Annotated in this window: 109 protein-coding genes, 1 tRNA gene and 1 pseudogene (1 of these 111 only partly in view); 55 read left to right on the forward strand and 56 right to left on the reverse strand. The window is 73.2% G+C overall.

Annotated features, from left to right (window positions below; all coding sequences use genetic code 11):
- The 8 genes from KIK05_RS30615 to KIK05_RS30650 all read right to left on the reverse strand — a co-directional run.
- The coding region (locus tag KIK05_RS30615; RefSeq protein WP_214414362.1) for a hypothetical protein at positions 1-485 on the reverse strand (485 nt) is incomplete at its 3' end.
- Positions 482-1,501 carry a class I SAM-dependent methyltransferase gene (locus KIK05_RS30620; RefSeq protein ID WP_214414363.1) on the reverse strand — a complete coding sequence of 340 codons (1,020 nt, stop codon included), beginning with the start codon at positions 1,499-1,501 and terminating at the stop codon, positions 482-484. The genes KIK05_RS30615 and KIK05_RS30620, both read right to left, overlap by 4 nt.
- A complete protein-coding gene (locus KIK05_RS30625; RefSeq protein WP_214414364.1) occupies positions 1,498-2,574 on the reverse strand; it encodes a lysylphosphatidylglycerol synthase domain-containing protein in 1,077 nt (358 codons plus the stop codon). Before KIK05_RS30625 ends, KIK05_RS30620 begins: the two co-directional genes overlap by 4 nt.
- On the reverse strand, positions 2,571-3,581 hold the full coding sequence (locus KIK05_RS30630) for a glycosyltransferase family 2 protein (protein WP_214414365.1): 1,011 nt from the start codon (positions 3,579-3,581) through the stop codon (positions 2,571-2,573). The genes KIK05_RS30625 and KIK05_RS30630 overlap by 4 nt, the downstream gene beginning before the upstream one ends.
- Before the next feature lie 3 nt (positions 3,582-3,584).
- On the reverse strand, positions 3,585-4,610 hold the full coding sequence (locus tag KIK05_RS30635; RefSeq protein WP_214414366.1) for a glycosyltransferase family 2 protein: 1,026 nt from the start codon (positions 4,608-4,610) through the stop codon (positions 3,585-3,587).
- The gene (locus tag KIK05_RS30640) at positions 4,607-5,575 is read right to left on the reverse strand and encodes a UbiA prenyltransferase family protein (RefSeq protein WP_214414367.1); all 969 of its coding nucleotides are present in this window, start codon (positions 5,573-5,575) and stop codon (positions 4,607-4,609) included. Before KIK05_RS30640 ends, KIK05_RS30635 begins: the two co-directional genes overlap by 4 nt.
- Positions 5,576-5,593: 18 nt before the next feature.
- On the reverse strand, positions 5,594-6,625 hold the full coding sequence (locus tag KIK05_RS30645) for an NAD-dependent epimerase/dehydratase family protein (RefSeq protein ID WP_214414368.1): 1,032 nt from the start codon (positions 6,623-6,625) through the stop codon (positions 5,594-5,596).
- Positions 6,607-7,950, reverse strand: coding sequence for an aspartate aminotransferase family protein (locus KIK05_RS30650; RefSeq protein WP_250563749.1), 1,344 nt, complete (start codon positions 7,948-7,950; stop codon positions 6,607-6,609). The genes KIK05_RS30645 and KIK05_RS30650 overlap by 19 nt, the downstream gene beginning before the upstream one ends.
- A gap of 562 nt (positions 7,951-8,512) precedes the next feature.
- Here KIK05_RS30650 and KIK05_RS30655 point away from each other — a divergent pair.
- Together KIK05_RS30655 and KIK05_RS30660 are read left to right on the forward strand one after the other, a co-directional pair.
- Positions 8,513-10,567, forward strand: a complete 2,055-nt coding sequence (locus tag KIK05_RS30655) for an AfsR/SARP family transcriptional regulator (protein ID WP_214414370.1) — start codon at positions 8,513-8,515, stop codon at positions 10,565-10,567.
- A gap of 10 nt (positions 10,568-10,577) precedes the next feature.
- Positions 10,578-11,621, forward strand: coding sequence for a YihY/virulence factor BrkB family protein (locus KIK05_RS30660; protein ID WP_308250183.1), 1,044 nt, complete (start codon positions 10,578-10,580; stop codon positions 11,619-11,621).
- Between the two features lies 1 nt (position 11,622).
- Here KIK05_RS30660 and KIK05_RS30665 read toward each other — a convergent pair whose 3' ends face one another.
- Together KIK05_RS30665 and KIK05_RS30670 are read right to left on the reverse strand one after the other, a co-directional pair.
- Entirely contained in the window at positions 11,623-12,567 is a 945-nt protein-coding gene (locus KIK05_RS30665) for a glycosyltransferase (protein ID WP_214414371.1), read from the reverse strand.
- A 141-nt stretch (positions 12,568-12,708) separates the two neighbouring features.
- On the reverse strand, positions 12,709-13,233 hold the full coding sequence (locus tag KIK05_RS30670) for a D-glycero-alpha-D-manno-heptose-1,7-bisphosphate 7-phosphatase (RefSeq protein WP_214414372.1): 525 nt from the start codon (positions 13,231-13,233) through the stop codon (positions 12,709-12,711).
- A 164-nt stretch (positions 13,234-13,397) separates the two neighbouring features.
- Between KIK05_RS30670 and KIK05_RS30675 the strand changes: the two genes are divergently transcribed.
- The 11 genes from KIK05_RS30675 to KIK05_RS30725 all read left to right on the forward strand — a co-directional run bounded on the left by KIK05_RS30675 (position 13,398) and on the right by KIK05_RS30725 (position 24,638).
- On the forward strand, positions 13,398-15,038 hold the full coding sequence (locus KIK05_RS30675) for a carbamoyltransferase family protein (RefSeq protein ID WP_214414373.1): 1,641 nt from the start codon (positions 13,398-13,400) through the stop codon (positions 15,036-15,038).
- Positions 15,035-16,117: a glycosyltransferase gene (locus tag KIK05_RS30680; protein WP_214414374.1), complete on the forward strand. Its 1,083-nt coding sequence runs from the start codon at positions 15,035-15,037 to the stop codon at positions 16,115-16,117. The genes KIK05_RS30675 and KIK05_RS30680 overlap by 4 nt, the downstream gene beginning before the upstream one ends.
- Positions 16,114-17,142, forward strand: a complete 1,029-nt coding sequence (locus tag KIK05_RS30685) for a glycosyltransferase family 9 protein (RefSeq protein WP_214414375.1) — start codon at positions 16,114-16,116, stop codon at positions 17,140-17,142. The genes KIK05_RS30680 and KIK05_RS30685 overlap by 4 nt, the downstream gene beginning before the upstream one ends.
- Positions 17,142-18,335: a glycosyltransferase gene (locus KIK05_RS30690; RefSeq protein ID WP_214414376.1), complete on the forward strand. Its 1,194-nt coding sequence runs from the start codon at positions 17,142-17,144 to the stop codon at positions 18,333-18,335. Before KIK05_RS30685 ends, KIK05_RS30690 begins: the two co-directional genes overlap by 1 nt.
- A gap of 2 nt (positions 18,336-18,337) precedes the next feature.
- On the forward strand, positions 18,338-18,889 hold the full coding sequence (locus tag KIK05_RS30695) for a D-sedoheptulose-7-phosphate isomerase (RefSeq protein WP_214414377.1): 552 nt from the start codon (positions 18,338-18,340) through the stop codon (positions 18,887-18,889).
- Positions 18,886-20,397: a D-glycero-beta-D-manno-heptose 1-phosphate adenylyltransferase gene (rfaE2, locus tag KIK05_RS30700; protein WP_214414378.1), complete on the forward strand. Its 1,512-nt coding sequence runs from the start codon at positions 18,886-18,888 to the stop codon at positions 20,395-20,397. The genes KIK05_RS30695 and rfaE2 overlap by 4 nt, the downstream gene beginning before the upstream one ends.
- A 42-nt stretch (positions 20,398-20,439) precedes the next feature.
- A complete protein-coding gene (locus tag KIK05_RS30705) occupies positions 20,440-21,120 on the forward strand; it encodes an SDR family oxidoreductase (RefSeq protein ID WP_214414379.1) in 681 nt (226 codons plus the stop codon).
- Positions 21,111-22,076, forward strand: a complete 966-nt coding sequence (locus tag KIK05_RS30710) for a glycosyltransferase family 9 protein (protein ID WP_214414380.1) — start codon at positions 21,111-21,113, stop codon at positions 22,074-22,076. The genes KIK05_RS30705 and KIK05_RS30710 overlap by 10 nt, the downstream gene beginning before the upstream one ends.
- A 50-nt stretch (positions 22,077-22,126) precedes the next feature.
- Entirely contained in the window at positions 22,127-23,098 is a 972-nt protein-coding gene (locus KIK05_RS30715) for a UDP-glucuronic acid decarboxylase family protein (protein ID WP_214414381.1), read from the forward strand.
- Positions 23,099-23,194: 96 nt separating this feature from the next.
- Positions 23,195-23,401 (forward strand): hypothetical protein, encoded by a 207-nt coding sequence (locus tag KIK05_RS30720; protein WP_214414382.1) that lies wholly within the window; start codon positions 23,195-23,197, stop codon positions 23,399-23,401.
- Positions 23,402-23,456: 55 nt separating this feature from the next.
- Positions 23,457-24,638, forward strand: coding sequence for a zinc-dependent alcohol dehydrogenase (locus KIK05_RS30725; RefSeq protein WP_214414383.1), 1,182 nt, complete (start codon positions 23,457-23,459; stop codon positions 24,636-24,638).
- Between the two features lie 82 nt (positions 24,639-24,720).
- Here the strand turns inward: KIK05_RS30725 and KIK05_RS30730 are convergent, their stop codons facing one another.
- Positions 24,721-25,455: an alanyl-tRNA editing protein gene (locus KIK05_RS30730; protein WP_214414384.1), complete on the reverse strand. Its 735-nt coding sequence runs from the start codon at positions 25,453-25,455 to the stop codon at positions 24,721-24,723.
- Between the two features lie 116 nt (positions 25,456-25,571).
- Between KIK05_RS30730 and fdh the strand changes: the two genes are divergently transcribed.
- From fdh to KIK05_RS30750, 4 genes are all read left to right on the forward strand, one after another.
- Positions 25,572-28,766, forward strand: a complete 3,195-nt coding sequence (gene fdh / locus KIK05_RS30735) for a formate dehydrogenase (RefSeq protein ID WP_214414385.1) — start codon at positions 25,572-25,574, stop codon at positions 28,764-28,766.
- 4 nt (positions 28,767-28,770) lie between these two features.
- On the forward strand, positions 28,771-29,508 hold the full coding sequence (locus KIK05_RS30740; RefSeq protein WP_214414519.1) for a 4Fe-4S dicluster domain-containing protein: 738 nt from the start codon (positions 28,771-28,773) through the stop codon (positions 29,506-29,508).
- 687 nt (positions 29,509-30,195) lie between these two features.
- The gene (locus KIK05_RS30745) at positions 30,196-30,993 is read left to right on the forward strand and encodes a polysulfide reductase (RefSeq protein WP_308250184.1); all 798 of its coding nucleotides are present in this window, start codon (positions 30,196-30,198) and stop codon (positions 30,991-30,993) included.
- Between the two features lie 85 nt (positions 30,994-31,078).
- On the forward strand, positions 31,079-31,711 hold the full coding sequence (locus tag KIK05_RS30750; protein ID WP_214414386.1) for a tetratricopeptide repeat protein: 633 nt from the start codon (positions 31,079-31,081) through the stop codon (positions 31,709-31,711).
- 66 nt (positions 31,712-31,777) lie between these two features.
- Here KIK05_RS30750 and KIK05_RS30755 read toward each other — a convergent pair whose 3' ends face one another.
- A complete protein-coding gene (locus KIK05_RS30755) occupies positions 31,778-32,782 on the reverse strand; it encodes a ChaN family lipoprotein (protein WP_214414387.1) in 1,005 nt (334 codons plus the stop codon).
- 302 nt (positions 32,783-33,084) lie between these two features.
- On the opposite strand from KIK05_RS30755, the gene KIK05_RS30760 reads away from it, so the two are divergent.
- Positions 33,085-33,750, forward strand: a complete 666-nt coding sequence (locus tag KIK05_RS30760) for a response regulator transcription factor (protein WP_214414388.1) — start codon at positions 33,085-33,087, stop codon at positions 33,748-33,750.
- Positions 33,747-34,853, forward strand: coding sequence for a sensor histidine kinase (locus KIK05_RS30765; protein WP_214414389.1), 1,107 nt, complete (start codon positions 33,747-33,749; stop codon positions 34,851-34,853). The genes KIK05_RS30760 and KIK05_RS30765 overlap by 4 nt, the downstream gene beginning before the upstream one ends.
- Positions 34,854-35,056: 203 nt before the next feature.
- Here the strand turns inward: KIK05_RS30765 and KIK05_RS30770 are convergent, their stop codons facing one another.
- Positions 35,057-35,800 (reverse strand): SDR family oxidoreductase, encoded by a 744-nt coding sequence (locus KIK05_RS30770; RefSeq protein ID WP_214414390.1) that lies wholly within the window; start codon positions 35,798-35,800, stop codon positions 35,057-35,059.
- A 78-nt stretch (positions 35,801-35,878) separates the two neighbouring features.
- Between KIK05_RS30770 and KIK05_RS30775 the strand changes: the two genes are divergently transcribed.
- The gene (locus KIK05_RS30775; protein ID WP_214414391.1) at positions 35,879-36,352 is read left to right on the forward strand and encodes an RrF2 family transcriptional regulator; all 474 of its coding nucleotides are present in this window, start codon (positions 35,879-35,881) and stop codon (positions 36,350-36,352) included.
- A 165-nt stretch (positions 36,353-36,517) separates the two neighbouring features.
- On the opposite strand, the gene KIK05_RS30780 is transcribed toward KIK05_RS30775, so the two are convergent.
- Together KIK05_RS30780 and selD are read right to left on the reverse strand one after the other, a co-directional pair.
- Complete coding sequence (locus tag KIK05_RS30780; RefSeq protein WP_214414392.1) at positions 36,518-37,405, reverse strand: DNA-3-methyladenine glycosylase family protein; 888 nt, start codon at positions 37,403-37,405, stop codon at positions 36,518-36,520.
- A 105-nt stretch (positions 37,406-37,510) separates the two neighbouring features.
- Entirely contained in the window at positions 37,511-38,491 is a 981-nt protein-coding gene (selD, locus tag KIK05_RS30785; protein ID WP_214414393.1) for a selenide, water dikinase SelD, read from the reverse strand.
- 19 nt (positions 38,492-38,510) lie between these two features.
- Between selD and KIK05_RS30790 the strand changes: the two genes are divergently transcribed.
- From KIK05_RS30790 to KIK05_RS30805, 4 genes are all read left to right on the forward strand, one after another.
- Positions 38,511-38,606, forward strand: a tRNA-Sec gene (locus tag KIK05_RS30790).
- A gap of 133 nt (positions 38,607-38,739) precedes the next feature.
- Entirely contained in the window at positions 38,740-40,020 is a 1,281-nt protein-coding gene (gene selA, locus KIK05_RS30795) for an L-seryl-tRNA(Sec) selenium transferase (RefSeq protein ID WP_308250185.1), read from the forward strand.
- A 73-nt stretch (positions 40,021-40,093) separates the two neighbouring features.
- Complete coding sequence (gene selB, locus KIK05_RS30800) at positions 40,094-41,851, forward strand: selenocysteine-specific translation elongation factor (protein WP_214414521.1); 1,758 nt, start codon at positions 40,094-40,096, stop codon at positions 41,849-41,851.
- Between the two features lie 45 nt (positions 41,852-41,896).
- A complete protein-coding gene (locus KIK05_RS30805; protein WP_214414395.1) occupies positions 41,897-42,544 on the forward strand; it encodes a class I SAM-dependent methyltransferase in 648 nt (215 codons plus the stop codon).
- 9 nt (positions 42,545-42,553) lie between these two features.
- Here the strand turns inward: KIK05_RS30805 and KIK05_RS30810 are convergent, their stop codons facing one another.
- A complete protein-coding gene (locus tag KIK05_RS30810) occupies positions 42,554-43,690 on the reverse strand; it encodes a sensor histidine kinase (RefSeq protein ID WP_214414396.1) in 1,137 nt (378 codons plus the stop codon).
- Positions 43,687-44,349, reverse strand: a complete 663-nt coding sequence (locus KIK05_RS30815) for a response regulator transcription factor (protein ID WP_214414397.1) — start codon at positions 44,347-44,349, stop codon at positions 43,687-43,689. The genes KIK05_RS30810 and KIK05_RS30815 overlap by 4 nt, the downstream gene beginning before the upstream one ends.
- A 139-nt stretch (positions 44,350-44,488) precedes the next feature.
- Here KIK05_RS30815 and KIK05_RS30820 point away from each other — a divergent pair, with 139 nt between their 5' ends.
- On the forward strand, positions 44,489-46,012 hold the full coding sequence (locus tag KIK05_RS30820) for a DUF1349 domain-containing protein (protein ID WP_214414398.1): 1,524 nt from the start codon (positions 44,489-44,491) through the stop codon (positions 46,010-46,012).
- Positions 46,013-46,027: 15 nt separating this feature from the next.
- Here the strand turns inward: KIK05_RS30820 and KIK05_RS30825 are convergent, their stop codons facing one another.
- The 7 genes from KIK05_RS30825 to KIK05_RS30855 form a co-directional block, all read right to left on the reverse strand.
- Positions 46,028-46,432: a DUF3147 family protein gene (locus KIK05_RS30825; protein WP_214414399.1), complete on the reverse strand. Its 405-nt coding sequence runs from the start codon at positions 46,430-46,432 to the stop codon at positions 46,028-46,030.
- Entirely contained in the window at positions 46,429-46,770 is a 342-nt protein-coding gene (locus tag KIK05_RS30830; protein WP_214414400.1) for a DUF3147 family protein, read from the reverse strand. The genes KIK05_RS30825 and KIK05_RS30830 overlap by 4 nt, the downstream gene beginning before the upstream one ends.
- Positions 46,771-46,953: 183 nt before the next feature.
- Complete coding sequence (locus tag KIK05_RS30835) at positions 46,954-48,423, reverse strand: MATE family efflux transporter (protein ID WP_214414401.1); 1,470 nt, start codon at positions 48,421-48,423, stop codon at positions 46,954-46,956.
- 12 nt (positions 48,424-48,435) lie between these two features.
- Entirely contained in the window at positions 48,436-49,467 is a 1,032-nt protein-coding gene (locus tag KIK05_RS30840) for a cysteine synthase family protein (protein WP_214414402.1), read from the reverse strand.
- A 9-nt stretch (positions 49,468-49,476) separates the two neighbouring features.
- Positions 49,477-50,874 carry a type III PLP-dependent enzyme domain-containing protein gene (locus tag KIK05_RS30845; protein ID WP_214414403.1) on the reverse strand — a complete coding sequence of 466 codons (1,398 nt, stop codon included), beginning with the start codon at positions 50,872-50,874 and terminating at the stop codon, positions 49,477-49,479.
- On the reverse strand, positions 50,871-51,884 hold the full coding sequence (locus tag KIK05_RS30850; RefSeq protein WP_308250186.1) for an ornithine cyclodeaminase family protein: 1,014 nt from the start codon (positions 51,882-51,884) through the stop codon (positions 50,871-50,873). The genes KIK05_RS30845 and KIK05_RS30850 overlap by 4 nt, the downstream gene beginning before the upstream one ends.
- Entirely contained in the window at positions 51,881-52,867 is a 987-nt protein-coding gene (locus tag KIK05_RS30855) for a TauD/TfdA family dioxygenase (protein ID WP_214414404.1), read from the reverse strand. The genes KIK05_RS30850 and KIK05_RS30855 overlap by 4 nt, the downstream gene beginning before the upstream one ends.
- A gap of 262 nt (positions 52,868-53,129) precedes the next feature.
- Between KIK05_RS30855 and KIK05_RS30860 the strand changes: the two genes are divergently transcribed.
- From KIK05_RS30860 to KIK05_RS30875, 4 genes are read left to right on the forward strand one after another with little or no spacing between them, the layout of a single operon-like run.
- Positions 53,130-54,689 (forward strand): ABC transporter substrate-binding protein, encoded by a 1,560-nt coding sequence (locus tag KIK05_RS30860; RefSeq protein WP_214414405.1) that lies wholly within the window; start codon positions 53,130-53,132, stop codon positions 54,687-54,689.
- Complete coding sequence (locus KIK05_RS30865; protein ID WP_250563751.1) at positions 54,674-55,648, forward strand: ABC transporter permease; 975 nt, start codon at positions 54,674-54,676, stop codon at positions 55,646-55,648. Before KIK05_RS30860 ends, KIK05_RS30865 begins: the two co-directional genes overlap by 16 nt.
- 34 nt (positions 55,649-55,682) lie before the next feature.
- Positions 55,683-56,501 carry an ABC transporter permease gene (locus tag KIK05_RS30870; protein WP_214414406.1) on the forward strand — a complete coding sequence of 273 codons (819 nt, stop codon included), beginning with the start codon at positions 55,683-55,685 and terminating at the stop codon, positions 56,499-56,501.
- Positions 56,498-58,099 (forward strand): ABC transporter ATP-binding protein, encoded by a 1,602-nt coding sequence (locus KIK05_RS30875; protein ID WP_214414407.1) that lies wholly within the window; start codon positions 56,498-56,500, stop codon positions 58,097-58,099. Before KIK05_RS30870 ends, KIK05_RS30875 begins: the two co-directional genes overlap by 4 nt.
- On the opposite strand, the gene KIK05_RS30880 is transcribed toward KIK05_RS30875, so the two are convergent.
- Positions 58,100-58,987 (reverse strand): LysR family transcriptional regulator, encoded by an 888-nt coding sequence (locus tag KIK05_RS30880; protein WP_214414408.1) that lies wholly within the window; start codon positions 58,985-58,987, stop codon positions 58,100-58,102.
- A gap of 222 nt (positions 58,988-59,209) precedes the next feature.
- Here KIK05_RS30880 and KIK05_RS30885 point away from each other — a divergent pair, with 222 nt between their 5' ends.
- Complete coding sequence (locus tag KIK05_RS30885; RefSeq protein WP_250563754.1) at positions 59,210-59,758, forward strand: DUF6817 domain-containing protein; 549 nt, start codon at positions 59,210-59,212, stop codon at positions 59,756-59,758.
- Positions 59,759-59,800: 42 nt separating this feature from the next.
- On the opposite strand, the gene KIK05_RS30890 is transcribed toward KIK05_RS30885, so the two are convergent.
- Positions 59,801-60,616: an enoyl-CoA hydratase-related protein gene (locus KIK05_RS30890; protein ID WP_214414409.1), complete on the reverse strand. Its 816-nt coding sequence runs from the start codon at positions 60,614-60,616 to the stop codon at positions 59,801-59,803.
- Positions 60,613-61,473, reverse strand: a complete 861-nt coding sequence (locus tag KIK05_RS30895; protein ID WP_214414410.1) for an SCO6745 family protein — start codon at positions 61,471-61,473, stop codon at positions 60,613-60,615. Before KIK05_RS30895 ends, KIK05_RS30890 begins: the two co-directional genes overlap by 4 nt.
- A gap of 82 nt (positions 61,474-61,555) precedes the next feature.
- On the opposite strand from KIK05_RS30895, the gene KIK05_RS30900 reads away from it, so the two are divergent.
- The 4 genes from KIK05_RS30900 (at position 61,556) to KIK05_RS30915 (ending at position 65,017) form a co-directional block, all read left to right on the forward strand.
- Positions 61,556-63,061 carry an aminotransferase-like domain-containing protein gene (locus KIK05_RS30900; RefSeq protein ID WP_214414411.1) on the forward strand — a complete coding sequence of 502 codons (1,506 nt, stop codon included), beginning with the start codon at positions 61,556-61,558 and terminating at the stop codon, positions 63,059-63,061.
- 52 nt (positions 63,062-63,113) lie between these two features.
- The gene (locus KIK05_RS30905; protein WP_214414412.1) at positions 63,114-63,326 is read left to right on the forward strand and encodes a hypothetical protein; all 213 of its coding nucleotides are present in this window, start codon (positions 63,114-63,116) and stop codon (positions 63,324-63,326) included.
- A gap of 172 nt (positions 63,327-63,498) precedes the next feature.
- Entirely contained in the window at positions 63,499-64,119 is a 621-nt protein-coding gene (locus KIK05_RS30910) for a cyclodeaminase/cyclohydrolase family protein (protein ID WP_214414413.1), read from the forward strand.
- Positions 64,120-64,168: 49 nt separating this feature from the next.
- The gene (locus KIK05_RS30915; protein ID WP_214414414.1) at positions 64,169-65,017 is read left to right on the forward strand and encodes a bifunctional 5,10-methylenetetrahydrofolate dehydrogenase/5,10-methenyltetrahydrofolate cyclohydrolase; all 849 of its coding nucleotides are present in this window, start codon (positions 64,169-64,171) and stop codon (positions 65,015-65,017) included.
- 210 nt (positions 65,018-65,227) lie between these two features.
- On the opposite strand, the gene KIK05_RS30920 is transcribed toward KIK05_RS30915, so the two are convergent.
- The 5 genes from KIK05_RS30920 to KIK05_RS30940 all read right to left on the reverse strand — a co-directional run bounded on the left by KIK05_RS30920 (position 65,228) and on the right by KIK05_RS30940 (position 74,033).
- Complete coding sequence (locus KIK05_RS30920; RefSeq protein ID WP_214414415.1) at positions 65,228-69,238, reverse strand: Ig-like domain-containing protein; 4,011 nt, start codon at positions 69,236-69,238, stop codon at positions 65,228-65,230.
- Positions 69,239-69,324: 86 nt separating this feature from the next.
- Positions 69,325-71,124, reverse strand: coding sequence for a glycoside hydrolase family 127 protein (locus KIK05_RS30925; RefSeq protein WP_214414416.1), 1,800 nt, complete (start codon positions 71,122-71,124; stop codon positions 69,325-69,327).
- Positions 71,117-71,881: a carbohydrate ABC transporter permease gene (locus KIK05_RS30930; protein ID WP_214414417.1), complete on the reverse strand. Its 765-nt coding sequence runs from the start codon at positions 71,879-71,881 to the stop codon at positions 71,117-71,119. Before KIK05_RS30930 ends, KIK05_RS30925 begins: the two co-directional genes overlap by 8 nt.
- On the reverse strand, positions 71,878-72,804 hold the full coding sequence (locus KIK05_RS30935) for a carbohydrate ABC transporter permease (RefSeq protein WP_214414418.1): 927 nt from the start codon (positions 72,802-72,804) through the stop codon (positions 71,878-71,880). Before KIK05_RS30935 ends, KIK05_RS30930 begins: the two co-directional genes overlap by 4 nt.
- On the reverse strand, positions 72,801-74,033 hold the full coding sequence (locus tag KIK05_RS30940; RefSeq protein WP_250563755.1) for an ABC transporter substrate-binding protein: 1,233 nt from the start codon (positions 74,031-74,033) through the stop codon (positions 72,801-72,803). The genes KIK05_RS30935 and KIK05_RS30940 overlap by 4 nt, the downstream gene beginning before the upstream one ends.
- A gap of 236 nt (positions 74,034-74,269) precedes the next feature.
- Here KIK05_RS30940 and KIK05_RS30945 point away from each other — a divergent pair, with 236 nt between their 5' ends.
- A complete protein-coding gene (locus KIK05_RS30945; RefSeq protein WP_308250187.1) occupies positions 74,270-75,268 on the forward strand; it encodes a LacI family DNA-binding transcriptional regulator in 999 nt (332 codons plus the stop codon).
- A gap of 106 nt (positions 75,269-75,374) precedes the next feature.
- On the opposite strand, the gene KIK05_RS30950 is transcribed toward KIK05_RS30945, so the two are convergent.
- Together KIK05_RS30950 and KIK05_RS30955 are read right to left on the reverse strand one after the other, a co-directional pair.
- Positions 75,375-76,358 carry a BtrH N-terminal domain-containing protein gene (locus KIK05_RS30950; protein ID WP_214414420.1) on the reverse strand — a complete coding sequence of 328 codons (984 nt, stop codon included), beginning with the start codon at positions 76,356-76,358 and terminating at the stop codon, positions 75,375-75,377.
- Between the two features lie 126 nt (positions 76,359-76,484).
- On the reverse strand, positions 76,485-77,297 hold the full coding sequence (locus tag KIK05_RS30955) for an ATP-binding protein (RefSeq protein WP_214414421.1): 813 nt from the start codon (positions 77,295-77,297) through the stop codon (positions 76,485-76,487).
- A gap of 120 nt (positions 77,298-77,417) precedes the next feature.
- Between KIK05_RS30955 and KIK05_RS30960 the strand changes: the two genes are divergently transcribed.
- Both KIK05_RS30960 and KIK05_RS30965 read left to right on the forward strand, forming a co-directional pair.
- A complete protein-coding gene (locus KIK05_RS30960) occupies positions 77,418-78,218 on the forward strand; it encodes a helix-turn-helix domain-containing protein (protein ID WP_214414422.1) in 801 nt (266 codons plus the stop codon).
- On the forward strand, positions 78,209-78,388 hold the full coding sequence (locus KIK05_RS30965) for a DUF397 domain-containing protein (protein ID WP_214414423.1): 180 nt from the start codon (positions 78,209-78,211) through the stop codon (positions 78,386-78,388). Before KIK05_RS30960 ends, KIK05_RS30965 begins: the two co-directional genes overlap by 10 nt.
- Here KIK05_RS30965 and KIK05_RS30970 read toward each other — a convergent pair.
- Entirely contained in the window at positions 78,369-79,514 is a 1,146-nt protein-coding gene (locus KIK05_RS30970; RefSeq protein WP_214414424.1) for a Cmx/CmrA family chloramphenicol efflux MFS transporter, read from the reverse strand. The genes KIK05_RS30965 and KIK05_RS30970 overlap by 20 nt on opposite strands.
- A gap of 439 nt (positions 79,515-79,953) precedes the next feature.
- On the opposite strand from KIK05_RS30970, the gene KIK05_RS30975 reads away from it, so the two are divergent.
- A complete protein-coding gene (locus tag KIK05_RS30975) occupies positions 79,954-81,564 on the forward strand; it encodes an ADP-ribosylation family protein (protein ID WP_214414425.1) in 1,611 nt (536 codons plus the stop codon).
- A gap of 5 nt (positions 81,565-81,569) precedes the next feature.
- On the opposite strand, the gene KIK05_RS30980 is transcribed toward KIK05_RS30975, so the two are convergent.
- The 6 genes from KIK05_RS30980 to KIK05_RS31005 form a co-directional block, all read right to left on the reverse strand.
- On the reverse strand, positions 81,570-82,241 hold the full coding sequence (locus KIK05_RS30980) for a hypothetical protein (protein WP_214414426.1): 672 nt from the start codon (positions 82,239-82,241) through the stop codon (positions 81,570-81,572).
- A complete protein-coding gene (locus tag KIK05_RS30985; RefSeq protein WP_214414427.1) occupies positions 82,238-82,978 on the reverse strand; it encodes an FG-GAP repeat domain-containing protein in 741 nt (246 codons plus the stop codon). The genes KIK05_RS30980 and KIK05_RS30985 overlap by 4 nt, the downstream gene beginning before the upstream one ends.
- A gap of 269 nt (positions 82,979-83,247) precedes the next feature.
- Positions 83,248-83,823 (reverse strand): helix-turn-helix domain-containing protein, encoded by a 576-nt coding sequence (locus KIK05_RS30990; protein WP_214414428.1) that lies wholly within the window; start codon positions 83,821-83,823, stop codon positions 83,248-83,250.
- A complete protein-coding gene (locus KIK05_RS30995) occupies positions 83,820-84,554 on the reverse strand; it encodes an alanyl-tRNA editing protein (protein ID WP_214414429.1) in 735 nt (244 codons plus the stop codon). Before KIK05_RS30995 ends, KIK05_RS30990 begins: the two co-directional genes overlap by 4 nt.
- Before the next feature lie 78 nt (positions 84,555-84,632).
- Positions 84,633-84,794, reverse strand: a complete 162-nt coding sequence (locus KIK05_RS31000) for a hypothetical protein (protein WP_214414430.1) — start codon at positions 84,792-84,794, stop codon at positions 84,633-84,635.
- 257 nt (positions 84,795-85,051) lie between these two features.
- Positions 85,052-85,903 carry an NAD(P)H-binding protein gene (locus KIK05_RS31005; RefSeq protein WP_308250188.1) on the reverse strand — a complete coding sequence of 284 codons (852 nt, stop codon included), beginning with the start codon at positions 85,901-85,903 and terminating at the stop codon, positions 85,052-85,054.
- Positions 85,904-85,985: 82 nt separating this feature from the next.
- Between KIK05_RS31005 and KIK05_RS31010 the strand changes: the two genes are divergently transcribed.
- Positions 85,986-86,936, forward strand: coding sequence for an AraC family transcriptional regulator (locus KIK05_RS31010; protein WP_214414432.1), 951 nt, complete (start codon positions 85,986-85,988; stop codon positions 86,934-86,936).
- On the opposite strand, the gene KIK05_RS31015 is transcribed toward KIK05_RS31010, so the two are convergent.
- A complete protein-coding gene (locus KIK05_RS31015) occupies positions 86,920-87,657 on the reverse strand; it encodes an MBL fold metallo-hydrolase (RefSeq protein ID WP_214414433.1) in 738 nt (245 codons plus the stop codon). The two genes, KIK05_RS31010 and KIK05_RS31015, sit on opposite strands and share 17 nt — an antisense overlap.
- A gap of 191 nt (positions 87,658-87,848) precedes the next feature.
- Here KIK05_RS31015 and KIK05_RS31020 point away from each other — a divergent pair, with 191 nt between their 5' ends.
- On the forward strand, positions 87,849-88,829 hold the full coding sequence (locus tag KIK05_RS31020) for a phosphotriesterase family protein (RefSeq protein WP_214414434.1): 981 nt from the start codon (positions 87,849-87,851) through the stop codon (positions 88,827-88,829).
- Positions 88,830-88,856: 27 nt separating this feature from the next.
- Here KIK05_RS31020 and KIK05_RS31025 read toward each other — a convergent pair whose 3' ends face one another.
- Positions 88,857-89,747 (reverse strand): MBL fold metallo-hydrolase, encoded by an 891-nt coding sequence (locus KIK05_RS31025; protein ID WP_214414435.1) that lies wholly within the window; start codon positions 89,745-89,747, stop codon positions 88,857-88,859.
- Between the two features lie 204 nt (positions 89,748-89,951).
- On the opposite strand from KIK05_RS31025, the gene KIK05_RS31030 reads away from it, so the two are divergent.
- A complete protein-coding gene (locus tag KIK05_RS31030) occupies positions 89,952-90,830 on the forward strand; it encodes a LysR family transcriptional regulator (RefSeq protein WP_214414436.1) in 879 nt (292 codons plus the stop codon).
- A gap of 19 nt (positions 90,831-90,849) precedes the next feature.
- On the opposite strand, the gene KIK05_RS31035 is transcribed toward KIK05_RS31030, so the two are convergent.
- Positions 90,850-91,761, reverse strand: coding sequence for an SDR family NAD(P)-dependent oxidoreductase (locus tag KIK05_RS31035; RefSeq protein ID WP_214414437.1), 912 nt, complete (start codon positions 91,759-91,761; stop codon positions 90,850-90,852).
- A gap of 96 nt (positions 91,762-91,857) precedes the next feature.
- Between KIK05_RS31035 and KIK05_RS31040 the strand changes: the two genes are divergently transcribed.
- Both KIK05_RS31040 and KIK05_RS31045 read left to right on the forward strand, forming a co-directional pair.
- Positions 91,858-92,421 carry a TetR/AcrR family transcriptional regulator gene (locus tag KIK05_RS31040; protein ID WP_214414438.1) on the forward strand — a complete coding sequence of 188 codons (564 nt, stop codon included), beginning with the start codon at positions 91,858-91,860 and terminating at the stop codon, positions 92,419-92,421.
- Positions 92,422-92,518: 97 nt separating this feature from the next.
- Positions 92,519-93,673, forward strand: a complete 1,155-nt coding sequence (locus tag KIK05_RS31045; RefSeq protein ID WP_214414439.1) for an inorganic phosphate transporter — start codon at positions 92,519-92,521, stop codon at positions 93,671-93,673.
- Positions 93,674-93,728: 55 nt separating this feature from the next.
- Here the strand turns inward: KIK05_RS31045 and nhaA are convergent, their stop codons facing one another.
- The 3 genes from nhaA to KIK05_RS31060 all read right to left on the reverse strand — a co-directional run bounded on the left by nhaA (position 93,729) and on the right by KIK05_RS31060 (position 96,420).
- Entirely contained in the window at positions 93,729-94,979 is a 1,251-nt protein-coding gene (gene nhaA, locus KIK05_RS31050; RefSeq protein WP_214414440.1) for a Na+/H+ antiporter NhaA, read from the reverse strand.
- Positions 94,980-95,178: 199 nt separating this feature from the next.
- Positions 95,179-95,916: a DsbA family protein gene (locus tag KIK05_RS31055; protein WP_214414441.1), complete on the reverse strand. Its 738-nt coding sequence runs from the start codon at positions 95,914-95,916 to the stop codon at positions 95,179-95,181.
- A gap of 150 nt (positions 95,917-96,066) precedes the next feature.
- On the reverse strand, positions 96,067-96,420 hold the full coding sequence (locus KIK05_RS31060; RefSeq protein WP_214414442.1) for an STAS domain-containing protein: 354 nt from the start codon (positions 96,418-96,420) through the stop codon (positions 96,067-96,069).
- A 265-nt stretch (positions 96,421-96,685) separates the two neighbouring features.
- Between KIK05_RS31060 and KIK05_RS31065 the strand changes: the two genes are divergently transcribed.
- The 9 genes and pseudogenes from KIK05_RS31065 (at position 96,686) to KIK05_RS31105 (ending at position 102,023) form a co-directional block, all read left to right on the forward strand.
- Positions 96,686-97,102 (forward strand): CBS domain-containing protein, encoded by a 417-nt coding sequence (locus KIK05_RS31065; RefSeq protein WP_214414443.1) that lies wholly within the window; start codon positions 96,686-96,688, stop codon positions 97,100-97,102.
- 27 nt (positions 97,103-97,129) lie between these two features.
- Positions 97,130-97,294, forward strand: coding sequence for a hypothetical protein (locus KIK05_RS31070; RefSeq protein ID WP_214414444.1), 165 nt, complete (start codon positions 97,130-97,132; stop codon positions 97,292-97,294).
- Between the two features lie 91 nt (positions 97,295-97,385).
- Positions 97,386-97,784 (forward strand): hypothetical protein, encoded by a 399-nt coding sequence (locus tag KIK05_RS31075; RefSeq protein WP_214414445.1) that lies wholly within the window; start codon positions 97,386-97,388, stop codon positions 97,782-97,784.
- Between the two features lie 96 nt (positions 97,785-97,880).
- A complete protein-coding gene (locus tag KIK05_RS31080; RefSeq protein WP_214414446.1) occupies positions 97,881-98,555 on the forward strand; it encodes a DUF6766 family protein in 675 nt (224 codons plus the stop codon).
- Between the two features lie 112 nt (positions 98,556-98,667).
- Positions 98,668-99,486, forward strand: a complete 819-nt coding sequence (locus KIK05_RS31085) for an SDR family oxidoreductase (RefSeq protein ID WP_214414447.1) — start codon at positions 98,668-98,670, stop codon at positions 99,484-99,486.
- Positions 99,487-99,658: 172 nt separating this feature from the next.
- A complete protein-coding gene (locus tag KIK05_RS31090) occupies positions 99,659-99,991 on the forward strand; it encodes an acetate--CoA ligase family protein (protein WP_214414448.1) in 333 nt (110 codons plus the stop codon).
- Positions 99,992-100,024: 33 nt separating this feature from the next.
- Complete coding sequence (locus KIK05_RS31095; protein WP_214414449.1) at positions 100,025-100,456, forward strand: pyridoxamine 5'-phosphate oxidase family protein; 432 nt, start codon at positions 100,025-100,027, stop codon at positions 100,454-100,456.
- A 141-nt stretch (positions 100,457-100,597) separates the two neighbouring features.
- A pseudogene (locus tag KIK05_RS31100) lies at positions 100,598-100,862 on the forward strand (response regulator); the annotation flags it as partial.
- A gap of 306 nt (positions 100,863-101,168) precedes the next feature.
- Positions 101,169-102,023 carry a universal stress protein gene (locus KIK05_RS31105; protein WP_214414450.1) on the forward strand — a complete coding sequence of 285 codons (855 nt, stop codon included), beginning with the start codon at positions 101,169-101,171 and terminating at the stop codon, positions 102,021-102,023.
- 61 nt (positions 102,024-102,084) lie between these two features.
- Here the strand turns inward: KIK05_RS31105 and KIK05_RS31110 are convergent, their stop codons facing one another.
- Positions 102,085-102,957, reverse strand: coding sequence for a universal stress protein (locus KIK05_RS31110; protein ID WP_214414451.1), 873 nt, complete (start codon positions 102,955-102,957; stop codon positions 102,085-102,087).
- A 444-nt stretch (positions 102,958-103,401) separates the two neighbouring features.
- Between KIK05_RS31110 and KIK05_RS31115 the strand changes: the two genes are divergently transcribed.
- Positions 103,402-104,571 carry a GAF domain-containing sensor histidine kinase gene (locus KIK05_RS31115; protein ID WP_308250189.1) on the forward strand — a complete coding sequence of 390 codons (1,170 nt, stop codon included), beginning with the start codon at positions 103,402-103,404 and terminating at the stop codon, positions 104,569-104,571.
- Here KIK05_RS31115 and KIK05_RS31120 read toward each other — a convergent pair.
- Together KIK05_RS31120 and KIK05_RS31125 are read right to left on the reverse strand one after the other, a co-directional pair.
- Positions 104,568-104,975 carry a pyridoxamine 5'-phosphate oxidase family protein gene (locus tag KIK05_RS31120; RefSeq protein ID WP_214414453.1) on the reverse strand — a complete coding sequence of 136 codons (408 nt, stop codon included), beginning with the start codon at positions 104,973-104,975 and terminating at the stop codon, positions 104,568-104,570. The two genes, KIK05_RS31115 and KIK05_RS31120, sit on opposite strands and share 4 nt — an antisense overlap.
- A 56-nt stretch (positions 104,976-105,031) precedes the next feature.
- Positions 105,032-105,496 carry a MarR family winged helix-turn-helix transcriptional regulator gene (locus KIK05_RS31125; protein ID WP_214414454.1) on the reverse strand — a complete coding sequence of 155 codons (465 nt, stop codon included), beginning with the start codon at positions 105,494-105,496 and terminating at the stop codon, positions 105,032-105,034.
- A 76-nt stretch (positions 105,497-105,572) separates the two neighbouring features.
- Here KIK05_RS31125 and KIK05_RS31130 point away from each other — a divergent pair, with 76 nt between their 5' ends.
- Entirely contained in the window at positions 105,573-106,166 is a 594-nt protein-coding gene (locus KIK05_RS31130) for a TIGR03086 family metal-binding protein (RefSeq protein WP_214414455.1), read from the forward strand.
- A 9-nt stretch (positions 106,167-106,175) separates the two neighbouring features.
- On the opposite strand, the gene KIK05_RS31135 is transcribed toward KIK05_RS31130, so the two are convergent.
- The 6 genes from KIK05_RS31135 to KIK05_RS31160 all read right to left on the reverse strand — a co-directional run bounded on the left by KIK05_RS31135 (position 106,176) and on the right by KIK05_RS31160 (position 110,824).
- Positions 106,176-106,799 (reverse strand): PadR family transcriptional regulator, encoded by a 624-nt coding sequence (locus KIK05_RS31135; protein WP_214414456.1) that lies wholly within the window; start codon positions 106,797-106,799, stop codon positions 106,176-106,178.
- Between the two features lie 62 nt (positions 106,800-106,861).
- A complete protein-coding gene (locus KIK05_RS31140) occupies positions 106,862-107,326 on the reverse strand; it encodes a hypothetical protein (protein WP_214414457.1) in 465 nt (154 codons plus the stop codon).
- A gap of 237 nt (positions 107,327-107,563) precedes the next feature.
- Positions 107,564-108,412: an NAD(P)H-binding protein gene (locus tag KIK05_RS31145; protein WP_214414458.1), complete on the reverse strand. Its 849-nt coding sequence runs from the start codon at positions 108,410-108,412 to the stop codon at positions 107,564-107,566.
- Positions 108,413-108,479: 67 nt separating this feature from the next.
- On the reverse strand, positions 108,480-109,100 hold the full coding sequence (locus KIK05_RS31150; protein ID WP_214414459.1) for an FMN reductase: 621 nt from the start codon (positions 109,098-109,100) through the stop codon (positions 108,480-108,482).
- 65 nt (positions 109,101-109,165) lie between these two features.
- Complete coding sequence (locus KIK05_RS31155) at positions 109,166-110,284, reverse strand: LLM class flavin-dependent oxidoreductase (protein ID WP_214414526.1); 1,119 nt, start codon at positions 110,282-110,284, stop codon at positions 109,166-109,168.
- A gap of 78 nt (positions 110,285-110,362) precedes the next feature.
- The gene (locus KIK05_RS31160; RefSeq protein ID WP_214414460.1) at positions 110,363-110,824 is read right to left on the reverse strand and encodes a nucleoside deaminase; all 462 of its coding nucleotides are present in this window, start codon (positions 110,822-110,824) and stop codon (positions 110,363-110,365) included.
- 308 nt (positions 110,825-111,132) lie between these two features.
- Between KIK05_RS31160 and KIK05_RS31165 the strand changes: the two genes are divergently transcribed.
- Positions 111,133-111,243: the start of an LLM class flavin-dependent oxidoreductase gene (locus tag KIK05_RS31165; protein WP_214414461.1), read on the forward strand. It continues 945 nt past the right edge of the window; the window shows 111 of its 1,056 coding nt (coding positions 1-111); the start codon lies at positions 111,133-111,135; the stop codon falls past the right edge of the window.

A 111,243-nucleotide genomic window follows, 5' to 3' on the forward strand; every position in this document is an offset into this window, starting at 1 on the left:
GCGGGACCCGCGCCGCCGCCCCACGGCGGGTTCAGCCCCGCCTGCCCCACGCCGAGCACGAGCGCGGCCACGGCCAGCGACGGCGCCGCCCACCTGGCCCGCCCGGCGAGGGGGTCCCGGCGCAGCTCCGGCACCGCGACGGCGGCGAGCAGCGCGAGCGGCGCCGCCACCAGCAGCAGGGGCGGCACCATCAGGTCCGGCACGACCCACAGCCACGTCCGGCCGGTGAGCAGCGCGCGCAGCGCGGCGAGCGCCAGGGCCGCCGCCGCCAGGCTGACCAGCACCCGCTCACGGCGGGGCAGCCGCGCGCGGGCGAGCAGGAGCATCGCCGCCGCGGCGAGCACGAGCAGCGGCACGGTGAAGAACAGCAGCAGCGGCGCCGCCCCTCCCCACCACCAGAACCTGCCGGTCGTCCAGTTGACCAGCGCGAACAGCAGCCACGCCGCGACGGCGGCGAGGGCCGCCCGGCGCAGGACGATCGTCATGTCCGCTCCTGCGACGGCTCCGCCGGCAACGGCTCCCGGATCCGCATCCAGAACGACGCCGGCCGGTAGGGTTCGACGACGCCGAGCCGGTCCCACAGCGGCGCCACCAGGCCGCGCAGCCGCTCGTCCCCGTGGACGAACGCGTTGGGCATCTCCACCTCGAACCGCGCCGGATCGGCCAGCAGGAAGGCGGCGAGGAGGTACTGCTCGGAGTAGTGCCGCCACCGCCACTCCGGCGGATAGTCGCTGGGCAGCATGATGTCGTGCAGCTGCACCAGGACGCCGGGCCGCAGGAGCGGCAGGATCTCGAAGAAGAAGACCGTGACGTCGGACCCCATCAGGACGCGGTGCGAGCCGTCCAGGAAGACGACGTCACCGGGTTCCAGGTCGCCGAGCACCTTGGGGTGCACCCGCTCCAGAGGGAGGCGGATCGACACGTCGCACAGCGCGTCCACGTGCGCGCGGGGCGCCGGGTCGATGGAGGTGATGTGGGTGCGCAGGCCATGGTCGCGGATCGCGCGGCGGGCGAACTTCGTGGAGTTGCCCGAGCCGATCTCGACGTACCGCCGGGGGTTCTCCCGTGTCAGGAACCCGTAGAGCGCGAGCGCGTCGAGCGGCGGCAGCCAGCCGTTGTCCCAGTACGGCGTGGTGCCGCCGGGGCGGTCCCGCACCGGGATCGCGTCGAGGTCGGAGGCCAGGGAGACGAAGCCGGACAGCCGGTCGGCGTAGCGCTCCCGGCCGCCTTCCAGCAGCGCCGCGATGCGCGGGTGGTCGGGCTTGCCGTAGCCGAACCTCGGCTCGGGCCGCACGGGATGGTCGATGAAGATCGGCCGCCGCAGGCCGAAGGCCGAGAGGATCACCCCGTGCAGGGCCGGGTGCCGTTCCAGCCACGCGAACGGCAGGTCGGCGAACGGCAGCGCGGTGAGCGCCTTCAGCACCGTGCCGCTCACCGGCCCGGAGGGGAGCTGCCGGGCGAGATGGCGCACCTGGCCGCGGCTCGTCGTGGGAGATGTCATCGAAGTCCTCCGATCGTGGAGACCCCGGCCTCGGGGGCGGGAGGGGAGGCGGCGGGACGGCGGCGCGCGGTCCAGGCGAGCACGGCCAGGACGACGACCGTGGACGCCAGGTCCGCCACGGTGATCAGCACCCGGCTCAGCGCCACCAGCGTGACGAGGCCGGGGCCGGAGAGCAGGGTGGCGACCGTCAGGCCGAGCACGGCCTCGCGGGCGCCGAGCCCGGAGGGCATGACCAGGGTGAAGATGCCCGCCACGGTCGACAGGGCGAAACCTCCGACGCCCACGGTCGCCGCGGCGAGCGGCGGCGCGCCGAGCGCGACCGCGAGCACCGTGACGTGCGCGCCGCTGACCAGCCAGCCGATCGCCATCAGCCCGGTGACCGCGAGCAGCGTGCGCCGTCCGGGCAGGTCCGGCGGCCGGTGGCCGCGGCGCAGGATCCGCTGGGCCAGGCCGAGCAGCCTGCCCAGCGAGCGGGGCGCGGCCAGCGGGACGAGGGCGGCGGCGAGCACGGGCAGCAGCGCCCACCACACGGGGCTGGAGGCGGCCAGCCGGGGCAGCGCGACCAGCCCCACGGCGAAGCCGGCCACCACCCCGAGTCCCTGGCTGGCCACGAACGCCCCGGCCAGCCTGGCCGGGGGCTCGCCGAGCGGCCGGGCCTGCGCCGCGTGCGCCACCGCCGGCCACACCCCGCCGGGCAGGTAACGGGTGAGCCCGGCGACGAAGAAGACCCGCACCGCGACCGGCAGGGGCAGCCGGGTGCCGAGCCCGGCCAGCAGCATGCGCCAGCCGAAGAAGCCCGGCACCCCGCCCGCCACCGTCAGTGCCGTGGCCAGCAGGACGTTCGACCAGCCGACCAGCCGCAGGCTGTCGCCCAGCCCGTGCCGCACCCGCCACACCTGGTAGCCGAGCAGGGCGAGCACGGCCAGGCAGGCCGCCGTCCGGAGCACGGCGGACAGCCGCCTCCGCCCGCCGCCGCGGCCCGCCGCGCCGGTCGCCTCCGCCCGCGGCTCGCCGATGGGCGGCGCCGCCGCTGCGGTCCGGACGTCAGGCGTCCCGGCGTCCGGCCCGCTCACGCCGGCGCCTTGGCGTACAGGCGGCGGAAGGAGCGGGAGGCCAGCCACTGCAGGATCCCGGTGGCGGCCCCGGCCGCGATGGTCAGGTTGACCAGGAAGTGCACGGCGACGAAGAACACCCCGAAGGGCACGCCCCGGTCGGCGAACACGAACCGGTACATCCGCCGGTCGATCGCCACCCAGGCCGCGAACAGCAGCGCCGGCAGCGCGGCCGTCCAGGCCGCCCCGGTGACCAGCGGCACGGGCAGGGCCACCGCGGTCAGCGCGGCGGCGAGGCTCGCCGCCGACTCCGGTGAGCCGACCACACCCGGCGCGTACCTCCGCTGCAGGAAGAACGGCACGTGGACGCGGGTGCGGGTGAAGACCTTGCGCAGCGCGACGCGCAGAGTGGCGTCGTCGTCGTGCAGGCCGCGCACGGCCGAGGTGAGCAGCACCTGGTACCGCGCGGTGAGCCGTTCGCCCACGTCGGTGCCCTCCGACTGCGGCAGGTCGGGGTTCCACGGCCCGACCTCGGCCCACACCTTGGCCGGGATCGCGATGATGGCGACCGGCAGGAAGCCCTTGATGGGGCCTTCGGCCACCTTGTACCAGTAGTGGCGGTACAGCGTTCGGTACTCCTTGACCAGGCTGTCGCGGGTGAGCGGGACGGGCTCGTAGTTGCCGGTGACGGCGCCGACGCCGGGGTCGGACGCGAGGATCTCCACCGCCGAGGCCACCGCGTCGGGGGCGAGCACCACGTCGGAGTCCAGGAAGAACAGCACCTCGCCCCGCGCGTGCGCCACTCCGAGGTTCCGCGCGACGCACACCCCGCCGTTGCGCGGCGTGCGCAGCACCCGCACGCCCATCGATTCGGCGACCTGGACGGAGTCGTCGGTGCTGCAGTCGTCCACGCAGATGATCTCGATGTTGGAGTACGTCTGCGCCTGCACCGAAGCCAGGCACCGCCCGAGCACGTACCCGTAGTTGTAGTTGGGGACGATGACCGACACCAGCGGTTCGGCCGTCATGATTCACCAGCCTTTCGAGTGCTTGACGAGGCGCCGGCGGGCCGCCGCGCGGCGCGAGGGCCCGAAGGAGGAGTCGAACGCGGCGCGCGCCACGCCGGCGGCGGCCCCGCACAGCTGCGCCACGTGCGTGAGGAACTGCACGGCGGTGAAGAACAGGAGGAACCCCGGCCCCTTCTCCCGCAGCACGAACAGCGACAGCGGCGGGTCCGACACCGCGAACAGCGCGAGGAAGGCCACCGGCACGGGCAGCGCGGGCGGCCATGCCAGGGCGAGCGGGAGGGCCGCCATGGCCCCGGCGGTGGCGAGGACCCCGCTGAGGCGGTTGACCTTCAGCGCGCCCCGCCGCAGCCGGTTGCGGGCCGAGAACATCAGCAGCTGCGAGCGCCGGTACTGCTCGGCGAGCAGGGGCAGCAGCCGGTCGGCCTCGTCGTGGCGTCCGGCGACCTCGGCGCTGAGCAGGATGCGGTGCCGGGCCAGCAGCCGCTCGCTGTACTCGTCGTCCTCGGCGCTGCGCAACCTGTCGTCGAACGGCCCCACCTCCTCGAACACCGCCCGCGGCACGGCCGCGAGGGCGAAGACCGCGGTCGTGGTCGGGCCGGCCGCCCGGGTGAGGGCGTGGTGCAGCAGCAGCGTGCGGCAGACCTCCACCGGGCCGTCGTCCACCAGCGGCTCCTTGGCGTAGACGCCGTACACGCACCCCAGGCCGGGGTCCTCGCGCAGCAGCCGGACGGCGTTCTCCACCGCGTCGGGGGCGAGGCCGACGTCGGAGTCGAGGAAGAAGAGGATCTCCCCCCGGCTCGCCGCCGCCCCGGCGTTGCGGGCGGCCGACACGCCCTGGTTGCGCGGCTGCCGCACCACCGTGCACGGGAACCCGCGGGCGATCTCGCCGGACCGGTCGGTGCCGGCGTCGTCGACCACGATCACCTCGACGCGAGGGTACGTCTGCGCCAGCGCCGAGGCCAGACAGGAGCGCAGCGTCTTCTCGGCGTTGTGCGCCGGGACGACGACCGACACCAGCGGGGCGGTCACGGCAGGATCCCGAGGGCCGCCGCCGGGTGGCGGGCGAGCAGCAGGGCCGTGCCCAGCAGCAGGGCGAGCGCCACCCCCGCGCCGGCGATGCGGCGGTCGCGCAGCACCCACCGCACGGGATCGCCGCCCCCGCCGTCCACCAGCACCACCTGCAGGTAGCGGAACAGCGCGAAGAGCGTGAGCGGCGCGGCGAACAGCGTCACCACCTCGCCGTACGGCCCGAACGGCGCCTCGGTGCGCAGGTAGAGCAGGCCGGACACCGCGGTGAGCACGCAGGTCAGCTGGAGCAGCTGGTCGGCCAGTTCCACCGAGTACCCGCGCAGCGCGGGCCGGTGGGCGATGCCCGCCGTCAGCAGTTCCTGGCGCCGCTTGCCCACCACGAGCAGCAGCGACGCCGAGAACACCGTCAGCACCAGCCATCCCGACATCCGCGCCCCGACCGCCAGGTACCCGTGGACCAGGCGCAGCGCGAAGCCCAGCGCGACGGCGGTGACGTCGACCAGGGGGATGTGCTTGAGCGCCCGGCTGTAGGCGGCGTTGAGCGCCAGGTAGGCGAGCAGTGGCCAGAACGGCCTGCCCGGCGCGGCGGCGACCACCGCCCCCAGCAGGGCGAGCAGCACGGTGCCGTACAGGCAGGCCGCCCGCACCGACACCCGCCCGGCCGCGACGGGACGGTGCCGCTTGACCGGGTGGTGCCGGTCGCGGTGCCGGTCGGCGATGTCGTTGCCGACGTACACCACGGCGCCGGCGAGGACGAATCCGGCGGCCGCCCACGCCGCCTCGCCGAGCGCGGTGAACGTCCAGCGGCCGGCGTCCACCACGGCGAGGGGCACCAGCAGCAGGGTCTTGGCGGCGTGCAGCGGCCGGGCCAGCGTGAGGAGGTCGGTGAGCGGCCCCGGCGGGGCGTCCGCCGGATCCGGCGCCCGCGTCGCCCCCTCGGACCCGTGGGGCTCGATGACTCGCATGTGCGCCTCCCGGCGAGGTCAGAAGAACACTTTCGCGAGCGAGAGCGCGCCCTGCCGCCAGGCGTCGCGGCTGGTGCGGCCGGCGGCGGCGGGGACGCGGTGGTGCCGCCACCAGTCGTAGGTGCGCAGGATCGCCTCCCGGTTGGACAGCCGCGGCTCGAAGCCCAGCCGGTCGCGGGCCTTGCCGATGTCGACGTAGGAGTCGGCGAGCAGCTTGTACAGCAGCCGCTCGTACACCGGCGACAGGCCCGTCCGCCCGAGGAGCCGCAGCGCGGCGAGGGCGGGCCGGGCCGGCAGCGACACCACCCGCCTGCCGTGCCCGGCCGCGTCCAGCACCGCCTGGAAGTCCTCGCGCAGGGTGGCGAACTCGGCGGCGGCGATGTTGTAGGTGTCACCGGCGACCTCCGGGGGCGCCTGCAGCACCCGCACGACCGCCTCGACCAGGTCGTCCACGGCGAGCATCTGGATGCGGACGTCGCCGCGCCCCAGGATGGGGAACGACCGTCCCTCCTCGGCCCACTCGAACAGCATCGCGAACAGGCCCATGCGGCCCGGCCCGAGGAACGTCTTGGGGCGCAGGATCGGCACGCACATCCCCTCGGCGCGGAACTTCTCCGCGACCTCCTCGGCCGCCGCCTTGGCGTGGCCGTAGACGTCGACCGGTTCCCTCGGGTGGTCCTCCGGTGTCGGCACCGACTCCGGCAGGCCGTAAACCGCCGTGGAGGAGATGTGCGCCACGCGCGGCACACCGGCCCGGTGCGCGGCGCGCAGCACGGCACGGGTGCCGCCGGCGATGACGTCGTGGATCTCGGCCGGCGGGTAGCTCGGCAGCGCCGCCGCGCAGTGCACCACCGCGTCGGCGCCGGTGACCAGGCGCGTCATCACGGAGGTGTCGCGCACGTCGGCGGTCGCGTACTTCGCCGCGGGGCAGCCGCCCGGTCTCGGGCGCACGTCGACGCCGAGCACGTCCCAGCCCATGCCGGCCAGGCGTTCCACCAGGGTGGACCCGAGCATCCCCGAACTGCCCGTGACTACGACCCGGACGGCCATCGCGGCGCCACCTTCTCCCGTACGAACCTGGTCAGCAGGCGGGGCAGCCCCTGGGCGAGGGTCGCGGCGAGGCCGTCGAGGAAGTACTCCACGTCGGCGGGCTCGACGACCAGCGGCGGCGCGGCCACCAGCGGGTTGTCGCCGTTGAGGGTGTAGTAGGCGTAGATGCCGTGGTCGCGGTACAGGGCGTCGATCACCGCGCACGTGATCAGCTTGACCCGGAAGTTCGGGTCGCGGGCGATGCCCACCGGCGCCAGCCGGGCGGCGAGGTCGAGGATCTTCGGCCCGCCGTCCAGGAAGATCCCGTACAGCGCGCCGGCGCCGCGCACGGCGGCCACCGTGTCGGGGTACTCCTTGCGGACGCGTTCCAGGCCGGGCGCGAGGACCCGCTCGATCTCGCGGGCCCGCCTCGGGTAGTCGTCCTCGACGGCGATGTTGACCGCCTCGATCGCGGTCGCGGTCTCCTCGCCGAAGCCGTAGTAGGTGGTGCTCGTGCTGTGCAGCAGGGAGTCGGTGAGGTTGTCGTAGGCCTTGCGGAACACCGGCTCGCGCGCGATGTACGCCGAGATGGAGGACTTGCCGCCGCCGAACGACTTGGAGGTGGTCAGGACGTCGGGGATCAGGCCGGCGTGGCGCATGAAGTAGAACAGGCTGCCGGTCTTGCCCCACCCGGTGTAGATCTCGTCGAAGACGAGCACGATGTCGTGGGCGTCGCACAGCTCGCGCAGCCCGCGCAGGAACTCCTCCGAGCACCAGCGCATGGTGGAGGCGCTGAACGGCTCGACGAGGATGGCGTACACGTCGCAGCCGCCGCCGGGCGTGCGGGCGGAGGCCACGGCGGCCCGCACCGACTCCAGGTCGCCGTAGGAGTAGGTCACCACACCCGGGATGCCGGGGAAGCGGAAGGAGTGGTCGTGCGCGCCGGTGAGGGCGCCGGAGCCGAGCAGCTTGCCGTGGAAGGCGATGTCGGCGCGCAGGATCCGCTGCCTGCGCCCGCCGTGGTACTTGTAGGCCAGCTTGACCGCGCCCTCGACCGCCTCGGCCCCCGAGTTGGGGAAGAACGACATGGTGAGGTCGCCGGGCAGCAGCTGGGCGAGGTTGTGGCCGAGCGCGGCGACGTACGGCGAGAAGTACGTCTTGTGCACCTCCATCCTGCGAGCCTGCTGGAACCTCTCGCGGGCGGCCAGGATCCGGGGATGGTTGTGGCCGTGGTTCAGCACGCCGACCCCGCCGGTGAAGTCGAGGATCCGCCGCCCGCCGCGGGTCCAGATCCAGGCGCCCTCGGCCCGCTCGACGAGCTCGCGGCCGAAACCGAACGACGTCATGAGCGAAACCTGGCTGCGGCAGACGTGTTTCCTGTACAGGTCGTGAACGCTTTTCGTCGTGAGCCGCTCGCATTCGTCAAGGCTGATCAATTCGGACACGCGCACTTTCCTTTCCGTGCCGACCCGGGCACTGGCTTCGGTGGTGCGGTAAAGCCGGAACGCGGTTCGCCGCCGCCGGCGCGGCCCCGGTGGTGAGGCGGAGCCGGTACGACGATGCGTCCGGCGCGTCAAAGCCTGGTAAAGGCACGACTTGACGCGGATCCCCCTGATTCCCGGCGGTCATTCCTGGTCAACGGCGCGGGCGGGCCGGCCGGCCCTCTCCCGGGCGTTCGCGGCACGCGGCCCGCGCGCGCCGTCTCAGGATCCGGGAGACCGGCCGTTCGGGCGGGGAAAACCGCCGTCCGCGTGCCGCGCGGTGACATCGGGAACGCGGTCGGTGAACACCTGAGCCGAAACCCGGCGACCGCCGATTTGTAAACGGCATGGCAGGCCGAATCCCCGGTAAACCTGACCCCCGAAACGGGGCATCCGGATATGCGCACGATGTGTGATAGTGCGGGCCATGCGGTTTCGTGTTCTCGGCGCGCTCGAGGTCCGTTCCGGCAGTCAACGGCTCGTCCGGCTCGGTGCGGCCAAGCAGCGCGCCCTGCTGGCGGTCCTGTTGCTCAACGTCAATCGTCCCGTCCACGCCGACAGGCTCGTCGACGCGCTGTGGCCGCAGCACCCGCCGCGCACCGCGGCCGTCGCGCTGCGGACCTACGTCTCCGCGCTCCGGCGGGTGCTCGGGCTCGCCGAGCGGACCGAGCCGCCGCTGCTCGCCACGGTCCCCGGTGGCTACCTCCTGCGGCTCACCTCGGCCGACCTCGACCTGCTGGCGTTCGAGGAGCTGGCCGCCGGAGGCCGCCGGGCGCTGGCCGAAGGCCGGCCGGCGCTGGCCGCCGAACGATTACATCAGGCGCTCGGGCTGTGGCGCGGACGGCCGCTGGAGGACGTCCCGCTGGACCCGAGCCTCGCGGCCGACCTCGTCCGCATCGAGGAGCGCCGGCTCGCCGTGCAGGAGAACCTGGTCGACGCCAGGCTGGCCCTCGGTCACCATGCCGACCTGCTCGCCGAGCTGGGGGCGCTCGTCGCCGAGCAGCCCCTGCGGGAGCGATTACAGGGCCAGTGGATGCTCGCGCTGTACCGGTCGGGACGCCAGGCCGAGGCGCTGGGCGCCTACCGCGACCTGCGAGGGCGGCTGGTGCGCGAGCTGGGCGTCGAGCCGAGCCCGCCGCTCCGGCGGCTGCACCAGCGGATCCTCGCCGGGCAGGCCGACCTCGTACCGCCGCCTCCGCCGCCCGCCGGCTGCCCCGCCGGCGCCCCCGCCTGCGCCGGGGAGCCGGCCGGCACCGCCTGCGCGACTCCGGTGGTGCCGAGGCAGTTGCCCCGCGACATCGGGAGCTTCACCGGCCGGGCCGCCGAACTGGCCCGCCTGGACGCGCGGCTGGGCTCCGCGGGCCGTCCGGAGGCGCCGGTGATCATCGCCGTGCACGGCATGGCGGGCGTCGGCAAGACCGCCTTCGCCGTGCACGCCGCCCACCGGCTCGCCGGGCGGTTCACCGGCGGGCAGTTGTTCGCCGACCTGCACGGGCTCACCCAGGGGCTGCCGCCCGCCGACCCTTCGGAGGTCCTCGACCACATGCTGCGCTCGCTCGGCGTGCCCGCCGGGCAGATCCCCCGCGACCTGGACGGCAGGGCCGCGCTGTACCGCACCCGGCTGGCCGGGCGGCGTGTGCTGATCCTGCTGGACAACGCGGCCGAGGAGAGCCAGGTGCGCCCGTTGCTGCCCGCCTCGCCCGGCCTGGTGCTGATCACCAGCCGCCGGCGCCTGGCCGGTCTGGAGGACGTCAGGCCTCTGTCCCTGGACGTCCTGCCGCGCGACGACGCGCTCGCCCTGTTCGTCCGGACCGCCGGCCGGCAGCGTCTGGCCGGGCAGCCGCCCGGTGCGCTGGACGAGATCGTGGAGCTGTGCGGGCGGCTGCCGCTGGCCATCCGCATCGCCGCCGCCCGCCTGCGCTCCCGCGCCGGCTGGACGGCGTCCGACCTGGCCGACCGGCTGCGCGACCACCGGCACCGGCTCGGGGAGCTCCAGGTGGGCCCGCTGAGCGTCACGGCGACCATGGACCTGTCGTACCAGCACCTGAGCCCCGGACGGCAGGGCATGTACCGCCTGCTCAGCCTGTACCCGGGGGCCGACATCGGACGGCACGCCGCGGCGGCGCTGGCCGGCACCACGCCGCGGCACGCGGGCCGGCTGCTGGACGACCTGGTCGACGCCAACCTGCTGCAGGAGCCGGTCCCGGGGCGTTACCGCCTCCATGACCTGCTGCGCGCGCACGCCGCCGTGACGCTGGCCGACGAGGACACCGACGCCGACCGGCGCGCGGCCCTGACCAGGCTGTTCGAGCACTACATCCACACCGCCTCCGCCGCGGCGCGGGACGGGGGCGGTGAGGCGGCCCGCCATTTCGAGCAGGCCCTGGAGATCGCCCGCGCCCTCGACCGTCCCGCCGACCAGGAGCGCGCGCTGCACGTCCTCACCCGCGCCACCGCGGATACGGGGCCGCCGCCGGGGTAGTGGGCGCGAGGTGAGCGAGAACATCATCTCAACGCGGACCGGACGTACCGACGGCGATCGAGGCGACCAGACGAGGCCGGCGACCGGCGGCGGCCCCTCCGGGAGCGCGGCGGTGCCGGAGGGGCCGGGGGAGCTGCCGAAGCGTTCCTGGCTGGGGGTCGCCAAGCGCACCGCCAAGGAGTTCGTGCAGGACGACCTGACCGACCGCGCGGCGGCGCTCACGTACTACGCGGTGCTGTCGATCTTCCCGGCGCTGCTGGCGGCGATCTCGCTGCTCGGCCTGTTCGGCCGGTCCGCGACCCAGCCGCTGGTGGACAACCTGGGCGCGCTCGCCCCCGGCCCGGCCCGGGAGACGATCGACGGCGTTCTGCGGGGCCTGCAGGGCAGCCCGCGCGCGGCCGGCGTGGCCACGTTCATCGGCATCGCGGTCGCGCTGTGGTCGGCGTCAGGGTACGTCGGGGCGTTCATGCGGGTCGCGACCGAGATCTACGAGGTGCCGGAGGGCAGGCCGATCTGGAAGACGCTGCCGCTGCGCCTCGGCATCACCGCCGTCCTGGTCGTCTTCATGGCGGTCGGCGCGGTCACGGTGGTCTTCACCGGCACCCTGGCCGAGCAGGCCGGGCGGCTCCTGGGCCTCGGCCAGACCACGATCACCGTCTGGAACATCGCCAAGTGGCCCGTCCTGGCGGTCGTCCTGGCGCTGGTGCTGGCGCTGCTGTACTGGGTGGCGCCGAACGTCGAGCAGCCCGGGTTCCGCTGGGTCACCCCCGGCAGCGTGCTCGCCGTCGCGCTGTGGATCGTCGCCTCGGCGGCCTTCGCGTTCTACGTCGGCCACTTCGGCTCCTACAGCAAGACCTACGCCGCCCTGGCCGGGGTCGTGATCATGCTGATCTGGCTGTGGATCTCCAACATCGCCGTGCTGCTGGGCCTGGAGTTCGACGCCGAGCTCGCCCGGGCCCGCGCCATCGCCGGGGGCGCGCCGCCGGACCAGGAGCCGTACGTGGAACCCCGCGACGAACCCAAGGCGGACGAGCCGGAGGCGAGCCGGAGATGACCTACGCCGGCCGGGCCGTCTCCGCCAGGAGGCGGTCCCAGTCGGACAGGAAACGCCCGAGCCCGTAGCGGGCGAGCGCGGCGGCGCGTGCCGCCTTGCCCGCCTGGGCCGCCCGCGCCGGGTCGGCCACGAACGCCGCCAGCGCGGCGGTCAGCGTGTCGATCCGCGTCGAGATCACTCCCGCCTCGGCGGGGACGGCCTCGACGGCTTCGGTGGCGGCCAGGGCCACGACCGGCATGCCGAGCGTCATCGCCTCGATGAGGGACAGGCCGAGCGACGTCCAGCGGTAGGGGTGCAGGTAGACGCGGCGGCGGGCCAGCTCGGCGTGCATCGCCCCCTGCGGCAGGTCCTCGAAGGTGCCGTACGGCAGGCCGGTCACCTTCATGCCGAACAGGTCCAGCGGCGCGGCGGCCGCGAACGCGGGCAGCAGGTCGGTCCCGGCGACGCGCTCGCGGCGGACCGGCTCGTTCACCACGACCCCCGCCCTCGGCAGCTCCCCGGTGTAGAGCGGGCCGGGGTCGACGACGCCGTGCTCGATGACGCGCGTCGGCGCCCGGCCGGAGTCCCAGAACAGGTCGTTGAAGTAGGTGACGTGGACGACCGGGATGTCGTCGCGGCCGGCGAGGTGGTGCCGGGTGCGCGGCACGTCCCCGGCCGGGGTGTTGTGCTCGACGTAGAGGGCGGGCACGTCGCGGCCGGGGCGGCGGCCGAGCCATCGCCCGGCCAGCTCCACCTCGTGCGGCCGCTGCAGGACGACCACGTCGACGTCCTCGTCGCGCAGCCGGTCGAACGGCACCTCGCGCACCGAGCCGGGCCAGGGGTACGTGCGCGCCCGGCCCCGCCCGTCGGGCCCGCGGTCGGAGGTGAGCGGCACCAGGTAGTCATGACGGCCCTGGACGAAGGACGTGGTCCACGACCCGTGCACGTGCCACAGCAGGATCCTCACGTGATCACCCTTTCCACCCCGATGAGGATCGTCATCGGGCCACGCTCCCCGTTGCCCGTGCGCATCCTCGCTCTTTCCGCCGTCGTGACACCCGCCCTGGGCCGGGCCGCGGGATCGCGCACCCGGGCCTGGCGGGCCTCCTCACCGGAGCACCATGTCCACCGCGGCCGGCAGGTCGGGGGCGACCTCGGGCGCCGCCGCGACCTCGTCCGGGAGCGTCACCGGCGTGGGCACGAGGATGCCCCTGGCCCCCGCCGCGCGGGCCGCCTCCATGTCGCGGCCGATGTCACCGATGACGACGCAGTCGCGGGCGTCGACGCCGAGGGCCCGGGCCGCCTGGAGGACCAGGCCCGGCAGGGGTTTCCTGCAGGCGCACCCCTCGGCCTCGCCGTGCGGGCACACCGCCCACACCTCGAACGGGCCGAGCAGCTCCTCCACGCGGGCGTTGACCGCGCGCAGCGCGTCCATGCCGATGAGGCCCCGGGCGACCCCGGACTGGTTGGTGACCACGCCGAGCGGCAGCCCCGCCGCGCGCAGCCGGTCGAGCGCCTCACGCGCGCCGGGCACCGGCCGTACCTTCTCGGGGTCGGCGTTGTAGGGGACGTCCTCCACCAGCGTGCCGTCACGGTCGAACAGCACGGCGGCGGGATGCGGGCTCCTCGGCATCGTCACCTCCAGGCTGGCGTGGTGCCCCGGCGGGCCCCTCGCAAACAACTACTTTGCGTGACGGTCCCCAGCGTGCACCCCGCCCAGCTCGGCTTTTCCGGAAGCGCTTCGTTTGAGAAGCGCTTCTCTCGGTAGTCATCCTTGATTGGGACGAGGGGAGCAAAATGCGGTTCTTGGGGATAAATGCCATCTTCCACGACCCTGCGGCGGCCCTCGTGGTCGACGGGGAAGTGGTCGCGGCGGCCGAAGAGGAACGGTTCAGCAGGCGCAAGCACGGCAAGCGCCCCGTCCCCTTCTCCGCCTGGGAGCCACCCGAGCTGGCCGCGGCCTGGTGCCTCGAGCAGGCAGGCCTGCGTCCGGAGGACCTCGACGCCGTGGCCTACTCCTACGACCCGGCGCTGGTGGAGCCGGGCGGGCAGGGGCAGGACGAGCGCTGGGAGGACCTGCGCACCACCTACGCGCGCCGAGCCCCCGCGTTCCTGTCGACCTGCCTCCCCGGCCTCGACCCGGCCCAGGTGAGGTTCGTCCCCCATCACATCGCGCACGCCGCCTCGGCGGGGCTCGCCGCGCCGTACCGCGACTCGGCCGTGCTGGTCTGCGACGGCCGCGGCGAGGCCGTGTCGCACCTGGCCGGTCACTACCGCGACGGCGAGCTCACCGTCCTCGCCACCCAGCGGCTGCCGCACTCCCTGGGCCTGATGTACGAGGACGTCACCCAGCACCTGGGCTTCCTGAGGTCCAGCGACGAGTACAAGGTGATGGCGCTGGCGTCCTACGGCCGCCCCCGCTTCCTCCCCGAGCTGCGCGAACTCGTCCACACCACCGGCGACGGCGGCTTCCGCGTCGAGCAGGTCGACTGGAACGGGTACGCCAAGGCGCTGCGCAAGGGCGAGCCGTGGAGCGACGACCACGCCGACCTGGCCGCCAGTGTGCAGGCCCGCCTGGAGGAGGTGCTGCTGGAGCTCACCGCGTGGCTGCACGAGCGCACCGGCGAACGCCACCTCACGATGGCCGGGGGAGTGGCGCTGAACTGCGTCGCCAACACCAGGCTGCTGGCCGAGGGCCCGTTCGACGACATCTGGGTGCAGCCGGCGGCCGGCGACTCGGGCACGGCCCTCGGCGGCGCGCTGCACCTGGCGCAGGCGCACGGCGAGCCCGCCGCCCCCATGCCGGGCGCCGACCTCGGCAGGGGCTGGAGCGACGCGGAACTGGCCGCCTGGCTCGACGTCGCCCGCGTCCCGTACGAGCGGCCCGCCGACCTGGCCGCGGCCGTCGCCGCCGAACTGGCCGCCGACCGGATCGTCGCCTGGTTCCAGGGCCGCAGCGAGTACGGCCCGAGGGCGCTGGGCCGCCGCTCCCTGCTCGCCCATCCCGGCCGGCCCGGCAACACCGAGCGGCTCAACGACGTGAAGGGACGCGAGCAGTTCCGTCCCATCGCCCCCATGGTGCTCGCCGAGCGCGCGCCGGAGATCTTCACACGCGGCCCGATGCCCAGCCCGTACATGCTGTTCGTGCACGACGTGCGGCCCGAGTGGCGGGACCGCGTCCCGGCGGTCGTGCACGTCGACGGCACCGCGCGCGTCCAGACCGTCGAGCGGGCCCGCGACCCGCTGCTCGCCCGGCTGCTGGAGGAGTTCGACGCGCGCACCGGGCTGCCCGTCGTCGTCAACACCAGCCTGAACACCGCCGGCCGCCCCATGGTCGACGACCCGCGCGACGCCCTGGAGTGCTTCGGCTCCGCCCCCGTGGACGTCCTGGTCCTGGGCCCGTACGTGATCCGCCGCGGCGAGGTGTTCGCCTCATGATCACCGTGGTGGTGCCCACGGTGGGCAGGGCGTCGCTCGCCGGCACCCTGGCCGCGCTCGAACCCGGGTTCGACGTCGTCGTCGTGGACGACCGCGGCGACCCCGCCGGCCCGCTGCCGGTGCCCGACGGGGTCCGGGTGCTGCGTTCCGGCGGCAGGGGACCGGCGGCGGCGCGCAACGCCGGCTGGCGCGCCGCGCGGACGCCGTGGATCGCGTTCCTGGACGACGACGTGGTGCCCTCGCCCGGCTGGGGCAAGGCGCTGCTCGACGACCTCCGCGACCTGCCCGGCGACGTCGCGGCCAGCCAGGGACGCCTGGAGGTGCCGCTCCCGGAGGACCGGCGCCCCACCGACGCCGAGCGCAACACCGCCGGACTGGCCACGGCCGAGTGGATCACCGCCGACATCGCCTACCGCCGCGAGGCGCTGGAGCGGATGGGCGGCTTCGACGAGCGCTTCCCGCGCGCCTACCGCGAGGACGCCGACCTGGCGCTGCGGGCGCGGCGGGCGGGCTACCGGCTGGTCAGGGGCGAGCGCGTCACCCGGCACCCCGTCCGCGACGACGGCTTCTGGTCGAGCCTCCGTTTCCAGCGAGGGAACGCCGACGACGCCCTGATGCGCCGCCTGCACGGCCCCGTCTGGCGGCACGCGATCGGCGGCGCCCCCGGACGGCTGCGCCGCCACGCCGCGACCACCGCCCTCGGCCTGCTCGCCGTCACCCTGGCGAGCGCCGCGGGCCTGCGCCGGCACCGGGATCCGGCGGGGAGGGGCCGGCGCACCCCAGGCGGGCCGCGCGGAACCGCGGCCGCGCTGACGGCGGCCGCCGCGGCGGCGGGGGCGGGATGGCTGGCCCTCACCGGGGAGTTCGCCTGGGCGCGCATCGCCCCCGGGCCCCGCACGCGCGAGGAGGTCCTCCGCATGGCGGTCACCAGCGCGCTCATCCCGCCCGTGGCGGTCGCGCACCGCCTGCGCGGCGAGCTGTCCGTACGACGGCTCGCGCCCGGCACCGCACCCGCGCGGCCGGCGACGGCTCCGGCGGCCGGGACCACGGCACCGACGGTGGAACCGGTGAGAAGATGACCGGCACGGTACTCGTGGCACGCCCCGACAGCGCCGGAGATGTCCTACTCGCCGGGCCGGCGATCCGCGCGGTCGCCGCCGGGGCCCGCGAGGTCGTGCTGCTCGCGGGGCCGCTCGGCAGGGCCGCCGCCGAGCTGCTGCCCGGCGTCGACCGGGTGATCGAGTGGGAGGCCCCCTGGATCGCCGCCGACCCGCCCCCGATGACCGGGGAGCACGCCGCGCGGCTCGTCCGGGCCGTCCGGGCGGCGGCGCCCGACCTGGCGCTGATCTTCACCTCCTTCCACCAGTCGCCGCTGCCCCTGGCGTTGCTGCTGCGGCTGGCCGGCACGCCGAGGATCGCCGCGATCAGCGGCGACTACCCGGGCTCCCTGCTCGACCTGCGGCACACCGTCGACGAGGACGTCGACGTGCCCGAGGCCGAGCGGATGCTCGCGCTCGCCCGGGCCGCCGGCTTCGAGCTCCCCGCCGGGGACGACGGCGCGCTCGCGGTCCGGCGGCCGCTCCCCGAGGTGGAGCACCTCACCGGGCCGCCCGGCTACGTGGTGGTGCATCCGGGCGCCTCCGTCCCCGCCCGGGCGTGGCCCGCCGCCGAGTGCGCGCGGGCGGTCACCGCGCTCGCCGCCGCCGGTCACCGGGTGGTGGTCACCGGCGGCCGGGGAGAGCGCGGGCTCACCGAGGTCGTCACCGGCGTCGACGCCCTCGACCTCGGCGGGCGCACCAGCTTCGCGGAGCTCGCCTCGGTGCTCGCCGCGGCGTCCGCCGTCGTCGTCCCCAACACCGGCCCGGCCCACCTGGCCGCCGCGGTCGGCACCCCGGTGGTCAGCCTGTTCGCGCCGGTCGTCCCCGCCGGGCGGTGGGCGCCGTACCGCGTCCCGGTCGTGCTCCTCGGCGACCAGGCCGCGCCCTGCCGGGGGAGCCGTGCCCGGTTGTGCCCCGTCCCCGGCCATCCCTGCCTGTCGTCGGTCACCCCTGACCAGGTGGTGGAGGCGGTGCGCGACCTGGTGGCCGTGAAAGAGAGGGTCTGATGAGGATCTCGCTGGTATCGGAGCACGCCAGCCCGCTGGCCGCCATAGGCGGCGTCGACGCGGGCGGGCAGAACGTGCACGTGGCCGCGCTCGCCACCGCGCTGGCGGAGCGCGGACACGAGGTGACCGTCCACACGCGCCGTACCGACCGGCGGGAGCCGGAGCGGGTCGCCATGCGGCCCGGCGTGACCGTCGAGCACGTCCCCGCCGGCCCGCCGGTCCCCCTCCCGAAGGACGACCTGTACCCGCACATGGCGGAGTTCGCCGCCCACCTGGCGCGCGGCTGGGCGCGCCGCCGTCCGGACGTGGTGCACGGGCACTTCTGGATGAGCGGCATGGCCGCCCTGGAGGCGGCCAGGGACCTGCGCGTGCCCGTCGCGCAGACCTTCCACGCGCTCGGCGCGGTGAAGCGGCGCTGGCAGGGCCCGGCCGACACCAGCCCGCCGGAACGGGTCGCCGTCGAGCGGCGCGTCGGACGGCAGGCCGACGCCGTCATCGCCACCTGCAGCGACGAGGTCGCCGAGCTACGGGCGATGGGCGTGCCCGGCGACCACATCTTCGTCGTGCCGTGCGGCGTCGACCTGGACCTGTTCCGCCCGGACGGCCCCTCGGCGCCCCGCGGGCCGCGGGCGCGCGTCCTGGCGATCGGCCGCATGGTGGCGCGCAAGGGCCTGGACACGGTCGTCCAGGCGATCCGGCACGTCCCCGAGGCGGAACTGGTGATCGCCGGTGGCGGGCCCGACGACGCGGAGGTCCTGCGGCTGTGCGAGCTGGTGTCCGTCTACGGCCTCACCGGCCGGGTCACGTTCACCGGCAGCGTCGGCCGCACCGAGGTGCCCCAGCTCATGCGGTCCGCCGACGTGCTGGTGACCGTCCCCTGGTACGAGCCGTTCGGCATCGTGCCGCTGGAGGCGATGGCCTGCGGCGTCCCCGTCGTCGCCTCCGCCGTCGGCGGGCACCTCGACACGGTCGCGGGCTGCGGTCTCCTCGTGCCCCCGCGCCGGCCCCGGGCCCTCGCCCGCGCCCTGAAGGACCTGCTGGCCCGTCCCGGCCTGCGCGAAAGCCTCCGCGGTGCGGGCGCCCGCCGCGCCCGGACGCGCTACAGCTGGCCTCGCGTCGCCGCCCGGACCGAATCGGTGTACGAATCCCTGGTCTGCGGCCGGCCGGGCCGGCTCGCCGTCGCGGAAGGTTGAGCATGCATCCCCATCTCCGTCGCCTCAGCACGGCCCTGTCGGCCGTGGACCAGGAGACCGCCAAGATCTACGCCTGGAGCGGCAAGCTCGCCGCCGTTCTGGCCGAAGGCGGCCGGCTGCTCGCCTGCGGCAACGGCGGGTCCGCGGCCGAGGCCCAGCACCTGACCGCCGAGCTGGTCGGGCGGTACAAGACCGACCGCCGCCCGTACGCGGCGATCCCGCTCCACGCCGACACCTCCACCCTGACGGCCATCGTGAACGACTTCGGCCCCGGGGAGCTGTACGCCCGCCAGGTGCGGGCGCACGGACGGCCGGGCGACGTCCTGATGTGCCTGTCGACAAGCGGCACCAGCCGCAACGTGCTGGCCGCCGCGGAGGCGGCGCGCGAGAGCGGCCTGACGACCTGGGCGCTCACCGGGCCGGCGCCGAACCCGCTGACCGAGGCGTGCGACGAGGCCCTGGCGGTGCCCATCGAGGACACCGCCACCGTCCAGGAGGTCCACCTCGCCGTGATCCACATGCTGTGCGACATGATCGAGGAGGCGTGCGCATGACCGCCGGGCCGATCGTGGTCCTGGGCGACTCGTTGCTCGACGTCGACATCGAGGGCGAGGTGGAGCGGTTCTGCCCCGACGCCCCGGCTCCTGTGGTGGACGTCTCCGCCCGGCACAGCCGTCCCGGCGGCGCGGGGCTGGCGGCGCTCCTGGCCGCGCGCGACGGCGCCGAGGTCGTCCTGGTCACCGCCGTCGGGGACGACCCGGCGGGCCACCGCCTGGAAGAGCTGCTGGCGGACCACGTGGACCTCGTGCGCCTGCCGCTGCGCGGCGCCACGGTGCGCAAGACCCGGGTACGCGCCCGGGGACAGACGATGATCCGCATCGACAGCGGCGACGGCCGCGCCGGCCCCCCGGACACCGCCGCGCACGACGGGGACGGCCGGCGCCGGCCGGCGCGCGAGCGCGTCGTCCGGGAGTTCGCGGACGAGCGCGTCGCCGCCGTGCTGCGCAAGGCCGCCGCCGTCCTGGTCTCCGACTACGGGCGGGGCGTCGCCGCGCTGCACGGGGGACTGCTGGGCGGGCTCACCGCGCCGGTGGTCTGGGACCCGCACCCGCGCGGGGCGTCCCCCGTGCCCGGCTGTTCCCTCCTCACCCCCAGCGAGGCCGAGGCGCGGCTGCTGTGCGGCGAGCCGGACGCGGCCCCGCACCGGGCGGGCCGCCTCATGCTGCACCGGTCCGGCGCGAAGGCGGTGGCGGTCACGCTCGCCGAGCGGGGCGCCGTCCTGCTGGAAGGCGGGCCGGAGCACGCGACGCGCGGCGACGCCGACGGCCCCGGATCACCGCCGGAGGAGGAGGGCCGGGTGGTGCGGATCGCGCCGCCCGCGCCGGTGACCGGCCGCGACTCCTGCGGGGCCGGCGACAGGTTCGCCGCCGCGGCGACGCTTGCGCTGGCCGAAGGCGCCTCGGTGGAGGACGCGGTCGCCACGGCCGTCGGCCGGGCCACCGGGTTCGTCCGGCAGGGCGGCGCGGCGGCGGTCCGGCCGCCCGGTCCGGCGCGGAGCGGGACCGCGCGGCCCGTCCGGTCCATCGGGACACCGGGCGGGGAGGGGAGCCGGGAGGCGGAGGCGCTGGCCGCGGCCGTGCGCGCCACCGGGGGCAGGGTGATCACCACCGGAGGGTGCTTCGACCTGCTCCACGCCGGCCACGTCAGCCTGCTGCGCCGCGCGCGGGCCCTCGGCGACGTGCTCATCGTGTGCCTCAACTCCGACGACTCGGTGCGGCGCCTCAAGGGCCCCGGACGCCCGGTGGTCGCCGGAGCCGACCGCGTCGAGGTGCTGCGGGCCCTGGAGTGCGTGGACGCGGTGGCGGTGTTCGACGAGGACACCCCGTCGGCGCTGATCGACCGCCTTCGCCCGCACGTGTGGGTGAAGGGCGGCGACTACACCGGCCGCGAGATGCCGGAGGCCGCGGCCGTACGGCGGGCCGGGGGAGAGGTCGTGATCCTCTCCAGCGTCCCCGGCCGTTCCACCACCGGCCTCATCGCCGCCGCCCAGGCGGCCTCCTGACCACCGCCCCCGCTCACGACAAGTTCCAGGAGGAAGGACCCCATGCTGGGAAACATCCTGATCACCGGAGGGGCGTCCGGGCTCGGACGCGCCGTCGCCGCCGCCGTCGCCAAGGCGGGCGGACGGCCCCTCGTGATCGACCTCGCACCCCCCGAGGACGGATTCGACCACGTCACGGCCGACCTGGCCGACCGGGCGCGGGCGGAGGCGGCCGTACGGGAACTGGCCGAACGCGCGGGCGGCCTCGACGGGGTGGTGACGGCCGCGGGCATCGACGCCTGCGGACCGCTGTCGGACGTCCCCGCCGACCGCTGGGAACGGGTCGTCCAGGTCAACCTGCTCGGCACGGCCTCCGTCGTGCGCGCCGCGCTGCCGTACCTCGAACGCTCCGGCGGCAGGGTGGTGACCTGCGCGTCCACCCTCGGGCTCCGGGCGGTCGGCGACGCGACCGCGTACTGCGCCTCGAAGTTCGGCGTCGTCGGGTTCACCCGGGCGCTCGCCGCCGAACTCGCCGGGCGTGTCGGGGTGACGCTGCTGGTGCCCGGCGGCATGGACACCCACTTCTTCGACGACCGGGACGAGAAGTACAAGCCGGGCCCCGACGCGCGGCTCAACCAGCCCGAGGACGTGGCCGCGACCGTGGTCTTCGCCCTCGGCCGGCCCAAGGGATGCGAGATACGCGAGCTCCTGGTCGCCCACTCCACCGAGACCTCATGGCCGTGAACGACGTGCGCGTCCCCACGATGCTCGTCCTGCGGGGGCTGGGCCTGGGGGACCTGCTCGCCGGGGTGCCGGCGCTGCGCGGGCTGCGCCGGGCCCATCCCGGGCACCGGATCGTCCTGGCGACCCCCGCCTCGCTCGCCGGCCTGCTGCCGCTCATCGGGGCGGTCGACGAGCTGCTCGACGTGCGCGGCACCGGACCCGTGCCGTACGAGGAACCCGGCATCGCGGTCAACCTGCACGGCAGCGGCCCGCAGAGCGTCGAGGCGCTCCTGCGTACCCGCCCCGCACGGCTCCTCACCCACGCTCACCCGGCGTTCCCGCAGGTCACCGGCCCGCCCTGGCCGGCCGGCGTGCACGAGGTGACCCGGTGGTGCGCCATGCTCGAGTGGTACGGCGTGCCGGCCGACCCCTCCGACATCCTCCTTCTCCCGCCCTCCACCCTTGCCGGGAGCCGGGGGCACGTGATCGTCCACCCCGGGGCGGCCTACCCGGCGCGGCGCTGGCCGCCGCGGCGGTTCGCCGAGGTGGCGGCCGAGCTGCGCGCCGCGGGCCACCGGGTGCTGGTCACGGGCGGGGCCGCTGAGCGTGATCTGGCGCTGGAGGTGGCGGCCCTGGCCGGCCTGCCCGAGGAGCAGGTGCTCGCGGGCCGGACCGACGTCGCGGGCCTGGCCGCCCTCGTGGCGGCGGCCCGGCTGGTGATCTGCGGCGACACGGGTGTGGCCCATCTGGCGACCGGGTTCGCCACGCCCTCGGTCGTGCTCTTCGGCCCGATCTCGCCCGCCCTGTGGGGTCCGCCTCCCCTCGAACGCCACGTCGCCCTGTGGGCGGGCCGCTCCGGCGACCCGCACGGCGGCACGCCCGACCCCGGCCTGCTGGAGATCGGCGTCCCCGAGGTGCTGGACGCCGCCGCCCGGCTCCTGGCCCCCGCCCGCCGGGCGCCCACGCCCGTGAGGTGACCGCGCCCGGCCGTCCCGCAGCCATCCGAACCACCGAAAGGAACAGACCGATGAGGATCGTCGTCACCGGGGGAGCGGGTTTCCTCGGCTCCCATCTCTGCGAGCGGCTCCTGGCGCGGGGCGCCGACGTGACGTGCATGGACGACTTCCTCACCGGCTCGCCCCGCAACGTCGAGCACCTGATGGGGAACCCCGGCTTCCACGTGATCGAGTGCGACGTCACGGGGTTCGTCCACGTGCCGGGGGAGGTCGATCTCGTGCTGCACTTCGCCTCGGCCGCCTCCCCGATCGACTATCTGAGGCACCCCATCGAGACCCTGAAGGTGGGCAGTCTCGGCACGTTGCACGCCCTCGGGCTGGCGAAGGAGAAGGGCGCCCGGTTCGTCCTCGCCTCGACCAGCGAGGTGTACGGCGACCCGCTCGAACACCCGCAGCGCGAGAGCTACTGGGGGAACGTCAACCCCGTCGGGCCGCGCAGCGTGTACGACGAGGCCAAGCGGTTCGCCGAGTCCCTCACGACGGCGTACCGCAACTCCAACGGCACCGACACCGGCATCGTGCGGATCTTCAACACCTACGGTCCCCGCATGCGCCCGCACGACGGCCGGGCGATCCCGACCTTCATCCGCCAGGCCCTCACCGGCGAGCCCCTGACCGTGGCCGGCGACGGGCGGCAGACGCGGTCCATCTGCTACGTCGACGACACCGTGGAAGGCGTGCTGGCGCTGGCCGGGAGCGACTTCGAGGGCCCGGTGAACATCGGCAACCCCTCCGAGATGTCGATGCTGGAGCTCGCCGAGACGATCCGGGACCTGACCGGATCCTCCTCACCCATCCGCTTCGTCGACCGGCCCGCCGACGACCCGGCCGTGCGCCGTCCCGACACCTCGCTCGCCGCCGAGCGGCTCGGCTGGCACCCCCGGGTGGACCCGATCACCGGCCTGCGGCGAACGATCGAGTGGTTCACCGCCGAACTGCGGGGCGGGCGGGCGGAGGCGGACGCCGGCGGCTCCCGAGGTTGAGCCGGCGGCCCGGGGGTACCCCAGCCGCATCGGGCCCGCTGTCCGCGCAGGTCAGAGGGCTGCCGGAACATCACCACGCATCCGCTGGAGGTCATCATGTCGCATCGGGAGTCCCGTCCGGACGACGAGAACGTCCCGCTCGCCGACCGCAGGGCGGGCCAGGAGGACCTCTTCGACGACGCCGACTTCGCCGGCGAGTTCACCCCGTCACCGACCGACCCGGCGAACCAGCCTGAGCTGGACCCCGACGACAGGCGGGTGCACGGGGAGGACGAGGGATACGAGAAGCCGACCTCGGGCTGACCGTATATGCCGGGCCGGCGGGGGTAGCGGTCGAGGAATTCGAGGGAGGTAACCGATGAAGGCCGTCACCTGGCACGGCAAGCGCGACGTTCGGGTCGAGGAGGTCCCCGACCCGGTGATCAAGGAACCGACCGACGCGATCATCAAGATCACCTCGACCGGCGTCTGCGGCTCCGACCTGCATCTCTACGAGGTCATGGGCCCCTTCATGGGCGAGGGCGACATCCTCGGCCACGAGCCGATGGGCGTCGTCCAGGAGGTCGGCGCCGAGGTGAAGGGCATCGCGCCCGGCGACCGCGTGGTCGTCCCGTTCAACATCAGCTGCGGCGGCTGTCACATGTGCGCGCTGAAGCTGTACGCGCAGTGCGAGACGACCCAGGTCCGCGAGCACGGCACCGGCGCCGCGCTGTTCGGCTACACGAAGCTGTACGGCGAGGTGCCGGGCGCCCAGGCGGAGTACCTCCGCGTGCCGCAGGCGCACTTCGGGCCGATCAAGGTGCCCGAGGGGCCGCCGGACGAGCGGTTCGTGTACCTGTCCGACGTGCTGCCGACCGCCTGGCAGGCCGTCGCCTTCGCCGACGTCCCGCCGGGCGGCAGCGTCACCGTCCTCGGCCTCGGCCCGATCGGGCAGATGGCGGCCCGCGTGGCGAGGTACCTCGGCCACCGGGTGATCGCGGTGGACGGCGTCGCCGCGCGCCTGCAGATGGCCCGCCGGCACGGCATCGAGGTGATCGACGCCCGGGAGGCCGGCGACGTGCCCGAGGCGGTCCGCACGCTCACCGCCGGGCGCGGCACCGACTCGGTCATCGACGCCGTCGGCATGGAGGCCCACGGCTCGCCGGTCGCCAAGCTGGCCCACGCCGCCACGGGGCTGCTGCCCGCCGCGATGGCCGCCCCCCTGATGCGGACGGCGGGCGTCGACCGGCTCGCCGCGCTCAACCAGGCCATCGACATCGTGCGCAGGTCGGGCACCATCTCGGTCGTCGGCGTCTACGGCGGCATGGCCGACCCGATGCCGATGATGCGCATGTTCGACAAGGGCGTCACGCTGCGGATGGGGCAGGCCCACGTCAAGCGGTGGATCGACGACCTGCTCCCGCTGGTGGGCGACGACGCCGACCCGCTCGGCGTGATGGACCTGGCCACGCACCGCCTCCCGCTGGAACAGGCGCCGCACGCCTACGAGATCTTCCAGAAGAAGCAGGACGGCGCGATCAAGATCCTGCTGAACCCGTGACCCCGGCCCCCTCCAGGTGACCGGCCGCCGCGCGTACAGGCCGGACAGGACGGCCGTGCCCGCGCGGCCGGCGCCCGGGGCGCTAGCCGGAGATCGCGATGCGGAGGCGGCGGAAGCCGCGGCCCTTGCTCTCGATCTTGGCGACCCTGATGCGGCCGATCTGCTTGGTGGAGGCGACGTGGGTGCCGCCGTCGGCCTGCGTGTCGAGGCCCACGATGTCGATGAGACGCACCTGCTCGACCCCCTCGGGCACGAGGTTGGTCGCGGTGCGGATGATGTCGGGGATCGCGAACGCCTCCTCGCGCGGCAGCACCCGCACGTCGATGCGCCGGTCGGCGGCTATCTCGGCGTTGCAGGCCTCCTCGACGGCCTCCTTGAACCCCGGCGGCACCTCGGGCAGGTTGAAGTCCATGCGGGCGGTGAGCGGCTCCATGTTCCCGCCGGTCACCAGCGCGCCGTAGTCGCGGAACACCACCCCGCACAGCACGTGCAGGCCGGAGTGGGTGCGCATCAGCGCCGAGCGCCGCTCGTCGGCGACCGCCCCGCGCACGACCGTGCCCGGCGGCGGGACGGGGTCGCCCTCGCGCGGGATCAGCTGGAGGTCGTCGCCCTTGCGGACGCCCTCGATGCGCGTCTCCACCCCCTGCCACAGCAGGACGCCGTGATCGGCCGGCTGGCCGCCGCCGCCCGGGTAGAAGGCGGACCGGTCGACGACGATGCCCTCGGGGCCCGACTCCAGCACGACGGCCTCGAAGGAGCGCAGCTCCTGGTCGGAGAGTTCCAGCCGCCGCGTACGCCCGTGCAGGTCGAAGCTCATGGCGAAAGCTTAAGGCCCGGCGGGGTGGCGCGGTCCGGGGTCGTGGGTAGCTAGGGAGGGGAGAAGCCCGCGGGGTGAAATCGGGTAGAGATTTAAAAGGCGGGCAAAGGGGACTTATGCAACGTAGGGGTTGGATCTCGCGCTGGCCGGTGATCCGGCAGCTGAGGGGCGAGGACGCCAGGCGCGACGCCGCCAGGTCCCCCCACACCGACGCCCTGGCGCCCCGGACCGAGCAGGCCGAGAAGGTCGCCAGGTCCGTCTGCCCGTACTGCGCCGTCGGCTGCGCCCAGCTGGTGTACGTCAAGGACGGGCGCGTCAGCCAGATCGAGGGCGACCCCGACTCGCCCGTCTCCCGCGGCCGCCTGTGCCCCAAGGGATCGGCCAGCAAGCAGCTGGTCACCCGGCCGGGACGGCCCACCGAGGTGCTCTACCGCCGGCCGTACGGCACCGAGTGGGAACGCCTCGACCTCGAGCGCGCCATGGACATGATCGCCGACCGGGTCGTGGAGACCCGGCGCCGCACCTGGGAGGAGACCCACGAGGGCGACGTCGTACGACGCACCCTCGGCATCGCCGGCCTGGGCGGGGCGACGCTCGACAACGAAGAGAACTACCTGATGAAGAAGCTCTACACCGCCATGGGAGCCATTCAGGTGGAGAACCAGGCCCGTATTTGACACTCCTCCACCGTCCCCGGTCTGGGGACCAGCTTCGGGCGCGGCGGCGCGACCACCTTCCAGCAGGACCTGGCGGGCAGTGACTGCATCGTCATCCAGGGCTCCAACATGGCCGAATGCCATCCGGTGGGGTTCCAGTGGGTGATGGAGGCCAAGGCTCGCGGGGCGAAGGTGTTCCACATCGACCCCCGCTTCACCCGCACGAGCGCGATGGCGGACCACTTCCTCCCGATCCGGGCGGGAACCGACATCGTGCTGCTCGGCGCGCTGATCAAGTACGTCCTGGACGGTGAGCACGACTTCAGGGAGTACGTGCTGGAGTACACCAACGCCTCGTTCATCGTCTCGGAGGACTACCGCGACACCGAGGACCTGGACGGCGTGTTCTCCGGCTGGGACGAGGAGTCGCGCATCTACGACCCCTCCAGCTGGGCCTACGAGGGCGCGGAGGAACAGGCGGCCGCCGGGCAGAGCGGCGAGCACGCGGCGGCCGGCCGCCACCACGCCGAGGCGGCCCGGCCCGACCAGTACGGCTCCGGCGGCGCCGCCGCCCACCCGCGCCCCGACAGCGACCGCACGCTCGGCCACCCGCGCTGCGTGTACCAGATCCTCAAACGGCACTTCGCCCGCTACACCCCCGAGATGGTGGAACAGGTGTGCGGCATCGCGCCGGAGGACTTCCACCGGCTGGCCGAGGCCGTCGTCGCCAACAGCGGCAGGGAGCGCACCACCGCCTGGGTGTACTCGGTCGGCTGGACCCAGCACACCGTCGGCGTGCAGTACATCCGCACCGCCTCGATCCTGCAGTTGCTGCTGGGCAACATCGGGCGGCCCGGCGGCGGCATCCTCGCCCTGCGCGGCCACGCCTCCATCCAGGGGTCCACCGACATCCCGACCCTGTTCAACATCCTGCCGGGCTACCTGCCGATGCCGCACGCCCGCATGCACGGCGGCCTGGACGAATACCTCGGCGTCGCGGCGGGCGAAACCGGCTTCTGGGGCAACAAGCGGTCGTACATGGTGAGCCTGCTGAAGTCCTGGTGGGGCGATGCGGCCATCGAGGAGAACGACTACTGCTTCGGCTACCTGCCCCGCCTCACCGGCGACCACGGCACCTACGCGACCGTGATGGGGCAGATCGAGGGCAGGGTCAAGGGCTACTTCGTCATGGGCGAGAACCCCGCGGTCGGCTCCTCCGGCGGCCGGGCGCAGCGGTTCGGCCTCGCCAACCTCGAATGGCTCGTCGTCCGCGACATGGCGATGATCGAGACGGCCACGTTCTGGAAGGACGGCCCGGAGATCGAGACGGGCGAGATGCGCACCGGGGACATCGCCACCGAGGTGTTCTTCCTGCCCGCCGCGAGCCACGTGGAGAAGGAGGGCTCCTTCACCAACACCCAGCGGCTGCTCCAATGGCGGGAGAAGGCCGTCGAGCCGCCCGGCGACTGCCGCAGCGACCTGTGGTTCTACTACCACCTCGGCAAGCGCGTCCGGCGGCGCCTCACCGACGATGAGATGGACCGGCCGCTGCGCGACCTCACCTGGGACTACCCCGAAGAGGGGCCGCACCGCGACCCGTCCGCCGAGGCGGTACTGCGGGAGATCAACGGCACCGGTCCCGGCGGCCGCGCGCTGTCGGCGTACATGGAACTCAAACCGGACGGCTCCACGAGCTGCGGCTGCTGGATCTACTGCGGCGTCTACGCCGACGACGTCAACCAGGCCGCCCGCCGCCGGCCGCGCGGCGAGCAGTCCGACGTCGCCCTCGAATGGGGGTGGGCGTGGCCGCTCAACCGGCGCATCCTCTACAACCGCGCCTCCGCCGACCCCGAGGGCAGGCCGTGGAGCGAGCGCAAGGCCTACATCTGGTGGGACCCCGGCACGGGCGAGTGGACCGGGAAGGACGTGCCCGACTTCGAGAAGGACAAGCCGCCGGACTACCGGCCCCCGCCGGACGCCACGGCGGAGGCCGCCATCTCGGGCACCGATCCGTTCATCATGCAGAGCGACGGCAGGGGGTGGCTGTTCGCTCCCGCCGGGCTCGCCGACGGCCCGCTGCCCACCCACTACGAGCCGCACGAGTCGCCGGTGCCCAACGTGCTGTACGAGCGGCGGCGGGCCAACCCCGGGCGCAGGACGTACGACAAGCCCGAGACGCCGTACAACCCGCCGTGCTCGCCGCGCTTCCCGTACGTGATCACCACCTACCGCCTCACCGAGCACCACACCGCCGGCGGCATGAGCCGCACGCTGCCCTACCTGGCCGAGCTGCAGCCGGAGATGTTCTGCGAGGTCTCGCCCGAACTGGCCGCCGAACGCGGCCTCGAGAACGGCGGGTGGGCCACGATCATCACCACCCGGTCCGTCATCGAGGCGCGGGTGCTGGTGACCGAGCGCATGCGGCCGCTGCGCCTGCAGGGCCGCACCGTGCACCAGGTCGGCGCGCCGTACCACTGGGGCCGGGGCGGCGACGCCGCGGTCACCGGCGACTCGGCCAACGACCTGATGCCCATCGTGCTCGACCCCAACGTACTCATCCAGGAGAGCAAGGCCTCCACCTGCGACATCCGCTCCGGGCGGCGCCCGAAGGGCGAGGCGCTGCGCCGGCTCATCGAGGAGTACCGCCGTGAGTGAGCGCATGGGGTTCTTCACCGACACGAGCATCTGCATCGGGTGCAAGGCCTGCGAGGTCGCCTGCAAGGAATGGAACAACGTGCCCGACGACGGGTTCCTGTTCCGGGCGACCTCCTACGACAACACCGGCATGCTGGGCGCCTCCACCTGGCGGCACGTCGCCTTCGTCGAGACCGCCGACAGCTGGCTCATGGCCTCCGACGTCTGCAAGCACTGCACGCACGCCGCCTGCCTGGACGTCTGCCCCACCGGCGCGCTGTTCCGCACCGAGTTCGACACCGTCGTCGTCCAGTCCGACGTCTGCAACGGCTGCGGCTACTGCGTCCCCGCCTGCCCCTACGGGGTGATCGACCGCAGGGAGGACGACGGCCGCGCCTGGAAGTGCACCATGTGCTACGACCGCCTGCGCGGGGGCCTCGAACCGGCCTGCGCCAAGGCCTGCCCGACCGACTCCATCCAGTTCGGCGCGCTGGACGAGCTGCGCGAACGCGCCGAGGCCCGCCTGGCCGACCTGCACGCCCAGGGCAAGGAGGAGGCCCGCCTGTACGGCGAGGACCCGCACGACGGCGTGGGCGGCGACGGCGCGTTCTTCCTGCTGATGGCCCCGCCCGAGACGTACGGCCTGCCCCCCGACCCCGTCGTCACCACGCGCGACCTGCCGTCGATGTGGCGCTGGGCCGCCGCCGCGGCCCTGACCATGACGGCCGCCGCCGCGGCCTCGACCCTCGTAAGGCGCCGATGACCACGATGCCCCTCATGGCCTCCCCGCCGGGTCGCCCCGTCCCCGGCGCCGACGGAGGGCGGCGAATGACCATGATGACGCGCGTGACTCCGCGCCGGCTCCGGCGCCGATGGAGGGCGGCGATGACCACGATGACGCTCGTGCACTCCCCGACGGGCCACTCCGGCACGGACACCCCGGTGGAAGGCGGCGATGATGGCTCGTGAGACGACGATGGTGCCCCGGGCCGAGTTCACCTCGTACTACGGCCAGCCGGTGCTCAAACCCCCGATCTGGCACGAGCCCCACATGCCTCTCTACCTCTATCTCGGCGGCGTCTCCGGCGCCCTGGCCCTCTCCGCCGCCATGGAGGAACTCCGCAATCTCACTCCCCGCCTCGGCGCTCGGCGGAGCGGGGTCCGCGGGAGGTCCGCCGGCCGGCTTTCTCCCTCGCCTTGGGGGTTGCGTCTTTTGTCCGGCGCCGCGTCGGCGAGGAGAGGTACGGCGATGCCGGCGCGGTCGTACGGCGGTCGGCGTGGTTTCGGTGGAGGTGGGGTCGGCGGGTGGTTTTCTTCCTCGCCTTGGGGGATGCGTCTTTTGTCCGGCGCCGCGTCGGCGAGGACAGGTACGGCGATGCCGGCGCCGTCGTACCGCGGTCGGCGTGGTTCCGGTGTCCGGGGTCGGTTGCGGGTGCTGGGGGAGCCGGGGGTGTTCACGCGGGTGGGGGCGCTGGGCGCCCTGGTGGCGGGATCGGGGTTCCTGATCGCGGAGCTGGGCCGCCCCGAGCGCTTCCTGAACATGCTGCGCGTGTTCAAGACGACCTCCCCGATGAGCATGGGCTCGTGGATCCTCGCCACCCACGGCGGGCTCACCTCGCTCGCGGCCGGGTCGGCCGTCACCGGCCTGTTCCCCGGCGCCGGCCGGGCCGCCGCGATCGCCTCCGGCGTCACCGGGCCGATGATGGCGACCTACACGGCCGTCCTGGTCTCCGACACCGCCGTACCCGCCTGGCACGAGGCCCGCCGTGAGTTGCCCTTCATGTTCGCCGGCAGCGCGCTGGCCGGGGCGGGCGCGCTCGGCATGCTCGCCTCGCTCGCCGACCCTGCCAAGGCGGGGCCGGCCAGGCGCATGGCCGTGGTGGGCGCGGCGATGGAGACGGTGGCGGGCACGGTGATGGAACACCGTCTCGGCCGCCTCGCCGACCCCTACCGGCAGGACGCCATGTCGCGCGCCGCCCGTCTGCTGATCGCCTCCGGCGGGGCCCTCACCGTCCTCGCCGCCGTGGCCTCGACGAAGGTGGGCCGCCGCGCCCGGGTGCCGGCCGCCGTCCTCACCACCGCGGCGGTCGCCGCCCTCACGGCCGGCTCCGTGTGCACCCGCTTCGGTGTGCTCCGCGCCGGGCGGGCCTCCGCCGAGGACCCGTCGTACACGATCGTCTCGCAGCGTGAACGGGTGAACGCCCGAGGGCGGCGCACCGAAGAGGTGGAGACCCCGCCCGGGCACTAGACTCACGGCTCGCATTCCGGTGAGACACCCCTGAACGGACGCGCGACGCCCGGATACGGGGCCGATGGGCGAGGCGGCACAGAGCGTGGAAGAGCGCATCGAACGGGCCAGGGAGCTGTACGAACGCGCCGTCTTCGGGGGCGACCCCTCCGGGCTGGAGCCCGCCGAGCGGGACCTCGACGGTGTGGAGGCCGACCTGGCGCTGGCCCGGGGCCGGATCCTCCACGCGCGGTTCCTCGAGCGGCGCGAGGAGGACCCCGCCGAGCTGTCCCTGTTCGAGCGGGCCGCCGAGCTCTACGAGAAGCTCGGCGACGTGCGCGGTCAGGCCGAGGCGCTGTTCTGGGTCGGCGTCTGCCACCAGGTCGTCCGCGGGGACGACTCCGCCGTGCCCGTCCTCGAACGGTCCCGGGAACTGGCCGCGCGGGCAGGTGACGAGCTGACCATGTCGTACGCCCTCAGGCACCTCGGGATCGCCGAGCACATGGCGGGCCGGCTGGAGGCGGCACGCGAGAGGCTGGAGGAGTCGACGCGCCTGCGCCGCGAGATCGGTTTCCTGCCCGGCGTGGCCGCGAACCTGGTCGGGCTGGCCTATCTCGCCGCCGGGCAGGGCCGCCACGACGACGCGCCGGCGCTCCTCGACGAGGCGGCCGAGATCGCCCGCGCGACCGGCGCCCACGGCATCGCCCGCCAGGTGGAACAGGCCCGCGCGGACCTGTAACGCTTGTCGTCTTCCGCTCAAGGGTCTTCCGGGCGAACACCCTGGGGTGAATCGGTGCTTTCGCTGTCAGTCACCGCGGCCGGCGGCGCAGCTCACGGGAGGTGGCGCGGGCAAAGCGATCGGCTGCTGCCGCCGGTACTGTTCCAGGTCGACGAGGTTCCCGTTGATCGCGTTGCGCCTCTGAAGTTCCGCCCAGTACACCGGGTCGAGGAAGATCGCGGGGTTCCACTGCGACTGTGTCAGGTCCGTCAGTTGCCCCAGGTACAGCACGGCGTCGGCCAGCTTTCCCAAGGGGACGCCGCACAGCCGCGGCGCGTCCATGAACTGTCCCGCGTCGGTGGATTCCAGCCAGCTGCCCGAGCACGGGATCACGGTGCGCCGTGCACAGGTCGCCAGGCGGGGATGGCTGCCGGCCACGATCACGTAGACGTGCTGGCCGGTCTGTTCCTCGATCAGCGGGACTCCGTGGTCGGCGTTCTGTCCTGGGGCCGGCGAGTGCATCACGTGCCCGCTGCCGTAGCAGATCAGTGCCCGGCGTTTCCTGGCGAGCACTTCCCGTTTCACCACTGACGCCATGTGGGCGTCACGTTGGGCCAGAAAGACATCCACTTGATCCTGGGTGGTGATGTGGGACCAGTCGATCGACGGATCACCGAGCAGCACCCGGATCCTGCGCTCCGCGGGCAGCGTCCAGTTGACGGCGCGGACCGTCCGGAAGAACTGTTCGCGGATCGGCTGGTCGCCGGTGGCCCCGGGCGACTGCGTGGTGTTCCGCCAGACCTGCCGCAACACGTGGTCGTCGACGGCCGCGCCGGCGACGAACCGGTCGACGATCGGCTGGTACAGCGCGTTGCCGAACTCAACGACGATGTCGTCGACCACCTGCGGCAACCGCGGATCTGCAAGCAGCATCTGCTGCGCGTCACCGTGTTCCTGCTGGCCGTGTGACTCACCGATCGCAACGAGCCGGTGGCGCTCGAAGGCCGCGAGCACCGCCGGGATGAGGTCCTGTGCGGCCGCGTCGGCCCTGCCCGTCGAGCCGGTCGTCGGCTGCCCGCCGCCGCTGATCACCGAGCTGGTCGTCAGCAGTCCGCCGGCTGCCGTACTGGCACCGGTGATGGCGAGGAACCTACGCCGCGTCAACCGTGGATCTTTCACGTCTGGTCCTATCTGGAGGAGATTTCGCTGGTGTGACGGACACCGTGCTCACGGGTCGTGCCTCTCGTGGACACCTTTCCGGGATGGTTATACGGCGCGGCCGGTGTCGGCAGGGTGTCAGCGGCTGACACTCGGCCGACACCGGATCCCTGGCATCGTGAGCGGTGCGGTCGCGCCTGCCGATCGCGGCACCACGAACGAGAAGGAGGCCGATCGTGCGAGTTCTGGTCGTTGAAGACTTCGAGGTTCTGGCCAGGACGATCGGGACCGGGTTGCGCCGCGAGGGCATGGCGGTGGACGTCGTTCTCGATGGCGACGACGCTCTGGCCCACCTTGCCGACACCCGATACGACGTGGTGGTGCTGGACCGCGACCTGCCCGGCATCCCCGGCGACGACGTGTGCCGACACATCGCCGCCGGTGGCACCGGGTCGCGAGTGCTGATGCTCACCGCCGCGGGCACCGTGCGAGACAGAGTCGAGGGCCTGGGTCTGGGCGCCGACGACTACCTGCCCAAACCGTTCGACTTCATCGAACTCGTGGCCCGTGTGCGCGCCCTGGGGCGCCGCTCGGCGCCCGCCGTGCCTCCGATCCTCCGGGCGGAAGATCTGACCCTGGACCCGAGCCGGCGGGTGGCCTTTCGTGGCGGACGGCGCTTGGAGCTCACCCCGAAGGAGTTCGCCCTGCTGGAGTGCCTGCTGGCTGCCGGTGACCGGGTCATGTCCGCGGAGGAGTTGCTGGAACGGGTCTGGGACGAGGCCGCTGACCCGTTCACCACGGCCGTCAAGACGACCGTGCGCCGGTTGCGGGCCAAACTCGGCGAACCGCCGGTGATCGAGACCATTCGTGAGGGCGGCTACCGGATCGGAGTCCCGCGGTGAATCCCGCATTGGACCCAACGGTGACCGGCCGTGCCCGGCACCACCTGCGCCGGCCGTCCCTGCGCACGCAGCTTACGACGCTGTACGCCGGCCTGGTCCTGGCCGTCGTCGTCCCGATGCTGCTGTTCGCTGGTTTCCTGTTCGGCAGGGACCGGATCCGCCTCCGGGCCGGGGACGCCGCCCCTCCGCCCGACACGGCCGCCCAGCAGGTCGATGCCGTGCTCCCGATCACCGGGATCATCGTCGTGGTCCTCACCGTGCTGGCCGCGTGGTGGCTGGCGGGGCGCTTCCTGCGCCCGCTGCGCGCCATGACCGTGACCGCCCAGGAGATCTCCGCCACCAATCTCAACCGGCGGCTCGGCCTGCGCGGCCCGGACGACGAGCTGACCAGGCTGGGGCGCACCCTCGACGACTTGTTCGAGCGGCTGGACTCCTCGTTCGCGGCCCAGCGCCACTTCGTGGCCAACGCCTCACATGAGCTGCGCACCCCGCTGGCCGGTCTGCGCGCCGTACTCCAGGTCGCCCTCGCCGACCCTGATGCGAGCGAGGCCAGCCTTCGAGCCGCGTGCGAGGAAGCACTCGTTCTCGGAGAACGGCAGGAACATCTGATCGACGCCCTGCTCACGCTGGCCGAAGGACAGAAGGGCCTCGAGCACCGGGAGGTGGTCGACCTGGCTGATGTCACCAAGGCGGTGATGCTGTCGCGCCGTGCGCAGGCCACCCGGCGAACCATCACGGTCCAGGCATCTCTGGACCCGGCACCGATCAGCGGTGACCCCTACCTGATCACCAGCATGATCGGCAACCTGGTCGACAACGCACTCCGCCACAACGTCCCCGGCGGACACGTCACCATTGCCACCGAACGCACGAACGGGTGCGCCCGCCTATCGGTCACCAACACTGGCCCGACCATCCGATCGCAGGACCTACGACGGCTTTTCCAGCCATTCCAGCGACTCGGTATCCAACGAACCCACACCACCGAAGGTCACGGACTCGGCCTGGTCATAGTGCAGGCCGTCGCCGACGCACACGGCGCGCAGCTCACAGCCCACCCACGCCCCGGGGGTGGCTTGGACGTGACCGTACTGTTCGGCTGACCCACCGGCCGATGCCTCCTGCCCCTCGTTATGTGTCACATCCTCCAGAAGGGCGATCTCCGGTGTCCGTCCCTTCCCCTTCACTCAACACCCAAGCGGGCACCGTCGACCGCTCCAGCTGCAAAGCCACGATCAGCATCGAAATCCGCACCAGCCCAGAGCCTTGACGACCCCGCCCTGACCTTGACTGCACGGCATCGGGTCTAGCCCTGCTCGGCCAGCCACTCGTCGAAGGTGGTAGGGGTGATGCGGGCGCCCTCGCCGGGCAGCAGCACGTCGCCCGCCATCTCCGGGCCGAACAGCCCCGACCACGTCGGCACGAGCTTCGCCTTGTGGCCGCGCGCCTCGTTGGTGCGCCGGGCCATGTCGACCAGGTCCTGCGGCTCGGGGCCGGCGACGTCGGCGTACCGCCCCTGCGGCTCGCCGGTGGCGACCTCGGCGAGGACCTCGGCCAGGTCCGCGGGGGCGATCGGCTGCACCAGCAGCGGGGCGATCCTGGCGGCGCCGTCCCGCTCGGTCCAGCCCGCCACCATCGCGGCGAAGTCGTGGAACTGGGTGGCAGGCACGATCGTCCACGGCACCGGGCCGTCGGCGACCAGGCCTTCCTGCTCCCGCTTGCCGGCGTAGTGCGCGTTCCCCTCGACCCGGTCGATCCCCACGATCGACAGCAGCACGTGGTGACGGACCCCCGCCTTCTCCTCGGCGGCGAGCAGGTTGCGGGTGGTGGTCCCGAAGTAGGCCACCGTCTCCGCCCGGTCGGTGGCCGGCCCGTTGCTGGCGTCGACCACCGCCTCCACGCCGGCGAGGGCCTGGTCGAGTCCCTCGCCGGTCAGCAGGTCCACCCCCAGGGAACGGCTGATGCGCACGACCTCGTGCCCGTCTCGCTCCAGGGCGGCGACGGTCAGTGATCCGATGTTCCCGGTTGCGCCGGCTACTGCGATACGCATGATGATCTCTCCTCGCTCAGACGCCATCACCATATCTCGGACTAAATAGATCCGCAATGTCTGCAATATGCTGGAGGCATGAAGCTGCCTGTGAGCACCGAATGGGTGTTGCACTGCGCCACGACGCTGGCGCAGCTGGAGCCGGGAGCGACCGCGTCGGCGGCCCAGCTCGCGGAGTACTACGACATCCCCGCGCCCTACCTCGCCAAGCAGCTGCAGGCGCTGGTCAGGGCCGGCGTGCTCGCCGCGACCACCGGTCCGCGCGGCGGGTTCCGGCTGGCGGTGCCGCCCGCCGAGATCACCCTGCTCCAGATCGTGGAGGCGGTCGACGGCGCGTCCTCGCCCTACACGTGCCGGGAGATCCGCCAGCAGGGACGCGGGGCGCTGCGGCCCGAGGACTGCCGACGTATGTGCGTCCTGGCCGAGAAGATGGGCGACGCGCACGACGCCTGGCGGCGCAGCCTGGCCGGCGTCTCGCTCGCCGACATCCTCGCCGAGCTACCCCCGACGGCCCCGGCCCGCACCCGTTCACGCCTGGCCGGCCTGCGCTGAGGCCGGCCACGCCGCCGTCAGCGGTGGCCGACGCTGGTGACGGTGGGACGGTCGTCGTCGGGGGAGGAGGGGACGATGAGCCGGCGGGCCATCTCCGTGGCGTCCTGCCTGGTGAGGCCGGTCAATCTCTGGGTGTGGATCTACGTTGTAAAGGACGCGAACCGGTCACTCCCGATCGTCCCCGACGCCGTACGTCGAGGCCCGGAACAGGAAGGACGCCCACGAGCGGTAGGGCCGCCACGCCTCCGCCAGCCTCCGGTACGCCGACGGCGGCGCGTCCTCCGGCAGGCCGTACGCCTCCCGCAGGATCGCGAACAGGCGCGGCTCGTCGCCCGGGAACGCGTCCGGCGCGCCCGCGCCGCGGATCAGGATCAGCCCCGCGGAGAACGGCCCCACGCCGGGCAGCCCGCGCAGCTCGGCCAGCGCATCCTCCGGAGGCAGCGCGCGCAGGTGCTCGGTGGTGAGCATGCCGTCGAGCGCCGCTCGGGCCAGCCCCCGCAGCCACTCCTCCTTCTGCGGCGGCAGGCCGAGGCCCCCTGCCTCCAGCAGCGTCACGGGCGGCGGGAACGCGACGTACGCCCGCCCGTGCACGGCGACCTTCGCGCCGTACCGCTCGGCTATGCGCTGCTTGATCTTGGAGGCGACCAGCATCGACGACCGTTGCACGATCACCGCCCAGCACGCCGCCTCCCAGGGAGTCCAGAAGCACACCGGCCGCAGGCCCGGGCTGCGCCGCTGCACCCCGGCGAGCACCGGATCGGCCTCACCGAGCTTGGCGAAACCGGTGCCGTCCACGTCGAGCGAGAGGATGCGCGCCACCTCGCCCCGGATCCCCGGACCCGCCGCCCGGGTCGTGGCCACTGCGACCCCGCCCGGCGCGGCCGTCACGGTCACGCCGATCGGCAGCCAGTCGGTCTCGGCGCAGTAGGCGAACCGCAGCGCCCGCCCGTCGCCCGGCAGCGCGCGGGTCGCCGGCCAGTCCTCCAGGAAGCGCAGCGAGGCACCGAAGTCGAACGGCCCCTCGGCGGCGAGCGTGAATCCGTGCGTCGTCATGCGCGCATCGTAGGGCGCGGCACGCGGCGAACGTGCCGCGGCCCGTCCCGGAGGCGAACCGGCGCGACCGGGACGGGACGGCGGAACCCGCCGGCCGGCGGCCGGTCAGCGCAGGAGCAGGGCGGGACCGTCGGAGGCGACGAGCTCGCCGATGACCGGCGCGCCGGGCACCTCGCCCGCCACCAGCAGGCCGCCCGAGGTCTGGGCGTCGGCGAGGAGCAGCAGCGTCTCCTCGTCGAGACCGCCCGCGTCGAGGTGGGGCTCCACCCAGGCCAGGTTGCGGCGCGTGCCCCCGCTGACGTAGCCGTCGCGCGCCGCCTCGCGCGCGCCCTCGACGAACGGCACCGCGGCGGTGTCGACGACCGCGGTCACACCGCTCGCCCGGGCCAGCTTGTACAGGTGCCCCAGCAGGCCGAACCCCGTGACGTCGGTGGCGCACGTCGCCCCCGCCGCCAGGGCGGCACGGGAGGCGTCCCTGTTCAGGGTGGTCATGACGGCGACGGCCTGCTCGAACACCTCGCCGGTGGCCTTGTGCCTGGTGTTGAGCACCCCGACCCCGAGCGGCTTGGTCAGCGAGAGGGGCAGCCCCGGCCGTCCCGCGCCGATGCGCAGCAGCCGGTCGGGGTGGGCGAGCCCGGTGACGGCCATGCCGTACTTCGGCTCGGGGTCGTCGACGCTGTGCCCGCCCGCCACGTGGCAGCCGGCGGCGTCGGCGGCGTCGAGGCCGCCGCGCAGCACCTCGGTGACCAGTTCCATGGGCAGCGTGTCGCGCGGCCAGCCGAGCAGGTTGACCGCGATCAGCGGCTCGCCGCCCACCGCGTACACGTCCGAGAGGGCGTTGGTGGCCGCGATGCGGCCCCAGGTGTAGGCGTCGTCCACGACCGGGGTGAAGAAGTCGGCGGTGGCGACGACCGCCCGGTCGCCGTCGACCCGGACGGCGGCGGCGTCGTCCCCGTCGTCCAGCCCGATCAGCAGTCCGTCGGCGTCGGGCCTCACCAGCCCCGCGACGATGGACTCCAGCTCTCCCGGCGGGATCTTGCAGGCGCACCCGCCGCCGTGCGCGTACTGCGTCAGCCGTACTGTCATAGGTGTATTTTGATCTACCGGAGGTGTCTGGGCGCCTGGTGGCCCCCGCGGTCTTCAAAACCGACGAGGCCGAGGATCTCGGCCTGGCGGGTTCGATTCCCGTCCGCCTCCGCCAACCCGGCATGAACGCAACATCGCCGCGCGTATCGAGGACGGCGACACCGCGAGCTGGGCGGACCGGTGACACATCGGGGACCCGGCCTGGAGGGTTGGATTCCCGCCCGCCCGCGCCACTAAGCTCGACCGGCGTGGACGATCTCCGTCGGAGGGTGCCGCGCACCGACGCCCTGCTGGCCGATCCCCGGCTCGTCGCCGCCGCGGAGCTGCTCGGCAGGCCGCTGGTGAAGGCCGCCGTCACCGAGGCCCAGCAGCGGGCCAGATCGGGGGCCATCGCTCCCGAACGGGTCGCCGAGTCGGCGCTCGCCGCGCTGCGGGCGCTCGGGCCGCCGCGCCGGGTCGTCAACGCCACCGGCGTGCTGCTGCACACCAACCTCGGACGGGCCCCGCTGTCGGACGCCGCCGTGCGGGCCGTCACCACCGCGGCCGGGGCCACCGACGTCGAGTTCGACCTGGAGACCGGCGCGCGCGGGCGGCGGGGCCGGGGCGCTCTCGCCGCCCTCGCCGCGGCCGTGCCGGCGGCCGAGGCGGTCCACGTCGTCAACAACAACGCCGCCGCGCTCGTCCTGGCCGCCACCGTCCTGGCCGCGGGCCGCGAGATCGTCGTCAGCCGCGGCGAGCTGGTCGAGATCGGCGACGGCTTCCGCATCCCCGACCTGCTCGTCTCCACCGGCGCCCGGCTGCGGGAGGTCGGCACCACCAACCGCACCCATCTGGCCGACTACGCCGGCGCGCTCGGGCCCGGCACCGGCTTCGTGCTGAAGGTGCACCCGTCGAACTACCGGGTCGAGGGCTTCACCGGCGCGGTCGAGGTGCGCGAGCTGGCGACGCTCGGCGTGCCGGTCGTCGTCGACATCGGCTCGGGGCTGCTGGAGCCCGAGCACCTGCTCCCCGAGGAGCCGTCCGCGGCCGAGGCCCTGCGCGCGGGGGCCGATCTCGTCACGGCCAGCGGCGACAAGCTCCTCGGCGGTCCGCAGGCCGGGCTGCTGCTCGGGCGGCGCGACCTCGTCGAACGGCTCAGGCGTCACCCGCTCGCGCGGGCGCTGCGCGTCGACAAGCTGACGCTCGCGGCGCTGGAGGCGACCCTGCGCGATCCGGCGCCGCCGGTCGTGGCCGCCCTGCACGCCGACGCGGACGTGCTGGCCAAGCGTGCCGAGACGATCGCCGCGGCGTTGCGGCGCGCCGGGGTCGACGCCGTCGCCGTGCCGAGCCTGGCCACGATCGGGGGCGGGGGCGCGCCGGGCGTCACCCTTCCGAGCGCCGCGGTGAGCCTGCCGGAGGCCCTGGCCGCGCGGCTGCGGACGGGCGAGCCCGCCGTGGTCGGACGCGTCGAGAACGGCCGTCTCCTGCTCGACCTGCGCTCGGTGCCGGAGGAGCACGACCGGGAGCTGACCGAGGCGGTCCTGCGGTGACCCCGGTCCCGGGAGGGGGCCGCAGGGGCGCCGCCGAGGCCGTCCCGCCGGTTCAGAGGAGGCGTTCCAGGTGATGCACGTCGTGGCCACCGCCGGGCATGTCGACCACGGCAAGTCCACGCTCGTACGGGCGCTGACGGGCATGGAGCCCGACAGGCTCGAGGAGGAGCGGCGCCGGGGCCTCACCATCGAGCTCGGGTACGCCTGGACGACCCTGCCGTCCGGGGCCCGGCTCGCGTTCGTCGACGTGCCGGGGCACGAGCGGTTCCTCGCCACGATGCTGGCCGGCGTCGGCCCGGCGCCCGCCGCCCTGCTCGTCGTCGCCGCCGACGAAGGCTGGATGCCGCAGTCGGAGGAGCACCTGGTCGCCCTGGAGGCCCTCGGCCTGCGGCACCTCCTGCTCGCGGTGACGCGGTCCGACCTCGCCGACCCCGGGCCCGCCACCGTCCAGGCGCTGGAGAGGCTGGCGGCGGGAGGCCTCGCCGACGTGGAGGCGGTGGCGGTCAGCGGACGCACGGGGGCCGGGCTCGCCGACCTGACCGCCGCGCTCGACCGCCTGGTGGCGCGGCTCCCCGCGCCCGACCCGTCGGCCCCCGTACGGCTGTGGGTCGACCGGGCGTTCACGGTGCGCGGCAGCGGCACGGTGGTCACCGGCACCCTCCCGGCGGGGCGCGTCGCCGTGGGCGACGAGCTGAGCCTCGACGGCGTCCCGGTCAGGATCCGCGGGCTGCAGAGCCTCAAGGAGGAGGTGGAGTCGGTGACCGGCGTGGCGCGGGTCGCGGCGAACGTCCGCGGCTCCTTCACCCGGGGGACCGCCCTGATCGACCCGGCCGGCTGGACGATGACGGACCTGGTGGACGTCCGCCTCTCGCCCGCCGCCCCGTCCCTGGAGGAGACGGCGCTGCCCGCCGAGGTGACCGCCCACATCGGGTCGGCGGCCGTGGGGTGCCAGGTGCGGCCGCTCGACGGGAAGGTCGTCCGGCTGCGGCTGGCCAGACGGCTGCCGCTGCACGTCGGTGACGTCCTCGTGCTGCGCGACCCCGGACGGCCGCGCGACCGGCTGCGCGTACTGGCCGGGGCCACCGTGCTCGACCTGCGCCCGCCGCCCCTGGGGGGCAGGGGGTCCGCCAGGGAACGCGCCGCGTGGCTCGCCGACGCGCCGGGAGCGGCGTCCCTGCTGCGCACCCACCGTTTCCTCACCACCGCCCAGCTCGCCGCGATGGGAGTGACGCCGCCGGGCGCTCCCGTGGCGGGCGAATGGCACGCCGATCCGGAACTCTGGGCGGGCATGCCGGACCGCCTCGCCCTCGCCGTGGAGGGTTACGGCGCCCGGCACCCGCTGGACCCCGGCATGCCGCTGGAGGCGGCCCGGCAGGCCCTCTACCTGCCCGACCGGGCCCTGGTACAGGCGCTGATCAGCCCGCCGCTCGCCGTGGCGGACGGCCGCGTCGTCATCGGCGCGCCCACGCTGCCGGCACCCGTCGCGGCGGCCGTCTCCCGGCTGCGCGCCGAGCTGACCGAGTCCCCCTTCCGCGCGCCGGAGGCCGACCGGCTCGCCGCGCTGGGCCTCGGGTCGAAGGAGATCGCGGCGGCGGTCCGGGCGGGCGCCCTGTTCCGGGTCTGCGACGGCGTCGTGCTCCTCCCCGGAGCCGACCGCCAGGCCGCGTCCGTCCTCGCCGAGCTGCCGCAGCCCTTCACGGTCAGCCAGGCCCGCCAGGCGCTCGGCACCACCCGGCGCGTCGCCGTGCCCCTGCTGGAGCATCTCGACAGGCTGCGGCTCACCGTCCGCGAGGGCGAGGGCCTGCGCCGCTGCGCCCCGGCAAGCCCATGAGGTCGGTGACCCGTCCCGCCGCTCCTCTCGGGGAGCGGTGACCGTATGACCCGGTGGCGCAGGGCCCTGGTGACGCCCGTGGTGTACGACTTCGGCGTCGAACACGAACGGCTCGCCACTCTCGGCGCCAGACTGCTGTGGGGCGCGGACGCCCGGCGCTTCTACCGGGAGATCGACGACCTGCGGGGCCTCGCCGGGACGGCCACGGTGCTGGACGTGCCGTGCGGGGGAGGGGTCGCGTTCCGGGGGCAGGAGGGCCGCGGACCGCTCCGCTACCTCGCGCTCGACCTGTCACCGGTGATGCTGCGGCGGGCGCGGGCGAACGCGCGGCGGCGCCGGCTGGACGGCGTCCGGTTCACGCAGGGGAGCGTCGCCGCCCTGCCCTGCCGGGACGCGGCGTTCGACCTCTGCCTGAGCTACTTCGGCCTGCACTGTTTCCCGGACCCGCCCGGGGCGCTGGCCGAGATGGCCCGCGTCCTGCGGCCCGGCGGCACGTTGCGTGGCACCGCGATCGTGCTGGGGAGCGGCCGGCGACAGGACGCCGCCATACGCGTCCTGCGCCGGACGGGCACCTTCGGCCACGTGGACACGGCGGCCGCCCTGACCTCCTGGCTGACCGCCGCCGGCCTGCACCGGATCACCGTGGAGAGGGACGGCGCGATCGCCTTCTTCTCCGCCCACCGTCCCCACTGACGCCCCCGGTCACGGGGCGCCCGGATCCGTCGATGGCACCCTCTGAGACGCGAACCGCACGGTGATGGACAGGCCGCCCTCGGGGCGCGCGACGGCGGTGAGGGCGGCGTGGTGAGCTCGGGTGACGGCGTGGACGATGGCGAGGCCGAGGCCGTGGCCGTCGCGGCCGCCGTGACGGTCACGCGCCAGTCTCTGGAAGGGTTCGAAGAGCCGCTGGATCTGGTCGCCGGGGACGACCGGCCCGCTGTTGGTGACCGTGAGGACCGCCTGGGTGCCGGAGGTCTGAGTGGTGATCCGGACATGCCCGCCGCGGTGGTTGTGGCGGATGGCGTTGTCGATGAGATTGGCGACGAGGCTTTCGATCAGCTTCGGGTCCCCGGCGGTGACCGCAGGCGTCAGGTGTCCGGCGAGGTCGATGCCTTTCTGTGTCGCCTGCCGGCGGCGGGAGGCGAGCACTCCTTCGGCGAGCCGGGCGAGGTCGAGGGTGTCCCAGCGGGCGACGCCGCGCTCGCTGGTGGCCAGGGCGAGCAGTGCGTGGACGAGCCGCTCCTGGTGCCCGCCGAGAGCGAGGGCCTCCTGGCAGGCCGAACGCAGGGAGTCGGCGTCGGCATCCGGGTCGGCGAGGGCGACTTCGAGGAGGGTGCGCAGGCCGGCGAGAGGGGTGCGCAGCTCATGGGAGGCGTTGGCGACAAAGTGACGTTGGGCGTCGAAGGACGCCTGCAGGCGGGCGAACAGGTCGTCAAGGGTGTGGCCGAGTTCGGTGAGCTCGTCCATGGGCTCGCCGAGGTCCAGGCGCCGGTGGAGGTCGCCGGCGGAGATGACCTTGGCGGTGGACGTGATGGCACGCAGCGGACGCAGGAACCGGCCGGCGACGAACCAGCCGAGAGCCAGGGCGACGGGAATCAGAACGACCAGGGCGACGGCGGACCCCGCGAGGAGTTGGGGCAGGCTGATCCCGGACCCGGACCCGTTTCCGGTGATCGCGCTGGACGAGGGGCGGCCGACGGGTTGGGCCGCGTAAATGCCGGCGAGCGGGACGTCGACGAACACGAGCACGAAGACCCCGGCGGCGTAGATGCCCGCCGCGTAGGCGAGCGCGAGCCGCTTCTGCAAGGACCTTTTGGCGGCGAGTCGCTGTGCGGTCACGACGATCCGATGCGGTAGCCGCCTTCGCGAACGGTCTCGATCACGGGCGGGGCGCCCAGCTTGGCCCGTAACCGGTGCATGGTGTGCTTGACGGCGCTGCTGAAGGGGTCGGCGGCCTCGTCCCAGACGCGTTCGAGCAGTTCCTCGGCGGAGATGACCACACCCGGTACCGCGAGCAGGCATTCGAGCAGGGCGAACTCCCTGGGGCTCAGGTCAAGGCGCCGGCCGGCCCGGGACGCGGTGCGGCGGGCCGGATCGAGGGTGATGTCCCCGCACGCGAGGGTGGGCGGTAGCGGCGGGGTGGCGCGGCGGGCCAGGGCACGGACGCGGGCGACCAGTTCGGCGAACGCGAACGGCTTGGGCAGGTAGTCGTCGGCGCCGAGGCTGAGCCCGTCGACGCGGTCCTCGATCGTGCCGGAGGCGGTGAGCATCAGTACGCGGGTCTCACAGCGGCCGTGGGCGAGCCGCCGGCAGATCTCGTCCCCGTGGACGCCGGGCAGGTCACGGTCGAGGATCACCACGTCGTAGCGGGTGACGGCCAGGCGGTCGAGGGCGGCGGTTCCGTCCAGGACGACGTCGACGGCCATGCCCTCGCGGCGCAGCCCGGTTCCGATGGAACGGGCGAGGATCTCGAAGTCCTCGACGACGAGGACCCTCACCGCCGCTCGCCGCCGGCCGTCGTACGGGAGGGGCGGCCGGGTTCAGGTGCCATGCCTCAACGATGCCAGATCCCCGGTCGCAGCCGGGTCGCGGCGGCCGCGACCCGGCTGGAACCGGGTGCCCCGTACAACCGTCGGCATGAACGCATTCACGCCTCGCCGATCCAGCCGCCGGGCCGGGCAGGACGGCTTCCCCCAGGTGCTGCACGCGGAGTGGACCAGGTTCCGCACCGCGTGGGGCCGGGTGCTGGCCGTGGCGGCCTCCGTCCTGGTCACCGTGTCGCTCGGGCTGCTGATCGCCGGGGGTGTCCGCACCACGTGCGTGACCGGGAAGGGCGAGGGCCCCTGCCCCGCGCCCTTGCTGGGACCCGATGGCACGGCGGTGGCGGACAAGTACTACTTCGTGCACCAGCCGCTCGAGGGGAACGGCAGCATCACCGCCCGTGTGTCGGACATGACCGGGCAGATCCGGCTGCCGGACGCCGTACCCGGGGTGCGCAACGTCGTGGAGGGGGTGGTGCCGTGGGCGAAGGCCGGGCTCCTGGTCAGGCAGAGCCTCAAGCAGGGCACACCGTACGCCGCCGTCATGCTCACCGGAGATCACGGCGTGCGGATGCAGTACAACTACGTCCACGACGTACCCGGCGGTCCGCACGACGGCCCCCAGTGGCTGCGGCTGACCAGGTCGGGCGGCACCGTCACCGGCTACGAGTCGGACGACGGCAAGACGTGGACCGAGGTCGGCACGGTCAAGCTGGCCGGCCTGCCGGAGAAGGTCGAGATCGGGCTGTTCGCCACCTCACCCGGCGCCTTGTGGGAGTCGGCGGAAGCCTTCGCCCAGGCCACCGCCACCTTCGACCAGATCACGCTGCAGGGAGCGAACGGTCCGTGGCGCCACGACGACGTCGGCGTCGTCCTGGAGTCCGACGGCAGGACACCGCATCACCCGGGCGGGGTCGTCGAGTCCGGCGGCAAGCTCATCGTGACCGGGGGTGGTGACATCGGGCCCGCCACGGTGGAGGGCGGTGTGCGCGCCGACCTCATGCTGATCGGCGGGGCCGTGGGGCTGATCCCGGTGCTCGTGGTGGCGGTCACGTTCGTCACGGCGGAACGCCGGCGCGCGCCGGTCGGGACCGGCCTGCCGGTCGCGCCGCATCCGGCGCGCCTGCTGGCGGCCAGGGCCGCGGTGGTCGGCGCGGTCGCGTTCGTGGCGGGGCTGGTGTCCTCGGGGGTCGTGGTCCCTGTCGGCCTGGCGATGGTGCGCGCGAACCGGAACCCGGTGCAGCCGATCACCCTGGGGACCGAGTCGCGGGTGATCGTCGGCTACGCGGCGCTGACCGCGGCCGCCGCCGTGCTGGCTCTGGGCCTCGCCGCGCTGGTCAGGTGGGGCGTCGTCGCCATCGGGCTGGCCATCGCGCTGGTCGTCGTGCCCTACCTGCTGGCGACCGCGGGTCTGGCCCCATGGCTGCTGCTGATCACTCCTGCGGCCGGGTTCGCGGTCACGCAGAGCGTCCCCACGTTCGCGCATGTGGACGTCGGCCCGTCGCTGCTCGTGGGTCACTACCCGCTCCCGCCATGGGCGGGGTTGACCGTGACCTGCGGGTACGCGGCCCTCGCCTTCGGGGCGGCGATGGCCGTACACCGCAGGAAAGCGCCACGCTGAGGTGCGGGGCCGAGCTCATCCGGCGCGGCGGTGGGCGCGGTGGGCCAGGTACAGGCCGGCGGCGACGATCGCCCAGGCCGCGGTGGCGATCGCCAGGGCGAGCGCGGCGGGGACCCGGGTGGCGAGCAGCCAGACGCCGGCGGCGAAGGCGATCATCCCCACCGCGCCCAGCGCCGCGCCACGGGCGTCCTGCTCGACCGGAGCACGCCTGTGCTCCTCCTCCTCGATCAGCGTCAGCGTGGCGGCCAGGGTGGCGGGGAACGCCAGGAAGACGCCGCCGGCGACCGGCCCCCACAGCGCTCCGACGATCCCGGCGACCACCGAGACGGCCGCGCCGAAGGCGAAGCGCAGGGCCATGCCGCCGGGATGGACTTCCCGCAGCTTCGACGGCCGCAGCCGGATCCTCTCCTGCTCGCTCATGCGATCAGCAACCAGCCCGCACCCGCCACGGCGGCCCATACCGAGACCGCGACCGCCGACCCCGCGATCGCGCCGAGGCGCCGCACGAGGGGAACGGCCACGGCGCAGTACACGACCAGGGCCACCGAGCCGACGATCATGCCGAGCGCGGACTCGGAGAGGGTACGGTCCCCCGAATGCAGCGCCGTGACGATCATCCCGGCCAGGGCCACCGACGGCCCGGCGGCGAAGATCCCGGCGAACCGCTTCGGAGTCACCAGCTCGCCGATCATGGCGAAGGCCATGACCAGCAGGCCCCCGAACACCCCACGTACAGCGATCAACAACACCTGGCTCATGGCGACCTTCCCGAAGCATCGCGGTCCCCGCCGGCCGGCTGCCGTGCCACGACCGGCGGACTATGGATCGTCGATGCCCCGCGTCCACCCCGTCATGCCTGCCGGCCTGGCGGCCGTCACCGGGGGACGCGGACCACGCCGAGGACGTTCGTCCCGAACAGAGCCGTCGAACCGCCCCGGCCTTCACGCGGTGGCCGGGGCGGCCGCGTGCGGGGAGCGGGCAAGGGTGCGGGTGAAGCGGCGCAGGAGGAGGACGGCCGTGGCGGCGAGGCCGCCGAGCAGGCCCAACCAGACGCCGAGGATGCCGAGGTCCGCCGCGAAGCCGAGGAGCACGGCGGCGGGGAGCCCGATCGCCCAGTAGCCGGCCAGGGTGATCCGGAAGCCGCCCTTGGTGTCGTCCAGGCCGCGCAGCAGGCCGACGCCGATGTTCTGGGCGCAGTCGAAGAACTGCAGCACGGCGGCGACGAGCAGGAGCCGGACGGCGACTCCGGCGGCGACCTCGTCGTGCCCGCCGAAGAAGGGGGCCAGCACCAGCCGGGGAGCGGCCACGTAGAGGACGGCCACCAGTGCCGTGACGGCCGCCGCGCAGGCCAGAGCCGTGTTCTTCAGGCGCCGGGCCGCTTTCCGGTCGTCCAGGGCGAGCTCGCGGCTGACGCCGATGGACGCGGCGTGGGACAGGCCGACGGCGATCTGGAAGACGATGTAGACGAGCTGGTTGACGGCGGTGTGCGCGGCGAGGGCGGCGGGGCCGAACGTGCCCACCAGCAGCGCGACCACCGAGAAGAACCCCGCCTCGGACCCGTATGTCGCCGCGACCGGGACGCCGAGGCCGATCAGGCGGCGCAGGGTCGCCTTCCGGGCCTTCCAGGCCCGCAGGGAAAGCAGCGGGGCCAGCAGAGGGTCGCGCCGGGCGGAGGCGTACAGCGCCAGGAACGACAGCAGGTGGACCAGGGTCGTGGCGAGGCCGATGCCCGGCAGGCCGAGCTCCGGGAGGATCCAGGTGCCGTGGATCAGTCCCCAGTCGAGGGCCGCGTTGACGGCGACGGAGGCGAGGGTGATGCGCAGCAGCGCCTGGGGGCGGCGCATGCCGACGGTGAACTGCCGTACCGCCTGGAACCACAGGCAGGGGAGCAGGCCGGGCGCCATGGCGTAGAGCACCGTCTCGGCGGCCTCGACGACCCGCGGATCCTGGCCGAACCAGGTCATCGCGTGCCCGATCAGCATCATCAGCACGGCTCCGGCGACTCCGGCGAGCGTGGACAGCAGCAGGCTCGCGCGCAGGAGGTCACGGATCCCCTCCCCGGCGATCGCGTCGCCGGACGCACGGCTCGCCCCGTCCCGGGGCTCGTCGTCCGCGCCGCGCCGTGTGCCGGCGCCGGTCCCGGTGTGGGCGGCGGCCGCGGCGATCTGGTTGGCGACGGCGGTGACCAGGCCGACGCCCATCGTGCGCAGCTGGTTGAAGACGACGATGGCGAGGCCGCCCGCTGCCAGCGCCTGGGTGCCCATCAGGCTCATCATCACCGTGTCGGTGGTGGTCAGCGCGACCTGGGCGAGCTGGGTCAGGGCGAGCGGCACGGCGAGCCCGGCGAGGGCGCGGCCGTCGGCGAGCAGCCGGGAGACGGTGACCGGGAGGCGGGAGCGGGTGGTCGGCATGAGGTCGGGTTCCTAAAACGTCCGGCGGAACTTCATCAGCGTCTCCTCGATCTCGCGTTCGACCTCGGGGGCGACGAGGCCGCGGGCGTGCATCCAGTCGTCGTCGAACACGGTGTCCATGTACTTCTCGCCGCCGTCGTTGACCAGCGCCACCATGGTCGCGCCGGGAGGCAGGGACGCGAGCCGGGTCAGGGCCTCGTACACCACGCCCCCGGCGGAGCCACCGATCAGCAGGCCGGTGCGGCGGGCCACGACCCGGGCGGTCGCGAACGCCTCCACGTCGCCCACCTTCACGCCCTCGTCGATGAGGTCGAAGTCGACCAGCGCGCCGATCGAGGCCCCCTCGGGCGTGCCGGTGCCCGACTGGTAGTACTCGTGGGCGGGCCCGCCGAAGGCGATGGACCCCTTCGGCTCGACGCCGACGATCCGCACGTCCGGCACGGTCGCGCGCAGGGCGCGTCCCGTCCCGCACAGCCCGCCGCCGGTGCCGACCGCGCCGACGAGCACGTCGATCCGCCCGTCCAGGGCGGCGTCCAGCTCGCGGGCGACGGGGTGGTAGCCGGCGGCGTTGGCCGGGTTGTCGTGCTGCTCGGTGAAGAACGCGCCGGGGGACTCCCGGGCCATCCTCGCGGCGAGCTCCTCCCGGGCGGCGGTGGCGAGTTCCTCGTTCCCCTCCTCGGCGACGTACACCAGCTCGGCCCCGAGCGCTTTCATGCCGCGCAGCTTGCCGGCGCAGGCGTGCCGGTCGACGACGGCGGTGAAGCCGTACCCCCGTTCGGCGGCGACGACGGCCAGGCCGAGGCCGGTGTTGCCGGAGGTGGACTCGATGATCCGGCCACCGGGCCGCAGCCGGCCGCGGTGCTCGGCGTCGAGCACCATCTGGCGGGCCATGCGGATCTTGGCGGTTCCGGTCGGGTTGAACTGCTCCAGCTTGAGCAGCAGCCGGCTGTCGTTCTCGGTGCGGCAGAGCTCGAACAGCGGGGTCGCGCCGATGAGCTCCGAGACGCGGGTCACGACGGCGGGACGGCGGAGCGGGTCGTGCATCGCGACTCCCTAGGGACGGCGGTCGAGGCGCCAGCGGACGCCGTGCGGGACGGGCTGGACGGACGGGGTGGTGACCACGACCTTCGGCGGCAGCGGCAGGTCGTGGAAGGACGACTCGTTGGAGTCCATCTGGTAGCCCGCGGTGTTGAGGTAGACCAGCAGGTCCCCGGCGGCCGGCGGGGTGGGGAAGGGGACCTTGCGCCAGGTCACCATGTCGGACTCCAGGCAGGTGGCGCCGCCCACGCACGCCGGGTACGGCCCGGGGCCCGGCGCGTCCGCGCCGGTGCGCGCGTCGTCCGGGGGAGTGCGGCGCACGAGCACCGGGTCGGGCAGGTACTCGCTGTTGAACCACTGCTCGGACAGGCTGAGGCTGGTGCCGTCCACCGTGAGGATCGCGTAGCCATCACGCGGCTTGACGCCCCGCACGGTGAAGACCGTGAAGCCCGCCTGGTCGAGCAGCGCCCGGCCGGGCTCGGCCAGCAGCCGTACCCCCGAGGAGCGCGACAGCTCGGCCAGGGTGCGGTCCTCGCCTTCGGGCGTCGCCGCGAGGATCGCCCTCAAGGCCCCGGCCCCGGCCGTCGGGGAGTGGTAGGGGTAGAAGCCGGGGAACGTCCTGCCCGCGTGGTAGTGCCGGGGCTCGTGGGGGTCGAACCGCCGCCAGTCCTCCGCCGGCACGTAGTCGACGGCGAAGCCGCCGCCGATGCTGACGCTGTCGCACCGCAGCCCCATCCGCCGGGCCCGCAGGCACAGGCGGACCGAGTCCGCGGCGAGGTCGGCGCGCGGCCGCACGTCGTACCCCGGCAGGTGGAAGGCGAAGCCCTCCACGGTCACCAGAGGCGCCGCCGAGCGGCAGCGCGGGAGCGCGAGGTCCAGTTCGCGGTCGTCCATGCCGAAGCGGCTGTCCGGCTGCGCCGGCGGCAGGCGGCGCAGCAGCAGCCGCGCCGGGCGGTCCAGCGCGGCCGCCAGCGCGATGACGCGGTCGAGCTCGTCGAGGGCGTCCACGGTGACGAGCGCGCCCTGGAGGACGGCGATCTCCAGCAGCCGGTCGGGCTTGGCCGGGCCGGTGACCACGAGATCCTGGCCGCGTACGCCCTGGGCGAGCGCCTCCCGCAGTTCGCCGCCGCTGGCCACGTCCACGCCGAGGCCCACGGCGGCGGCGCGCTCGGCGAACACCGCGGCCTTGTTCGCCTTCTTGGCGAAGTACACCCGGCCGTCCACGCCGGCCTCGGTGAACGCGGTGCGGAAGGCGGCGGCGTTGGCGTCGAACCTCTCCGGGAGGAGCACGTGGTACGGGCCGCCGAAGGCGTGCGCCAGCTCGTGCAGCAACGCCGCGCCGCGCCGTCCGCGCACCAGGGCCCGCACCTGCCCGGTGGTGTGCGCGGGAAGCGAAGCGGCCTGAAACGTCATCGCCACAGGTCCACCTCCGTGCCGAGGCCCTGGGCGAGGGCGAGCTGCGCGAACCGGTGCCCGAGGGCGATGTCGGTGACGACCAGGCCGCTGTTGTAGGCGAAGACGCGCTGCCCGTCGCCGGTACGGCCGGCGGTGCGCCCTGCCAGGACGTCGGGGAACTCCGCGTCGACGTCGGGAAGCCGGCCGTTCTCGTCGGCCATGTCGGTGCCGGTCACCCGCATCTGGGCGGCGCTGGTGGCGACGATCCGGTCCGCCCGGTGCAGGGTGGAGGGGGCGAGCCCGTGGCCGACGAGGACCGACAGCGCCGAGGGCTTGAGCCAGTCCGCCTCGACCGTCGCGGGGGTGCGCGGGCCCGCCGTGGCCACCACGACGTCGGCGTCGGCCGCCGCCGCGCGCAGGTCCTCCACGACCTCCACCTCGCGCTCGGGGAAGTACGCGCGCAACCGCTCCCGTACCGCGCGTATGCCGTCCGGGTGCGTGCCGAACACCGCAAGGCGCTCCAGGTCCGGCAGCGTGGTCAGCAGGAACGGCAGGGCGAGCCGGCCCTGGGTGCCCGTGCCGATGACCAGGGCGCGGCGGCTGCCGGGCGCGGCGAGCTCGCGGGCGAGCAGCGCCGAGACCGCCGGGGTGCGCAGCGAGCCGATCCGGCCGCAGTCCATCATCGCCACCGGCAGGCCGGTCCGGTCGTCGTAGATCGTCAGTGTGGTGTAGTAGCGCTGCTCGCCGCGGTCCGCCTGGAGCCCGTGCTTGTAGGAGGTCTTGATCGCCACGACGTCGCGCACCCCGTCCCGGCCCAGCATGGCGTAGGCCACGGAGTGCCCGTCGCCGGGCTTGACGGTGAGCTTGCGCGGGTTGTCCGACCGCCCGTCTGCGAGGGTCCGGTAGGCCTGCTCCACGACGGAGACGACGTCGGCGAGGCCGATGTCGATGCCGGCCAGGTCGCCGGTGCCGAGGACGCGCAATGTTCGGTCGTCCGGGGACACGCCGTCCTTATCGGGGCGGGTCACGCGAACGCCTCGACGGCGACCTGGCCGTAGCCGTGTTCGTGCCGCTCGGCCGGCGGGCGGGTACGGCGTCCCGCCACCCGCACCGACGTCCGCTTCAGCCAGCGGTCGGTGCCGTCGTAGCGGGCCTGGAAGGGGACGCGGCCGTGTACGGCGACGTCGTTGTCCACGACGAGGATCTCGCCCGGCCGCAGGCTCACCGCCACGGACACGCGGGCGAGTTCGTCACAGAGGCGGTGGTAGGCGGCGCGATGCTCCTGCGGCGCCCGTTCCAGCGGGGTGTAGGCGGGATCGAAGCGCAGCGTGAGGCCGTCCCCGGCCCGCCACAGTGTGGGCACGGCCGGCGGCTCGCCGGGATACCCCTGGGCCTCGGCGTAGGCGTCGTCCGGCAGGATCGGCAGCACGGGCCGGGACAGCAGCTCGACATCGGCCTCCGGCAACCTGGTCCGGCGGACGCAGGCGGCCGTGGTGGCGACGTCGTCGTGGTTGCGCATGCAGCCGAGGATCAGCAGGTGGGCCCGCCCCGGGTGGAAGGCGTCCTCGGTGTGCGGGCTGAGCAGCACGCTGCTGCTCGCGCCGGTCTGCTCCTCCTCGTGGCCGGGCGAGGGCAGGATGTTGTGCACGAACCGGCCGTCCTGCTGTCCCTCCCAGGCGATGGGCGTCCCCATGGCACTGGAGACCAGCAGCAGGGCCACGTCGTACAGGGCGGCGGCGTCGCCGGCGGCCGACCAGTGCCGTGGGGTGGGGCCGATCGTGTCGTCGTCGACGTGCAGGCCGCGGAGGACGAACAGGCCGTCGGGGGTGTCGACCGGCCGGCACGCGTGCCGCAGGCCGTCGCCGAGGGAGGCCGCCACCTGCGGCGCCCTCCTGAGCAGGCCGGGGTGGGCGGGTGAGCCGAAGTCGCCGAGCAGGGTGCGGGCGGCTGTGAGGAGTTCTCCCGCCAGGTCCTGGTCGAGCGGGCGGACGGGGGTGGGTCCGGGTTCCATGCGGTGAACCATCCGTTCGGGTGCGGGGGAGGGGATCGCGGTCCGCCGTCGTACGGGCATGGCGGAAGAGGCCCTGGGGAGCGCGGGACCTCGTCCTTGAGCGCGCTCGTTCCGGCGACCGAGCAGGAACCTAACCCGCGCGGATCACTTAGGCAAGCCTTACCTAAATATTGCGCAATCTCGCGACACGGCCTTGCGTGGGGGCAAAAATAAGGATAGGCAAACCTAAGAAACGTCAAACTCCTGCGAAGCGAGGACATCGGTGGACCTGACGAGACGTCGGCTCATGGGGGCGGGCGGTGGCCTGGGCGCGGCCCTCCTGCTCGCCGCCTGTGGAGGGGGCGGTGACGCCATGCCCGCCCGATCCCTCCCGCCCGCCGCGCCGGGTGAGCCCCGGCGCGGCGGCACCCTCCGTGTCGGCGCGCTCGGCCGCGCCGGGGCCGTCACCCGGGACCCGCACGGCACCCAGGCCAACGAGAGCGACTATCTGATCATCAGCCTGCTCTACGACACCCTCACCGTGCCCGCCGGCAGGACCACCACGGCACCCAGGCTCGCCACCGGCTGGGAGCACTCGGGCGACCTGAAGACCTGGCGCTTCACCCTCGCCGAGGGCGCGAGGTTCCACGACGGCTCACCGGTCACCGCCCAGGACGTCGTCTTCTCGCTGCGCCGCCTGCGCGCCACCCCCGCCGGGACCTCCCGGCTGCCCGGCATCCAGGCCGCGAACATCACGGCCGACGGCGCCCGCACCGTCGTCCTCGTCTCCGACTACGCCAACGCCGAACTGCCGCTGCTGACCCGGCTGACCACCTTCGTGATCCCCAAGGACACCCCGGACGAGGCGATCGGCACGGCGCCCGGCAGCGGGCCGTTCCGGCTCGACTGGTACCGCGCCGGCAACGCCCGCCTGGTGCGCAACGACGGCTGGTACGGCGGCACCGTGCACCTGGACGCGATCGAGGTGCGGATCTTCGAAAGCCCGCAGGCCATGGCCAACGCCCTGCTCGCCGGCCAGATCGACCTGGCCTCCAACGTCGGCGCCGTGGCCGCGCGCACCGTCCGGGGCCGTCCGGACGTCCGGACGGTGCGCCGGCCCGACGACATGGCGATGCCCATCGTCATGCGCACCGCCGACGGGCCGTTCGCCGACGCGCGGGTGCGCCGGGCGCTGCGGCTGGCGGTGGACCGGGAGGCCATGGTCAGGCAGGTCCTGTCGGGGTACGGCTCGGTGGCCAACGACATCATGGGCACCGGCGACCCCGCCTACGCCCGCGACATCCCGCAGCGCGCCCGCGACCTCGCCACGGCCCGGCGGCTGCTCCAGGAAGCCGGCTTCGACACCTCCCGGACCTACGAGCTGTACACCACCGAGGACATCGCCGGGCTGGCCGAGTCGGCCACCCTCTTCGCCACCCAGGTGCGCGAGGCGGGCGTCGACATCAAGGTGGTCAGGCAGGAGTCCGGGACGTTCTGGGACAAGACCTGGCTCAAGGGCGACCTCTACACCACCTACTGGGGCACCAACGACTCGGTGATCTTCTTCGCCGGCAAGACCATGGTGTCGGGCAGCGGGCAGAACGAGGCCGGGTGGAAGGACGCCGGCTTCGACGCGGCCTACCGGCAGGCCATCGGCACAGCCGACGCCGGCGCGCGCGGCCGGCTGCTGCGGAGATTGCAGGAGATCGAGCACGAGAGGTCCGGTTACCTGCTGTGGGGCATGGCCGACGGCATCGACCTGGCCACCTCCGCCGTCCGCGACCTGCCCACGCTGCCGGGGTACGGCCGGGTGCGACTCGAGCGCGCATGGCTGGCGGTCTGACACCCCGGGCGCGGCGCGTCATGCTCGTGCCGGGCCGGATCGCCGTCCTGGCGGCGAAGCGGGCCCTGCCGCTCGTGGCGCTGCTCGCGCTGGTCTTCGCCACCGTCGAACTGCTGCCCGGGGACGCCGCCACCGCCACCGCCGGACGCGGCGAGAGCGCCGCCGACCTGGAACGGCGGCGGCTGCTGCTCGGCCTGGACCGGCCCGTCCTCGAACGCTTCTGGGACTGGATGAGCGGCCTCCCGTCCGGCGACCTCGGCACCTCCGCCCGGGGCGAACCCGTGGCCCGCCTGCTCGGCGGCGCGTTCCCCGGCACCCTGACGCTGGGCGGGCTCGCGCTGCTGCTCACCGCCACCTGCTCGCTGGCGCTCGGCTGCTGGGCGGCGCTGCGGCCCGGCGGGCTGGTGGACCGGGCCGTCTCCGGCTCGGCGACCGCCGTCCTCGCGCTGCCGGAGTTCGTGGTGGCCGTCGCCCTCGTGCTGGTGTTCTCCCTGTGGACCGGCTGGCTGCCCGCCGTCACCATCACCGGCGCGGACGGCTCACCGGCCTCATGGCGGATGCTGGTGCTGCCCGTCCTCGCCCTGACGATCCCCCAGACCGGCTGGAACACCCGCATCGTGCGCGCCGCCCTCGCCGACGAGGCGCGGGCCCCCCACGTGGAGACCGCCGTTCTCGACGGGCTGCCGCCCCACCGCGTCCTGACCCGTCATGTGCTGCCCGGCGCACTGCCGACGATCACGGCCGGCCTCGCCACCTCCACCGGCATGCTGCTCGGCGGCGCCGTCGTCGTCGAGACCCTCTTCAACCATCCCGGCATCGGCTCGGTCCTCGCCGGAGCCGTGACCGACCGCGACACCCCCGTCGTCGCCGGGGTCACGGCGCTGACGGGGGCGGTCATCAGCGGCGTCCTGCTGCTGGCCGACGCCGTGCGCGATCTGATGTCCGGAGGCCGACGGTGAGGCCGCGCCGCGGGCCGGTGCCCGGAGGCCGCCGATGACCGTCCGCCACGTGTCCCGGACCGTCGTGCGGGTGCTGCCCGCGCTGCTGCCGGCCGGCCTCGCCCTGGCGGGCCCGTGGCTCGCGCCGCACGCCGTCGACGTCCCCGTGACCGCCCCCTACGCCCCGCCGGACGGCGTGGCCCCGCTCGGCGGGGACCAGCTCGGCAGGGACGTCCTGAGCCGGCTGCTGGCCGGAGGCGCCGACCTCGTCGTCTCGTCCCTGGTCATCGCGGTCCTCGTCACCGGTGCCGCGGCGCTCCTCGGCGCCGTCGGCGCGCTGCGGCCCGTGGCCGGACGGGTCGTCGAGCGCGTGGCCGACGTCCTGATGCTGCTGCCCGCCGTGCTCGGGATTCTGCTCATCGCCCTGTCCTGGCCGGACGGCGGCAGGCTCGCGGTCGTCGCCGCCGCCGTCGTCCTGGGGGTGCCCTACGCGGTGCGGCTCGCGGCGGGGGCGGCGGCACCGGTGGCGGCCTCCGGTCACGTCGAGGCCGCGGCCGCCGGCGGCGAGCGGCTGTGGCACCTGGTCGTCCGCGACGTGCTGCCGAACCTGCGCTCCACCCTTCTGGCCCTCTTCGGGCTGCGGTTCGTCGCCGCCGTGTACGTCGTCGCCACGGCGGGGTTCCTCCAGGTCGGGCCGCAGCCACCGGCCCCCGACTGGGCGCTGATGATCCGCGAGAACGGGCCCGGCATCCTGCTCAACCCATGGGCGGTGGTCGCTCCCGGGGCCGCGGTCGGGCTGCTCGCCATGAGCGTCAACCTGGCGGCCGCCGCCCTGATCCCGCGGTCCGGCCGCAAGGCAGTGAAGATCCTGTGAAACGCCCCCTCCGCGCCCCGGTCGTCCGGGTGTCCGAGCTCACCGTGGCGGCCCTCGACGGCCGTCCGCTGCTGGAGCGGGCCTGCCTGGAACTGTCCCCCGGCCGGCTGGTCGCGCTCACCGGGCCCTCCGGCGCGGGCAAGACGACCCTGCTGCGGGCCGTCACCGGCCACCTTCCTCCCGGTACGGCACGCGTGGCCGGCCGCGTGGAGGCGTTCGGCCACGACGTGCTCGCCCTCGCCGAGGGAGGCGACCGCCGGCTCCGCGATCTGCGCCGCAGGCGGCTCGCCTACGTCGGGCAGGATCCGGGTTCGGGGCTCAACCCGCGCATGCGCGTCCGCTCCCTCGTCCGCGAGCTCGCCGCCGACCGCGGCCGGGGGGACGCCGTGGCGGCACTCCTCGCCGAGGTCCGGCTGGCCGACGGGGAACGGCTGGCCCGCAGGCGGCCCGGCTCCCTGTCGGGCGGGCAGCAGCGACGGGTCGCCCTCGCCCGCGCCCTGGCCCGCCGCCCCGAGGTGCTCCTGCTGGACGAGCCCACCGCGGGATTGCACCCCGCGCTGCGCGAGGAGATCGGCGAGCTGCTGCTCCATCTCGCCCACGTGCGCGGCCTCGCGGTCGCCTTCTCCTGCCACGACGCCGGCCTGGTCTCCCGTCTCGCGGACGACGTGGTGGAACTCGGCGCCGCCGCGCCCCGGCCCCGCGTCGTCCCCGGGCTGCGGGCAGGCGGGGACGCGCGGTCCGCCGCCGCGTACGGGGGGCGCGCGCCCGCCGCCCGCGACCTCACCGCGATCTCGCGGCCCGCCGCCGAGCCGTACGAGCCGGGCGTGGCCCTTCTCCAGGTGCGCGGCCTGGAGGTGACGCTGGGGGGCGTGCCGGCGCTGCGCGGCGTCGACCTGACCGTCGCCCGTGGCTCCTCGGTGGGCATCGCCGGAGCCTCAGGGGCCGGCAAGACGACGCTCGTGCGAGCCGTCGTCGGCCTGCTACCGGTCACCGGCGGCACGGTCGGCCTCGACGGCGTCCCCCTCGCGGGAGGGCTGCGCGGGCGCGACCGGGAGCAGCGCCGCAGGATCCAGCTGGTGACGCAGGACCCGCTCGGCGCGCTCAACCCGAGCCGGACGGCCGGCGCCGCCATCGGCAGGCCGCTGCGGCTGCACCGGCGCTGCCCGCCCGCTGAGGTGCCGGCCCGGGTGGCGGAGCTCCTGGAACAGGTGGGCCTGCCGGCCGCGTACGCCGGGCGCCACCCGCATGAGCTGTCGGGCGGGCAGCGTCAGAGGGTCGCCATCGCGCGGGCACTGGCCGTGGGCCCCGACGTGCTGATCTGCGACGAGGTCACCTCGGCGCTCGACCCCGCCACGGCGGCGGCGGTCATGGACCTTCTGCTCGGCCTGCGCGACCGGCACGGGCTGACGCTCGTCCTGATCAGCCACGACATACCGCTGATCGCCGCACGGACCGGCGCTCTCGCCGTCCTCGACGCGGGCCGGATCGTGGAGTCCGGCCCCACCGCCGAGGTCCTGGCCCGGCCGTCGCACGCGGCCACCCGCGCCCTGCTCTCCCAGGCGCCCGTTCTCGCGTCCCCCCGATCGGGAAGGGGGTGATCATCTGGCATTGCCGGCCGCGACGAGGTCGGCGAACTCCACGGCGAGCGGCGAGAGCGCGCTCCACTCACGGACGGCCCAGCCGACCGTGAGCGGCGTCAGGCACGGGACGGGAACGGCCCGCACCGGGCTGCCGGGGGAGAGCGCCAGGCGGGGCAGGGCCGGGAGGATCGCGTGCCCGATGCCCAGCTCGGCGAGGAGTACCGCGGTGTCCCAGTCGGCGACCCCGACCGGCGCCGGAGGACTGAAGCCGAGCCGGACGAAGTCGTCCTCCAGCCGCTGCCGGGACGACGAGTTCTCCGGGTGGGCGATGTGGCGGATGGCCGGGAGGTCCTCGGGATGGATGACGTCCCGTGCGGCGAGGGGATCGTCCACGTGGACGACGAGGACCCAGGGCAGGTCGAGGACCGGCCGCTGCCGGATGCCGGGCGGCGGCTCGCCGAGCGTGATCCACGCCAGGTCCACCCGGCCGCCGTGCAGGAGCTCGACGCAGCGGCGGGCCGAGTGCGCCGACCGGAAGTCGAGGGTGACGCCGGGGTGACGGCGGCGGAAGGCCATGATCGCGTCGGCCATGAAATGGCGCACCGTCACGCCGCCGGTGGTGATCGCCACCGTACCGCCGTCGCCGTCGCGGAGCTCGGCGAGCCGGCGCATCGCGGTGTCCAGGGAGGCGATCCCTCCGAGGGCCGCCTGGTAGAGGATCCGCCCCGCCTGGGTGGGGACGACGCCGCGCGGCCGGCGTTCGATCAGCGGCAGGCCCGTCTCGCGTTCGAGCCGTTTGACGTGCTGACTGACCGCCGACTGTGTGCGGGACAGGGCGCGGGCGACGGCGCTGAGGTTGCCGGCCTCGTACACGGCGACGAAGACGCGAAGGTCGTCGAGAGTCACATGCCCCAAGGTATCCCTGGGGTGTGCCCAAGGAAATCCAGGAATTGACTGGGGTCGGCGGGAATCTGAAGATGACGTTCAGAAGCCGCGGGCGAGGCACCGCGGACTTGGCGGCAACCCGTCAGCGGTGCCGTCCGGCCATCCGGCGTCCCGGGACGCACGGCTCAGGCGCCGGCCGGTGCCGCTGACGGGTGCCGACCGCGAGAAGGGCTGGGGCGAGGCATGGGCGAGGGCGTGACCGTGGCGGCCGGTGCCGTGATCGGCTTCCTGGCCGCCAGAGGCGCGGGGGAGATCGCGCATCCGGGCGGAACCCTGCTGGCCCACCTGGAACGCGTCCACGCCACGCTCGACCGGTGGGGCGCCCGGCCCGCGCTGCGGCTGGCCGGGCTGTGCCACGCGTTCTACGGCACCGACGGGTTCCCCTCCGCGCTCGGCGAGGTGAATCGGCGGGAGGAACTCGCCGCGCTCATCGGCGAGGAGGCCGAGGCGCTCGTCTACCTGTACGGCGGTTACGACCGGCACCACTCGACGATGCCGCTCGGCGATCCCGGATGCCCCTTCAGAAACCGTTTCACGGGCGCGGTGCTGTACCCGCCGCCGCCGCTGCGCCGCGACTTCGCCGAGATCACCGTCGCCAACGAACTGGACCTCGCCCACGTCGACCCCGGCTTCCGCGCCGAGCACGGACCCGGGCTGTACAGGCTGTTCACCTCCTGGCAGGACCTGCTGAGCGCGCCCGCGCGAGGCGACGTCGAGGACCTCCTCGGCTGACCCGGCCCGCACCGCCGGCCGGAGAACGCGCCCCGGCCGCTGTCAGCGGGGCCGGGTGAGGAAGCGCCGCAGGCCCGCGGCGACCCCTTCGGTGGGCACCGTGACGGCGAACCACGACGCCTCCACGGCCAGGCCCTCGTCGATCGGCAGGTTGATCCCGCGGGTCACGGCGGCCAGGCACGCCGTCACCGCCGGCGCGGGATGCCGGATGACGCGCCGGGCCAGGTCCCGGGCCTCGTCCATGAGGTCCCCGGCCGGGACCACCTTGTTGACCAGGCCGATCTCCCGTGCGTGCTCCGCGTCCACGGGGTCGCCGGTGAGGATCATCTCCAGGGCGCGCTTGCGGCCGGCGTGCCGGGGCAGCCGCTGCGAGCCGCCGAACGGCGGTGGGAAGCCCAGCGTGATCTCCGGCTTGGCGAAGGTGGCGTGCCCGGCGGCGACCGCCAGCGGCGCAGCCTCGACGATCTCGCAGCCGCCGCCGTACGCCAGGCCGTTGACGGCGGCGATGACGGGTTTGGGGAAGGTCTCGATCCGCCGGGTGAGCCCCTGACCCCTCCGGACGATCTCTCGTAGCGCCCGGTCGACACCTCCGGCGATGCTGCGGGACAGGTCGCCGATGTCGGCGCCCGCGCTGAACGCCCGCCGCCCCGACCCGGTAAGGATCACCGCCCGGGTCCCGTCGTCGGCCTCGACCTGGTCGAGTACGGTCGCCAGGCCGTCGATGGTGGCGTAGTCGAGGGCGTTGAGCTTTCCCGGACGGTCGATCGTGATCGTGGCGACGGCGTCCTCCCGGTGGACCCGCACGGTGCCCGCCCGGTCGAAAGGGGAACCGAGGCCCGGGGCAGGGGTGGTCGTCATGGGCGGGGGGCTCCGATCGGGTTCGGTACGGGGATGACGCCGGTGTCGACGAGGTGGCGGCTGATCGGGGCGGCCAGCCGGATGGCCTCCTCGACGCCGGTCTCGCCGAGGGTGGTGACCGGGTCGGCGGCGAGCCGGTCGGTGGCGTTCTCGACCTCCCGCCGGAGGGCTCCGCCGGTCTTGGTGAGCCGGGAGTCGCGGTCGAGCAGCCCGCGGGCCACCAGCCTGCGCCGCGCCTCCTCCCATTCGCCGTCGGTCCAGCCCCGGCTCTTCTGCAGAAGCTCCCGGGAGACGTTCCCGGTGGCGGCATGGGTCAAGGTCGCCTCGATGCCGGTGAGCCCGCTGTGGACCACGGCGATGGAATGCCCGTCTCCGCGGTGCTCGCGCAGGACCGTGGTGGCCAGCCAGAGCCGTCCGGCGACGTCGGCGGGGCGGGGCACCCGCGACCAGGCGGCGGCCAGCGGCCGGGCCTCGTGGCCGCAGCCCGCGACCGCGCTCTCGAGGAGTTCGGCCAGGTGTTCCAGGACCCCGCGCCCCATCGTCGGGAGGACCCGCCGGACGGCGGCCCGCACCGCGCCGAGGCGGGTGTGCAGCACCTTGTCCGGGCTCGCGTACGCCCACGCCTCGGGCAGGGCGTAGGCCACCTTCCGCGGCGCGAACGGGAACATCAGCGCCGCCGCGGTGACCGCGTCGACGGGGCCCAGCGGGGCCACACGCCCGGCGAAGTACCCCGTCCACCATCCGGGGAGCCCGATGGCCTTGGACGCCTCCGCCGGCTCGGGGGTGAAGTACGCGACGGCGTGGATCGGCTCGATCGCCTCCCAGAACCGCCGCGCCAGAGTGGGACTCGGATCCATGGCGCCGCTCCTCCCTGTTCATCGGGTCGTGTCACCAGCGTCTCCGTTGCCCGCACCCGGGTGACAGTGCCAATTTAGGGAAATGGACCAGGATCTCGGATGGTGGGTGCGGGTCGCCCTCGACGGCTGGCAGGCGGGCGGCGGCCCCCGCTACCAGCGGATCGCCTCCGGCGTCGCCCGCGCGATCGAGCGGCGGCTCGTGGACGCCGACCACCGCCTGCCCGCCGAGCGGTCGCTGGCCGACGCCCTGAGGGTCAGCCGGGGCACCCTCGTGCGCGCCTACGACGAGCTGGCGGAGGCCGGGCTGGTGGAACGCCGCCAGGGGGCCGGCACCTTCGTGCGGCCGAGGCCCGCGTGGACGCACACCCCGGTCGAGAACGCCGCCTCGGCGCTGCTGCGGCGCCGGCTCGCCTCCGGCCGGCCGGCCGGTGACGGCGAGACGATCGACCTGTCCCTCTCGGTGCCGGCGGGCGTCGACCACCTGCCGCCCGTGGACGGCGGCGTCCTGCCGCACGATCTCGAAGGGCACGGCCTGCACCCGGCCGGGCTGCCCGAGCTGCGGGACGCGCTGGCGGACCACCTCACGCGGTGGCTGCGCCTGCCGACCACGCCGGACCAGCTGATCGTCACCTCCGGTGCCCAGCACGCGCTGTCCCTGGTGGCCGCCGCGCTGGTCTCCCCGGGACGTACGGTGATCACCGGCTGCCCGACGTACCCGGGGCTGGCGGGGGCCGTGGCGGTGCACCGCGGCCGTCTCGTCGGGGTGCCCGTGGACGCCCTCGGCGTCGACGCGCACGCCGTGCGCCGGGCGGCCGGTCGCGCCCATTCGCCGCTGGTCTACGTCGACTCGGCGGCCAACGGCCCGACGGGCGCGGTGCTCGGCGCGTCGCGCCGCGAATCCCTGCTCGGCACGGTACGGCGGCGCGGCGCCGTCCTGGTGGAGGACCTCGCCCAGGCCGGCCTCACCCTCGGGGACGGCGGGGGACGGCCGCCGGCGCCCCTGGCCCACGGGGAGCGCCCGGCCACCGAGGACGACCGGGATCCGCCGGCGATCCCCCTCGCCGCCGGGGACGACTCGGTGATCGCGGTCGGCTCGCTGTCGAAGATGTTCTGGGCGGGCCTGCGGATCGGCTGGGTCCGGGCGCCGGACCCGCTGCGCGACTACCTCCTTCGGATGCGCTCGGCGAGCGACCTGGCGCCCGGGGTGCCCGCGCAGATCATCGCCGCCCGCCTGCTCACCGCCGCGGACGCGGCCTGGCGGGACGGCCTGCGGCGGGCCCTGCGCGAGCGGCGCGACCTGCTGCTGGACCTGCTGGCGCGCCATCTCCCGGCCTGGCGCGCCGAGGTCCCCCGGGCAGGGTCGTCGGTGTGGGTCACCCTGCCGGTCACCGAGAGCGAGACCTTCGCCCATCTGGCCGCCCGGTACGGCGTCATCGTGGCCTCCGGGGCGACCGCCTGCGTCGACGGCAGGCACCACGACGGCGTCCGGCTGTCCTTCGCCGAATCCCACGCGACCCTGGAGGCGGCCGTCGACCGGCTCACCGCCGCCTGGGAGGAGCACGCCCGCCGCCTCGCCACCGGCCGCTGAGACCCGCGGCGGGAAAGACGGTTCACCCGCCCCTGCCGGGTAGAGGGGTCCCATGAAGCGGACCGTCAACATCCGGGCGATCGTGGCCTGTTTCGCGTTCATCCTGTTCCTCGCCGTCGCGCTGTACGCGGGGATCGAGCAGGTCTGGCCGTTGTTCATGGGTGCCGTCGCGCTGACGGCCATCTCCGCCGCCTACGCCCTGGTGGTGGGGGAGTGGTGGCGCACCACCCGCGGGGACGATTCGGTGCGGCCCGGCCGCATGTAGGTCGGGGACGACGGCGTTTCCCGCGCGAGCCCGGCTCTCCCCGGGTGGGCGCCGAACGAGGTCCGGTACTGTGATCGTTCGTCCCCGGGGCGATGAGGGCGATGGGGAAACCGGGTCCAGGGTGCCGCCGAAGGGCGGCCGACCGGCCGGCGTCGGCGGAGAAAGAGAGCGCATGCGCGACCAGACGATCAGCGATTTCCTGGAACGGCTCGCCGCCAAGGTGCCCGCGCCGGGAGGCGGGGCCGCGGCGGCGCTGCAGGCCGGGCAGGCCGCCGCGTTGCTGGGCATGGTGGCCCGCTACAGCGACGGCGAGAAGTACCGCGACCACGCCGGCACCATCGGCCGGGTCCGGGACGAGGCCGACCGGCTGCGCGGCGTCGCGCTCGGGCTGGCCGAGGACGACATGGCGGCCTTCGGCGCCGTCGCGGAGGCGTACAAGCTGCCCAAGGCCACCGACGAGGAGAAGCGGGCGCGGAGCGAGGCCATCGCGTCCGCGCTGGCCGAGGCGGCACGGCCGCCCGCCGAGACGGTGGCGGCCGCGTCCCGCCTGGTGGAGCTCGCCGAGGAGCTGCTCCCCGTCGGCAACCGCAACGTCATCACCGATGTGGCGGCGGCGGCCGAGGCGGCGCGTTCGGCGCTCACCACCGCCCGGGTGAACGTCGAGATCAACCTCGGCGGCGTCACGGACGACAAGGCGCGCGACGAGCTGGCCGCCGCGCTCGCGGGCGTCGACGCCCAGGTCGCCCGCGCCGACCGGATCACCGCCGCCGTCCGCGAGGAGATCGCGCGATGAGGCCGGTGGTGGAGCCGGCGGCCGTCACCGCGCGCGAGGAGATCGTCGGATGAGCGCGGCGGTGATGTCCGGCAAGGAGGTGGCCGCGGCGCTGCGGGCCGGGGCCGCCGAGCGGGCCGCCAAGCTGGCGGGGGACGGGCGGCGCCCGAGGCTCGCCGTGGTGGTCGCGACGGCCGACGAGTCCAGCGCCTGGTACGTCCGTTCGATCGCCGGGGCGGCGGGGAAGGCGGGCATCGACTGCGACGTCGTGGACCTCGGCCCCGGCGCCTCCCCCGGCGACATCCGGCGGTCGCTGGAGGGGCTGAGCGCCGACGACGGCGTCCACGGGATCATCCTGCAGACCCCGCTGCCGCGGGGCGCGACCCTGGAGGATCTCTCCTCCGCCATCGTCCCGGGCAAGGACGTGGACGGCGCCAATCCGCTGTCCCTGGGCCGGCTCGCGGCCGGCCTGCCCGCGTTCGCCCCGGCGACCGCCGAGGCGGTCGTCACGCTGCTCGAGCACCACGGCGTCGAGATCGCCGGGCGGCACGCGGTCGTCGTCGGCCGTTCCACCGTGGTCGGCAAACCGGCCGCCCACCTGCTGCTCGACAGGAACGCCACCGTGACCGTCGCCCACTCCCGCACCGCCGACCTCGCGGCGGTGACGCGGCAGGCCGACATCCTCGTCGCCGCCGCGGGCCGGCCCGGGCTGGTCACCGCGGCCCACGTCCGGCCCGGCGCGGTGGTGGTGGACGTGGGCACCAACCCCACCGACGACGGCGGCCTGGTGGGCGACGTCGACCCCGCCGCCGCCGAACACGCCGCCGCGCTCACGCCGGTGCCCGGCGGGGTGGGCCCGGTGACGACGGCCCTGCTCCTGCGCCACACCGTCCAGGCCGCCGAGGCCGCCCGGCCGTAGCGCCCCTGTACGTGCGAGCCGTACGGGACCGAAGTCCCGTACGGCTCGCGGTGAGCCGCAGGAGAGGGAGGCTCCGTGCGGTTCACCGTTCCGGGCCGTGGGGAGGCACACGCCCCGCGGTCCGGAGCCCGGACCCGGGACCTGGCACGGCCCGCGGATCCGGGAGCGCGGCCGGGCGGGAGGAGCCCCGCACGGCCGCGGCTCGTGGGGTCACTCGACGGTGACCACCGCCTTCGGCTGGACGGTCGTGCCCTCCACGTGGCCGGCCACGGTGAACGTGCCCGGCGCGGCGTACCGCGAGGGGTCGACGGCGTCCCAGGTGACCTTCACCGAGCTGTCCTTGGAGCCGTCGTTGTAGGTCGCCACGACCGTGGACGGCAGCGACGGCGCGGCGCCCGTCCTGGTCCTCACCGCCTCCTCGGCGATCGAGGTGATCGTCACCGCGGCGTTCGCCCGCACGTGGACGGTCGCCTGCACCGGGTCGCGCAGGCCCTCCACCAGGCCGGCGACGGCGAAGCTCGTGCCGCCCGTCCGCACCTGGTCCGCGGTGACCGGCTGCCAGGTCACCTTGGCCCGACCCCGCATGCCGTCGGCGTACACCGTCTCCACCGTCTCGGGGAGGGCGGGCAGCGTCCCGGCGAGCGTGGGCACGTGCACCGGCCGCACCCCGTCCGGCGGGACCGCGTAGGTCTTCCACTCCAGCAGGCCCACCGACGCGCCGCCCGACTCCAGCCGCACCCGCAGCTTCGTCGTGGTCACCGTGTCGAAGGAGACGGTGTTGTAGGCGTCCACGGCCGTCGGGTAGGCGGCGGCCCCGGTGACGTCCTTGAACGACTCGCCGTCCCAGTACTGGATCTTCCACGAGGCCGGGACGCGGACGCCGCCGCCGTCGTCGAAGAAGTAGACGCCGGACTTGTTCACCCGCACCGGCGAGGCCCATTCGAGCTGCGCCCACTGGGTGCCCTGCTGAGGCCAGGTGCCCCAGCGCGGGTTGGCGCCGTCGTTGGAGCGCGGCGGCTCCACGCCGTCGTTGATGGCGGCGACCTTCTCCCAGGGCGAGGTGTAGGAGGCGGTCGGGGTGGCGTACGGCGCGACGTTGATCTGGGCGCCGAGCTCACCGGCGGTCACGGTGACCGTCGAGGAGGCCGGCAGCGCGCCGTCGGAGGCGGTGAGCCGCACCTTGTAGGTCCCCGGCTTCGTGAACGACACCGTGGTGCCCGTCGCCCCGTTCGGGTCGGTGAAGAACGCCTCGCCCGGTCCGTCCACGACGCTCCACGCCGTGGTCAGCGTGCCGGACGGCAGGCCGTCGTCCTTGACCACCGCGTTCAGACGGGCCTGGCCGGGCCGGTTGAACGTCTGGTCCTGCGTGGCGAGCACGTACGGCGGCTTGTTGACCGCCTTCGGGGCCTTACCGCCGGTGAAGTACGCCTGCACCTCCTTCAGCCCCGTGGAGTACCCGGGGCGGTGGGTCACCAGCACCCGCAGCCTGCCGGTGGTGACGGACGGGAAGCGCACCTCGTTGAGGTTGGCCCTGGGGTAGGCCGGGTCCTTCGCCTGGCGCGGGACGTCCTTCCAGGCGCCGCCGTCGAGGTACTGGACGGTGTAGAGGGCGGGCTCGCTGTAGCCGTTCACCGCGCGGTCGTTGGAGAAGTACAGCCGCACGTCGTCCACCGGCCGCGCGGAGCCGAGGTCAACCTCCAGCCAGTCCTGGGCCTTGCCCGAGCCCTTGCTGCCCCAGAACGGCTGGTTGATCGTGAAGCCGTCGACGGCCCCGGCCGGGTCGCCGAAGGAGGCGGTCGCGCCCTTGACCAGGTCCGGCTCGGGGGAGCGCAGGTCGACACCGGCCTTCTGGAACATGTCCTCGATCCGGTCGCCCTTCAGCGCGACCTCGGCGGGGGCCTTGAGCTGCGGCGCGCGCTCGGCGTGCAGCACCGTGCCGCCCTCCACCGTGCCCGTCGCGGGGTCCCACACGGCGTGCGCGAGGCCGGCCAGGGTGACCTTGCGCCTGCCGTCGATGAAGATCGAGTAGCCCTCGGGCACGCCCCGGTAGTGCGTGGCGCCGTCACCCGGCTTGTCCCACACGATGCTCAGGTCGTGTCCCCGGTAGTCGATGTCGTTGACGGTGAAGTGGTCCCAGCCGATGTCGATCGGCCACAGCTCGACCTTGGCGTCGCTGCGCGGGCGCAGGCCCATGACGTCCTCGATGACGGTCCAGTTGCTGCTGCCGAGGATCGTGTGGTGGATCCAGGAGCGGTAGCCGATGGACTTGGTCCGCGGGTTCCAGTCGGCCCAGAACTCGTTGGCGTCGGGGTAGCGGGTGTCGCCGCCGATGTACTGCGCCCAGGCGTTCCAGTACAGCAGCTGCTTGTACATCTCCGGGGTGATGTACGGCGAGGAGTACTCGCGCAGCGCCCTGGAGAACAGCGAGAACTGCCGGGTGGAGTTGATCTGGGAGAAGTTGTTGCTGCCGGGGTGGCCCTGCGCCGCGGCCTCCGCCTTGTCCTTCTGGTCGGCGGTGAAGGTCGGGAAGACGGGGTACTCCGCGGGGTCGGTCCACAGCCGCAGCGCCTCACGGTACTTCGGGTCGTCCGCCGGCACCAGGCCCACGCTGAACGGGATGTAGTTGTTGGACTCCTTCCACGGGATCAGGTTGCCCGTCTGCAGGTCGCGGTGCTCGAACACCTTGTTCTTGTCGTCCCACAGCAGGCTGAGGATGCCGTTCCGCACCTTGCCGGCGACGGCCTTCATCTCGGCGGCCTTGGCGTCGTCGCCGACCAGGGCGTACGCCTGCGCGGCGGCCTCGGCGTTGGCGTACACGTAGGCGCCTTCGAGCCGCTCGTTGGCGCGGTTGTAGTAGTGGAAGGAGACGGCGTCGGCGTCGTTGCCCGTCATCGCCTCCCAGTCGTACTCGATCACGCCGTTGTCGTTGGAGTCGTAGGCCTTCAGCTGGCCGTAGACGTCCTTCTCGGCGTACCGGGCGAGGTTGCGCAGGATGCCGGGCCGGCCGCCGTGCAGCTGGTAACTCTCCAGCGCGGAGGCGCTGATGTACTGGGTGTAGCTGTTGCTCCAGTTCTCGGGGTCGCCGGGGTTGTCGGTGTACTTGGAGTTGCGCGACACCTCGCCCGCCGACACCCACGGCCCGTAGGAGTAGATCGGGTCCCGCAGGTACTTCAGGTCCTGGAGGAACATCGGGATGGTCAGCGCGATCGCGTTGTTGTACCCGAGCGCGCCCTCCACGGAGGTGGGGAACTGGTAGTCGTTGCCCGGGATGTCGGCGTCCAGGAAGTTGAAGCGCATCAGCCACCAGCGGTAGTAGACGAACTTCTTGATGTTCTCGTCCGGGACGTCGATGTAGGGCAGGTTGTCGGCCCACCAGGCGTTGTAGTCCTGCAGCTGCCGCCGCAGCGCCGTCTCCGGCGAGCGCCCCTTGTAGGCGTCGTACTCCTGGCGCGACCCCGGCAGTTCCTCGGTGACGAAGCCCATCTGCACCTTGGTCCGCACGGTCGCGCCCGGCGCGATCGACAGCGTCCCCTTCAGCTTCCCGTCGGCGGCCTTCAGGCCGTCGCCGCTCAGCCTCGGGAAGATCGTCGTGAGCCGGTTCTTGGCGGTGACCACGCCGGTCAGCTCGCGGTCGCCGTCGGCGGTCCTCGCGTACGGCGATGTCACCTCCACCGGCACGTCCCGCGCGGCGGTGCCCGTGTTGGTGACGGCCAGGGTGGTGACCGCGACGTTCTCGTGGGTGATGAACTTGTCGACGCTCACCGCGAGCCCGTCGCCGCCGTACTCGCCCTTCCAGTGGCTCGGCATCTGCAGCCGCTTGGCGACGTCCTCCCGCAGGTCGGTGCCGAGCGAGATCGAGTAGGCGTCGCGGTTGTCGATGCTCTCCCAGTAGGCGACGCTGCCGCCGAAGCCGACGACGGAGGGGTCGTGCTCCTTCATGAACAGCGCCCGGCCGCGCGTCATCAGCCACGGCCCCGCCGGGTCGTCGCCCTGCCGGGCGAGGATGCGGTCGATCCAGTACGAACCGCCGCCCTTCTCCTTCTTGTAGATCTCCTTCAGCATGTGCCGGGTCTCGTACTGAACGGGCTCATCGGGCACCGGATCGGCGCCGGTGAAGACGGGCATGCCGAGGGCGTCCTGGTCCGCGACGGCCGGCGGCGCGGCCACGGTCAGGCCGCCCGCGAGCACCAGGGCGGCAAATCCGGACAGGATTCGACGCAACGGAGCCTCCTGGGGGTTGCGAAAGGTGGGGCATCTCCGGCGGGGAGGCCGGAGCGAGGGACCCGCGGGTGCGGGGGTGAACCGAGTCAGTCGGCGACGGGGAGCCAGACGCGCATGGTGGCCGGGCCGCGGTTACCCCAGCGGTGGTAGGGCACGAGCCGCAGCGTCGCCTCCCGCCCGCCGTCCGCGTCGCCGTCGCCGTACGGCCAGGTGGCCCGCCCGGGGGAGCGGTGCACGGCGTCGACGTCCAGCTCGACCACCCCGCCGGCCTCCCGCTCGACGGGGTCGGACAGGCGGGCCGCGACGCCGGCCAGCGCCGGCTCGTCGCCGGGGGACTCCGCGCAGTAGACCAGCGGCCCGCGCTCCACGGCGGCGCAGCCCCGCACAGCGTCGATCCTGGCGTCGGGCAGCGTCCATCGGGGCCGCAGCGGCAGCTCCAGGCGGATCTCGTCGCCCGGCCGCCACGGTCCCTCCGCGACCGCGTAGCCGGGCGCCACCTCGCCGCGCTCGACCGTCCCGTACGACAGCCGCGCGCCGTCCGCCCACGCGGGCACCCGCAGGGACACCCGGCCGGCGCCGCCCTCGACCACGCGCACCGTCACCCCGCCCGACCAGGGATAACCCGTCTCCACCCGCAGGAGCAGCCCGCCGTGGCGGATCTCGCCCGCCGCGTGGTGGTGGATCTGCACCCCGGAGTCGTCGGAGGTGGCGACGTAGGCGGGCAGTGAGGCGAAGGTCCGGGCGATGTTGTTCGGGCAGCACGACACCGAGAACCACGGCGAGCGCAGCCCGCCCTCCGCCGCCTCGTTGAGGCCCTCCGGCGGCTCGGCGGGCACGCGGACCTGCAGCGGGTTGGCGTAGAAGAACGAACGGCCGTCCAGCGCGGGCGAGGTGGCGACGACGTTGTACAGCGTGCGCTCGGCCAGGTCGGCGTAGCGGACGTCACCGGTGGCCAGCAGCAGCCGGTGGGCCAGCATGACCGACGCGATGCTCGCGCAGGTCTCGGAGTAGGCCCGGTCCGGCGGCAGCTCGAAGTCCTCGCCGAAGGACTCGTCGGTGTGCCGCGAGCCCATGCCGCCCGTCAGGTGGGTGCGGCGGGCCACCGTCCGCTCCCACTGCTCCTCGACGATCTTCAGCAGCTCGGCGTCGCCCGTCTCCACGGCGACGTCGACCACGCCGCAGGCCAGGTACAGGGCGCGGACGGCGTGCCCGCGGAAGACCCGCGCCTCGCGCACCGGCATGTCGTCCTGGAAGTAGGCGCGGCCGAAGGAGATGTCGCCGAGCGCGGGCAGGCCGCGCCGCTCGACGAACCGGCGGGCCATCTCCAGGTAGCGTTCCGCGCCGGTCGCCCGGTACAGCTCGACCAGCGCCATCTCCACCACCGGATGCCCGCAGGTCTCGGTGGTGTCCATGAAGCGGTCGCACACGTGGTCGGCGGCCCGGCGCACGACCTCGGTCAGCTCGTCCTCGCCGTGCGCCCGCAGCCGCGCCACGCCCGCCTGGATGAGGTGCCCGTAGCAGTACAGCTCGTGGCCCCACTCGAAGTCGGTGTAGCGCGCGCCGCTCCACCGGGTGTTGAGGTAGCCGTCGGCCTCCTGGGCGCGCGCCACGGTGGCCGCCAGCTCCGGCAGGTCCGGGTGGTCCGCCCAGGCCATGGCCTCCAGCAGCTTGTAGATCTCCGAGTCGCTGAACTCCCGGCCCTTCCGCGGCGGCTCGCCGCGGAAGTTGCCGATCCAGCCCTCCCGCTCCATCCACTCCTGGCAGTGGGGGATGACGACCTCGCGGTTCAGCGCCACGCGGTCCCCCCAGAAGCCCGGCGCGAGCCGTACGGCGTCCAGGCCGAGGGGGGACAGCGTGCCGGAAGAGGGCAGGACGGGACTAACCACGCAGGGCTCCAGACATGAATCCGCGCACGTAGTGGCGCTGCAGGACGAGGAAGAGGATCAGGCAGGGCACGGCCATGACCATGACGCCCGCCTGCAACATGCCGTAGTCGATCGCGCCGAAGGTCTGCTGGGTCATGCTCACCACGGCCACCGGCAGCGTGAACTTCGCGCCGTCGTTGAGCAGGATGAGCGGCGCGAAGAAGTCGTTCCACGAGGCGAGGAAGGCGAACAGGCCGACGGTGATCAGCGCGGGCCGTACCGCGTGCAGCAGGATGCGGCCGAACGCCCTGAAGGTGCCGCACCCGTCGACCATGGCCGCCTCCTCCAGCTCCCGGGGCAGCGCCTCGAACGCGTTGCGCATCATGAACAGCGCGAACGGCAGCTGGAACATCACGAACACCAGCGCCAGCCCGACCAGGGAGTTCTGCAGGCCGAGGTGGCCGAGCAGGACGTACAGCGGGATCAGGATCGTCGCGTACGGCACCATGAGGATCGCCAGCGTGGCCAGGAACAGCAGGTTCTTGCCGGGGAAGTCGAACCGCGCGAAGGCGTACCCGCCGAGCGCGGAGACCGCCAGCGTGCCGGCCACGGTCATCACCGACACCAGGGCGCTGTTGGTGAGGTACGTGCCGAGGCCCTCGCCGTACCTGGCTATCTCCAGGTAGTTCGACGGGTCCTCCAGCGACGCCCAGCCGCTCCAGGCCAGCGGGAACAGGAACAGCACCGCCAGCGCCGCCATCGTGGTGTAGTACCTCACCGGTCCTCCTTGCCCAGCACCCGCATCTGCAGCACGTTCAGCGCCACCAGCGCGACCAGCAGCACGACCGACAGCGCGGCGGCGCCGCCGAGGTCGAAGCGGAAGAACGCGTCGCGGTAGATCACCATGACCATCGAGACGGTGCTGTTGTCGGGGCCGCCGTTGGTGAAGATGAAGAACTGGTCGAACGCCAGCAGAGAGCCGGTGATGCTGAGGATGAGCATCAGCGCGAGCGTCGGGCGCAGCAGCGGCAGCGTGATCTTGGTGAAGATCTGCCACCGGTTGGCGCCGTCACTCCTGGCCGCCTCGTACAGCTCCACGGGGATCGCCTGCAGGCCGGTGAGCAGGATCAGCATGTTGAACCCGGCGAACCGCCACAGCACCAGCCCGATCGTGGAGAACAGCGCCATGTTCGGCGTCCCGGTCCACCTCACCGGCTCGTCGGTGATGTGCAGGAACCGCAGGATCGGGTCGATGGGCCCGAACTCGTTGTTCAGCATGCCGTAGAACAGCAGTGCCGCCGCGGCGAAGCCGACCGCCCCCGGCAGGAAGAACGCCGTGCGGAAGAACGCCACCCCGGGCCTGCGCTCCTGGACCAGCAGCGCCAGCCCGAGCGCCAGGCCCGACAGCAGCACCGTGGTGATGACGGTGTACTTCAGCGTGAAGGTCACCGAGTCCAGGAACAGCGGGTTGCCGGGGATCTTGGTGAAGTTGTCCGGGGCGTTGAACCTGGCCGGCCCGAGCAGCGGCCAGTGGTTCAGCGACATCCAGATCACCAGGATGAGCGGCACGATGAACAGCACGCCGACCACCAGCGCGGTCGGCGCCGCGTACAGCCAGCCCTGCACCTTCCGGCTTCGCCACCGGGCAGGCGGCGCGGGCCGCGCCGCCTGCCCCTTGGGTCGCGTGAGCGTCAACGTCATTGCTGCAGCGACTTCGTGATCTCGGCGTTGAGCTGGGGCACCTTGCCCGCGTCCCCGAACACCGCCTCACGGGCCAGGCGCAGGAACGGCCCCTGCGGGTCGTTGAACGTCTGGCCGAACCGCAGCGCGTACGGGGTGCGCCCCTTGGCCACCAGCGAGTTGATCAGTACCACGCGGGGGTCCTCCGAGGAGTACTTGTTGCTCGCGAGGTCGGTGCGCGCGAGCACGTCCTTGTTCTTGGCCATGACCTCGACCTGCGCCTCGTCGGAGACGGTCCAGGACAGGAAGTCCCAGGCGGCGTCGGCGTTCTTGGTGGTCGCCGAGATGCCGATGGAGTCGCCGCCGACGAAGGTCGACTCGCCACCGTCCGGGCCGGCGATCGGGGTGACGCCGATCTTCATGTCCTTGGGCATGAGGCCGAGCGTGGTGGACGGCATGGGCATCACGCCGATCTCACCCTTGGGGAAGAAGCCGGTCCAGGTCGGGCCCTGCTCCTCCTTGCTGCTCGGCCCGGCGACCCCGTCGGCGTACAGGTCGTGGTAGATCTTGAACACCGAGGTCATGGCGGGCTGGTCGTTCAGCGACGTCGTGCCCTCGGCGTTCATCACGTCCCCACCGGCGGCCCAGACCGCGGGCCAGAAGGTGAAGACGTAGCAGCCGCCGCAGTTGCCGCCGAAGAAGGTGCCGTGCACCTTGCCGTCCTTGCCGAGCTTCTGCTGCACGGCGGTGGCCTGCTCGGCGAACTCCTTCAGGCTCGTCGGCCCCTTCTCCGGGTCGAGCCCCGCCTTGGCGTACAGGTCCTTGTTCCAGAACCACACCGACAGGTCGAGCGTGTGCGGAAGGGTGTACATCCGCCCGTCGAGCGTCCCCAGCTTCATGTGCGAGGGCGCCAGCTTGTCCTTGTACGGCAGGGCGTTGATCCGATCGGTCAGGTCGAGGAACAGGCCCTGCGAGGTGTAGTTCGGTACGAAGATCACATCGGCCGCGAAGACGTCGGGCAGCTGCTTGGCGCCGGCCGCCGCCGCGATGCGCGGCTGGTAGTTGTCAGTGGGTACGACGGTGAGCTTGACCTGGTTCTTGTGGCTCTTGTTGTAGGCGGCGACCAGGCGCTCGCTCTGCGCCTGCGTCGCGGCGCGCGTCCACATCGTGATCGTCACGCCCTCGGCGGAGGACTTCGCCGCCTCCTGGCCGCCTCCACCGCAGGCCGCCAGCATAGTGAGCGTTAACAATCCGACCAGCGCCACACCGGCGCGCATACGAGGCCTCATGCCCTCTCCTCCCGGCATCCCCCCGCGACGCACGAAAATGAACTAAAAGGTTTTCGGAAACGTAAGAGAAACATGCGGGCGTGTCAACGGCTTGTCTTGGCTGCGGCTACTGGCTATCGTCTGCCCAGCAGTTCCGCCATGACCTCGCGCCGGAAGGAAAAGGGTTTCGTTCTATGGCCGGCAGGCGATCGCGTGCGGTGACCATCAGTGACGTGGCCTCCCTGGCCGGGGTCTCGATCGCCACCGCGTCCAAGGCGCTCAACGGGCGCGAGAACGTCCGGGAGGAGACCCGGCAAAGGGTGATCGAAGCGGCCGAGGAGCTGCGCTTCCAGCCCAACGCCCTGGCCAAGGGCCTGCTGTCGGGGCAGACCCGCACGGTCGGGCTGCTCACCAGCGACAGCGTCGGCAGGTTCGGGATCCCCGTCCTCCTCGGCGCCGAGGACGCCTTCGGCGCGGGGGAGATGGCGCTGCTGCTGTGCGACGCCCGGGGCGACGCCATCCGCGAGCAGCACTACATCCGCACCCTGCTGTCACGCCGCGTCGACGGGCTCATCGTGGTCGGCGAGAGCACCAACCCCCGTCCGTCCATCAGCCGCGACCTGCCCGTGCCGGTCGTCTACGCCTACGGGCCCTCCGACGACCCCGACGACGTGTCCTTCGTGCCCGACGACACCGGGGGAGCGAAGCTGGCCGTCCGGCACCTGCTGGCGATGGGCCGCCGGCGCATCGCCCACATCACCGGGCCCATGCACTACAAGGCCGCCACCGACAGGGCCGAAGGCTTACGGATCGCCCTTTCGGAGGCAGGCGTCCCCCAGGTCGGGGAGACGTTGTACGGCGCCTGGTCCCAGCGATGGGGACGGCACGCCGCCGAGGTGCTCCTGGCGGCCGAGCCCGAGGTCGACGCGGTGTTCTGCGGCAGCGACCAGATCGCGGCCGGCTTCATCGAGACGGCCCGCGAGCGGGGCCTGCGGGTGCCGGGCGACGTCGCCGTGGTCGGCTACGACAACTGGGAGGTCCTGTCCGCGGAGACCCGGCCCGCGCTCACCACCGTCGACCCCGACCTCGAACGACTCGGCAACACCGCCGCCCAGCACCTGTTCGCCGCCATCGACGGCAGGGCCACGCCCGGCATCCACACGATGCCCTGCCGCCTGGTCGTCCGCGACTCCACCGCCCCGCGCGGCGCCTCCTGAACTCCACCCGGTCGTCCGACTTTCCGCAGCCTCTCCTGGCCCGGACGACCGGGTGGCCCTCCGGGACTGTGTTCTCCGGGCGCCCTTCACGCCCGGCGTCACGCGGCTACAACCGGCGCAGCGCCTCCATGGCGTCCCTTTCGACCCGCGAAAGATCGCGGAGGATGGCGCCGGCCTGTTCGAGGTGCCCGGCGTCGCCGCTCTCCCCGGCCTTCGCGATCAGCGCGGACACCTCCGTCCACAGGACGGCGGCCTCGGCGTACAGCTGGTGACCGGCGCGGAGGCCGCCGCCCTCGATCAGCCCGGTGCATTCCTCGAGGAAGTCGCGATAGAGGGCACGGAACAGGGCGCCGCCGGTGCCGCCCTTCTCCATCAGCAGGGCGGCCTGCGGCAGGTCCCGCCGCGGGTCCTCCACGCGTCGCAGCCAACCGGGCACCTGCTTGCCGGCCTTCTCGATGCCGCGGTGGCCCAGGTTCGCGATGGGAGCGGCGAGGAAGGCACCGGCACAGTCTCTGATGGCAGGGATGATCTGGTCCTGCCAGGAGACCGGGTGACCCGGCAGCGTGATGGTGAAGGAACGGTGCCTGGCGGTCATCGGGCCGCGTTCGGCCCGCGCCATGGCGAGGCTCGCCCGGCCGGCGCGCACCGCCCCTCCCTGCTGGTCGGTGTCCACGAGGTGGACCTCGTGCTCGTCGTAGCCGTACATCGCGACGACATGGCCGCCGAAGTGCACCTTCGAGCGGAAGTAGTCCAGGTGGTAGCAGTCGAGCTGGAGGCCGACCGGCCGACCGGCGTCGATGGGGGCGGCCACGTTCTCCCACGCCTTGCGCGCCGAGGCGGTCTCCTCCGCCGTCAACGTCAGCTCCAGCCTGGCGGCCAGGTTCCTGGTGAGCTCGAAAGGCTTGACGCGGCCTCCGAGAAAGGGGAACGGCATGCCCTTGCTGTCCCAGTAGACGAAGGACAGGCCCGAGCCCAGCCCGAACAGCATGGGCTCGGACAGATCAAGCCCCTCATGCCGCAGCAGCACCCCCAGCGCCGTCGTCTCGCAGTGCTGCATACCGCGGGCCTCGATGCCCTTCACGATGGTCATGCGTCACTCTCCTCATGCCGCCGCGGCCCCCATCCCTGACCATTGGAAACCGCTGGGAGGAGCATGAAGTCTCCCACAGCGGGAGAGTCCAACCCCCGCCGTCGCGAGGGACCGGCCGGGCCCTCCTTACACCCGCACCTCGAACCACACCGTGCGACGTCCGCCGTCCTGTCCCCATCCCCACGCCGAGGACAGCTCCCGGACCAGCCACAGACCCCGGCCGCCCTCACTGAGCGGGTCCACCTGTGCCGGAATCCGCGGGATGCCGCCGGTGGACCCCTCGTCCGTCACCTCGACCCGCACCGTCTCGCCGTCGTCGTACACCCGCAGCGTCACCACGCCGCCCGGCCTGCGTCCGGACTCCGAATGGCTGACGGCGTTCGCGAAGATCTCTCCGGTGAGCAGTTCGACGTCGTCCGTATTCCGGTGACCAGTGGACAGCAGCAGGCCGCGCGCATATGTCCGCGCGATCGTGACCGAACCGAGCCTGCCGAGAAGATCGACCTCGCCGAGCAGCTCCATGGTCCTCGAGTTCTCAGCGGCCGATCCCGAGCCCTCTGCCCGGTCCGGAGCCTCGTCCTTCCGGCATGGGGTGCTGTGGTCCGGGGTGAGCTCACCGCTGTCCAAGGAGCGGCCAGGACCAAGGGAGGCCGCGATCAGTCCGGCGACCTCCGTCGCGTCGCCGCGCCCGGACAGATCCTCCCTGCCCGCGATCTCATAGCGCCGTCTCCTGGAGATGGTGACGCTCGCGGCTACACGGGCATCCAGGAACAGGATCAGCTCAGGCCGACGCCATTCGAGTCGCCGATAAGACTTATCCAGCTTGAGCGCGACGTTCCGGCAGAGCAATGAGGAGATGTTCTGCGCTTTTAGGGATGATTTGAGCAGGATTAAGAGTGCTTCGTGCTCTCGTGCTCGGCTTTCAGTGAGGTTCCGCATGGCTCGACGATCCCGCGAACGCTGTCGGTTTCCTGGGCGAAACGCACGTCAAGAGATGCCCATCCATGAGACTCTGATCTCACCAGAATTCGTCACGGCATAGTTGGATTGGCGTGCGGTATGGAAAAGCTCGATGTGGTGGCCAAGTTCGGTGCCGAGCTTCGGCATCACCGGCGGAGGTCGGGGCTCTCGCAGGACGCTCTCGCAGCCAGGCTCAAGGTCAGCCAGGGGCAGATCTCCAAGCTGGAACTCGGCCTGCGAAAGCCGCCGTTCGACCTGTGCGGAGCGCTCGACAACGCGCTCGGCCTTCCAGGGCACTTCATAACGCTGTACGACCGATGGTTTGAAACGCGACGAAAAGCGGACGAGTGGTTCCTGTCGTATCTGGATCTGGAACTAAAAGCATCCGTTATTCGGCAATACGATCTCGCCGTAGTCCCTGGCCTGTTTCAGACAGAGGCGTACGCGCGATACGTGATCGGCCGGGGGATCATTCCGCCCAACGAGGTCGACGATCGCGTCAGGACGAGGATGGCACGGCGTGTCATTCTCGAACGAGACGAACCGCCCGCTCTGTACTTCCTGTTCGACGAGGGGGTTCTCCATCGGCCGATCGGAGGGGCGGTCGTGATGCGGGAGCAGATGGAGTACCTGTTGGAGGTCGGTCGGCATACGCCGGTGTCCCTGCAGGTCGTCCCCTACGGAGCGGGGACGACCACAGGGCTCACGAGTGGTTTCGCCATCGCCGACGTGTCCGACGGAACGTACGTGTCGATCGAGGCCGCCGGATCGAGCACGGTGAGCAGCGATCCTCAATTGATCGCCCAGTCCATCGCGCGGTATGAAAAGCTCCGGTCGGAAGCGTTGAACCGCGCTCAGTCCGCGCGCTTGATCGAAGAGAGCATGGAGCGATGGAGCTGAAGTTCCGTAAGTCGTCCTACTCCGGTGAAGGTGGCAACTGCGTCGAGGTCGCGAGCCTGCCCGGGGTCGCCCTGGTTCGTGACAGCAAGGACCCCGAGGGCCCCGTGCTGGCGATCCCCGCCGAGGAGTTCGCCGCCTTCGTACGCTGCCTCAGGGGCGCCACGCGCTGAGGGCGAGGAGGAGCGCGGCCGCGACCAGGGCGCCGCTGGTCCAGACGGGGCCCAGTTCGGCCAGGCCGGTGCCCAACGTGGTGGCGGCGATGGCGGGGCCGGCGGTGGCCCCGACGTTGAGGGCGGCGGTGGCGTAGGAACCCGCCATGGTCGGCGCTCCCGCCGCCTCGTACAGCACCCGTGCGATCAGCGTGCTGCCCAGGCCGAAGGAGAGCGCACCCTGGGTGAACGCGAGGATCAGCAGGGCGATCGGGTGGAACGCGGTGAGCGCGAGAGCGACCCAGCCGGCCAGCAGCAACGGCCCGCCGGCCGCGACGACGACACCGGGCCGCCGGTCGGACAACCGCCCGGCGACGGTGACGCCCACGAAGGACCCGAGGCCGAACAGCACCAGCACGACGGGGACCCACAGCGGATCCAGCCCGGCGACGTCGGTGACGACCGGAGCGAGGAAGGTGAAGGTCCCGAACGTCGCGGCGTTCACCAGCGCGCCCAGCAGCAGGACCAGGACCAGTCGCGGACGCCGCAGCTGGGCGAGCTCCCGGCGCAGGTCCGGGCCTTCCGGCTCGCCCGGCCGTCCCGTACGCGTGGGAATGCCACGCAGCACGCCGAGCGCGGAAGGAAGGCACAGCAACGCCATCGCCCAGAAGGTGGCGCGCCAGTCGAGCAGGGCCGCCAGCAGCGCACCACCGGGGACCCCCGCGATGGTGGCGACCGTGGTGCCCGCCAGCAGGACGGCCAGCGCCCGCCCCTTCCGGTCGGACGGGACCAGCTCGGCGGCCGCGGTGAGCCCGACCGCCAGGAAACCGGCATAGGCGAGCGCCGCGACGACGCGGGTGGCGAGCAGGACCGTGAAGCCGCCGGTGCAGGCGCCGACGACGTGCGCGGCCAGGAACAGGCCGAGGAAGCCCAGCAGGCTCGATCGCCGCGGCCACCGGCGCGCGAGTGCCGCCATGAACGGGGCGCCCACCACCATGCCGACGGCGAAGGCCGAGGTGAGCAGTCCCGCCGTCGCGACCGGGACGCCGATGTCGGCGGCGATGTCCGGCAGCAGGCCGGCGAGCATGAATTCCGACGTGCCCATGGCGAAGAGCGCCACGGCGAGCAGATAGAGAGGCAGAGGCATCGAGGACTCCGAGGTGATGAGAGATCAGCTGAGACGTCTCGTCACCGCGGTCAGCGACCCGCTACTCCTGTCCTCCGCCTGCGGCGGACAGGATCCGTTCGGTGGTTCAGGGGGCTGACGGGTGACCGAAAGCCCCCACCTTGGATGCCTCTGGGCTCGACATGCCGAGCACCATACTCACTGAAGCCTCGTCGCGCACACTGGTTTTCTCCTCGACCGTGAGCCGCCCGGGAAGCCCGAGCCACCGGAGCCCGGCGTCCGTCAATGGCTCGACCATGACCGGCTCGCCGGTGGGTACCGTCGGTGGGGATCTCTATCATGCTGCCCCAGAGATCGTCCGTGCCGATGGGGGCCCACCGTGGAGCGTCAGATCGTGAGGATCGTCGATGGCCCGTTCGCCGGCCTTGACGCGGAACTCGTATCTGCGGACGGTCAAAGGTTGACAGGGCGCGTATCGATCTTCGGTCGGCAGACAGCGGTCGAACTCCACCGGGACCAGGTGGAGCACCCCGAGGACATACCCGCGCTGTGGTACAGCGAGGAGGAGGACGGTGAGCAGGTCCTTGCGGGGCTGCGGGAGCAGATAGCGGCGCAATACGACGACCTCGGGTACGGGAAGAAGTTCGAGTTCTTTCTCGAGCGCGTCGATCTTCCCGAGGAGGATCCGGCTCAGGAGTGGGACGCTTACACCGCGTTGTGCACCGAGATCGACGCGCAGGTGCAGCGGCACAGGGCGGCGGCGTTGCAGGAATTCGATCAGGAGATCGCTCTCCTGCCGGCCGGTGAGGCGAGAAGGCGGGTGGCGGCGGACCCCGGCCGCTGGCTGCCGGCCAAGGCCGCCCGGGAAGAGCGCCGGTCACGGTACCCGGGCATCGACCGCTCCACCACCGAAGAACGGTTGCGGGCGACGATGTTCGGGGAACCCGATCCGGCGCCGGCGCTGTGGGAACGGGCCGACCGCCGGCGAGCCGCATCGCGTTGCGCCGCCGAACTGCGGGACTACGCGGCGTGGAAGGCGGCGAACCGAGCACAGGAACAGAACGAGCAGGTGAGGTCGGCCGCTGTGGCCCAGGTGGAGCACGAACGCGCCGCGGTCGAAGAACGCCTCGCCCGCGACTGGGGATTCCAGCTGCCCGACTCGATCTTCCGGTTCCGGGCCTTCCTGCTGTCCCTGGGCCCGACGGGAAAGCAGGCCCTCGATGACCTGGAACTGTCTCCCTTCGGGATCATGGATCTCTTCGATGATCCCGAACGCGAATCCCGGGCCGGCATCGATGTGCGCGTGCACGGCCGCTACTACCGCGACCCGCCCGAGTTCCTCACGTTCATGCACGGCGGCACCGACGGGCTGCATTTCGGGCTCTGGTACGACGACGGCCGCACCTGCACCGGAGTCGCCTCCTACTACAACAACGACGGTGGCGGCGTAGGCCTCCCATCGGGCACCCCTCTCGAGGCGGTCCGGCATACGCTCGAATGGGGATGGCGCCACGTCGGAGATCAGGATGACGAGCCGGCCGATCCCATGGACCCCGAGGTGGTCGCACGACGGCACCGGCTACGGCTGCTGCGCGAGGTCCTGATGACCTTCGAGACCGGCGACCGCGACGAACAAGGCGAGGACTACCACAAAGCGTACGGAGATTCCCCAGAACTGTTCGAGCACGGAGACCCGGATCGGATCGAGACCCTGGACGGCGGCGGTGCGCTCGTCGACGGTGACACCGTGATCGAACGCGACCGGCAGAGACCATGGAGCGGCGCCTTCTGCACTGCCCTGCGACAGGAGCTGATCGACGACCCCGCCGTCCGGGAAGCCCACGTCAGCGAGGCACGGCGCCGCTGCGCCGCCGGATACCCCGCCGACGCTCTCACTCTCGGTCGTGACCTGCACTGGATCAGCGCAGGAGACCCCGCACTCGAAGACCATGCGAACGAGCTGCTCACCATGGCTTACCGTTCTCTGGGACGCGACAACCTCGCTGCGATCGCCCAAGCCCACCATCGCCACCGCGATCTCCCCCAGGTGCACGTCCTCGAAGACACCTGATGCGCTCACCGACGAACAACACCACGCCGCGAACTTGCCTCAGCCGAGGGGGAGCCGGACGGGGGCACGGCGACCGATGAGGAGTACAGGGACACGGACTCACCGGTGGTGGTGAGGAGTTCGGCGGCGGCGTCGCCGTCGATGTCGATCAAGGTGATGTCCAGGCCGAATCGTGTCGCGTACGGGTCGGAGAGGTCGGCGGTCTCGGGGGTGAGCACCCTGGTGTCGCCGGCCGACAGGCCGCCGCGTCCGCCGTGGAGGATGTAGACGGCACCCTCGAGGCCGACGGCGACATCGCCGTACCCGTCGGCGTCGACATCGCCGGCCGTGACGGACGAGTCGAACCCGGAAACGCCGTCCGGTGCCTCGGGCATGCCCGGCGTTCCGGGCCCCAGCAGCCGGTGCGCGGCCAGCCCGCCGGCCGAGCCCCTGCTGATGTAGATCTGGCCGCCCGGGTCCTCGGCGTCCTCGTAGGCGTTGCCCGCGACAACGTCGCCGAAGCCGTCGCCGCCGATGTCGCCGATCGCCACGGAGCCCACGCCCCAGCCGGGGAAACCACCGGTCAGGCGGCTCGTCAGGCCGGTCGGCGAGCCGCGGTACACCACGCCCTCGCCCTCGTCGGCCGGGTCGTCCACCGAGTACACCACAGCGAGGTCGTCGAAGCCGTCGCCGGTCACGTCACCGGTGGCGCGAGCGAGCGGACCTCGACGGTCCCCGACAGGACGGTCCTCCAGCTCGCCCGTCCCGTCCTGGTGCCACGGCCGCCATAGGCCACCCACGCCGCCGAGTCGTCCGTCACGACGAGATCCTGGTAGCCGTCCTTGTTGAAGTCCCCGGCGGCCGACTGGGGAACGAGCGTGCCGGCCGCCGGTGGCGGCGCGAGGGTGACCGGCGCGCCGGTCAGCCCGGCGGCGGAGCCGAAGACGACGGCCAGTTGGTGGGCAGGGGGTCTGGCGCGGTCACTCGGCTCCGGCGCACTGATCGCCAGGTCGGCGTATCCATCACGGTCGAAGTCGCCGGAGGCGAGGCTCAAGGAGGAATCCTCGTCCCAGGCCGCCATGGCACCGATGGAGACGATCTTGCGCTTGGTGCCGGTGAGACCGGCGGCGGAGCCGTACAGCACCTCGACCCGCGCCTTCGTCGCCTTGCCGTCCGCGCCGGGCTGGGGGACGGCGACCGCCAGATCGGCGTGGCCGTCGCCGTTGTAGTCATGCGCGGCCCGGGCCTTACGGGCGGCCGCGACGACGCGAGCGGCCGGAGTGGCGACGGCGGTATAGGGCGTGGTAATCGGCGGCGGGGGCGAGGCGGCGTTGAGGGGCGTCGCGCTCGGCGGCGGGGTCGGGGCGGCATCGGCCGCCGGCGCCGAGACGGGCGTCCTCGTCGTGACAGGTGCCGGCGTCGTGCTGCATGCCACGGTGAGTCCGGCGAGGAGACAGATTGCGAGTTTTCCCGTAACAGGGGGACGCATTCAGTGATCCTAGTGCGGCCGCCGGCCCCGGGGACGTCGCACGTGCTCGCCGGTCTGACAGGCGCCTCCTGTGGCGCTCAGGGGGGCCGATCGGCGGCTGCCGCTTGTGCGCGGTGAGCCGGTGGCGGCCGGCGATGGCCGGGAAGGCGGCCTCGTCGCCGGCTTGCCCTCCAGCAAGTCGTCGATGTCGTCGCAGATGTCGGAGAGGTCGTCCTTCAGGTCGTCGCGGGTGAGGCGATGACAACGGTGACGTCGGCGGCCTGGTCCTCGGTGCGGTAGGCGTGTGGAGTGTCGCCGGCGAAGGCGAGCATGTCACCGGTCTGCAACCGCCGAAGATCGTCGGCAGGACCGGCCAGGAGCCGGCCGGAGGCGATCAGGAGATGCTCGATCGTGCCCGGGGCGTGCGGCACCCCGTCGATGGACAGATGGGCGGGAATCCGCAATCGCCACAGTTCCAGGCTGTGTCCACCGCTGATGCGGCGCAGCAGTTCGCGGGTGGGCTGGTCGTGCGCGGCGGCCGTCGACGGCAGGTGCACGGTGCCGGGATCGCTGTCGCGGGTGAGCAGGTCGGTGAGCGGGACGGCGAGGGCGACCGCGATGGCGTCCAGGGTGTCGATGGTGGGGTTGCCGAGACCTGCCTCCAGCTGTGACAGCGTCCCTTTGCTCAGTCCGGTTCTCCTGACCAGCTCGGCCTGGCTCATCCCGCGTTGCCGGCGGCGGCGCTGGATCTGGGCACCCGCCGCGGCGGCGGCGCTGCTGGCCGGTGGGCGTCCGCGGTCGGTGCCGGTCATGACCGCGGCCGGTGGGACGCGGTGTAGGAGACGCGGACGCGGCCCTTCTTCTGCTTCACGCCCGAGATCGTCACCTGGGCCAGGTCGGCGAGGCTGCGCACGTGGGTGCCGCCGCACGGGGCGGCGTGGAGGTCGCCCAGGTGGACGATGCGCCGGCCGTCCTGATCATGGTCGGCGGCGACCGGCAGGTCGTCGCCGATGGCTGTGGCCACGAACACGCGCAGCCGATCGGCGATCTTCTCCCGGCCTTCGGCGGTGTCGAGCTCCGGGTCGGCCCGGGTGGCGTCGAGCTCGATGCGGGCCTGCCCGGGGAAGTGGTTGTTACCGGTCAGTGTCCATCCCTCGGTCCGGGCCGCCGCTTCGATCAGGTGTCCGGCCGTGTGCAGGGCGGCGTGAAGCAGGCGCAGGTCGGCGTCGACGCGGGCGTGGACCAGGTCGCCCGCCGACAGGCCGACGAGGTCGTCCTCGGTGCTGTGGCGGGCGCGGAGCACGACCAGGCCGGTCGGCGCGTAGCGGGCCGGGACGACTTCGCACGAGCCGAGCCAGCCGCGGTCGGCGGGCTGGCCGCCGCCCTGCGGATGGAAGAGGTTCTGCTGCAACGCGACCCAGGCCGTGCCGTCGTCCTCTCGCCCTGTCGCCGCCACGCCAGCGGTGACCTCGGTCAGGTAGGTGTCCCGCAGGTAGAGGGCGTCCTGTTCGACCACCACATCAGGGCTATTAAAATGAACCATGTGCTCATCATATCGAACGGGACGATGCCCTCCCGCCAGCCGTCCCAGACTGGCGGGGTGGACGCGGCCGTGAGCTCCTCAGGAGTGCGCCACTCCGATGGCGTCCGTCGCCAGGGCGGTCGCCTCGGTTCGTGCCGTCGCCAGCGAGCTCGCCGCCAACGGCCGGAAGCCGGCCAGGTGCCGGACGAGGTTGGCCAGTGTCATCTCGGCGGTGACGAAGAAGAGGTTGTCGGGAGACATGCCCTGCTTGGCGAAGTACGCCCACAGGTAGGGGGTCTGGGAAGTCCCATGCCTCCCGCGGGGTGCCCAGGCCGTAGGCTCCGCCTCGCGCGCTGATCACCACGACCCCGGTATCGCGCAGCAGGCTGTCGCCTGTGTCAGGGGCGCTGAAGGCACCCGGGAAGCCGTCGTGCAGGAAGCGTGGGCCTCTCCGGGGTGTCGGTCCCAGAGAGGCCCGCTGGTCTGACGGTCACCCCGGGGTGCCCACTGATCAGGGCTCAGTCGGTGCCGGGCGGGTTCCAGACGCCGGTGGCGGCGGTTTCGGTCACGTAGTCCTCGAAGCGCCGGGGTGGGCGGCCGAGGGCTTGTTCGACGCCGTCGGAGACCGGGCTGTTCCCGCCGTCGCGGATCGCCACGAGGAGGCCGGTGAGCAGGCGCGCCATCCCGGCCGGCACGCCGCCGGCGACCGATCGCTCGACGAAGACCGCGGGGTCGATGTCGAGATGACGGACCGTGCGTCCGGCGGCGTCGCCGATGAGCTCGGCCGCCTCACCGAAGCTGATCGCCCGTGGGCCGGTCAGCGGGTAGATCCGGCCACTGTGGCGGTCCTCGGTCAGCGCCGCCACGGCGACGTCGGCGATGTCCTCGGCGTCGATGAACGGCGTGCGCCCGTCGCCGGTGGGCAGGGCCAGCGTCCCGTCGAGGATGCCCGGCAGCCAGAAGCTCTCGCTGAAGTTCTGCGAGAACCAGTCCGGTCGCAGGATGGTCCAGTCGACGCCGGAGCCGCGCACGGCCTGCTCGGCGGCCCAGAGGGGATTGGCCTCGCCGGCCTCGCCGACGCCGTGGGCCGACAGGAGCACCAGCCGCCCCACGCCCGCGGCGACGGCCCGGGTCACGAATCCGGGGACGCCCGCCCGGGGGTCGGCGCTCGAACGCCGGTTCGGCTCCAGGATGTACGCGGCGGCGACGCCGTCGAGCGCGGGAGCCCATGTGGACGGGTCGTCCAGGTCGAGGCGGACGTCGCCGCCGGCGCGGGACGCCGTCCGTACCGTCCGGCCGGCGGCCTCGAGGCGCCGTACGATGCGGCGGCCGGTCTTGCCGGTGCCGCCGAGGATGAGGATGTTCTTCACACACCCAGGGAACCGCAGGGGGTGCCAGACGATCCATGGGAGAACGTCGCGGATACCTTTGTGCTCGTCTAGCGTGGATGGCATGGACGTCCTGAGCGACCTGCTGCACCGCGCCCGTGCCGGGAACGCGCTGGTCAGACAGCTGATCCAGCGGCCGCCCTGGTCGCTGACCTTCGCCGACGCCCCTCCGCTCACCGTCGTGGCCACGCTCGGCGGCGAGGCGTCGATCCGGCTCGGCGACGCCGGCGCGGCGCCGGTGCGTCTCGCGGCGGGCGACATCGCCGTCGTCAGCGGGACCGGCCCGTACACGATCGCCGACGACCCGTCCACCCCGCCCCAGGTCGTGATCCGGGGAGGAAGGAAGCACCTCGTCGGCGGCGGCGAGGTCGGGGCCGAGCGCGCCCTGGGTCCGCGCACCTACGGCGACGGGCTGCCCGGCGCCACGATCATGCTCCGGGCCGGCTACGAACTCCACGGCGACGTGGGCCACCGCCTGCTCGACATCCTTCCGCCGCTGGCGGTCGTTCCCGCCGGGCCGCGGACGCGGGCGGCGCTGGACCTGCTCGCCACGGAGGTCGCCCGCGACGAACCCGGCCAGGACGCCGTCCTCCACCGGATGCTGGATCTGCTGCTCGTGCTGGCGCTGCGCGCATGGTGCGCCCGGCCGCGGGCGGCCCTCCCCGCGTGGTACCGGGCGCTGGCCGATCCCGCCATCGGGGAAGCGCTGCGCCTCATGCACGAGGACCCCGCCCACCGGTGGACCGTCGCCGCGCTGGCCGCCAAGGTCGGCATGTCCCGCGCCGCCTTCGCCGCGCGCTTCGCCGGCCTGGTCGGCGAGCCGCCGCTCACCTACCTCACCGGCTGGCGGATGACCTTGGCGGCGGACCTGCTCCGTGACACCGAGGCGACCGTCGCGGCCGTGGCCCGCACGGTGGGGTACGAGGACGCCTTCGCCTTCAGCGTGGCGTTCAAGCGCTCCCGCGGCGTCACCCCGTCGGCCTGGCGCCGTGGCCCGGTCACAGGTCCACCGTGACGCCCCAGGAGGCGACGGCCAGGTCGCCGCGGTACGACTCCGCCGCCGCGGCCAGGGCGGGATCGGACGAGGTGCCGGGCCACAGGTGGGTGAGCAGCAGCCGCGCCACCCCCGCAACGGCCGCGGTACGTCCCGCCTGGCGGGCGGTGGAGAGGTAGGGGGCGTCCTCGCCGGGGACCTCCTCGGGGTAGGTCGCCTCGGCCAGCAGCAGGTCGGCGTCCCTGGCGAGGTCCGGCAGCGCGTCGGACGGGCCGGTGTCACCGGTGTAGGCGAGCACCTTGCCGCCGCCGCTCAGCCGCAGCCCGGCGTTCGGCACGTGGTGCGGCAACGCCCAGGTGTCCAGGCGGAACGGCCCGAGCTCCAGCCCGCCTGAGGGCGGCAGGTCGTGCGGTGCGAAGCTGCCGGCCAGCATCCGCCCGTCCAGCCGCAGAACGGCGTCGAGCGCTCCGGCCGGCGCGTACACCGGCAGCGCGGGCGGGTGCGCGCCCCCCAGGGCACGGGCGCGCAGCAGAGGGTTCAGGTCGGCGCAGTGGTCGGGATGGCCGTGGCTCACCAGGACCGCGTCGATCTCCTCGGCCGTGGTGACCTCCAGCAACCTGGGCAGCGTGGCGTACCCCGGATCGACCAGGACCCTGAACCCGTCGCGTTCGACCAGGTATCCGCCGCACGCCTGCCCGCTCGCCGGCCACGCCCCGCATCCGCCCAGCACCGTGAGCCTCACGACCACCTCCGAATGACGCGATGAGCCCCGGCCGTCACCTCGGCGACCGGTACGAGGAGAGCATGCCGACAAGTGGACCGTTGGTGTACGTCCATTCGCGAGCGCTTCCGGGGGACCACTTGCCGGCGCGTACCGGGTGCGTGACCGGCGCCACGGTGGCGGCGTACGCTCCGGAAAAGGGAGGAGCACGCGTGAGCCGGATCGAGACCGTCCGCGGACCCGTCGACAGCGCCGACCTCGGGGTGACGCTGATGCACGAGCACATCTTCGTGCTCACGACCGAGATGCGGGAGAACTACCCGTCCGAGTGGGGCTCGGAGGAGGAGCGCGTCTCGGACGCCGTCGCGAAGCTCCAGGCGGCGTACGACGCGGGCGTCCGGACGATCGTCGACCCGACGGTGGCCGGGCTCGGCCGCTACATCCCCCGCATCCAGCGGGTCGCCGAGCGGCTGCCGCTCAACATCGTGGTCGCCACCGGGCTCTACACCTACAACGACCTCCCGTTCTTCTTCCACCACCGCGGGCCCGCGCTCAACGACCTGCTCGGCACCGAGCTCCCGGACCCCATGGTCGAGATGTTCGTCGGCGACATCCGCGACGGCATCGCCGGCACCGGCGTCAGGGCGGGCATGCTGAAGTGCGCCATCGACCGGCAAGGGCCGACGCCCGGCGTCGAACGGGTGATGCGCGCGGTCGCGAAGGCGCACCTGGAGACCGGGGTGCCCATCACCGTCCACACGCACCCCGCCTCGCGTACCGGCCTGGAGGTCAAGCGGGTGATGTGCGACGAGGAGGGCGTCGAGCCGGGGCGCATCGTGCTCGGCCACAGCGGCGACACCGGCGACTGCGACCACCTCGCCGAACTCGCCGACGCCGGCTTCCTGCTCGGCATGGACCGTTTCGGCCTGTACACCGAGGTGCCCTTCGAGGCCCGCGCCGAGACCCTGATCGAGATGGCACGCCGCGGGTACGCCGAGCGGATGGTGCTGTCGCAGGACGCGTCCTGCTACATCGACTGGATCGACCCGGACGTCATGGCGTTCCTGCCCCAGTGGCACTACACCCACCTGTTCGAGGAGGTCGTGCCCTACGTGCTGGAGCGCGGTGTCACGCGGAAACAGGTCGACAGGATGCTCGTCGACGTGCCGCGTCTGTTCTTCGAAGGCGGCTGAGACCGTCAGCCGGCGGCGTCGTCTCCGTCATTCGTGTTCGGCGCAGAGGCAGCCGACGCCCTTCTCGATCCACTCCTGGCCGGCCCAGTCCGGATGCCGTGCGAGCATCACGGCCTTCACCTCTTCGGCGATCGTCCGCTCGCTCATGGCCGAGTCGCGGCGGATCCAGGTCTCGTCGCGCAGTGACTCCAGGTAGGCGGCCACGTCCGCCAGCAGCCGCGGTCCTCCCACGTCACCGTGCCCCGGTACGACCACGCGCGGGCTCTGCGCGGCCAGCCGCCGCATCACGGCCAGCCAGCGGACGCCGGACACGTCGGTGTCGTGCGGCGGGAACCACGGGAAGATCGCGAACTGGCCGGCCTCCACGAGGTCGCCGGTGAACATGACGTCGGCGTCCGGGACGGTGACGACCTGATCGCCCCTGCTGTGCGCCCGGCCGGTGGCCCGCAACCGCACGACCCGGCCGCCCAGGTCCAGGTCGTGCTCCTGGTCGTAGACGAGGTCGGGGCTCGCCGGCCGGACGCCCTGGAGCCGGCGCGCGACCGGCTCGCCGAGCTCCTTGAACATCTCGAGGTAGCCGGGGCCCTTCACCTTCAGGTCCTCGGCCTGCGCCCTGTTGACGAGGAACGTCGCCTCTCCGCCGAACACCTGGGCGCCGAACGCGTGCTCGGGATGGAAATGCGTCGTGGTCAGGTACAGCTTGCGTCCTTTGGCGAACTCGGCCGCGAACCGCAGCACGGTCTCGGCGTTCTCCACTCCCAGGCCGGTGTCGACCACCAGCACGGAATGCGCACCGCCGATCACCCCGATGTTCGGCACCAGCTGCACCCGCCGGTTCGGGATCACCACCAGATCGCGGGCGAGCTCCCGCGCGTCGGTGACCCGCACAACGGGATCGGGCATCACCTGTTCGGACATGTCAGCTCCTCGGAAATCGGTTCGGTCGCCGCCGCGGGCCGTGCACGGCGTTCCGTGCCGGGCGGCACCGGGCCCAGGTCCCGCGCGTCACCCAGGAGGCGGCCTTGCGGGGGATCCGGTCGCCGACCAGTCCATCGCGTGATCGCGCGGGGCGTCCAACACCGGTTCCGCACGCCCGATGCCGTGCCGGTATCGTCGCTGCTGATGGACCTCCGCGTGCTGCGCTACTTCGTGGCCGTCGCCGACGAACTCCACTTCGGCCGCGCCGCCGCGCGCCTGCACATGACCCAGCCGCCGCTCAGCCGGGCCATCAAGCAGCTGGAGAGCGACCTCGGCACCGTCCTGCTGCGCAGGTCGCCCACCGGCGTCACACTCACGCCCGCCGGAACGGCGCTGTACGGCGAAGCGCGCACCCTCCTCCAGCAGGCCGACCAGGCGCGGGCCCGGGTCGCCGCCGCGGCCGGCACCGCCACGATCACCATCGGCACGCTCGCCGACAGCGCCGAGCAGGCCGGGGGCGGACTGGTCGCCGCCTACCGGCGACGGCACCCCGGCGTGGAGGTCCGGGTCCGTGAGTTCGACTTCACCGACCCGACCTGCGGGCTGCGGGCCGGGCTGGTCGACGTCGCCCTCACCCGCGCGCCGTTCGACGACGGCGGGCTCGCCACGCACGTCCTGCGCTCGGACCCCGTCGGGGTGGTCCTGCGCGCCGACGACCCGCTCGCCCACCGCGACGCCCTGCGCCTGCACGAACTCGCCGGACGCCGCTGGTTCCGGCTGCCGGAGGAGGCCGACCCGCTCTGGCGGGCCTACTGGAACGCCACCACGCCCACCGGCCCGCATCGCGAAGGTCCCGTGGTGCGAACCGTCCACGAATGCCTCCAGGCGGTCCTGTGGAACGGCACCGTCGGGCTCACGTCGCTGGCCCACGCCCTTCCCGACGGTCTCACCATCGTCCCTCTGCTCGACATGCCGCCCAGCCGCCTGGTGGTCGCCTGGAACAGCGCGGACTCCAGCCCGCTCGTCCGCTCGTTCACGCGGATCGCCACCGCCGTCCACCGCCCCGCCGGCGCGGCCCCCTGATGTCCGGAGCTGCGGCCGGTCAGTTCGAAGAGCGCACGCCCGTGCGTTCTTCGGTGATCCGCCACAGGTCGGCGGCCAGGCGGAGATCGGCGGCCGGGCCGCGGTGGGCGGCCAGTTCGACGCGCGTGCGGTTCCTGGGGCCGGTCGGGCCGATGAAGGCGTCGGTGGGGGCGCCCGGGGCGGTGGCCGCGTACAGCAGGGGCAGCACGGCCTGATCGACGGGGCGTGCGTAGCGGAGGGCCATCGCCCACACGACCAGCCGTTCCATTCCCCGCGGGTCGGCGTTCATCGGCGTCCGCGCCATGCCGGGGTGCGCGACGAGGCTGCGGACCGGGGAGCCGGTGGTGCGCAGGCGCCGGTCGAGTTCGCGGCCGAACAGGGTCGCGGCGAGCTTGGAGCGGGTGTAGGCGACCGGCGGAGAGTACCTGCGCTCTCCGTCGAGGTCGTCGAGGTCGAGGGTGACGCGGAAGAGGTCGTAGACGAACGAGGACACCGTCACCACCCGCGGATCGGCGCCTGCGGCGAGGGTGTCCAGCAGCCGCAGGGTGAGGGCGAACGGGCCCAGGTGGTTGGTGGCCATCTGGCTCTCGTAGCCCTGGGGGCTCAGCTCACGCGGCCCGCCGGAGATGCCCGCGTTGTTGATCAGTACGTCCACCGGCCGGTCCAGCTCGTCGGCGAAGCGGGCGATCGCGTCCAGGTCCAGAAGGTTCAGCGGGCGTACCTCCACCTCGGCCTTGGGCGTGCCGGCCAGGACGGCCTCGCGGAGCCGGGCGCCGCGCGCCGCGTCGCGGACGGTCGCGATCACGCGTGCGTGGCGTGCCGCCAGGTGGCGGGTGAGCGCGGCGCCGAGGCCGCCGGCCGCGCCGGTGACCAGAAAGGTGCGTCCGGTCAGGTCGGGCATCTGGTCGGCGGTCCAGTCGAGTGCGGGCATGACGACTTCCTCCCGTATAAGTGGATGCCTCATCCACATGCCGGCCTACGCTAGCACAAATGGATGAGGCATCCGGATATCGGTAGGATGGCCGGCATGGCGCAGGGGAGGCTCAGGGCGGACGCGACGCGTAACCGCGGCAAGCTGCTGGAGGTGGCCCGCCGTCATCTCGCGGCCGGCGACGACCTGCAGATGAACGTGATCGCCCGCGAGGCGGGCGTCGGCGTCGCCACCGCCTACCGGCGCTTCCCCACCACGCAGGCCCTCGTCGAGGCCATCGCCGAGGACGGCCTCGCCCTGCTGCTGCGTCACATCGAGGAGGCGGCCGAGGCGGCCGACGCGCAGGCCGGTCTGGCCGCGGCGATGCGCGTCACGCTGACCCTCCAGCGCGAATGCCTGGGGCTGTCCGACGTCCTGGCCTGCCCGGCGGCCGAACTGCCCGAGGTCGCCGCTCTCAAGATCGCCCTGGAGCGGGCCGTCGACCGTCTGCTGGACCGGGCGCGAACCGAGGGCGTCGTGCGCCCCGGCCTCACCGCCGACGACCTGCGTCGCCTGCTGTGCGGGATCGACCACGCCATCCGCTCGAACCCGGCACCCCCCGACATGACCGAGCAGTACCTGAACATACTCGTGCAGGGGATCCGCCCCGCCGCGTCGTGACCGGCGCCGACGCCACGCCCGGACGAAGGGAAGATGAATTCTCCGTGAGAGGCGTCGCGGCGTGGTTAGGACCGGGCCTGAGGGTCAGGGATGCCGTATGGACACGAACACCGTGTTACTCGCCGTCGTCGTCGCCACGGCCCTGGCCTTCGACTTCACCAACGGCTTCCACGACACCGCCAACGCCATGGCGACCTCCATCGCCACCGGCGCGCTGCCGCCCAGGGCCGCGGTCGCGCTGTCCGCGGCGCTGAACTTCGCCGGGGCGTTCCTGTCGCTGAAGGTGGCCGCCACCGTCGCGACCGGCATCGTCGACACCGGCGCCATCACGCTCACCGTGGTCTTCGCCGGTCTCGTCGGCGGGCTGGCGTGGAACCTGCTGACCTGGTACTTCGGCATCCCGTCCAGTTCCTCGCACGCCCTGATCGGCGGGGTGGCCGGGGCCACGCTCATCGCCGCGGGCGCCTCGGCCGTCAAGGGCGCCGCGATCGTGTCCAAGGTGCTGATCCCGGCGGTGCTGGCGCCGCTGGCCGCGATCCTCGTGGCGACCGTCGGGACGTTCCTGGTCTACGTCCTGACCAGGAACGTCCCCGAGGGGACCCGCGTGCGCGGCTTCAGGTACGGGCAGATCGGCTCGGCCTCGCTCGTGTCGCTCGCGCACGGGACCAACGACGCGCAGAAGACGATGGGCGTCATCACACTGGCCCTGATCGCCGCGGGTGTGATCGGCAAGGACACCGGCACGCCATGGTGGGTGATCGCGGCCAGCGCCACCGCCATCGCGCTCGGCACCTACATCGGCGGCTGGCGGGTCATCCGTACTCTCGGCAAGGGCCTGACCGAGATCGAGACGCCCCAGGGCTTCGCGGCCGAGAGCTCCTCGGCCGCGGTGGTGTTCGCCTCGTCGCACTTCGGATTCCCGCTGTCCACCACGCACGTGTGCACCGGCTCGGTGATCGGCGCGGGGCTCGGCAAGCGGCTGGCCGAGGTCCGCTGGAACGTGGCCGCCCGCATGGTCGCCGCGTGGCTGGTCACCCTCCCGGCGGCGGCCGCGGTCGGCGCGCTGGCGTGGGCCGGGGCGAACGCGCTCGGCGGCGCGCTCGGCGTGTCGGTCGTCTTCGCGGTCGCGCTGCTGCTGGCCGCGGCCCTCTACCTCGCCGCCCGCCGTGCCCCCGTCGACCCGGGCAACGTCAACGACGAATGGACCGGGCGGGTCGCCCCGGCACCGGCCGTCAGGGAGCAGGTGGCATGAATCGATCATCGGCCTGGGCGTGTACGTGATGCTCGCCAGGTGACGTCCCCCGCGGTCAGGCGGCCGCCTCGTCCTCCTCCATGCGGCGGTAGGCGCGGTCGCGCAGCCGGAGCACCACGGCGGCCAGCGTGGCGGCGGCCAGGGATCCGGCGAGCACGGCGACCTTCACGTGGGCGAAGCGATCGGCGTCGGCGCCGAACGCCAGCTCCCCGATGAGCAGCGAGACGGTGAAGCCGATGCCGGCCAGAATCGACAGACCGAGCACGTCGACCCAGCTGAGCCCCGTGTCGAGGCGGGCCCGGGTGAAGCGGGCCACCAGCCACGTGGCGGCGGTCACGCCGACGGGTTTGCCGGCGATCAGTCCCGCGGCCACGCCGATCGCGACGTGGTCGGACAGCGCCGAGCCGAGCCCGTCCACACCGCCGAGGGGCACCCCGGCCGACAGGAACGCGAACACCGGCACCGCCACCCCCGCGGAGACGGGACGCCAGCGGTGCTCGAAGTGCTCGGCCACCGCGCCGTCGCCGCCGCGTCCCGACACCGGCACGACGAGGCCGAGCAGCACGCCGGCGACCGTGGCGTGCACCCCCGAGGCGTGCACGAGCAGCCACACCGCCACGGCGAGGGGGAGCAGCGCCCACCAGGCACGTACCCCTCGCCGGACCAGCAGGGTGAACACCGCCAGCGGCACCGCGGCCGCGGCCAGCCACACCACCCCCAGGTGCTGGGTGTAGAACACCGCGATGATCACGATGGCGATCAGGTCGTCGACCACCGCGAGCGTGAGCAGGAACGTGCGGAGCGCCGACGGCAGGTGCCGCCCGATGACGGCCAGCACCGCCAGGGCGAAGGCGATGTCGGTGGCCGTCGGCACGGCCCAGCCCTTGACCGCCCCGCCGCCGGCGAAGGCGTCGACCGCCAGGTAGACGGCCGCGGGGACGGCCACCCCGCCCACCGCGGCGGCCACGGGGACGGCCGCCCGCCGGAGGTCGCGCAGGTCACCGGCGACGAACTCGCGCTTGAGCTCCAGCCCGGCCACGAAGAAGAAGACGGCCAGCAGCCCGTCGCCCGCCCACTTCGCGGGCGTCAGGTCCAGGTGCAACGATGCCGGGCCCAGCGGGTGGTCGCGCAGGGCGACGTAGGCCGAGGCGTACGGCGAGTTGGCCCAGACCATGGCGAGCACCGCGGCGGCGAGAAGGAGCACGCCGCCGATGGTCTCGCTGCGCAGGATCTCGGCGACCCGGCCGGCCTCGGGCCAGGAGGCACGGCTGAACAGCCGGAAGGCGGGACGAGTGGTGACGCCCATGGGACACCCGTTTTCGTGATCGGCGAATGGACAGCCGACCAGACTTCCCGGCACCCCTGTCAGACAATCTACCTGAATGTCACGACATCCCCTCAAACCGGTCCGGCGTGAACGCCACGAACGTGCCGGGGGAGGCGCGGCAAGGCCGGGAGGCCGCCGGCCGGGCGCGGAGAGGACGGCCGCGCCCGGCCGGCGTCGATCAGCGGTGGTCCGCCGCCTGCAGGGCCTCGGTCAGGCCGCCGACGGTGAGGGTCTGCTGGTTGGTCAGCTTGGTGCCGTCGAGGATCAGCGTTGGAGTGCCCTCGATCTCGGCGGGTTTGCCGAAGGCCGCCTGGGTGCGCTGTTTCACCTGGCCGGCGTACTTCTGCGCGCGGATGCACGACAGGACGGCCGAATCGGTGATCTTCGCCTTGCCCGCGAGGCTCTCGAGCTGCGGCACGGTGAACGCGATCTTCTCGTCCGGCTGGTCGGCGAACAAGGTGTCGTGGTAGGTCATCCACGACCGGCCGGGCACGCACTGCGCCGCGGCGGCGGCGCGCACCGAGCCCTCGGGGTTGACGAAGGCGATCGGGTGGTACACGACCTTGACCTTGCCCTTCGCGGCGAAGTCCTTGATCGTGCCGCCGTTGAGGTGCTCGAACTCCTTGCAGATGGGGCACTGGAAGTCTTCGTAGACCTCGAGCAACGGCTTGGTCACCCCCGGCTGCGCCATGGTGACGGTGCCGTCGGCCGAGGTGGAGACGGGGGCGAGGCCCCCGGCGAACGTGCTCGGCTTGGCCCTGTTGACCTGCCAGAGGACGCCGCCTGTGATCGCCGCGACCGCGATGACGACGGCGAGGGCGATGAGCAGGATTCGCCGTCTTCTGTCCTGCTGCGCCTGCCGGAGGCGCTCCTCACGCAACCTCTCGCGGGCCGACTGCCGAGCCGCCTTGCTCATGGTCCCCGTCCATCCTCAGACAACACCGGATCGAAACTACTGCTCAGAGGCTATGTTGCCCCCTTTCGCTCCGTCACATCGGAGCCGCGGGAGGACCCGCGTGTCGGGCGAGGCCCGCCCATGCCCTCCGGAGGCGGCGGCGCCCGGATCTCAGCCGGCCGCCCGGACCTGGAACTTCTCGTCCAGGCCGGTGATCTTGAGTACCCGGGCGAGCTGGCCGCGGATGCCGGTGAGAGTGAGCCGCCCGCCCGCGGCCTCGGCCCCGGTGAGCGCCGTGGTGAACACGCTCAGCCCGGTGGAGTCGCAGAAGGCGAGCTCCTCGACGTCGACCACCACGTTGGGCGGGACGAACACGCCGGCCGCCTGGGCGAGGCGTTCGCGCAGGTGAGGAGCGGTGGCGAGGTCGAGCTCGCCGGACACCCGCACGACGACGGCGTCGTCGCCGACCTCGGTGGTCACGGATAGGCCGCCGAACCGGGTGCCGTTGGGTCGTTCCACTGTCACGCCACCTCTGCTTGCCGTGCCCGGCCGAGGTGCGGCGCCGCCAGGGGCGGCGTCCCGGCCGGACCTGCCTTCCACCTCGCGCAGGGTCACGCGAAGCTCTCGTGCGGTCATCATTGCACGACGCCTTGGATACGGACGGGTAAAACCCGATGCCGCGACCGGAAAGCATGGCCCGGGGCGAGGCCAGGACGGGCGGGACCGGTTGTTTCGACATGCCCGGCGAGGGCACCCGGACAGACGTCCGCACGCGACGAGAGGAGTGAGGATGCCGAGCGCACGAGAGATCATGACGCCGAACGCCGAGTGCGTGGCCGCCGAGGAGACGGTCTTCGACGCGGCCGCGAAGATGGCGCGTCTGGACGTCGGCTCACTGCCCATCTGCGGCGCCGACGACCGGCTGAAGGGCATGCTGACCGACCGCGACATCGTGGTCAAGGTGCTCGCCAAGGGCAGGGACCCCAAGTCGTGCATGGCGGGCGACCTCGCACAGGGCGAGGCCGTCACCATCGGCGCCGACGACGACGCCAAGGAGATCCTTCGCACCATGGCCTCGCACAAGGTCCGCCGGCTGCCCGTCATCGACGGGCACAAGCTGGTCGGCATCGTCGCGCTGGCCGACGTCGCCCGCGCGCTGCCCGACTCGCCGGTCGGCGACCTGGTCGACGCTCTGACGAGTGACTGAACCGGCTCGACGGGTGGAGGGCGCCCGATGAAGAGGCTTCGCCGCGCGTCGGCCCTCCACCCCCTGCGGCCCCGCGCGGCCGTGCTGGTCCCCACGCCGGCGCAGGACGTCATCCTGCGCCGGCCCCGCATGGTCGCGCTGCCGTACGGGACGGACCCCGTCGACCTGTGGTTCGACGTGGTCCCGCGCTGACCGTTAAGGGCCGCCCGCGTCCCGTCGCGGCCGTGTCCGAATTTGCTGGACACCACTGTGAGACCGTTCCCTCTCTGGGTAGCGGGCTGACATGCGTAGACGAGCGTTGATCCCTCTGGCGACCGCCCTGGCGATGATGACCGCGATGCTGAGCGCGTGCTCCTCCGGCGAGGACGGGCCCGCGCGTCGGACGGCCGAGCGGTTCTACGACGCGCTGGGCGGGGGGCAGGGGGACACCGCCTGCCGGCTGCTCACCCCGCGTACCGCCGAGCAGGTGCCGTCGGACGGCCAGGACTGCGCCGCCTCCATCGTGAAGCTGGGGCTCAAGGGAGGCGGCGTGCGGACCTCGGCGGTGTGGGGCGACGAGGCGCAGGTACGGCTGGCCTCCGACACGGTGTTCCTGCACCGCTTCGCCCAGGGATGGCTGGTGCGGGCCGCCGGATGCCGAGCGCGGGGCGAGCAGCCGTACGACTGCAAGGTGGGGGGCTGAGCGATGCGCCTGATGTTCACGGTGACCGTCCTGATCATCGCCCTTGGGCTCACCTACGTGATCGCGACCGGACTGCTGCACCGATAGGGGGCCCTCGTGCGACGTTTCGTGCGCGACAACGCGCTCAGCCTGTTCTTCCTGATCGCCTTCCTGCTCACGCTGGTGGGCCAGTCGATCGCGGGCACCGCCGACTACAACGCCCGCCAGATCGCCGACGGCGGCGCGCCCGTCTCCTGGGCCGCGTACGTGACCACCTCCGACTTCGCCGTGGACGTCGCCGAGAACTGGCAGTCGGAGTACCTGCAGTTCCTGCTGTTCATCGTGGTGACGGTCTGGCTGGTGCAGCGCGGTTCCCCCGAGTCGAAGAAGCCCGGGGAGGAGGGCCGGGAGAGCGACGAGGACCAGAAGGTCGGCGCGCACGCCGGGCCCCGCAGCCCGTCGTGGGCCAGGGCCACCGGCCTGCGCCAGATGCTGTACGCCAACTCGCTGGGCGCCGTGATGGGCGTGATCTTCGTGCTGTCGTGGCTCGCCCAGTCGGTGGCCGGCCAGGCGTCCTACAACTCCCAGCAGCTCGCCCGGTTGCAGGACCCGGTGACGTGGCTCCAGTACGCCGGCTCGGGCGAGTTCTGGAACCGAACGCTGCAGAACTGGCAGTCGGAGCTGCTCGCGGTGTTGTCGATGGTCGTGCTGTCGGTCTACCTGCGCCAGCGCGGATCACCCGAGTCCAAGCCGGTCGGCGTGCCCCACGCGATGACCAGCGTGGAGAGCTGAGCCGTCCTTTTCCTCCTGCACGGCGGTCAAGCTCTGCCCCACGGCCGTTTACCGCCCTCCCGGCCGGGGATGCGGGCGGGAGGCCCGGCGTCCGCATCCGGAGGCGAAGACCATGAGCACCGCGCCCATCTCCATCAGCGACTACGACCGGGTGGCCGTCATCACCGGGGCCGACTCGGGCATCGGCAAGGCGACCGCTGTGGCCCTGGCCGAGCAGGGCTTCGACGTGGGCATCACCTTCCACGCCGACCAGGCGGGCGCGGAGGAGACCGCGCGGCTGGTCCGCGACCGGGGCCGCGGCGCGGCCGTACGCCGGCACGACCTCACCGACCTGCCGCGGGCCGCCACGGTGATCGATGAACTGGCCGACGAGCTGGGCGGCCTCGGCGTCCTGGTCAACAACGCGGGCACCGGCAGCCGGCGGCCGGTGCTGGAGATGGACTTCGACGAGTGGCGGAAGGTCGTCTCGGTCGACCTGGACGGGGCGTTCCTGTGCGCGCAGCGGGCCGCCCGCCGGATGGTCGCGGCCGGGCGGGGCGGGCGCATCGTCAACGTGACCAGCGTCCACGAGGAGCACCCGCGCGTCGGCGCCGGCCCGTACTGCGCCGCCAAGGGCGGGCTGCGCATGCTCACCCGCGTGCTCGCCCTGGAGCTCGCCGAGCACGGCATCACGGCCAACACGGTCGCGCCCGGGGAGATCGCCACGCCCATGACCGGCCAGGAGGACCGGCCGCCGCGACCGGGGAGCCGCGCGGGATACCCGCTCGGCAGGCCCGGCGACGCCCGGGAGGTGGCCGCGGTCATCGCGTTCCTGGCCGGGCCGGGCTCGTCGTACATGACCGGGGCGAGCCTGTTCGTGGACGGCGGCCTCGTGCTCATGGGTCCGCAGGCCGCCGGCGCCCTGGAATCGGGGGACTGGCGCGAGGGCTGAGACGTTCATGGCCGAGAGTCCCTCGATCAAGGGGATTTCGGCCCTGTGGGCGGGCCGCCCCGGTGGCCGAGCCTTGAGGACATGACACCATCTCAGCCCGGCGAGTGCGACGTGCTGCTGCGCGACGGCGGCATCGCGCACATCCGCCCACCGCGCCCCGGGGCCCCTGGGCATGGCCGGCATGGGCGGGGTCGCCGCCGAGCTCCTCGCCGGCCGCGCCTTCCGGGTGCCGCCCATCAGCCGTGCCGAGGCCGGCCGCATGATCGCCGAGCTGCGCTGCGCGCCGCTGCCGCACGGATACCGGGGCCGTCCCGCCGTCGACGTCGGCGAGTTGGAGGCCCACGTCATCGGGGTAGGGCGTCTGATGGACGACATCCCCGAGGTGGCCGAACTCGATCTCAACCCGGTGATCGTCACCGCCGCCGGTGCCGTCGCCGTGGACGTGCGCGTGCGCCTGGCGCCCGCCCTGCCGCGCCCGTCCCCGTACCGCCGCCGCCTGCGCTAGAACCCGCGAACACCGAAGGGAAGAGGATGCTCGATGAACGACCGTATCGCCCCTCCTGTCCTGGAGGAGCTGGACACCGCCGAGTGCCTGAAGCTCATATCCCCCGGAGGCATCGGCAGGGTCGGCTTCAACGCGCCCTCGGGACCGGTCGTGCTCCCGGTGAACTACGCCGTGCACCACGGGACGGTGCTCTTCCGGACCGCGTTCGGCGGGCCGATGGACGAGGACCTCAGCACCGGGGTGCGGGGCGTGGAGTTGAAGATCGCGTTCGAGGTGGACCACATCGAGCCCGAGAGCCGCGAAGGCTGGAGCGTCCTGATCCAGGGCCCGGCGCACCGCATCACGACCGAGGAGGAGTTCGCCGCCCTGGAGGCCGACGGCGTGGAGTCGTGGGCCGGCGGCGAGCGCCGCCTGTACATCAGCGTCACCCCGCTGCAGATCACCGGCCGCCGGATCCGCCACTGACGGCACATCGAAGGGCCCGTCCCATGAGGGCGGGCCCTTCGGCGTGCCGCGCGCATGCGTCAACGGCACGAGGTGAGCGGGTCCGCTGTCGACTTCCGGCGTGGAGCGGTTGACGTCCAGGCAAGATTCGCGTGTTCCTGGCGGCTCCCCGACGGCAGCGGGGTCCAGGTGTGCCGGGAGGTGCGGTCCCGCGTGCCGGAGCTGGCCTGCCTGATGCTCACCTCGTTCGCCGACGAGGAGGCGCTGTTCGACGCCGTCATGGCCGGCGCCGCGGGGTACGTCCTGAAGCAGATCCACGGGTCCGACCTGGTGGGGGCGGTGCGGACGGTCGCTGCTCGACCCCGGGACCACCATCACGATGCTCCACCGGCTGCGCGACCAGGCCGGTCAGAAGGACCCGCTCGCCGCAGCACACCAGCCCGCCGGGGACGCGAGCAGTGCCGTAGGGCTTGCGCGTCTCGGCCGCTTTGCCCGCCGCGCAGGGACTTTGGTCCCTGGACGCTCCCGCCCCGCCCGGATCGTGCCCGAAGGCCCTGACGCCGGGGACCTCCGCGTTCTTTGCCTCCCCTGGCCCGGCGGATGGGATGGAGGGGAAGGCAAGGGGCCGATCATGCACATGGAGGTGCAGGACTGATGACCGCCGACCGTGCCGCGGCCCCGCGGTCGACCCCTTATTCCGACGCGACACGGATGACCGCAGACAGGAGTGATCATGCTCGAGAGGATCGTCGTCGGGGCCGACGGGTCGGCGCCCGCGACCGCGGCCGTGGAATGGGCGGCCGGTGACGCCGCCCGCTGGAACGTCCCGTTGCACATCGTCACGGTGGTGGAGCGGTGGCCCTACAGCGTCGCGCGGTTCCCCGCCCCGCCGGAGGTGGGCGACGCCCTCATCCGCGCCGCCGAGCGCGTGCTCGCCCAGGCCGAGGCCGCCGCCCGCGATCGCCTGCCCGAAGGCAGGGTGACGACCGAGCTGGCCGAGGGCGTCCCGGCCGAGATCCTCCGAGAGCGGGCCGAGGGCGCCGTCGAGCTGGTGGTCGGCAGCCGAGGGCACGGCGGGTTCGCCGGCGCGCTGCTCGGCTCGGTCAGCGGCCACGTGGCCGGGCACGCGCGCGGCCCGGTGGTCGTCGTGCGTCCGGGCGCCCCGTCCCGCCACGGCGAGGTCGCGGTCGGCGTGGACGACGCGCCGCAGTGCGACCCCGCGCTGGCCTACGCCTTCGGGCAGGCCCGGCTGCGCGGCGCCGTGCTGCGTGCCGTGCACGCCTGGCGGTCGCCCGTCCACGCCTACGCGCCCGAGCTCGACTACGACATGGACGAGATCCGCCGTGCGCAGCACGAGGTCGTCACCCGCAAGCTGGGGGAACTGCGCGGCGAGTACCCCGACGTCAAGGTCGTGGACGACGTGCGGTGTGCCCACCCGGTCGACGCGCTCGTCGAGGCGTCCCGGCACGCCGACCTGCTCGTCGTGGGCTCCCATGGCAGGGGGACCCTCGGCGCGCTGCTGCTCGGCTCGGTCAGCAGGGGAGCGCTGCACCATGCCGCCTGCCCGGTCGCGGTCGTCCGCGAATGAGCCGGCCGGGGAGCCCGGGCGCGGTGCGCGCCCGCGCTCCCCGGCCGTCGCCGGGGCGTCCTCACGCTTCCTGGTCGCGGGGCCGTACGACGGCGACGGGGCAGTGGGCGTGGTGCAGGACGCCGTGGCTCACCGAGCCGAGCAGCGCCGAGCCGAACCCGCCGAGGCCGCGCGAGCCGACCACGACGAGGTCCGCCGACCGCGAGGCCTCGACCAGGGCCGGCACCGGATGCCCGCAGACGTCCGACTCGGCCAGCGGCACGTCCGGGTACTTCTCGCGCCACGGGGCCAGCCACTGCTTGACGGCCCGCACCTCCGCCTCCAGGACGTCGCGCATGGCGTCGGCATAGCCGATCGCGAGAGGGGAGTAGGCGGCCATCGTCCAGGCGTACAACGCGTGCACCCGCGACCGCCGCGACGCGGCCTGCTCGAAGGCGTAGCGCAGGGCGGCCTCGGACTGCGCGGAGCCGTCGACGCCGACGACCACCTCCCCATGCGGTGTCCGGGGGGCGTCGCCGCGCATCACCACCACCGGCCCCCGGGCGTGCCCGGCCACGCCGAGGCCGACCGAGCCGAGCACCATCCCCGTGAAGCCGCCCATGCCCCGGCTGCCGAGCACCAGCGCCTCGGCGCCGTCGGCCTCCTGACGGAGCAGCTCGACCACCGTGCCGGTGAGCAGCTCGGTGGTCACCGGCAGCCCGGGCGCCCGCTCGCGGGCCTGCTCGGCGGCCTTGGCCAGCACGCCCTCGCAGTACTCGTTCAGGGCATCGTCGAAGCCCTCCACCCGATGGAACGGGAACCTCTGGGCCCACGGCTCGCGCACGTGCACGATGCGCAGCGCGCGGCCCCGGCGCGCGGCGTCGTCGGCCGCCCACTCCAGCGCCGCGGCCGCGGACTCGGACCCGTCGACCCCGGCGACGATCCTGCCGACCATGTCATCTCCCCCTTGTTCCGTCATGTTCATCAGATCGCCCCTCGCGCACCCGTCACACGTGCCGGAAGTCCCCGGCTCGGGGGACTTCCGGGCAGGGGCGCCGTCCTGGAGGGTCTCCCCGGCATCGAGAGCGGCCGATCTTCGATGATCGGGCCGAAAGTCCCCGTGGTCGAGGACCCGCAGGCGGACGCACCGGGCCGGGTTCACCGCCGAGCCCCTCGGCGAGACTCTCGTGGAGGAGCTCGTCGCGCAGGCGGAGACCGAGGGAGCGCGCCTGACCCCGGTCCGTTCGGAGGCGGCGGTCCGCGTCCTGTCCGCGCCGACCAACGCGGCCCAGGACGTCGAGGCCGAGGACCGCGTGTTCGGCCTGGAGGTGATCCGCCGGGCCCGGCCGCCGGGCAGCGCGGGGGAGGGGAGTTCGACGAGGAGGACGAGGCCATCGTCGTGGCCCTCGCCACCGCCGCGGGCGTGGCCATCGAGAACGCCAGGCTGTTCGAGGAGACCCGCCGAAGGGAGACCTGGCTGGAGGCCTCCTCGGAGATCACCACGCGGGTGCTGTCCGGCGCCGACCCTCAGCAGGTGCTGTCGCTGATGGCGCGGCGGGCCCGTGAGATGGCGGACGCCGACGTCGTGGCGATCCTGCTGCCCGGCCCGGACGGCGGGAGCCTCCGCGTCGCGAGTCAGGACGGCCTGCCCGGCCTGTCGTCGGAGGTGCCGGCCGGCGGTTCCCTCGAGGGCAGCGCCTTCCAGACCGGCGAGCCGCTGATGCTCGCCGACTCCTCGGGCCGCGACCTGACCAGCGCCGTGGCCCAGAGCCCGGACATCGGTCCCGTGATCGCGGTGCCGCTCGGCGCGCCGGGGGCCGTACGCGGCGTGCTCTCCCTCGGCAAGCGCGCCGGCCGGATCCCGTTCGGCCACTCCGATCTGCGCACCCTGCACGCCTTCGCCGGTCAGGTCGCGGTCGCGATCGAGCTCGGCGAGACCCGCGAGGACGCCGAGAGGCTCGGCCTGCTGGAGGACCGCGACCGCATCGCCAAGGACCTGCACGACGTCGTCATCCAGCGTCTGTTCGCGGTGGCCATGACACTGATGAGCGCGGTCCGCCTGGTGGAGCGGCCGGAGGCGTCCGCCAGGCTGCAGAGCGCGATCGACGAGCTCGACACCACCATCAGGCAGATCCGCTCCACGATCTTCGCCCTCCAGACGCCGCGCGAGGCGGGGGAGGCGGGACTGCGGGCCCGCATCGTGGAGCTGGTCGAGGACGCGCGGGGCCACCTGGGCTTCATGCCGGGGCTCAGCATGGAGGGCCAGCTCGACAACGAGGTCCCGGCGGAGGTCGCCGAGCACATGCTGGCCGTCCTGCGCGAGGCGCTGTCCAACATCGTCCGCCACGCCAGGGCGTCCCGCGCCGACGTGACCGCGCGCACCGCCCAGCGGTGGCTGACGCTCACCGTGGAGGACAACGGCGTCGGGGTGCCCGGGGACGGCCGCCGCAGCGGCCTGCGCAACCTCGCCGAGCGCGCCGAGAAGCTCGGCGGCTCCTTCCTCCTCACCACGCCGGAACCGGGCGGCACCCGCCTCGAATGGACGGTGCCTCTCCCCGACCGGCCCTAGCGCCCGATGCGGCGGCCGGTGAGCTCCTCGGGGTGCACGACGATGAAATGGTCGCGGCTGCCCGGCGCCCAGGTCTCCAGGGGAAGGGCGGACAGGTAGCCGATCTCGTCGGGGTCCTCCACGGCCCGCGCGCGTCCCACCGCCATCACCGACCAGCCGCTGCGGGTCTCGGTGTCGAAGTCGTCGACCTCGAAGGCCACGACGGCGTCGCGCGCGGCGGCGGCCAGCTTGGAGCCGAGGGCGGTCCGGATCACGATGGACCCGCCGTCCAGCAGGAAGTTCACCGGCTGGACGGCCGGGAGGGCGCGGTCGGTGTAGACGATCCGTCCGATCGGCACGGAAGCCAGCAGTGAGATGCACTCCTCCCGGGAGAGCACCTGAAGGCCGGCCGAATCGAGTTTCACGCCGTACAGCGTGCCCGAGTTCCCGGCACGGGGGTAAGGGACGAAGGTCCCGTCCTTCACGGCGATCTGCCCGGGAGTCCCTCCAGGACCGCGGTGATCTCTTCGGGGGGAAGGGCCGCCAGGGCCCGCAGGACGCGCAGGAAGGCGGCACGGTCCTCGGGCGGGAGACGCGCCAGCAGCCGTTCCTCGTTGCGCTGGATCGCCGCCTGCGCCGACTCGCGTACGCGCCGGCCCTCGGCGGTCAGCGCCAGCAGCCGGGCACGCCGGTCGGCGGGGTCTGGCGTGCGCTCGATGAGGCCCGCGCGCTGCAGGTCGTCGAGGACCGCGATGATGCGCGTCTTGTCGGCGCCGATCGACTGGGCGAGCGCGGCCTGCGTGCGCAGCGGGCGTTCGCCCAGGGCCAGCAGGACGCTGTACCCCCACATCGACAGCCCCTGCTCGCGCAGCACGGGGAGCTCGGCGTCGATGAGCGCCCTGGTCAGGGGGCTCATCATGGCCGCCAGGTCGGGACGGTGGGTCACGATCCACACGGTATCGCGTTGACAAACAGTAAGCAGCGGCAGATGATAAGCGCACACATACGAATTGAGGAGCGATATGGACATCAGAGAACTGGACCGGCGTGTGGTGCGGATGAGCGCCGACATCGTCGCCAAGGCGACCCCGGAGGACCTCGGCCGCCCGACCCCGTGCGAGGGCTGGACGCTCGGCGACCTCCTCGCCCACATGACGGTCCAGCACCACGGGTTCGCCGCCGCGGCCGAGGGCGACGGGGCCGACCCGGCGGTGTGGCGGGTGGAGCCGCTCGGCGCCGACGCCGTCCCGGCCTACCTGAAGGCCGCCGAGCGGGTGACGGCGGCCTTCGCCGTGGAGGGCGTGCTGGAGCGCCGCTTCGACCTGGCGGAGTTCGGTGACGGAGGCATGACCTTCCCCGCGCCGCAGGCCATCGGCTTCCACTTCATCGACTACCTCGTGCACGGCTGGGACGTCGCGCGGGCGCTCGACGTGCCCTTCTCTCCCGAGCCCGACGTGGTGGAGGCCGCCTGGCCGATCGCCGAGGCGGTGCCCGACGGCGAGCCGCGGCTCAAGCCGGGCGCGGCGTTCCGCCCCCGCCTGGACGCGCCGGGCGACGCCACGCGCTTCGACCGCATCCTCGCGATGCTGGGCCGCTCCCTATCGTGGAGCCGGTAGCCGGTTCGGTCAGGAGAGGGGTTCGCCGGACGAGGGCTGCCGGGAGTGGAAGGCGTCCCACACCTTCACCCAGTCGCCCTCGGGCTCGGTGATGCTCTTGACGAACCGCTCCACGAACGACGACTCGGCGTCGAGCAGGGTCACCCGGAACCGCTCCTCGACGATGAACAGCTCGGGCACCCCTTGGGCGAGGGTCTTGTCGATCTCGGCCTGGATGCCGGCGCGCTGCTCGGCGAGGTGGCTCAGCCGCCTGCCGAGCAGTTCGACGACCTCGCCGGGCGGGAGCGCCCCGATGAGGGAGAGCGCCGAGACGAACTGCGGGTATTCGTGCTCGGGGGTCTCGACCAGCTCGCGCAGCCACTCGCGCAGTTCGGTGCGGCCGGCGTCGGTGAGCGCGTACACGGTGCGCTCGGGACGCTGGCCATCGCGGCTGGTCTCCTGCTCGGCGATGAAGCCGGCCTTGGCGAGCTGCTGCACCACCATGTACAGCGAGCCGTGGTTGAACTTGATGCTGCGCGAGTCGCCGCGGTCCTGGAGGGTGCGTCCCAGCTCGTAGGGGTGCATGGGCCGCTCGGTCAGGTGCGACAGCACGGCCAGCGCCAGCAGGTTGCCGACTTTCCGCTTCTTGGCCATCTGACCCTTCCTCAAGCTCGCGCGTGCACGGCCGGCGGCACGCGCGTCGTCGGGACACTGGATCAGACGGTGCGCGCCGGGTCGTCCACCGTGGGCCGGCCGCCCGTCTTGTGCGCCCGCCGCACGTCGTCGACGTACTCGCGGGTGAACATCGCCGACAGCTGGGCCACGCCGCCGCTGTGCACGCGGACCTCGCCCTGGTGGACGTGCCCGGCGAGCCGGATGCGGCGCCCGGTGCCGGCGGCCGGGTTGTGGTGGAACGACTGCTTGACCTTACCGCGCCCGCTCCACTCCAGATCCCACTGGTCGATCTCCGCGTCGGCGGGGACCAGCAGCTTGAGCATCCCGTGGTCCAGGTCGAGGGTGACGGTGACGTCGCCCTCGGGGATCTCCGGCGACCGCAGGTCGAGCACGGCCTGGCCGCGCCGCACGCGGACCTCGAAGTCCTGGGAGGTGGTCCAGTTGCCCAGGCGCTTCTCGACGGCGTGGTCGGCGTGGACGCGGACGGTGGTGGCGGTGGTGTTCATCGCGAGGTCCTTTCGATGTCTTCGCTGTCACCCCCAATTATTCAGGACTGAGTATTCAGAGTCAAGCATTTGCTGCCAAGGCGAAAGAACAGGTAGCGCAACCGCCGGCCGGCCGCCTCGGCCGTCACGAGATCGGGTACCGAACGAGGAAGATCTGTATCGAACACCGTTCCACCGTGCCACGCAGTGGTCACGGCGCGACCACCGGATTTCCGATGTCGCCGCAGGGCAGGCGGCTCAGCGGAAGTCGGCCGCGTGGTCGGCGGCCCACTGGCGGAACGGGGTCGCCGGCCTTCCGGTGATCTCCTCGACGGCCGAGGTGACGGTCTCGGGGGAGGCGACCATCGCCGCGTGGGCGTCCAGGATCGCCTCGGCCACCGGCTCCGGCATGCCCTGCGCGACCAGCTCCCGCCGGGCGGCCTCGGGGGTGAGCTCCTCCCAGCGCACCGGGCGCCCGATGGCCTCGCCGATGGTGGTCACCTGCTCGACCTGCGTCAACGCCTGAGGCCCGGTGAGTTCGTACCTGGCCCCGCCGTGGCCCGGGCGGGTCAGCGCGCTCACGCCGGCGGCGGCGATGTCGCGCTCGTGGACGAGCGCCCGCGTGGCCGCTCCGTGCACCCAGCGCACCACGCCGGTCTCGCGGATCTGGCCGGACCACATCAGGGTGTTCGCCGCGAAGCCGCCGGCCTGCAGGAACGTCCACTCGGCCCCCGACCCCTCGATGAGCCGCTCCAGCAGGGCATGGGAGCCCGGGATGGACCCGGGCGCCTGCGGCAGGTCCGGCGTCACGCCGCGCGCGGAGAGGTAGACGACGCGGCGGGCCCGCTTCGCGATCGCCGCGACGGCCTCCGGTGCCGCGTGGTCGGCCGCCAGTGTGGGCCACACCAGGAACACCGACTCGACCCCGTCGAGCGCGGCGTCGAGAGTGCCGGGGAGGGCGAGGTCTCCCCGGACCACCTCGGCGCCGGCCGGCAGGGACGCCGAATCGGGGTCGCGGGTCAGCGCGCGCACGCCGGCGCCGACGTCGAGCAGCTGGGAGACGACTTTGCGGCCGACCTTGCCGGTCGCGCCGGTGACCAGGATCATCAGGAACACGCTCTTTTCGCTCGTCGGAAACGACGTGCTCAGCGTGCAACCTCAAGCGAACTTGAGGTCAAGCGCGGCGCAGTGCGGCGAGCTGCTGCTCGAAGGGGACGAGCGTGTCGTCCTGCCCGGCCGCCGGGGGACGGCGCAGCATCATGTCGGCGAGCTCCCCGGCCGCGCGTCCGATCCGGGAGGCCAGTCCGTCACCGCTTTGGCCGCCGGCCGCGCCCCAGTCCTCGGAGGCCGCGTACACGGCGGTCGGCGCCACGACCGCCCGCAGGTAGGCGAACAGCGGGCGCATCGCGTGTTCGAGTGCCAGCGAGTGCCGTGCCGTGCCACCGGTCGCCGCGATCAGCACCGGCTTGCCCGCCAGCGCGGCGTTGTCGATCACGTCGAAGAACGCCTTGAACAGCCCGCTGTAGGAGGCCGTGAAGATCGGGGTGACGGCGATCAGGCCGTCGGCCTCGGTGACCGCCTCGACCGCCTCGCGGAGCGCGGCGCCGGGGAAGCCGGTCACCAGGTTGTCGGCGATGTCCCGGGCCAGGTCGCGCAGCTCCACCACGCGCACCTCCACCGCCCGCTCCTCCGCGAGGCCGCGCCGGGTGGCCTCGGCCAGGCGGTCGGCGAGCAGCCGCGTGGAGGACGGCACGCTCAGGCCGGCCGAGACGGCCACGAGCTTCAGGGGCTTCATCTGCTTCTCCTTCACAGGGGGTCGGGCGGGCGGGAACCACCGGGGGGCCTGAGCGTTGCGGCCGGTCAGGACGCCGAGCCGGCGGGGACGGACGGCTCCTCGCCGGCCTCGGCGTCGCGGCGGGCGAGCAGGGCCTGGTGGGTGGGGGCGTCCGGCACCTGGGCCGGGCGGCCGGAGGCGAGCTCCTTGCGCAGCACGGGCACGACCTCCTCGCCGAGGATGTCCAGCTGCTCCAGCACCGTCTTCAGCGGAAGTCCCGCATGGTCCATCAGGAACAGCTGCCGCTGGTAGTCGCCGAAGTGCTCCCGGAACGCCAGCGTCCTGTCGATGATCTCCTGCGGGCTGCCCACCGCCAGGGGCGTCTCCGCCATGAACTCCTCCAGCGACGGCCCGTGGCCGTACACGGGGGCGTTGTCGAAGTAGGGGCGGAACTCGCGCACCGCGTCCTGGGAGTTCTTGCGCATGAACACCTGGCCGCCGAGCCCCACGATCGCCTGCTCCGGAGTGCCGTGACCGTAGTGCGCGTAGCGCTCCCGGTACAGCCTGATCAGCCGCTGGAAGTGGTCCTTGGGCCAGAAGATGTTGTTGGCGAAGAACCCGTCGCCGTAGTACGCCGCCTGCTCGGCGATCTCGGGGCTGCGGATCGACCCGTGCCAGACGAACGGCGGCACCCCGTCGAGCGGCCGGGGCGTGGAGGTGAAGCCCTGCAGGGGGGTGCGGAAGCGGCTCTGCCAGTCGACGACGTCCTCGCGCCACAGCCGGTGCAGCAGCGCGTAGTTCTCGATGGCGAGCGGGATGCCCTGCCGGATGTCCTGCCCGAACCACGGGTACACCGGGCCGGTGTTGCCGCGGCCCAGCATCACGTCGACGCGCCCGTCGGCCAGGTGCTGCAGCATCGCGAAGTCCTCGGCGATCTTCACCGGGTCGTTCGTGGTGATCAGGGTGGTGGAGGTGGACAGGATGAGCCGCTCGGTGCGGGCCGCGATGTAGCCGAGCATGGTGGTCGGCGACGACGGCACGAACGGCGGGTTGTGGTGCTCGCCGGTCGCGAAGACGTCCAGCCCGACCTCTTCGGCCTTCAGCGCGATCGCGACCATGGCCTTGATCCGCTCGTTCTCGGTCGGCGTCCTGCCCGTGGTCGGGTCCGTGGTGACGTCGCCCACCGTGAAGATCCCGAACTGCATCGTGCCCATCGCCTCTCATGTCATTGAACTTTCAACCACCTTAGCGATCGGGCCGGTGATCTTATTCCTCGCCTCCTCTCACCCGTCCTCGCCGATGTCCTCCAGCCACGCCTGGGGGTTGGCCGTGATGAAGGCGGTCATCAGCTCGGCGCACTCACCGGAGTCCAGGAGGGTCACCTCCACGCCGTGGCGGGCCAGCCACTCGTGCCCGCCGGTGAACGTGCGGCTCTCGCCGACCACCAGCCCGCCGATGCCGAACTGGCGGATCAGCCCGCTGCAGTACCAGCAGGGCGACAGCGTCGTGACCATGATCGTGTCGCGGTAGGCGCGCCGGCGGCCCGCGTTCCGGAACGCCGCCGTCTCGCCGTGCACCGAGGGGTCGCCGTCCTGGACGCGGCGGTTGCGGCCCCGGCCCAGCAGCCGGCCGTCCGCCGAGAACAGCGCCGCGCCGACCGGGATCCCGCCCTCGGCGAACCCCGCGCGGGCCTCTTCCAGCGCCACGCCCAGCATCGCCTCGGGAGTCGTGAAGTTCGTCGTCATGCCCATGTCATCCCCGATCGCAAACACTCATTCCGTCGCGTAAGTCAGACTTAAGCCATAACTGGCTCCTCCGAAAATCTAGCGGTTTCGTCCATCGAGGTTGACGAATGCTGGTGGTGGTTGCAGTTGAACCTTCAGCGTTCGCAGGTTGTTGCCGGTGTTCAGGGTGGGTTGTCGGGTTCGCCTGCTATGTGGCTGAATGACACCCGCAATCGCTCGGCGCCGACGGTCCAATCGACCCCGACGTGCGCGATCCACCGTCTGGTGTCAGGCTGAGTACGTTCAGTTTTTGCGCCTTGGAGGTTCTGATGCGCGCAGGCGTCGTGGTCAGCGCACAGCCCGGTGTGGAGGACCTCGCTGTACAGGCCGAGGAGTTGGGCCTGCACAGTTTCTGGGTCAACGACACCCCGATGGTCCAC

Origin of the sequence: Sphaerisporangium fuscum, assembly GCF_018531465.1 — a bacterium.
GTDB classification, from domain to species: domain Bacteria; phylum Actinomycetota; class Actinomycetes; order Streptosporangiales; family Streptosporangiaceae; genus Sphaerisporangium; species Sphaerisporangium fuscum.

Excerpts from the sequence above, each read along its gene's own strand:
- KIK05_RS31130 (WP_214414455.1), top strand. The coding sequence starts at position 105,573 with ATGGACATCAGAGAACTGGACCGGCGTGTGGTGCGGATGAGCGCCGAC.
- KIK05_RS31095 (WP_214414449.1), top strand. The coding sequence starts at position 100,025 with ATGAACGACCGTATCGCCCCTCCTGTCCTGGAGGAGCTGGACACCGCC.
- KIK05_RS31110 (WP_214414451.1), bottom strand. The coding sequence starts at position 102,957 with ATGGTCGGCAGGATCGTCGCCGGGGTCGACGGGTCCGAGTCCGCGGCC.
- KIK05_RS30870 (WP_214414406.1), top strand. The coding sequence starts at position 55,683 with ATGACCGTCCGCCACGTGTCCCGGACCGTCGTGCGGGTGCTGCCCGCG.
- KIK05_RS30780 (WP_214414392.1), bottom strand. The coding sequence starts at position 37,405 with ATGACGACGCACGGATTCACGCTCGCCGCCGAGGGGCCGTTCGACTTC.
- KIK05_RS30655 (WP_214414370.1), top strand. The coding sequence starts at position 8,513 with ATGCGGTTTCGTGTTCTCGGCGCGCTCGAGGTCCGTTCCGGCAGTCAA.
- KIK05_RS30905 (WP_214414412.1), top strand. The coding sequence starts at position 63,114 with ATGAAGCGGACCGTCAACATCCGGGCGATCGTGGCCTGTTTCGCGTTC.
- KIK05_RS30690 (WP_214414376.1), top strand. The coding sequence starts at position 17,142 with ATGAGGATCTCGCTGGTATCGGAGCACGCCAGCCCGCTGGCCGCCATA.
- KIK05_RS30620 (WP_214414363.1), bottom strand. The coding sequence starts at position 1,501 with ATGACATCTCCCACGACGAGCCGCGGCCAGGTGCGCCATCTCGCCCGG.
- KIK05_RS30770 (WP_214414390.1), bottom strand. The coding sequence starts at position 35,800 with ATGCGTATCGCAGTAGCCGGCGCAACCGGGAACATCGGATCACTGACC.
- KIK05_RS31070 (WP_214414444.1), top strand. The coding sequence starts at position 97,130 with ATGAAGAGGCTTCGCCGCGCGTCGGCCCTCCACCCCCTGCGGCCCCGC.
- KIK05_RS30710 (WP_214414380.1), top strand. The coding sequence starts at position 21,111 with ATGGCCGTGAACGACGTGCGCGTCCCCACGATGCTCGTCCTGCGGGGG.
- KIK05_RS30965 (WP_214414423.1), top strand. The coding sequence starts at position 78,209 with ATGGAGCTGAAGTTCCGTAAGTCGTCCTACTCCGGTGAAGGTGGCAAC.
- KIK05_RS30805 (WP_214414395.1), top strand. The coding sequence starts at position 41,897 with ATGACCCGGTGGCGCAGGGCCCTGGTGACGCCCGTGGTGTACGACTTC.
- KIK05_RS31145 (WP_214414458.1), bottom strand. The coding sequence starts at position 108,412 with ATGATCCTGGTCACCGGCGCGACCGGCAAGGTCGGCCGCAAAGTCGTC.
- KIK05_RS30955 (WP_214414421.1), bottom strand. The coding sequence starts at position 77,297 with ATGCGGAACCTCACTGAAAGCCGAGCACGAGAGCACGAAGCACTCTTA.
- KIK05_RS30650 (WP_250563749.1), bottom strand. The coding sequence starts at position 7,950 with ATGACGTCGTTCGGTTTCGGCCGCGAGCTCGTCGAGCGGGCCGAGGGC.
- KIK05_RS31090 (WP_214414448.1), top strand. The coding sequence starts at position 99,659 with ATGGCCGGCATGGGCGGGGTCGCCGCCGAGCTCCTCGCCGGCCGCGCC.
- KIK05_RS31135 (WP_214414456.1), bottom strand. The coding sequence starts at position 106,799 with ATGGCCAAGAAGCGGAAAGTCGGCAACCTGCTGGCGCTGGCCGTGCTG.
- rfaE2 (WP_214414378.1), top strand. The coding sequence starts at position 18,886 with ATGACCGCCGGGCCGATCGTGGTCCTGGGCGACTCGTTGCTCGACGTC.
- KIK05_RS31155 (WP_214414526.1), bottom strand. The coding sequence starts at position 110,284 with ATGCAGTTCGGGATCTTCACGGTGGGCGACGTCACCACGGACCCGACC.
- KIK05_RS30740 (WP_214414519.1), top strand. The coding sequence starts at position 28,771 with ATGGGGTTCTTCACCGACACGAGCATCTGCATCGGGTGCAAGGCCTGC.
- KIK05_RS30695 (WP_214414377.1), top strand. The coding sequence starts at position 18,338 with ATGCATCCCCATCTCCGTCGCCTCAGCACGGCCCTGTCGGCCGTGGAC.
- KIK05_RS31105 (WP_214414450.1), top strand. The coding sequence starts at position 101,169 with ATGCTCGAGAGGATCGTCGTCGGGGCCGACGGGTCGGCGCCCGCGACC.
- KIK05_RS30720 (WP_214414382.1), top strand. The coding sequence starts at position 23,195 with ATGTCGCATCGGGAGTCCCGTCCGGACGACGAGAACGTCCCGCTCGCC.
- KIK05_RS30885 (WP_250563754.1), top strand. The coding sequence starts at position 59,210 with ATGGGCGAGGGCGTGACCGTGGCGGCCGGTGCCGTGATCGGCTTCCTG.
- KIK05_RS30890 (WP_214414409.1), bottom strand. The coding sequence starts at position 60,616 with ATGACGACCACCCCTGCCCCGGGCCTCGGTTCCCCTTTCGACCGGGCG.
- KIK05_RS30900 (WP_214414411.1), top strand. The coding sequence starts at position 61,556 with ATGGACCAGGATCTCGGATGGTGGGTGCGGGTCGCCCTCGACGGCTGG.
- selB (WP_214414521.1), top strand. The coding sequence starts at position 40,094 with ATGCACGTCGTGGCCACCGCCGGGCATGTCGACCACGGCAAGTCCACG.
- KIK05_RS30630 (WP_214414365.1), bottom strand. The coding sequence starts at position 3,581 with ATGACGGCCGAACCGCTGGTGTCGGTCATCGTCCCCAACTACAACTAC.
- KIK05_RS31160 (WP_214414460.1), bottom strand. The coding sequence starts at position 110,824 with ATGACGACGAACTTCACGACTCCCGAGGCGATGCTGGGCGTGGCGCTG.
- KIK05_RS31025 (WP_214414435.1), bottom strand. The coding sequence starts at position 89,747 with ATGTCCGAACAGGTGATGCCCGATCCCGTTGTGCGGGTCACCGACGCG.
- nhaA (WP_214414440.1), bottom strand. The coding sequence starts at position 94,979 with ATGGGCGTCACCACTCGTCCCGCCTTCCGGCTGTTCAGCCGTGCCTCC.
- KIK05_RS30820 (WP_214414398.1), top strand. The coding sequence starts at position 44,489 with ATGAACGCATTCACGCCTCGCCGATCCAGCCGCCGGGCCGGGCAGGAC.
- KIK05_RS30840 (WP_214414402.1), bottom strand. The coding sequence starts at position 49,467 with ATGCACGACCCGCTCCGCCGTCCCGCCGTCGTGACCCGCGTCTCGGAG.
- KIK05_RS30645 (WP_214414368.1), bottom strand. The coding sequence starts at position 6,625 with ATGGCCGTCCGGGTCGTAGTCACGGGCAGTTCGGGGATGCTCGGGTCC.
- KIK05_RS30725 (WP_214414383.1), top strand. The coding sequence starts at position 23,457 with ATGAAGGCCGTCACCTGGCACGGCAAGCGCGACGTTCGGGTCGAGGAG.
- KIK05_RS30845 (WP_214414403.1), bottom strand. The coding sequence starts at position 50,874 with ATGACGTTTCAGGCCGCTTCGCTTCCCGCGCACACCACCGGGCAGGTG.
- KIK05_RS30685 (WP_214414375.1), top strand. The coding sequence starts at position 16,114 with ATGACCGGCACGGTACTCGTGGCACGCCCCGACAGCGCCGGAGATGTC.
- KIK05_RS30830 (WP_214414400.1), bottom strand. The coding sequence starts at position 46,770 with ATGAGCCAGGTGTTGTTGATCGCTGTACGTGGGGTGTTCGGGGGCCTG.
- selD (WP_214414393.1), bottom strand. The coding sequence starts at position 38,491 with ATGACAGTACGGCTGACGCAGTACGCGCACGGCGGCGGGTGCGCCTGC.
- KIK05_RS30715 (WP_214414381.1), top strand. The coding sequence starts at position 22,127 with ATGAGGATCGTCGTCACCGGGGGAGCGGGTTTCCTCGGCTCCCATCTC.
- KIK05_RS31065 (WP_214414443.1), top strand. The coding sequence starts at position 96,686 with ATGCCGAGCGCACGAGAGATCATGACGCCGAACGCCGAGTGCGTGGCC.
- KIK05_RS31140 (WP_214414457.1), bottom strand. The coding sequence starts at position 107,326 with ATGAACACCACCGCCACCACCGTCCGCGTCCACGCCGACCACGCCGTC.
- KIK05_RS30680 (WP_214414374.1), top strand. The coding sequence starts at position 15,035 with ATGATCACCGTGGTGGTGCCCACGGTGGGCAGGGCGTCGCTCGCCGGC.
- KIK05_RS31150 (WP_214414459.1), bottom strand. The coding sequence starts at position 109,100 with ATGAAGCCCCTGAAGCTCGTGGCCGTCTCGGCCGGCCTGAGCGTGCCG.
- KIK05_RS30960 (WP_214414422.1), top strand. The coding sequence starts at position 77,418 with ATGGAAAAGCTCGATGTGGTGGCCAAGTTCGGTGCCGAGCTTCGGCAT.
- KIK05_RS30950 (WP_214414420.1), bottom strand. The coding sequence starts at position 76,358 with ATGACCATCGTGAAGGGCATCGAGGCCCGCGGTATGCAGCACTGCGAG.
- KIK05_RS30825 (WP_214414399.1), bottom strand. The coding sequence starts at position 46,432 with ATGAGCGAGCAGGAGAGGATCCGGCTGCGGCCGTCGAAGCTGCGGGAA.
- KIK05_RS31055 (WP_214414441.1), bottom strand. The coding sequence starts at position 95,916 with ATGAGCAAGGCGGCTCGGCAGTCGGCCCGCGAGAGGTTGCGTGAGGAG.
- KIK05_RS31075 (WP_214414445.1), top strand. The coding sequence starts at position 97,386 with ATGCGTAGACGAGCGTTGATCCCTCTGGCGACCGCCCTGGCGATGATG.
- KIK05_RS30970 (WP_214414424.1), bottom strand. The coding sequence starts at position 79,514 with ATGCCTCTGCCTCTCTATCTGCTCGCCGTGGCGCTCTTCGCCATGGGC.
- KIK05_RS31030 (WP_214414436.1), top strand. The coding sequence starts at position 89,952 with ATGGACCTCCGCGTGCTGCGCTACTTCGTGGCCGTCGCCGACGAACTC.
- KIK05_RS30855 (WP_214414404.1), bottom strand. The coding sequence starts at position 52,867 with ATGGAACCCGGACCCACCCCCGTCCGCCCGCTCGACCAGGACCTGGCG.
- KIK05_RS30675 (WP_214414373.1), top strand. The coding sequence starts at position 13,398 with ATGCGGTTCTTGGGGATAAATGCCATCTTCCACGACCCTGCGGCGGCC.
- KIK05_RS31040 (WP_214414438.1), top strand. The coding sequence starts at position 91,858 with ATGGCGCAGGGGAGGCTCAGGGCGGACGCGACGCGTAACCGCGGCAAG.
- KIK05_RS30705 (WP_214414379.1), top strand. The coding sequence starts at position 20,440 with ATGCTGGGAAACATCCTGATCACCGGAGGGGCGTCCGGGCTCGGACGC.
- KIK05_RS30910 (WP_214414413.1), top strand. The coding sequence starts at position 63,499 with ATGCGCGACCAGACGATCAGCGATTTCCTGGAACGGCTCGCCGCCAAG.
- KIK05_RS30915 (WP_214414414.1), top strand. The coding sequence starts at position 64,169 with ATGAGCGCGGCGGTGATGTCCGGCAAGGAGGTGGCCGCGGCGCTGCGG.
- KIK05_RS30990 (WP_214414428.1), bottom strand. The coding sequence starts at position 83,823 with ATGACCGGCACCGACCGCGGACGCCCACCGGCCAGCAGCGCCGCCGCC.
- KIK05_RS31085 (WP_214414447.1), top strand. The coding sequence starts at position 98,668 with ATGAGCACCGCGCCCATCTCCATCAGCGACTACGACCGGGTGGCCGTC.
- KIK05_RS30670 (WP_214414372.1), bottom strand. The coding sequence starts at position 13,233 with ATGCCGAGGAGCCCGCATCCCGCCGCCGTGCTGTTCGACCGTGACGGC.
- KIK05_RS30640 (WP_214414367.1), bottom strand. The coding sequence starts at position 5,575 with ATGCGAGTCATCGAGCCCCACGGGTCCGAGGGGGCGACGCGGGCGCCG.
- KIK05_RS30730 (WP_214414384.1), bottom strand. The coding sequence starts at position 25,455 with ATGAGCTTCGACCTGCACGGGCGTACGCGGCGGCTGGAACTCTCCGAC.
- KIK05_RS31035 (WP_214414437.1), bottom strand. The coding sequence starts at position 91,761 with ATGCCCGCACTCGACTGGACCGCCGACCAGATGCCCGACCTGACCGGA.
- KIK05_RS30865 (WP_250563751.1), top strand. The coding sequence starts at position 54,674 with ATGGCTGGCGGTCTGACACCCCGGGCGCGGCGCGTCATGCTCGTGCCG.
- KIK05_RS30835 (WP_214414401.1), bottom strand. The coding sequence starts at position 48,423 with ATGCCGACCACCCGCTCCCGCCTCCCGGTCACCGTCTCCCGGCTGCTC.
- KIK05_RS30775 (WP_214414391.1), top strand. The coding sequence starts at position 35,879 with ATGAAGCTGCCTGTGAGCACCGAATGGGTGTTGCACTGCGCCACGACG.
- KIK05_RS30895 (WP_214414410.1), bottom strand. The coding sequence starts at position 61,473 with ATGGATCCGAGTCCCACTCTGGCGCGGCGGTTCTGGGAGGCGATCGAG.
- KIK05_RS31045 (WP_214414439.1), top strand. The coding sequence starts at position 92,519 with ATGGACACGAACACCGTGTTACTCGCCGTCGTCGTCGCCACGGCCCTG.
- KIK05_RS30995 (WP_214414429.1), bottom strand. The coding sequence starts at position 84,554 with ATGGTTCATTTTAATAGCCCTGATGTGGTGGTCGAACAGGACGCCCTC.
- KIK05_RS31000 (WP_214414430.1), bottom strand. The coding sequence starts at position 84,794 with ATGTCTCCCGACAACCTCTTCTTCGTCACCGCCGAGATGACACTGGCC.
- KIK05_RS31010 (WP_214414432.1), top strand. The coding sequence starts at position 85,986 with ATGGACGTCCTGAGCGACCTGCTGCACCGCGCCCGTGCCGGGAACGCG.
- KIK05_RS30935 (WP_214414418.1), bottom strand. The coding sequence starts at position 72,804 with ATGACGTTGACGCTCACGCGACCCAAGGGGCAGGCGGCGCGGCCCGCG.